A 112,569-nucleotide genomic window follows, 5' to 3' on the forward strand; every position below is an offset into this window, starting at 1 on the left:
CCTTGCCCTCGTGGTCCTTGCCCTTGTCGTCCTTGCCGTGCTCGTCCTTGCCGTTCTCGTCCTTGCCGTTCTCGTCCTTGCCCTCGTGGTCCTTGCCCTTGTCGTCCTTGCCGTGCTCGTCCTTGCCGTTCTCGTCCTTGCCCTCGTGGTCCTTGCCCTTGTCGTCCTTGCCGTGCTCGTCCTTGCCCTTGTCGTCCTTGCCGTGCTCGTCCTTGCCGTCGCGGCCGGAGGAGTTGTCCTCCTCGCGCCAATCGCCCTTGTCGTCGTGCACCGGCTTGAGCTTCACCTTGCCGGTGACCTTGGACCACACGAAGGCGTGCTCCTGGCGATCCGGGCAGATCTCGAGGAGCTTGACCTCTTCGCCGGCCTTGACGACGTGCGGCTTGGCGAAAACCTTGCCGTCACGGTCCTTGCCACCGTCGTGGTGCCCATCGGCGAACGCGATCCCGGGCGTGAACACCAGGAGCGCCGCACCGCCGAGCGCGGCGCCCGCAACGACCTTCCCGAGCATCTTCTTAGCCATGACCTGCGTCACTCCATCCCTGTTGTCCTGAGCCCGGCGACAACCGAGCTAAGACCAACGTTAGACCGTTTCATGAACTATGAAGGGAAACATTCGTGTTCTGACCTTTACTGTTAGTAAGTGATAAAGGGGTGCTACGCGGCCTTCTCCCCGCCGTGCGCCGTGTGGGAGCGTGACACCGGGTTCTGCGTCGCCACGGCGTTCCGCGCTCGCTGTGCCGGCTCGGTCGGCTAATCCGGTAGCGGCGGCGTGGTTCCGCTCGTGCTGGTCGCGCGGTCTCGGAGGTATCGTCCGAGTCGGGTCACGGGCGCCGCCGCCGGAACGCATCGAGCCATTGCCATGGAAGCGCTCCCATGCAAGAATCGGCGCACGCGGTTCGGGGAGCCACACCGCGCAGGCAGGGAAGTCGAGGGCATCCGGTCCGCCGGACGACATCCCGCCGCCGACCGACCGCTCGCCGGTCGTTCACCACCACCACCACCACCCGTCCGGGTCGGGCACCCCCCGCAGAACCCCGTTGGCGCCGGTGGCCGTCCGTTCCGGACGCCCACCGGGCCGTCTCGCCGGGCCGTACGCGAGCCCGGTCTCGCCCAAGGAGATCAGTGGCATGAATGTGTGGAGAAGGCTGTCCGGCCCACGCCGGGCCCTCGCGCTCGCCGGCGCGGGCGTCCTGGTCGCCGGCGGGTTGGTGACGATCCCCGTCACCGCGGCGCAGGCCGCGACCCAGTGCGACATCGCCTACTCGGCGAACGAGTGGCCCGGTGGCTTCACCGCGAGCATCACCATCAGGAACGTCGGCGACCCGATCAACGGCTGGACGCTCGGGTGGACCTTCCCGAACTCCAGCCAGCGGGTGCAGCAGGGCTGGTCGGCCGAGTTCACCCAGTCCGGCAGCCAGGTCACCGCGCGCAGCCTGTCCTACAACGGCAGCCTCGCCACCGGCGCGTCGACCAGCATCGGGTTCAACGGCGCGTGGAGCGGCAGCAACCCCAGGCCGACCTCGTTCACCCTCAACGGGGTGACCTGCAACGGTGGCACCACGCCGCCGACCACGCCCCCGCCGACGACCCCGCCCCCGACCACACCCCCGCCGACCACTCCGCCGCCGACCACGCCCCCGCCCGCCGGCAGCATGGTGGACAACCCGTACGCCGGGGTCCGGGGATACGTGAACCCCGAGTGGAAGGCCAAGGCGGACGCCGAGCCGGGCGGCAGCAGGGTGTCCAACAACCCGACCGCGGTGTGGCTGGACCGGATCGCCGCCATCAACGGCACCCCGGACAGCAGCTCCAACGGCGCCTTCGGCGTGCGTGACCACCTGGAGGAGGCGCTGCGCCAGGGCGCCGGCTACATCCAGTTCGTGATCTACAACCTGCCCGGCCGGGACTGCGCCGCGCTCGCCTCCAACGGTGAGCTGGGCCCGAACGACCTGCCCAGGTACAAGGCCGAGTACATCGACCCGATCGCCGCGATCCAGGCCGACCCGGAGTACCGGAACATCCGGATCATCAACATCATCGAGATCGACTCGCTGCCCAACCTGGTGACCAACACCTCCGGGCAGGCCGGCGGCACGGCGATGTGTGACACGGTCAAGGCCAACGGCGCGTACGTCAACGGCGTCGGCTACGCCCTGGCGAAGCTGGGTACGCTCGGCAACGTCTACAACTACATCGACGCCGCGCACCACGGCTGGATCGGCTGGGACACCAACTTCGGCCCGACCGCCGACCTCCTGAAGGCCGCCGCGGTCGCCTCCGGCAGCACCGTGGCCAACGTGCACGGGTTCATCGTCAACACGGCGAACTACTCGGCGCTGCGCGAGCCGTACGTCAAGATCACCGATACGGTGAACGGCACGTCGGTGCGACAGTCGAAGTGGGTCGACTGGAACTTCTACGTCGACGAGCTGTCGTTCGCCCAGGCGTTCCGGCAGAAGCTGGTCCAGGTCGGCTTCGACGCCAACATCGGCATGCTGATCGACACCTCCCGCAACGGCTGGGGCGGCACCGCCCGGCCCACCGGACCGGGCGCGACGACCAGCGTGGACACCTACGTCAACGGTGGCCGGATCGACCGCCGGATCCACGCCGGCAACTGGTGCAACCAGTCCGGCGCTGGCCTCGGCGAGCGGCCCAGGTCGGCTCCCGAGCCGGGCATCGACGCGTACGTCTGGGTGAAGCCTCCGGGCGAGTCGGACGGTTCCAGCGAGCTGATCCCGAACGACGAGGGCAAGGGCTTCGACCGGATGTGCGACCCGACGTACACCGGCAACGCCCGCAACGGCAACAGCGCGACGGGCGCCCTGCCGAACGCGCCGATCTCCGGCGCGTGGTTCTCCGCCCAGTTCCAGGAGCTGATGCGCAACGCGTACCCGGCGCTCTGACCGGATCGCTCCCGCACCCACCCGCCGCCGGCGGTAGGTGAGGCACCGCCGGCGGCAGGTTCCCCGGGTCCCCGGTCCGACCGTGACGGTCGGACCGGGGACCCCCTCGTGCGCCCTGCTCAGGGCACGGTGCGCTCGATCGCCGCCCGACCCTGCTCGGCCAGGTCGCGGCGGGCCTTGTCCAGGTTCTCCGGGGTGAGGTCCTGCCCGCGGGCCATCACCAGATCCTCCGGCTCCCAGGGCTGTTCCGCGCCGGTACGGATGTTGTCCCCACCGGCGCCGGTGCCCGTCCCGGTCGCCCCGGTGCCGGCGGCGTACGGGTCGCCGAGCAGGTCGTCGGTGCCCGGCGCGAGGTCGTCCGGCCGGTTGCGGGGCTCGCCGAAGGATGGAGTGTCCCGGTCCGGGCCGCCCCCGGTCCGCAGCTGCGGGACGGTGCTGTCATCGTCCGCCGCGGCGGCCATCTCCGGGCTCTCCTCCAGCGGCGGTCGGCGGTCGCGATCGGTCATGGTGCTGCCTCCTGTGTCCGACACGTTGCCTGATCCCCCTCGCGTACCCTCTCGGGCCGTGCCCATGCCCCCCGGTGGGCCGATGCGCGCCGACCGCCCGGCGCGCGGAGCGGCGCTGCTCCGCCTGCGTCTCGTCGATCAGCGGATCTTGTGCCGGCTGGCCATGGTTGTCCATCTGCTGTCGGGTCCCGCCCTGTTCCGGCCCGCTCGGGCGATCCGGCAGGCGGACCGTCCGGGCGTACGGGGGCACCCCGGCCGGCTGGCCGGGGTGCCCGTGGTGTGTCGCTCAGCGACCCAGCACGCGGTCCAGGAAGTCCCGGTAGCGGCGTACCGCCATCCGCAGTTGCTCGGTGTCCGCCGAACCGGCGTCCTGCCATCCGCCCAGCGCGTTCTTCTGCGCGGCCAGCGCCGACGCGAGCGCCTGGATGGCCTCCTCCACCAGCGACTGTGCCTCGCCGGCCGCCGCCTGCGGATCGTCCACGAAGCGCAGCTGCACGTCCCGCCAGCGGTCCCGGAAACGCTGTGCCGCGTCCGCGTCGAGGAGCGTGGCCGGCTCGGCCGCCACGGTCGACCCGACGGGTCGCGACGTACCGGCCGACTCCAACGAGGCGCCGCCGCCACTGGCGGCGAGCACCGGGTCGGCATCCGGCGAGACCGCGTCCGGGTCGACCATCTCCGGAGTGGCGCTGCCGTAGGCGGCCGGGTCCGCGTCGCCGCCGGGATCGGTCAGATCACTGCGCCGCTCGGGCCCACCGTCGGTGCTTCCCGGCGGGGCGACGGTCCGCGCGGAGGTGTCCGCGTCGGCCCGGGCGTCGTCGGTCTTCGGATCGGTGCCCCGGCGGTGCAGTTCGGCGGTGGGGTCGGCCCGCAGACCCTCACGCTCGCCGTCCTCGGCGCCGTCGCCGGGCTGGGCGGTCCGCTCGGCCCGGGGGTCCGGCTGATCCTCCGGGCGCGGGCTGGCCAGCGCGGACGCCGCCACCGCATCGGCCACCGTGGTGGCGCCGAAGGTGGTCGGCAGCGGCCCGGGCTCATGGAATCCGCCCTCGTCGATGCGGTCGTCGGCGGCTGACGGGTCGTCGAAGGTGCCCCGGTCGTCCAGGGCGTCCTCGGGCACGTCCGCGCGACCCGCCCGGTCGCCGGCCGGCGGCACCGGCACCGGCGCGGACCGGACGGCCTCCGAATGGTCGTTGCTCACCTGCTGCTCTTCCTGGCGCATCGGTGGCCTCCTCAGCGGCTCGTGGCGTCGTGCGGGGTGTCCGGATGGCGCTGCTCGGGCGGGCGGTGGCCGACCGGCTCCTCACCGAGCAGGTCGGCGAAGAGTGCCCGGTAGTGCACGACCGCCTGACGCAGCTCCTCGGTGCTGGCCTCGCCCCGAGAATTACGCAGATGGATCTCGTGCGCGTCCCGGTAGTTGGTCAGCGTGCGTGCGTGGTCGACGGAGAGATGGGCGATCTGGTCCGAGAAGTCCCCGGTCGGGTATCCCTGCTCCTCGATGAGCCGGGTGACCAGATCATCCGCGTCGCCCACGGTCTCTTGCGGCGAGTCGACGAAACGGACCTGAAGCTCCTCCCAGGCGGCGGCGTAGCGGGCCCGGGACTGCGGGGTGAGCGGCGTGAGCGTGAGCTCGGCGTGCCGGCGTTCCCGGTCGCGCAGCTCGCGCTCTGCGGCGGACCGGCTGTCCTGCTCCGCCACCACCCGGTCGTACTCCGGCCCGAAACGGCCGCGCAGCGCGCGGCGTCGGCCGAGTGTCCGGACGGCCACGACCAGTGCCGCGATGGCCAGCACGACGAGCACGATGACGATTATCTGCGTGGGCGACATGGCTCCTCCTTCGTCACCTCGTATTCCCTCGGCGCACTGATCGCCAATCCCGATCCGGGGCACTTTCCTCATCGGTCCGTGTCCGGTGTCGCGGGACCTGCCTCCGATCGTGCGATGACGAGGGCCACAGCACGGGATTCGGCCAAAACTTGACTCGTTCCAGAAAACGCGATTGTGTTGGATGGTTCGCCCCGGCCGGCAGCACGAAACCATCTGGAGGAGAGCGATGAGCGACCCACAGGCCAACAAGCCGATCCTCACCACCCGGCAGGGCCACCCCGTGCACAACAACCAGCAGCAGCGGACGGTCGGTTCGCGCGGCCCCGCCACGCTGGAGAACTACCACTTCCTGGAGAAGATCAGCCACTTCGACCGGGAGCGCATCCCGGAGCGGGTCGTGCACGCGCGCGGCTTCGTCGCGCACGGCGAGTTCGAGGCGTACGGGACGATCGGTGACGAACCGGCGGCCACCTACAGCCGCGCCAAGCTGTTCCAGACCAAGGGCAGGAAGACTCCGGTCACCATCCGGTTCTCCACCGTCATCGGCGGCCGGGACTCCTCCGAGGCCGCCCGCGACCCGCGCGGCTTCGCGGTCAAGTTCCGCACCGAGGACGGCAACTGGGACATGGTGGGCAACAACCTCCAGGTCTTCTTCATCCGCGACGCGATCAAGTTCCCCGACGTGATCCACGCGCTGAAGCCAGACCCGGTGACCTTCCGCCAGGAACCGAACCGGATCTTCGACTTCATGTCGAACACGCCGGAGTCGATGCACATGCTGACCTGGCTCTTCTCCCCGTACGGCATCCCGAAGAACTACCGCACCATGCGGGGCTCCGGGGTCAACACCTACCGTCTCGTCAACGGCCAGGGCGAGGGCGTGCTGGTCAAGTTCCACTGGATGACCCAGCAGGGCGAGCGCAACCTCACCCAGGCCGAGGCGGACGCGATCCAGGCCACCGAGCTGGGCCACGCCTCCAAGGACCTCTACGAGGCGATCGAGCGCGGCGAGTACCCGCAGTGGGAGCTCAACGTGCAGATCATGAGCGACGACGAGCACCCGGAGCTGGACTTCGACCCGCTCGACGACACCAAGATCTGGCCGGAGGAGCAGTTCCCCTACCTGCCGGTGGGCATGATGACCCTCAACCGCAACATCACCGACCACCACGACGAGAACGAGCAGATCGCCTTCGGCACCGGTGTGCTGGTCGACGGCATCGACTTCTCCGACGACAAGATGCTGGTCGGTCGCACCTTCTCCTACTCGGACACCCAGCGCTACCGGGTCGGCCCGAACTACCTCCAACTGCCGGTCAACCGGCCGCGCGAGGACGTGCAGGTCAGCACCAACCAGGGCGGCGGCCAGATGTCGTACGGGGTGGACCACCGGGGCGGCAACCCGCACATCAACTTCGAGCCGTCCTCGGTCGCCGGTCTCCAGGAGGCCGACGAGTCCTACCGGGAGTACCGCCCGTTCGTCTCCGGGCAGATCATGAAGGCCCCGATCGAGCGGCAGAACAACTACTCCCAGGCCGGCCGGCGCTTCCGTGAGATGGCGGACTGGGAGCGCGACGACCTGATCCTCAACCTGACCACCCTGCTGGCCCAGTGCGACAAGCACATCCAGGAGAAGATGGTCTGGCACTTCAGCCAGTGCGACGAGAACTACGGCCGGCGGGTCGCCGAGGGGCTCGGCATCGCCGCCGACGCCTGATCCGCACCGCGCCACGACGAGCGCCCCGCCGGTTCGCCGACGGGGGCGCTCGCCGTATCGGACGGATTGCATGTCGGAGCGTCCATGTTGGCGCGACAGGCGGTAGTGCAACGCGGTGTGATTACGTATCCTGCCCAAGGCGCCCGCGCCCGTGCCCGGCCCCATGGCCGGGCGCAACCGGCCGGCGCGTTGCCCGGCGGTGCCGGCGCACCTCCTGCCACCCCTGCACGGGCGAGGTCTGATGAGAACCCGCGACTGGCCGATCCGCTCGAAGCTGACCGCATTGGTCGTCGCGCCGGTGACCGCGCTGCTGGCGTTGTGGATCTTCGCCACCACGCTGACCTTCGGTCCCGCCCTGAACCTGCTCTCCGCCCGCACCCTGCTGTACGACCTGGGCCGCCCGGGCGAGGTTGTGGTCACCGAGCTGCAACGGGAACGCCGCCTCTCGGTGGTGCAGCTCGCCGGCACCACCGAGCTGCCAGCCCTGGTCGAGCAGCGGCAGCGCACCGACCGGGCGGTCGCCGAGCTGCGCCGCCGGGTCGACGGGGAGGAGCTGCGCGACGCCGCCGACGACCTGCTCGACACCCGGGTCGACCAGCTGGTCACCGCCCTCGCGGCGCTGCCGGCCGGCCGGGACTTCATCGACGACCGCAAGGTGGACCGGGCCGGCGCCATCGGCCTCTACAGCGGCATGATCTCCTCGGCCTTCCAGGCGTTCGCCGGCATGGCGAACCTGACCGAGCCCGACCTCAACCGGCAGGCGCTGGCGCTCACCGCGCTGGGCCGCTCGCGGGAGCTGCTCGGCCAGGCCGACGCCCTGCTGGCCGGCGCGCTGGCGGCGGGCCGGTTCGCCGAGGGGGAGCACACCCAGCTCGTGCAGGCCATCGGCAACCAGCGGTGGCTCACCGAGAGCGCGGTGGCCGACCTGCCCGAGGCGGGTCGGGCCGCGTACCAGCGGCTGACCGAGGGTGCGGCGTTCACCCGGCTACGCACCATGCAGGACGCGCTGGTCGTGGCCAACCGGTCCGGCCGGCCACCGGTGGACGCGGCGACCTGGCAGGCCAGCCACGACGCGGTGCAGCAGCAGCTGCGCGACTTCGAGTTGGCCGAGGCCGACGGGCTCGCCGACCGCTCGGTGCCGATGGCGGTCCGGATCCTGGTCCGGCTGGCCGCCGCCGGGGTGCTCGGGCTCGTCGCCGTGGTGATCTCGGTGCTGGTGGCGCTGCGGGTCGGCCGGACGCTGGTCCGACGGCTCGGCGGGGTCCGCACCGCCGCGCTAGAGCTGGCCGAGCACCGGCTGCCGGACGTGGTGACCCGGCTGCGCCGTGGTGAGCAGGTCGACGTGGCCCGGGAGGCGCCCCCACTGGAATACGGCCACGACGAGATCGGCGAGGTTGGGCGAGCCTTCACCGAGGTGCAGCGCACCGCGGTCCAGGCCGCGGTGGACGAGGTCACCCTGCGCCGAGGGCTCAATGAGGTCTTCCTCAACATCGCCCGGCGCAGCCAGAGCCTGGTGCACCGGCAGTTGCACCTGCTGGACCGCATGGAACGTCGCGCCGAGGACCCGGACGAGCTGGCCGAACTGTTCCAGGTGGATCACCTGGCCACCCGGCTCCGCCGACACGCCGAGGACCTGGTCATTCTCGCCGGTTCCGCGCCGGGCCGGGGCTGGCGCAACCCGGTCGCGATGGTCGACCTGATCCGGGGCGCGAGCTCCGAGGTCGAGTCGTACGACCGGGTGGACATCACCGCCGTGCAGCCGGCCGGCGTGCTGGGCCGGGCCGTCGGCGACGTCATCCACCTGCTCGCGGAGCTGATCGAGAACGCCACGGCCTTCTCACCGCCGGACACCCGGGTCACCGTCACCGGGGAGCAGGTGGCCAGCGGGTACGCGCTGGAGATCACCGACCGGGGGCTGGGGATGTCCGCCGCGGCGCTGGAGGGCGCCAACGTCCGGCTCGCCAGCTCGCCCGAGTTCGACCCGGCGCAGAGCGCCCGACTCGGTCTCTTCGTGGTGGCCCGCCTCGCCGCACGGCACGGGGTGCGGGTGCGGCTGCGCCCGTCCGGGGAGGGCGGGGTGACCGCCGTGGTGCTGGTCCCGGCCGACCTGATCACCACCGAGCCGCCGGCCGGTCCCGATCCGGCCGGGCTGGGCGCCGCGCCGGCCGGCCCGGACCGGCGGCTGGCGCGGACCGGCCGGCGCGCTGCCGTGCCCCGGCCCCGGGCCGGCCGCAACCGGTCACTCACCGCCCCGCTCACCGCCAGCGCCCCGGCCGCCCGACCCACCGGCACACCGGTGCCGGACCCGGCGCCCGCGAACGGGCCGGGCGCCAACGGGTCGGGCGATGGCGAGTTGTCGCCGACCGGACCGGCCACCGTCCGCGGGCCAGGTGACGGTGCGGCCGACGGGGTGCCGTCCGGCGGCGAGGCGGTGGACGAGCTGGACGGGTTGCCCCGCCGGGTGCGGCGGCGTACCCCGGCATCCCGGCCCCGGTCGACGGTCACCGACACCCCGACGCCCCGATCGCCCGAGGAGGTGCGTCGGGTGATGTCGGCTCTCCAGGCCGGCACCGCCCGGGGCCGCGCCACCGTCGTCCCCCCGGCCGCCGGCCCGATACCTGCCCGAGCCGCCGACCCGGGGCCCACCCCGGCCGTCGCCCCCGCGCCCGCGGCGGCCTCCGAACCCCTGACCGCGACTGAGAGGGACGCCTAGTGCCGCATTCGACGAAGCAGAGCGCAGGCCTCGACTGGCTGCTCGACGAGTTGGTGGAACGGGTACCGGCGGCTCGGGAGGCGGTGGTGCTCTCCGCCGACGGGCTGCTGCTCGGCTCCTCGGCCGAGCTGGAGCGCTCCGACGCCGAGCACCTCTGCGCCCTCGCCGCCGGCTTCTCCAGCCTGGCCCGGGGCGCGAGCCGGCACGTGGACGGCGGTCCGGTCCGGCAGACCGTGGTGGAGATGGAGTCGGCGTACCTCTTCGTCACCGCCGCCGGGCAGGGCACCTGCCTGGCCGTGGTGAGCGACACCGACGCCGACATCGGCCTGGTCGCGTACGAGATGGCGATGCTGGTGATCCGGGTGGGGGAGTACCTCACCGCGCCAGCCCGATCGTCGGCGGGCGCCGGTGATGCGAACTGAGCCGCCCGGGCCGCAGCACGAGTGGCTGGACGGCGACGCCGGCCCGGTAGTGCGCCCGTACACCCTCACCGGCGGCCGGGTACGCTCCGCCGTCGATGGGTTCGACCTCGTCGCGTTCGTACTGGCCGAGTCGGATCTCGACCCGGCGGCCGACCCGCGGCTGCTCCCGGAGCACCGGCGGCTGGTCGCGCTGGCCCGCCGGCCGGTGTCGGTGGCCGAGCTGGCGGCCGAACTGGACCTCGCGGTCGGGGTGGTCCGGGTGCTGCTCGGAGACCTCCTCGCCCGGGGCCTGGTCGCGGTGCACGAGCCGCCGGCCGCCGGCCACCTTCCTGACAACGACATCCTCAAGGCGGTGGTCAGTGGACTTCGTGCGCTATGACCATGCGGGCTCCGGCACCACCATCCCGCTGGCACTGAAGATCCTGATCGCCGGAGGCTTCGGGGCCGGCAAGACGACGCTGGTGAGCGCGCTGAGCGAGGTTCGGCCGTTGCAGACCGAGGAGGTGCTGACGGGCGCCGGGATCGGCACCGACGACATCTCCGGGGTGGAGGGGAAGTCGACCACCACGGTGGCGATGGACTTCGGCCGGATCACCATCAACGACGATCTCCAGGTCTACCTGTTCGGCACACCGGGCCAGGACCGGTTCTGGTTCCTCTGGGACGAGCTGGCCTTCGGCGCACTCGGCGCGGTGGTGCTCGCCGACACCCGGCGGCTGGCCGACTGCTTCCCCTCCATCGACTACTTCGAGCAGCGCGGCATCCCGTTCGTGGTGGGCGTGAACTGCTTCGACGACTCCCGCCGGTTCAACCTGGAGACCGTGCGCCGGGCGCTGGACCTCGACCCGGACGTGCCGATGGTGCTCTGCGACGCGCGGGACCGGCAGTCCGGCAAGCTGGTGTTGATCTCCCTGGTCGAGCACGTGGCCCGGCAGCGCGGCGAGCCGGTGCCGGCCGCCTGAGTCGCCGCCGCGGCGCCGATCCCCGGGCCGGAAAGCCGGTTAACGGGCCGGCATCGCGGGCAGCCTCTGGTTGGATCGACGCAGGAAGCCGGCGGAGGGGTTGGACGTGAGTGGTCAGGTCGAGGTCGTCCACATCGGGGTTTACACCGCGCAGAGCGGCGGGCGGGGCAGTGGCATCGTCGCGGCCCGCCGTGACCCGGCCACCGGGGAGCTGACACCGCTCGGCACGGTGGCGGTCACCCCGTCGCCCTCCTTCCTGGCCCGGCACCCCACCCGCCCGGTGCTCTACGCGGTGAACGAGCTGACAGACGGGGAGGTCAGCGCCTGGCAGGTCGGCCCCGACGGGGCGCTGGATCCGCTGGGCAGCTGGTCGACCGGCGGCGCGGACCCCTGCCACCTGGCCGTGCTGCCCGACGGAGGGCATCTGGTGGCGGCCAACTACGGCGGCGGCAGCGTCGCGGTCTTCCCGCTCGACGGGCGGGGCGTGCCCGGTGAGCGCACCGACCTGGTGGTGCACGAGGGGCACGGCGCCGACCCGGAGCGTCAGGAGCGGGCGCACAGCCACATGGTCTCCCCGGGCCGCGGTCAAGGGCCGCTGCTCGCGGTCGACCTCGGCACCGACTCGGTCTACCGGTACGACCTGGACGGCGCGAGCGGTCGGCTGGTGCCCCGCCGGCCCCGGATCCGTACGGCGCCCGGCACGGGTCCCCGGCACCTGGCCCGCCACCCCGACGGGCGGCGCTGCTACCTCGTGGGCGAGCTGGACGCCTCGGTCACCGCGTACGAGCTGACCGACGACGGCGCGCTGCACCAACGCGGCCGGGTCGAGGCGAGCGAGCGAGCCGGCCATGTCCAACCGTCGGAGGTCGCGGTCGCCCCGGACGGCCGGTTCCTCTACGTCGCCAACCGGGGTGTGGGCACCATCGCCGTCTTCGGCCTGGCCGGCGAGCTGCCCGAGCTGGTGGCCGAAGTGGACACCGGTGGCGAGTGGCCCCGGCACTTTGCGTTGATCGGGGAGCACCTGTACGTCGCCGACGAGCGGGCCGACATGGTGCGGGTTTTCCGGTGGGACGCCGGCACCGGCGTCCCGTCGCCGATCGGCGAGCCCGTGCCGGTGCCGAGCCCGACCTGCGTGCTGCCGTGAGCTGTGGAGCCGATGGGGCGAGACGTGAGGCTGGCACCGATTTGGCAACACCATGGGGCCGCTTCGTCACTCTGTGTTGCTAAACAGCGATCAACTGTTTCTCCTCCGTAACTTTAGTCCGAACGGATGTGGCAGAGGGGGCACCTTGTACGCAAGATGGTCACCGTGTCAGCAGGCCGCCATCGCATGCGTTCGAAACTTCATCTAGCAGCCGCCGCCGCTACGGCGACGGTGCTCGTCGTCACGACCGGCGTCTGGTTCGGCTATCGGGAGCTGATCCAGCCGAGCTGTTCGGGGGAGATTCGGCTCGCCGTGGCAGTCGCCTCCGAGCTCGCGCCGGCGGTGGACGCCGCCGCGTCGCAATGGGTCAAGGACGGCGCCGCGGTAGGCGGCACCTGCATCCGGGTGGACGTCTCCGCCTCCGACCCCGTCGACGTGGCCGCCGTGGTGGCGGCCAAGCACGGTGCCGTCCTGGCCGGCGTCGGGCAGGCCAGCGGCACCGCCATCACCCCGGACGTCTGGGTGCCGGACTCCTCGACCTGGCTGCTGCGGTTGAAGAAGGACGCCACGGCGTTCGCTCCGACCAACAGCGCCTCCATCGCGCGCAGTCCCGTCGTCGTGGCGATGCCCGAGCCGGTGGCCGGGCGGTTGGGCTGGCCCAAGAAGAAGTTCACCTGGACGGACCTGCTCAAGCAGGTCAACAACCCGGGCACCCCGCTGCGCACCGGGATCGTCGAGCCGACCCGGGACGCGGCCGGCCTGTCCGGCCTGCTGTCGTTGACCGCGGCGGCCAGCGCCGCCGGCGGCGACGCGCAGCGCAACACCGTCGGTGCGCTGCGGGCGCTGGCCACGGGGCGGTCCTCGCTCCGCAACGACCTGCTGGCCCGGTTCCCGGCCGCCACGGACCCGACGTCCATCGCCAGCGGTCTCGGCGCGGCGGCACTGTCCGAAGAGGACGTGATCGCCTACAACAGCAAGGAGCCGCCGGTAAAGCTCGCCGCGCTCTACATGGAGCCGGCGCCGATGCCGCTGGACTACCCGTACGCGGTGCTGCCCGGCATCGAGCCGACCAAGGCCTCGGCGGCCCGGGTGCTGTACGAGTTGCTCACCACCCGCGCGTTCCGCGACCGGCTGGCGGCGCAGTCGCTGCGCGCGCCAGACGGCAACTGGGGCGCCGGCTTCAAGGCGCCGCAGGGTGCGCCGAGCCCGGCCGGCGGCGCGTCGTCCGCGCCGCCCGCCGGCGGCACCGCCGCGGGTGGCCTGGACCCGGCCGCGATACAGCGGGTCGTCTCCAGCTGGTCGATCGCCACCCAGTCCGGCCGGATGCTTGCCGTCGTCGACGTCTCCGGCTCGATGAAGGCAGAGGTGCCGAGCGCCAACAACCGGAGCCGGGAGGAGGTCACCGTGGACGCGGCCCGCCGCGGCCTCGGCCTCTTCGACGACTCCTGGTCGATCGGCCTGTGGACCTTCTCCACCAAGCTGGTCGGCAGCCGGGACTACAAGCAGCTGATCCCCATCGGCCCACTCTCCGCCCAGCGGGCCCAGCTGGAGGGGGCGCTCGGCTCGATCAAGCCCTCCAGCGGCGACACCGGCCTCTACGACACCACGCTCGCCGCGTACCAGGCGGTGCAGGAGGACTGGCAGCCCGGCCGGGTCAACTCCATCGTGCTGTTCACCGACGGCAAGAACGAGGACACCAACGGCCTCAGCCAGGCCCAGTTGCTCGCCAAGCTGAAGCAGATCGCCGACCCGGAGCGACCGGTCCAGGTCATCATGATCGGTATCGGCGAGGGCGTCAGCAAGGCCGAGCTGGAGTCGATCACGAAGGTGACCGGTGGCGGCAGCTTCGTCACCAAGGACCCGAGCGAGATCGGCAACATCTTCCTCAACGCCATCGCGCTCCGCCCGCCGGCGCCGCGCTGATTCGAGGCACAGCCGCGAAAGGGGCCCGCCGTCCGCTGATTCGGTACGGCGGGCTCCTTCTCGGTAGCCCTCGACTGTTGAAGAAAAGTGACGGCAATACGTCGGAAGTAACCGGCGGCCATAGTTGTCAGGGCAGGATGTCGACAGGTTCCGGCGTTGTCGTTCGGCCCCCCGATCCGACCCGTCGGCCGGGGCCGTCCTGATCAGAGTGGGAGGGCCGGTGACCGCGGCGACACTGTTGACCCCCGCCAACAGGTCGGGACAGCCTGGCAGCCGTCTGGCCGGGCTGGTGACGCGCGCCGACGAACGGTCGTACGTCCGGGTCCTGGTGGTGCTGGACACCACCATCCTCATCATCGCGCTGCTCGTCGGGTACGTCGCCCGGTTCGGTGACGATGAGCCGAGCGGCTCGGACATCCCGTACGTGCTGGTCGCGCCGGGGCTGGTGCTGGCCTGGCTGGTCTCGCTCAAGGCGCTCGGCTGCTACGACGACCGGGTGATCGGTTACGGGGCGGACGAGTACCGGCGGGTCAGCTCGGCCAGCCTGCGGCTCGCCGGTGCGATCGCCATTGCCGGGTACATCGCCGACGTCGGCGTCTCCCGGGGCTTCCTCGGCATCACCTTCGCGGTGGGCACCGTCGGGCTGGAAGTCGCCCGCTTCGCCGCCCGTAAGCGTCTGCACCGGGCCCGCTCAAGTGGCGCCGGCTGGTCCCGGAAGGTGCTGGTGGTCGGCGACACCGCGCACGTGCTGGAGCTTGTGCACACGTTGCGCCGGGAGCCGTACGCCGGCTACCACGTGGTCGGCGCGTGCATCCCGGACGCGCTGCTGGCGCCGGTGGCGCAGCGGTTGGGTGACGTGCCGGTGGTGGGATCGTTCCGCGGCATCCCGGAGGCCGCCACCGCGATCGGCGCGGACACCGTCGCGGTCACGGCCTCCGGCGAGCTGACCGCCGCCCGGTTGCGCCGGCTCGGCTGGCAGCTGGAGGGGACGGGCGTCGACCTGGTCGTCGCGCCCGCGCTGACGGACGTGGCCGGCCCGCGGATCCACACCCGCCCGGTCGCCGGGCTGCCGCTGATCCACGTCGAGGCGCCCGAGTTCCGCGGCGCCCGAAAGCTGGTCAAGGGCTTCGTCGACCGGTCCGCCTCCTCGCTGGCGCTCGCGCTGCTGCTGCCGCTGATCGCGATCATCGCCTTGGCCATCAAGCTGAACAGCCGGGGCCCGGTGCTGTTCCGGCAGGTCCGGGTCGGTCGGGGCGGGCAGGAGTTCGGGGTGTTCAAGTTCCGGACCATGGTGGTGAACGCCGACGCGCTGCTCGCCGAGCTGATCGCCCGCAACGAGACCGACGGTCTGATGTTCAAGATGCGTGACGATCCTCGGGTCACCCGGGTCGGCCGGCTGCTGCGCAAGTGGTCGCTCGACGAGCTGCCGCAGCTGGTCAACGTGCTGCTGGGCCAGATGAGCCTGGTCGGGCCGCGCCCGCCGCTGCCCTCCGAGGTGGCCCGCTACGACGGCGACGTGGCCCGGCGGCTGCTGGTCAAGCCCGGCATGACCGGTCTGTGGCAGGTCAGCGGCCGGTCCGACCTGAGCTGGGAGGACGGCATCCGGCTCGACCTCTACTACGTGGAGAACTGGTCCCTCGCCGCCGACCTCACCATCCTCTGGAAGACCTTCGGCGCGGTGGTGAACAGCCGCGGTGCGTATTAGGGCGTGTTTCAGCCGGGCCGGTCACGGCTGCGGGCCGGTCCAGTCCAGGCAGACCACCACCGCGTCGTCGACCAGGTCACCGGAGACGAACGCGCGCAGGTCACCGATCAGCGACCGGACGGCGTCCAGCGGCTCCATCGGGCCGGTCCGCCGCAGGAACCGGTCCAGCGCTGTCTCGCCGTAGCGCGTGTGCTGCCCGGCGGCCTCCACCACCCCGTCGCTGACCACGAAGATCCGGTCGCCGCGCTCCAGCGGGAACCGCTGCTCGTGGTAGTCGGTCGCCTCGAACATGCCGAGTGGGAACTGCGCCTCCAGCGGCTGCTCGGTGACCTTCCCCTCGCGCAACAGGACCAGACGGGGCGAGCCGGCGTCGACCACCGTCAGCACCCCGGAGCGCAGGTCCAGCTCCATCAGCAGGGCGGAGAGGTGCCGTTCACCCCGGTACTCGTCGTACAGCGCCTGGTCGGCGAGGGCGGCCTGGTCGGCCAGGCCGAGCCCGGCCCGGCGGGCGTTGCGCAGCGCGTGGGTGGCCAGCGAGGTGAGCAGGGAGGCCGCGACGCCCTCGCCGGTGCCGTTGACGGTGGACAGCCAGAGCTGCTGCCCGTCGTCGGACCAGTCGAAGCTGTCGCCGCGCACCGTGTACGCCGGCTCCAGCTGCCCGGCCAGACTGAACGACGGCCGGATCCGGCTGCGACCCGGCAGCAGGTCCCACTGCATCTCCGCCGCCAGGGTGAGCCGCTGGCTGCGCCGCGCGGCGCGATAGACGTCGGTGCCGGCGGCGACGGCGGCCAGCTCGTGGGCGAGCGCGGTGGCGATGTCGGCCAGCTCGCCGAGGAGGGCCGGGTCGTCCGGGACCGGCGCCAGTCGCAGGACCCCCCGACGCTCGCCGCGCATGCTGACCGGGAGCCAGACGGTGCCGGCGGCGAGCACCGGCGACTGGTGGTCGAAGGCACGCCAGGCGGGGTGCCCGGGACCCGTGACAGGGTCACCCTCGGTGAGGGGCAACAGCTCCGAGAGTCGGTAGTCGACCTGGTACAGCTCCGTCTCGGTGATCCCGTACGAGGCGGCAAGAACGTCGCCGACGCCGCCGACGAGGCGGTCGGCGGGTGTCTCGTTCAGGGTACGTCGTGCCCGATTGACCGGTTCGCTCATCACCGCTCCCTTGATCAAAGCTCGACCACCAGTGGGTTCGGAGTAGTCTCGGGCCACCATGGCCGAAGTGAACGGTCCGCCGGACCCTGAGACGAGTATGGCTGCCGCTCTAGACGCGGCGGCGGCTGCCCTGCTGACCCTGTGGGAGTCGGCTCGGGAGGGAACCGCCAGCCGGGTGTCCGGAGCGCAGCTACGGGCTGTGATGGTCGTCGAGCTGTACGACGGGATCAACCTGCGCGGGCTCGCCTCCCGACTCGGCATGCTGCTCAGCTCCGCCAGTCGGCTCTGCGACCGGCTGGTCGCCGCCGGAATGCTGGAGCGTGAGCCAGGCCGTTTCGACCGGCGGGAGATTGCCCTGCACCTCACCCCGGAGGCCCGCCGGCTCCTCGCCGAGCTGCGCGCCGACCGACAGGCGCAACTCGCCGTCGTGCTGGCCGGGATGAGCCCCGCGGGTCGCACCGCGCTGCTGCACGGGATGCGGGAATTCGACGAGACCGCCCGCCGGCAGCAGGCGCAGACGTCGGCGCCGGACGACCTGGAGCGGCCCACCGGGCGGGCGGGCGACTGGCCGGAGGACCCGGACCGGCCGCGCCGGGCGGTGTGGACGAACCTGTCGGATGGCCACGGCGGGCCGGTGGGCGCACATCGGGAGTCGCCGACCGGGGAACCTCCGGTGGCTCGGACCGCCTGACCGCGGCGGCGCCGGGTGGCCCCAGGCTCCCGCACCGCTGACCGGACCGGCGATGCCGCCCCGGCGGGGACCGGGCGCCGGTCAGCCGGAGCGGGCCAGCCAGCCGGCGGGTCGGGCGACGATCTGGCGCACCACCGAGCCGGCCGCGCCCACCACAGCGGCCTCCGCGCCGAGCGTCGCCGGCCGGACCGTCACCGGCGACCAGGCGGCGGTGAGCACGCGGCTGGCGATCTCGGCGAGCACCGGGGGGCACAGCCAGGGCGCCAGCGGGGCGTACCCGCCGCCGAGCACGACGGTGTCCAGGTCCAGCAGGTTGACCACGCCGGCCACCGCGACACCCAACGCCGTCCCGGCGTCGTGCAGTGCCCGCAGCGCGTCAGCGTCGCCGGCCTCGGCCAGCTCGGCCAACCGCGCCGTCGCGGTGTCCGCGGGAAGTTCCGCCCGGGTCAGCCCGGCGGCGGCCACGATCGCCTCCTGGCCGGCGTACTGCTCCAGGCAGCCCTGCCCACCGCAGCGGCACGGGCGGCCCTCCGGGTGGACCGGGAGGTGCCCGATCTCACCGCTCCAACCGCGTACGCCGCGAAACAGCGCACCGCCCAGCACGATTCCGGCGCCGATGCCGACCTCGCCGGAGATGTGCAGGAAGCTGGCCGGGCCGGGCGGCCGGGAGTGCAGCTCGCCGAGCGCGGCGAGGTTGGCCTCGTTGTCCACCACCAGCGCCGGTACGCCGGGCACCCGCTCGGTCAACGGCGGGTGCCCGGCGAGCAGCGCAGGCACCGGCACGTCGTGCCAACCGAGGTTCGGCGCGAGCCGGACCAGCCCGACGCCGTCCACCAGGCCCGGCACGGCGAGCGCCGCACCGGCCAGGGTGAGGCCCTGCCGGGCGGCGTCGGCGCGGGCCCGCGCGGCCATCTCGACGAGTCGGGCGAGTGCCTCGGCGGGGGCGACCGGGCGCAGGTCGGCCCGGTGCACGGTGCGGTGCCGGACCTGGCCGGAGAGGTCCACCACGCAGACCGCCAGGTAGTCGACGTTGACCTCCAGGCCGAGCCCGGCCGGCCCCTGGTCGGCCAGCACCAGACCCCGGGCCGGTCGGCCGGCGCCGGCCCGGGGCGCCGGATCGGCCTCGCCGACCAGCCGGCCGGCGAGCAGGTCCTCGACCACCGCGGAGACGGTGGCCCGGGTCAGGCCGGTCGCCGTGGCGAGGTCGGCCCGGGACGGGGGACGGTCGGCGGCGGCGATCCGGCCGAGCACCAGGGCGAGGTTGAGCTCGCGGAGGCTGCCCTGACGGACCGCGCCGGCCGGAGCGTTGGTGAGGCTCACCCCTTGACAGTGCCACAGGCCGCGCAAATAATTCAATCGCTGAACAAATAGTGGACGACACACCCCGGAGGCCCTCATGGCACCCCGTCCCACCCCCGCCGACAAATTCTCCTTCGGGCTCTGGACCGTGGGCTGGCAGGCCCGTGACCCGTTCGGTGACGCGACCCGCCCGGAGCTGGACCCGGTCGAGACGGTCAACCGGCTCGCCGAGCTGGGCGCCTACGGGGTCACCTTCCACGACGACGACCTGGTCCCGTTCGGGGTCGACGCCGCCACCCGCGACCAGCACATCGCCCGGTTCCGTAAGGCCCTCGACGAGACCGGCCTGGTGGTGCCGATGGTCACCACCAACCTCTTCAACCACCCGGTCTTCAAGGACGGCGGCTTCACCAGCAACGACCGCGACGTCCGTCGGTACGCGCTGCGCAAGGTGCTGCGCAACGTCGACCTGGCCGCCGAGCTGGGTGCGAGCACGTTCGTGATGTGGGGCGGCCGGGAGGGCTCGGAGTACGACGTCGCCAAGGACGTCCGCGCCGCGCTGGACCGCTACCGCGAGGCGGTCGACCTGCTCACCCAGTACGTCATCGACCGGGGCTACAACCTGCGCTTCGCGCTGGAGCCCAAGCCCAACGAGCCGCGTGGCGACATCCTGCTGCCGACCGTCGGGCACGCGCTCGCCTTCATCTCCCAGCTGGCCCACCCGGAGCTGGTCGGTCTCAACCCGGAGGTCGGGCACGAGCAGATGGCCGGGCTCAACTACGCCCACGGCATCGCCCAGGCGCTCTGGCAGGGCAAGCTGTTCCACCTGGACCTCAACGGCCAGCGCGGCGTCAAGTACGACCAGGACCTGGTCTTCGGCCACGGTGACCTGATGAACGCGTTCGCCCTGGTGGACCTTCTGGAGAACGGCGGCCCGAACGGCGGGCCGACCTACGACGGCCCCCGGCACTTCGATTACAAGCCCTCCCGCACCGAGGACATGGACGGGGTGTGGGCATCGGCGGCGGCCAACATGAGCACGTACCTGCTGCTCAAGGAGCGGACCGCGGCGTTCCGCGCCGACCCCGAGGTGATCGAGGCACTGACAGCCAGCAAGGTCGGCGAGCTGAGCACCCCGACCCTGAACCCCGGCGAGGGGTACGACGAATTCCTCGCCGACCGGTCCGCGTTCGAGGAGTTCGACGTCGACGCGGCGGCCGCCCGGGGCTTCGCCTTCGTCCGGCTCAACCAGCTCGCCGTCGAGCACCTGCTCGGCGCCCGCTGAGGCCCCGCCATGCCGCTGGTCGCGGGCGTTGACTCGTCCACACAGTCCTGCAAGGTGGTCATCCGGGACGCGGAGACCGGCGCCCTGCTCCGGCAGGGCCGGGCGCCGCACCCGGACGGCACCGAGGTCGACCCGGAAGCCTGGTGGCAGGCGCTGCGCAGCGCCGCCGAGGAGGCCGGCGGGCTCGCCGACGTGGCGGCGGTCTCCGTCGCCGGCCAGCAGCACGGCATGGTCTGCCTCGACGAGGACGGCGGGGTGGTCCGCCCGGCGCTGCTGTGGAACGACACCCGCTCCGCCGACGCCGCCGCCGACCTGGTCGAGGAGGCCGGCGGCGGCGCCGCGGGGCGCCGCTTCTGGGCCGAGGCCACCGGCAGCGTGCCGGTGGCCAGCTTCACCATCACCAAGCTGCGCTGGCTGGCCCGGCACGAGCCGGAGCTGGCGGCCCGGGTGGCCGCTGTCTGCCTGCCGCACGACTGGCTGACCTGGCGGCTGGCCGGTGCGCCCGGCCTGGCCGCGCTGCAGACGGACCGGGGCGACGCCAGCGGCACCGGCTACTGGTCGCCGGCTACCGGCGGCTACCGGCTGGACCTGCTGGAGCGGGCCTTCGGCCGGCGGCTGGCGGTGCCCGAGGTGCTCGGTCCGGCCGGGTCGGCCGGCACCCTGTCGGCCGGGGAGCTGGGTGGGCCGGGCGGCGCGTTGCTCGGCGCCGGCACCGGGGACAACGCCGCCGCCGCGCTCGGTGTCGGTGCCGGTCCGGGTGACGTGGTCGTCTCGATCGGCACCTCCGGCACGGTGTTCAGCGTCGCCGACGTGGCGGCGGCCGACGACAGCGGCGCGGTGGCCGGCTTCGCCGACGCGGCCGGCCGGTTCCTGCCGCTGGTCTGCACACTCAACGCCGCCCGGGTGCTGGACGCCGCCGCCGCGATGCTCGGCGTCAACCTGGACGAGCTGGCCGAGCTGGCGCTCTCCGCGCCGGCCGGGGCGGACGGGCTGGTGATGGTGCCGTACCTGGAGGGGGAGCGGACGCCGAACCGCCCGTTGGCCACCGGCGCGGTGCACGGGCTGACGCTGCGCACCTCGACCCCCGCGCACCTGGCGCGGGCGGCCGTGGAGGGCATGCTCTGCGCGCTCGCCGACGGCCTGGACGCGTTGACCGCCCAGGGCGCCACCGTCCGCCGCGTCATCCTGGTCGGCGGCGGGGCCCGGTCGGCCGCGGTGCGCCGGATCGCGCCGCAGGTCTTCGGCTGCCCGGTGGTCGTCCCGCCGGCCGGGGAGTACGTCGCCGACGGCGCCGCCCGGCAGGCCGCCTGGGTCGCCCTCGGCGGTGACGCGCCACCTCGGTGGACACTCCAGGGCACCGAGGAGTACGCCGCCGAGCCCGTCCCCGCCGTCCGTGACCAGTACGCCGCCGCCCGGGGGCTGGTCCTCGACCGCCGCTGACCGGCGGCACCCACCCGCGTGACGACCTCGCCGGCCCGGTCTGGTTGGCTGCCGGTCATGACCCTGACCAGTGGCGGGCCCCGGCGGGCCCGTGGCGGCGGCCCGGCGCACCGGTTGTACAGCGTCGTGGTGTTCGTGCTGCTCGCCTCGCTGGACAACGTGGCGATCGGGCTGGTCCCGCCGTTGTACGGGCCGATCGCCGACGCGTTCGACGTGTCGGGGCGGCTGCTCGGCCTGGTCACCGCGGTCAGCTTCCTGGTCAGCGCGGTGGCCGCGGTCGGCTGGGCGTACGTCGGCGACCGGACCAACCGCAAGCCGCTGCTCATGGTGGGCACGCTGCTCTGGGCGGCGGGCACCGGCGGGAGCGCGCTCGCCGGCGGCTACCTGACGTTCCTGGCCGCGCAGCTCGTCGCGGCGGTCGGTCTCGGTGCGGTCGGCTCGGTGGGCTTCTCGGTGGTCACCGACCTGATCTCGCCGACCCGGCGGGGGCTGGTGATGAGCTTCTGGGGCCTCTCCCAGGGGGTCGGCACGCTGGCCGGCACGCTGGTCGGCGGGCTGCTCGGGGCGACCGACTGGCGGCGTCCGTTCCTGCTGCTGACCGGTGTGGGCCTGGCCGCCACCGTGGCCTACCTGTTCACGTACGACATCCGGCGCGGCCAGAGCGAGCCGGAGCTGGCCCACGCCCTGCACGAGGGCGCCGAGTACGACTACCGGATCAGTCGGGCGGACCTGCCGCGGATCCTGGCCCGGCGGACCAACCGGTGGCTGATCCTGCAGGGCCTGACCGCGCAGGCCGCGTTCGGCTCGCTGGTCTGGCTCCCGGTGCTCTTCGCCGAGCGGGCCGAGGCGCAGGGCTACTCGGAGTCGACCGCGGTGGTGGTGGGCAGCGTCTTCGCCACGCTCTTCCAGCTCGGCGGGGTGCTCTCCATCGTCGGCGGGCTGATCGGCGACGCGGTGCAGCGGCGTAACCCGGGGGGCCGGGCGCTGGTCGCCGCGGTCGGCATCCTCGCCGCGCTGCCGTTCTACCTGGTGCTGTTCTTCGTGCCGGTGAGCATCGACGTGCCGGACGGCGGCAGCACCGGCGCGGTGATCGGCGCGATCCTGTCCAGTGTGTTCACCGAACCGTCGGTCGGGCTGAGCCTGCTCACCGCGGTGGTGGCGCTCGCACTGACCTCGGCCAACTCGCCGAACTGGTTCGCGCTGATCGCCGACGTGAACCCGCCGGAGCACCGGGGGACGGTGTACAGCCTGGGCAACCTGGTCAACGGGGTCGGCCGGGCCGCCGGCAACGGGTTGGTCGGGGTGGCGTTCCAGGGCCTGAAGGTGGCCTTCCCGCCGCCGCTGAACTTCGCCGTCGGGCTGGCCGCGTTCCAGCTCTTCTTCATTCCCACCGGCGTCATGTACTGGCTCGCCTCGCGGACCTCACCGGCCGACATCGAGAACGTGCACGAGCTGCTACACATCCGCGCCGACCGTCTGTAAGGAAGGGCCCCCTGTTAACGCCACGCGTTGTACAGGGGGCCCTTCTTAACACCTGGGTCAGGCGCGCACCCAGACCGTCACGTCGGTCGGGACCGCCCCGTCGTCGTCCAGCGGTGCGCTGGCGGCGAGCAGTTCGGCGCCGGCCGGAACCGGCACCGGAGCGGTGCCGAAGTTGGTCAGCACGGTCAGCTCACCGTTGCGGAAGGTCAGCACCTCGTCGCCGGAGGATAGCCATTCCAGGGTGCCGCGGCCGAGCCCGTGGGCGCGGCGCAGCCGCAACGCCGTGCGGTACAGCTCGTACGTCGAGCCGGGCACGTCGCGCTGCCGGTCCAGCGCGTACTCCGCGAACAGCGGGGGCTGCGGCAGCCAGCTGGCGTCGGACGGGCCGAAGCCGTACGACGGCGCGTCCGCCTCCCACGGGATCGGCACCCGGCAGCCGTCCCGGCCGCGCTGGGTGTGCCCGCTGCGCGCCCAGGTCGGGTCCTGACGGGCCTCGTCGGGCAGCGTGGTGTGCTCGGGCAGGCCCAGCTCCTCACCCTGGTAGAGGTAGGCCGAGCCGGGCAGGGCGAGCATCAGCAGCGTGGCCGCCCGGGCCCGGCGCAGGCCGAGCGCGGCGTCCGGCTGCGGGTCGCCGATGCCGATGCCGTTGGGTCGGACGGCGCCGATCGGCAGGCCCAGCCGGGAGGCGTGCCGCACCACGTCGTGGTTGGACAGCACCCAGGTCGTCGGCGCGCCGACCGAGTCGGTCGCCTCCAACGAGCGGGTGATCACCGCGTACTGGGCCGGCGCGGTCCAGGCGGCGAGCAGGTACTCGAAGTTGAACGCCTGATGCATCTCGTCCGGGCGGACGTAGCGGGCCAGCCGCTCGGCCGGCTCCACCCACGCCTCGGCGACCAGCACCCGCTCGCCGGGGTAGCTGTCCAGGAGCTGCCGCCACTGGCGGTAGATGTCGTGCACGCCCTCCTGGTCCCACATCGGCGGGCGCGGCTTGTCCACCTCGTTGCCGGACAGGATCTCCTGCGGCTCCTGCCAGTCGGCCAGGTCGGTCTGCTTCACCAGACCGTGCGCCACGTCGACCCGGAAGCCGTCCACCCCGCGTTCCAACCAGAACCGCAGCACGTCCAGGAACTCCGCGTGCACCTCCGGGTGGTCCCAGTTGAGGTCCGGCTGTCCCGTGTCGAACAGGTGCAGGTACCACTGGCCGGGCTGCCCGTCCGGGTCGACCGTCCGGGTCCAGGCCGGGCCGCCGAAGACGCTCTGCCAGTCGTTCGGCGGCTGGTCGCCGGCCGGGCCCAGACCGTCCCGGAAGATGTACCGGGACCGCTCCGGGCTGCCGGGCGCGGCGGGCAGCGCGGCCTGGAACCAGCGGTGCGCCGAGGAGGTGTGGTTCGGAACCAGGTCGACGATCACCCGCAGGCCGCGGGAGCGGGCCTCCGCGATCAGCTTGTCCGCGTCGGCGAGGGTGCCGAACAGCGGGTCGACGTCCCGGTAGTCGGCCACGTCGTAGCCGGCGTCGGCCTGGGGGGACGGGTAGAACGGGGAGAGCCACACCGCGTCCACGCCCAGTTCGACCAGGTGGTCGAGGCGGGCGGTGATGCCCGGCAGGTCGCCGACGCCGTCCCCGTCCGAGTCGGCGAACGAGCGGGGGTAGATCTGGTAGATGGCGGCTTCGGTCCACCAGCCGGTGACCGGGGGACCGGAGGGGGTCTGCTGCGTCGGATCGGTGTTCAGGGTCGTCTCCCGTGTCGAGCGGTGGGTGGACTGCCGGTGCTGCTGCCGGCCGCGTCGCCGCCAGCCGCCGGCCGGCGGCGGATGGTTGAGTTTCAGTGTGCCCGGGGCGGTGCGGTCGATTCCCGGACCACCAGCCGAGTGGGCAGGATCACCGGGGTGTCGCAACCGGCGGTCCGTTGACCGACGATCGGGCCCAGGTTCCGGGCCCCGAGCGGGTCGAGCAGCATCCGGGCGGCCAGCCGGCCCTGCTCGGCGGCGGGCTGGGCGATGGTGCTGAGCCCGAGCACGCCGGCCAGGTCGTGGTCGTCGATGCCGATCACGCTGACGTCCTGCGGTACGCGCAGCCCGGCGTCGCGCAGCGCGGTCATCGCGCCCATCGCCATCTCGTCACAGGCGGCGAGGATCGCGGTCGGCGGTTCGCCCCGGGACAGCAGCTCGGCTGCCGCCCGGTTGCCGCCGTCGATGGTGAACGTCGACTCGACGTCCAGGCTCGGGTCGAGGTGCAGACCGGCCGCCCGCAGTTCCTCCTGGTACCCCCGGCGTCGGTCCAGGTGGGTGGTGAAGGCCAGCTCGTCGTCGGGGTCGCCGGAGATGTGCGCGATCCGGCGGTGGCCGAGGTCGAGCAGGTGCCGGGTGGCGGTACGGGCGGCAGCGACATCGTCGATCCGTACGCACGGCCAGTTGGGCACCCTGGTCCCCGAGCTGATGGTCACCCCGGGCAGGTCGAGGGCGGCCAGCGCGGTCAGGTCGGCCGGGCGCAGCGGCGTGGCGACCAGCATGATGGCGTCCACCCGCTTGTGCAGGTTGGCGGTACGCAGCACCCGCTGGCGGACCTGCTCCCGACCACCCAGGTTGTAGAGCAGCAGGTCGTAACCGGACTCGTGGAGGAACTCCTCGACCGCCTCGACGACCGTGCTGAAGAACCATCGGGTGATCCGGGGGACAACCACCGCGACCGTGCCGGTGCGGCCACCGGCGAGCCGGGACGCGCTCGGCGAGACCTCGTAGTCGAGCTGCTCGGCGGCTGCGAGGACCCGGCGTCGGGTGGCGGCGGAGACCGTCGGCAGCCCGCGCAGCGCCCGCGAGACGGTGGCCGTGGACACCCCGGCCAGCCGGGCCACATCATCAATCTTCGTCACGGTTCCCCCGCTCGGTACCCGGCGCCCGCCGCCGCCCGAGGGGCCAGGCGGCGGCGAGCAAGCGGGTCAGCCCTTGACGCTGCCGGCGAGCAGACCTCGCACGAAGAAGCGCTGGAGGGACAGGAACACGACGAGCGGTACGACGATCGAGACGAACGCCCCTGCCGTCAGCCGCTGCCACTCGTTGCCTCGGGTGCCGGCCATCTCGGCCAGCCGGACGGTGAGCGGAGCGGTCTCGTTGCCGCCGCCAGCGAAGATCAGCGCGACCAGCAGGTCGTTCCAGACCCAGAGGAACTGGAAGATGCCGAACGCGGCCAGCGCCGGCATGATCAGCGGCAGCACGATGGTGCGGAAGATCTTCGGGTGGCTGGCCCCATCGACCCGGGCCGCCTCCATCAGGTCTCCCGGCAGTTGCGAGATGAAGTTGTGCAACAGGAAGACGGCGAACGGAAGTGCGAAGCAGGTGTGCGCGAACCACACCTGCGCGAACTTCTGTTCGTCGACGAGATCCCAGGCCGGCATCAGGGTCACGCCGCCGAGGGTGACGCCGGTGGAGAAGAACTTCAGCAGCGGCACCAGGGCCATCTGCAGCGGCACGATCTGCAACGCGAAGATCGCGATGTAGAGCCAGTCCCGGCCACGGAAGTTGATCCACGCCAGCGCGTACGCGGCCAGGGCCGCGAAGGCGAGCGGGAAGAGCACCGAGGGGATGGTGATCGCCAACGAGTTGACGAAGTAGCTGGCGAGCTGCCCCGATGACGACGACCGCCCGAACAAGACCTGCTGATAGTTCTCCAGCGTGAACTGCGGGTTGGTGAAGGCCGTCCACCAGCCGGTGGTCTTGATCTCGTCCTCGGGCCGGAGGGAGGAGATGAACAGGCCGAAGGTCGGGATGGTCCAGACCACCGCGATGACGATCGAGACAAGGGTCGCGGTACGGCTGTTCAGCCGCTTGCGGACCCGCCCAGCGGTGGTGGGCGTGGTGCCGTCGGTCTTCTGGGTGCCGGCGGCGACGGTGGGCGTTGCAGTCGTCATCTCAGCCCTCCCGCTGCTGACGGAGGTTGCGGATCTGGTAGATCACGACCGGGATGACCAGGATGAAGAGGAAGACCGCGAGCGCTGAGCCCTGCCCGTTCTGGCCGTACCGGAACGCCTGGTTGTACATCTCGCTGGCGATCACGCTGGTGTCGTAGTTGCCGTTGGTCGCGGTCCGGACGATGTCGAAGACCTTGAGCGTGGCGATCGTGAGCGTCACCACCACCACGATCAGCGCAGGCCGGATGCTCGGCATGGTGATTCGCCAGAACATCTGCCACGGGCTGACGCCGTCGAGCCGGGCGGCCTCCACGATGTCACCGGGGATGGACTTGATCGCGGCGGAGAGCACCACCATGGCGAAACCGGCCTGGATCCAGACCATGATGACGATCAGCAGCAGCGTGTTCAGCGGTGATTCGAGCAGCCACTGCTTGGGCTCGCCGCCGAGGCTGACCACGATCTGGTTGAGCAGACCGATCTGGTCGCCGTCGCCGCGGTAGGCGTAGACGAACTTCCAGATGATGCTGGCGCCGACGAAGGAGATCGCCATCGGCAGGAAGATCAGTGACTTGGCCACCGCCTCGAAGCGGGCCTTGTCCACCAGGACGGCGTAGATCAGGCCGAACGCGGTCGCGACCAGCGGGACCAGGACCACCCAGACCAGGGTGTTGATCAGGACCCGGACGATCGAGCTGTCGGAGAACATCCAGCCGTAGTTGCGCAGCCCAACCCAGTTGTTGCTGCCCGCGTCCATGAACGACAGCAGTGTGGTGCGGATGGCCGGAACGACCAACCCGACCGTGAGCAGCAGCAGCGTCGGCAGCAGGAAGAAGAGCGCGAAGAGTCCCTCCCCCCGCTTGCGCCGGCGGGGGAGCGGGGTGCCGCTGACGGACGCGGCGACCAACTGCGCCTCCCGCCGCCGAGCGAACCAGGCCGGCACCACGTCGAGGAGCAGGAGCAGACCGCCCACCACCGCGACGAAAGCGATCAGCCCGTACATCAGCATGAGGAACTTCGGCTGCTCCTCCGCGAAGTCGAACTCCATCGACCCTCCCAGGTCTGGATCCGCCGGTGGGCCGGCCCGCGGGTGCGGACCGGCCCACCGTTCAGATCACTTCCAGCTGCTCTCGATGCCCTGGAGCACCGACGCGGTGTCCTTGCCGTTGATCCACTCGACCATGCCCTTCCAGAACGTCCCCGCGCCGACCGCGGCCGGCATCAGGTCGGATCCGTCGAAGCGGAAGACGCCGGTCTTGTCCTGCAGGATCTGGACGGAGAGCTTGTCGATCGGGCTGGCGACGTTGGCGATGTCCAGCTTGTTGTTCGCCGTGACCCAGTTGCCCAGCTTCGCGCGGCTGTTGACGTACTCGCCGGAGGCGAGGTAGGTCTGCACCGCCTGCACCTCGGGGCGGTCGGCGTAGCCGACGACGAACTCGCCCGCGCCGAGCACCGGCTTGCCCTTGGCCGTGTCGATGGCCGGGAAGTAGAACGCGAAGGCGTCACCGTCCTCGGCCACCTTGGTGCCCTCGGGGAACTGGTTGGCGTAGAACGACGCCTGCCGGTGCATGGCGCACCTGCCGGTGGTGACCGGCAGCCCGGCCTCACCGAAGGCGGTGGTGCCGATGCTCTTCACCCCGCCGAAGCCGCCGTTCATGTACTTCTCGTTCTTCAGGATCGTGCCGGCCCGGTTGACCGCGTCGACGATCCGCGGGTCGTTGAACGGGATGGCGTGGGTGGTCCACTGGTCGTAGACCTCGGGGCCCTGCGTACGCAGGATCACGTCCTCGATCCAGTCCGTGGCCGGCCAGCCGGTGGCGTCACCGGACTCGATGCCGGCGCACCACGGCTTGATGCCGGTCGCCGCGATCGTGTCGCTGAGCTTGATCATGTCGTCCCAGCTGGTCGGGACCGTCCAGCCCTTCTCCTTGAAGAGCTTCGGCGAGTACCAGACGAAGGACTTCACGTTGGCGCCGAGCGGCACGCCGTAGAGGGTGCCGTTGACGGTGCCGTACTTCAGCCAGTCGGCCGGCAGGTTCTGCTCGGCCATCGTCTTGGTGTCGGCCCCGAGGGACTTCAGCTTGCCGGCGTCGGCGAACCGCTTGACCAGACCCGGCTGGGGCACGAAGGCCAGGTCGGGCGCGTTGCCGCCGTCGACCCGGACCGGGAGCTGCGCCTCGAACTCGGCGTTGCCCTCATAGTCGATCTCGATGCCGGTGCAGTCGGTGAACTGCGACCAGGAGCGCTCCAGCAGGTCAGCCTCGGCGTCACGGATGGACGCGTAGATGGAGACCTTCTTGCCGTCGTGGCCCTCGTACTTCTCGTATGCGGCACACTCCGCGGAGCCCGCGTTGTCGCTCTTCTTGTCGTCGCCGGTACCGCAAGCGGTGGCGCTGAGCGCCAGCCCCAGTACGCCGGCGATCGCGAAGGCCTGGCGTGGTCTGGTAAAGACCGCCATGCCGTCCTCCTTTCTAGCCGGCGCGGTCGTGCTCAATGGCCCGGCGCCGGTCCCGATGGCTGTGCACACATGTAAGCGCTTGCATCCGGTCCGGTCCAGCCCCTGTCAGACACGAGCGAGTAACAATCCGGAAACCTCCCGGCCGCCCCGTGGGCGCGCTCCCGGACCAGATCTTCGACTCTTTCGAAGAATGACGATATCTGTCAGGCTGAGACCACCACATCGAAGGTTTTCGACATAGGAGGAGCTGTATGCGTAAGCGGTGGATCAGCCTGCTGGTGACGGGCCTGCTCGTCGGGGGAGTCCTGGCCCCGGCCAGCCCGGCGCTGGCCGCGCCGACCTTCAAGGTGCCGTTCCCGTGCGGCCAGTCCTGGTCCGGGCAGACCCGGTCGAACCACAGCCCGGCGAACGCCGTCGACTTCAACCGCACCGACGACCTCGGCGACCCGGTGGTGGCCAGCGCCCCCGGCACCGTCGACCGCGTGACCGACCTCGGCGGCACCAGCTACGGCAAGTACGTCCGGATCAACCACGGTGGCGGTTACAGCACGTACTACGCCCACCTCAACGGCTTCAACGTGTCGGTCGGCCAGACGGTCGGCTACGGCAAGGTGCTCGGCTGGGTCGGCAGCACCGGCGGCTCCACCGGCCCGCACCTGCACTACGAGCAGCGCCTCAACGGCAGCGACATCCAGGTGCGGTTCAACGGCACCCTCGGCCTGTACTGGGGCACCAGGAGCTACACCAGCGACAACGGGTGCGGCTCGGGCAGCGGCAACGGCACGGTCGACACCAGCGGCACCCCGCTGACCGTCCGCTCCGGCCCGGGCACGGGGTACGCCTCCGTCGGGACCGTCGCCGACGGCACCCGGGTGACCATCGCCTGCCAGACCAGCGGCACCACGGTCACCGGCACCTACGGCACCAGCTCGATCTGGGACCGGATCGGCTCCGGCCGCTTCATCGCCGACGCGTACGTGTACACCGGTCACGACGGCTACATCCCCGGCGTGCCCCGCTGCTGAGGGGTTGAACGACGACGGTCTCCGGCGGGCGGCGCCGCCGGGGAACCGTCGGTCAGGAGTTCAGCCGCCAGATCGACAGGTTCAGGGCGGCGGCGAAGGTGACCCAGGCCCAGTAGGGCAGCAGCAGCGCCGCCGCGACCCGGGAGACCCGGGCGGACAGCGCGACGGTGAGCCCGATCGCCAGCCACATCGCCACGATCTCGGCGAACGCCAGCCCGTACTGCCCCGCGCCGAAGAACAGCGGGGTCCAGATCGCGTTGAGCACCAACTGGGCGGTCCACGCCCAGAGCGCCGGCCCGAAGCCGACTCGGCGCCAGACCAGCCAGCCGGCCACCGCGATCAGCGCGTACAGCACCGTCCAGACCGGGCCGAACAGCCACGAGGGCGGCGCCCAGTCGGGTTGCCGCAGGCCGGCGTACTCGTCGGTGGTGCCCCGCACGCCCAGCCCGCCGATCGCGGCCGCGACGAAGACTGCCGCCGCGAAGCAGGCGAGCGCCCAGCGGGACCGTCGGCCGGTGGTCGGCGGCACGTCCTGGGATGTCTCCATGGTCGAGATGTTTCCGTCCTGTCGGCGGTCAAACCGCTGCGGGGCCCGGGCCGTACGGTCCGGGTCCGCTTTCGTACGGTCTGGGCAGCCCTTCGGGCGGTCCGGCCCGCGGATGTCACACAGCAAAGCGCCGGGATCGCCACGTCCGGTGCTCCTGTCGGGAGGACGGAGCTCCGGCCACGGCGACCCCGGCGGGTCCCGGTGTTACGAGGTGCGAACGTCAATTGAAGATGCTGACACCACCCGGGCCGACCAACAGCCCGACGACGATGAGGACGATGCCCCACAGGATCTGCCGGCGGAACAGCGCGAGGATGCCGGCGACCACGAGTACGACTGCGAGAATCCAGAGAATCAGCTCCATGACCACTGACTACCCGAGCGTCCGATCGGGGAAACCTGGTCGGTGTCGGGTTGATCGCCGACATGGAAGACGCTGTAGGCCTGCTTGATCACCGGGTGCGCGACGTTACGTACCCGCACCCCACCGGGAGTGGTGCCGCGCTCGGTGCCGGCGTGCGCGTGCCCGTGCAGGGCCAGCGCGGTGGGCGCCGAGTCGATCGCCTGCCCGAGCTGGTACGAGCCGAGGAACGGGTAGATCTCCAGAGGCTCGCCGGCCAGCGTGTCCGGCACCGGTGAGTAGTGGGTGAGCGCCACCAGCATGTCGCAGTCGAGGGAGCGCAGCGCCGTACCGAGGCGGTCCGCGCTGTCAACGGTGGTGCGGACGAACGCCTTCATCTCCGGCTCGCCGAAGTCGCTCGCACACCGCCCGGCGAATCCGCCGCCGAAGCCCTTGACACCGGCGATGCCGAGCCGGCCGCCCGCGCAGTCCAGCACCACGCCGTTGCCCTCCAGCACGGTGATACCCGCGTCCTCGAGCACCTTGACCACCTGCGGCACCTGGTCACACTGATGGTCGTGGTTGCCCAGCACGGTCACCACCGGCACGGCCAGCCCGCCGAACTCCTGCGCCACGCAGCGCGCCTCCGACTCGGTGCCGTGCCGGGTCAGGTCCCCGGTCAGCAGGAGCACGTCGGCGCAGTCCGGCAGCTCCTCCAACGCCGGGCGGAACCGGCCGACCACGTCCTCGTCCAGATGCACGTCGCCCACGGCGGCGATCCGGATCACCATGAAGCCTCCCTCAGGGCAGTTGCTCGATCTGCGTGGGCGCCTGAGTGCGGATCACCCCGATGTCGCTGGTGATCGGCACGTCCGGGAAGCGCTCGGCCACCCGACGCAGGATCTCCGCACGCCGGTGCGGGCTCTCCACCTCGCCGTAGAGCACGAGGGCGCGCTCCCTCCGGACCACGGTGATTCCCTGTTCGGCGACGGCGGGATCCTCGGCGAGCAGCCGGTGGATCTCGGCCTCGACGTACTCGTCGGGTGGTCCGCCGCCGCTGTCGCGATGGTGGGTCACGGTGTCCCCTCTCCTGCCGGGGTGCCGGTTTCCGGCACCACCTCGAGCCGGTCCAACAGCACCAGGAACGCCTCGGCGTACGGCGAGTGCTGCGTCTCCTTGCGTACCCGTTCCCAGTCGATCTGCTCCCGCAGCGACCGGGCCAGCGGCAGGCCACGGGCGAAGTCGCAGTAGTGCTGGGAGAAGCTGAGGAGCTTGTGCACCATCAGCTGGGTGGCGGACAGGACCGGCATGTGAATCGCGTCCACCGGCCGGACGACCGTGTCGGCGAACGTCTCCTCGGTCACCGGCGTCTCGATCGGCCGGTGGATCAGATCGACCATCCGCCCGTCGTCGAAGACCTTCACCAGCCAGTCCTCCGGTGGACGCTCGGCGACGAAGCCGGCGGCCACCAGGGCCTCCAGCGCTCCCTCGACGTCGGCCTCCCGGATCAGGAAATCGACGTCGTGATCGCTGGAGTGACCACCGTGGGCGTAGACGGCGAAGCTGCCGCCCAGCGCGAACGGGATCTCGGACTGCTTGAGCACGGCGGCGACCTTCTTCAGGGTGTGCACCAGACTCTCGTCCCCGCGCTCAGCCATCTGGTTCTCCCGTCGGTCGTGTTGGTGGACAGGCGGTTGGATTCGAACTCCCGTACCCGGCATTCCGGTCGTCCACACCTGGGCCGGTCGCGGGCGGGTTCGAACAGGGATCAAGTACCACAAACTGCGCAGCTGGAGCTCAGGTCGGATAACCTGTCGAGGGTGGCCAGATCATCGGGGACGCGACGCGGCAGGACCCGGTTGCGCACCGTGGCCCTGATCGGCATCGACGGTTCGGGCAAGACCACACAGGCGCACCGGCTGGCCGCCGCGTTGACCGCCGCCGGCCGCCCGGCCACCTACCGCCGCAACGCCAGCGGGCGTCGCTGGCTCGGCCGGCTCGCCCACCGGCTGGGCCGCCCCGACGCCCAGCGACTCGTCGGGCGCGACGGCGTGCTGGCGGTGGAATCCGTGCTGCGCTGGCTCGCCATCGCCGCCGCCCTGCTCAGTTGCCTGCTCACCGGCCGGACGGCGGTGATGGACCGCTACTCGGCCTGCCAGTACGCCAGCATCCGCGCGCACGGCGGGCACCGCTGGGAGCGGCTGGCCCGGGCCGGCTACCGGTTCTTTCCGACGCCGCAGGTGACCTTCCTGCTCGCCGTCGACCCGGCTGAGGCGTACCGGCGGATCGAGCAGCGGGGCACCGACCACGAGACGATGGGCTGGCTGACCGCCGCCGACACCGCCTACCGCGCCCTGCCCGAGTATCCGACCTTCGTCCTGGTGGACGCGGGCCGCCCGGCCGAGGAGGTGACCGAGCAGATCCAGGCGCACCTGGCGACCTGGCTGCCGCCGTCCGTCCGACCCGACCCGGGCCGTCCGTCCGCCGAACCGCCGCCGTCCGACGTGCCGGCGGCGGGGGAGCGGACCGGCCACGGGGCCATCGGGCCGCTGGTGGCTCAGGCCCGCCCGTAGACCGGGACGGTGGCGCCGCTGGTCGGCGCGGACTCCGCCGAAGCGAGGAAGTGGATCACCGGGGCGATCTCGGCCGGGGTCACCCAGCGGGAGTGGTCGGCGTCGGGCTGAGCGGCACGGTTCGCCGGGGTGTCGATGACGCTGGGCAGCACGGTGTTGCAGCGCACGTTGCGGGACCGGTACTCGACCGCGACCGCGTTGGCGAAGGCGAGCACCGCGGCCTTGGCCGTCACATAGCCGGCCGCGCCGGGGAACGGGGCGACCGCCGCGCGGGCCGAGACGCAGACCACCGCGCCGCCACCGGCCGCCACCAGGTGGGGCAGCGCGGCCCGGGTGACCAGGTAGGTCGGCCGCAGGTTGGCGGTGAGCATCCGCTCGAACTCCTCGACCGGCGTCTCATGCACCAGCCCGCCGCTGGCGTAACCGCCGACCAGGTTGACCACCGCTCGCAGCGGCGCGGCCGGTTCGCCGACGGCCGCCTCGACGGCCCGTGCCGCGCCGGCCGGATCGGTCAGGTCCGCGACGAGCCGGACCAGCCCGTCGGCCGCTGGCTCCGACCGGGGCCGAGCACCCCGCTCCGGTACGACCACCCGCCAGCCGGCCGTCCGAAAGGCGGTGGTGACCGCCCCGCCGAGCCCGCCCGTGCCTCCGGTGATCAGCACACTGCGCTCCGCCATGCAGCACACGCTAGCGCCGCCCCGGCCTCTCCACCGCCCCGAACCGCTCCGCCGGGTCCACGCCGTCCGGTCGGCTCGGGTCGACGCGTCGGCGGGGGAGCCCTGCCCGGTGTGGCTGGTCGGGGACGCCGTACGGTCTGGCCGGACCCGGTTTTCCGCGAGCCCGGAGCCGTCCGGCAGGTTGACCCGGCCCGGCGGGGGAGGTGGCGCGGTCCCGCCGGTGGCACGCTTGGCCTGACGGGCTCGCCCGATCGGCGGTACTTTCCCCAACACGTGGAGTCATGGTTGACGCTCACGCCTCGTGAAAGTAAGTTTCATCCGTGGCGAAGAGTCCGAAGATTTCTGCGAGTCACGAGCCCGGTGGGCTGATCGTCCACATCAGCGGGCTGCTGCCGTCGCTGTCGCCCGCTGAGCAGCGGGTCGCCCGGTTGGTCGTCTCCGACCCGGCTGCCGCCGCCCGCCGGACGATCACCGACCTCGCCACCGCAGCCGAGACGTCTGAAGCGACGGTCATCCGGTTCTGCCGCTCGGTGGGCATGGACGGTTACCCGCAGCTGCGCATCCGGCTCGCCGCCGAGGCCGCCCGCCGGGTCGAACCGCCGGACGCCCGGGTCGTCGGCGGTGACATCCCGCCCGGCGCCGACCTCGCCCAGATCATCGCCACCATCGCGTTCAACGACGCCCGCGCGGTCGAGGAGACTGCCGAGCAGCTCGACCCCGCCATCTGTGAGCAGGTGGTCGAGGCGATCGCCAACGCCGGCCGGATCGACATCTACGGCGCCGGCGCCAGCGGGTTCGTCGCCTCCGACTTTCAGCAGAAGCTGCACCGCATCGGCCGGATCGCCTTCTACTTCCCGGACGTGCACACCGCCCTGACCTCGGCCGCGCTGCTCGGCCGGGGCGACGTGGCGGTCGGCATCTCGCACACCGGCACCACCTCCGACGTGATCGAGGTGCTGGAGCAGGCCCGGACGCGGGGCGCCGTCACCGTGGCGCTGACCAACTTCCCGCGCTCGCCGATCACCGACGTGGCCGACTTCGTGCTGACCACCGCCGCCCGGGAGACCACCTACCGCTCCGGCGCGACGGCCAGCCGGTTGGCCCAACTCACCGTGGTCGACTGCCTGTTCGTCGGCGTGGCCGCCCGCAACCGGTCCCGGGCGCGCAAGGCCCTCGAGGCGACCGCCGAGGCCGTCCTGTCGCACCGGGTGGGTGCGAACCGGAGGCGAGGATGACGGCCGGTGCGGTGGAGCCGGACGAGGACATGCCAGCACCGCCCGCCCGCCCGATCGTCCGGGTGGGCGCCCCCACCGAGCGGCGCAACCCGCTCAGCGCCGACCTCGACCTGATGTCGACCCGGGACGTGCTCACCGTCATCAACGAGGCCGACCGGCGGGTGCCGGCGGCCGTCGCCGCGGTGCTCGACGAGATCGCCGCCACGGTCGACCTGGCGGTCGCGGCGCTGCGCGGCGGCCACCGGGTGCACTATTTCGGGGCCGGCACCTCCGGCCGGCTGGGCGTGCTCGACGCCGCCGAGCTGGCCCCCACCTTCAACTCGCCCCGGCACTGGTTCTGCTCCCACCTCGCCGGCGGTCCGGACGCCATGTGGCGTGCCGTGGAGGACGCCGAGGACGACGAGCGGGGCGGCGCGGTCGATGCGGCCGGATGTGTGCGCGCCGGTGACCTGGTGGTCGGTCTCGCCGCCAGCGGACGCACCCCGTACGTCCTCGGGGCGCTCGCCGCGTCCCGCGCCAAGGGCGCCTCGACGGTGCTGCTCTGCGCCAATCCGGAGGCGGAGGCGGCCCGGTCGGTCGACGTGTTCATCGGGGTGGACACCGGACCGGAGGTCGTCACCGGGTCGACCCGGATGAAGGCGGGCACCGCGCAGAAGTTGGTGCTCAACACGTTCTCGACCGCCGTCATGGTGCGACTGGGTCGGGTCTACTCGAACCTCATGATCGACATGGTGGCGACGAACGCGAAGCTCCGCGGGCGGATGATCTCGATCCTGGTCGAGGCCACCGGCTGCTCGGAGGAGGTCTCCCGGCGGGCCCTCAACGAGGCCGACGGCGATCTGAAGACCGCCCTGGTCTCGCTGGTCTCCGGCGCCGAGGTCGCCGCCGCGCGGGCCGCGCTGGCCCGCTCCGCCGACCAGGTTCGCGGCGCCCTCGCCCTGCTCGCCACCTGACTCCACCCGCCCGGGTCGCCGGCGGGAAGCGAACGAGGCTCCGGATTGTTCATCTTGGCGGGGGGTAATAACACCCTCGTGGATGAACCGACCGGTCCACCGGTGCGTATTTGGCAGTGACCAGGATCGCAGCGCAGTGGTGACCCGGGTCGCTGTGCCCCCGCGGCGGGCGGTGTTGCCATTGGTACGGGCGTTCGGCGATTCGTCGATCCGCCGACCCGTACGTGGTGCCCAGCGGCGAGCCACCCGACGGGGTGCTGACAGCAAACATGGACCGTGCTCTCAGCAACTACTCAGGCATTCGTGACACTTTCGACTCAGTACATGGAATCCCCGACACGTCTCATCTGTTGTGTAGGTGTCAGCACCGGTGGGCACAGCGGAAGTTACCGGGGCTGACGGACGTGGGGATGGCAAGGAACCGGGCAACCGGCGCGAGCGAGGGGACCGTGGGCAACGTGGACAAGAACATCGGCATGCGAACCGATCAGGTCGCCGAGGAGCGCGACCTCGTCGGCGTCTACCTGCACGAGATCTCCCGGACGCCACTGCTGGACGCCGCCCGGGAGGTCGATCTCTCCAAGGCGATCGAGGCCGGCCTCTACGCCGAGCACCTGCTCGGTGAGGACCGCGTCCCCGATGGCGTCGACCGGGCCGACCTGGAGCGACTGGTCGTCGAGGGTGAGCACGCGAAGGACCTCTTCATTCGCGCCAACCTGCGACTGGTCGTGTCGATCGCCCGCCGTTACGTGCGCTCGGGCATGCCCATGCTGGATCTGATCCAGGAGGGCAACACGGGTCTGGTCCGGGCGGTTGAGAAGTTCGACTACGAGCGTGGCTACAAGTTCTCCACCTACGCCACCTGGTGGATCCGCCAGGCGATCAGCCGGGCCATCGCCCAGCAGGAGCGCACCGTCCGACTGCCGGTGCACCTGGTGGAGGACGTTAACCGGATGCGCAACGTGGCGCGCCAGCTCACCCGTGAGCTGGGCAGCGACCCGGAGCCGGAGCAGATCGCGGCGTCGCTCGGCGTCACCGTCGAGCGGGTGAACGAGCTGCGCCGCTGGTCGCAGGACACCGTCTCGCTGGACACCCCCATCGGCGACGACGGCGACACCAAGCTCGGCGACCTGGTCGCCGACACGGACGCCCCGTCGCCGGAGGACATCGTCCTCTCCGGGCTGGAGCGGCAGCGCATCGAGGGGCTGCTCAACCACCTGGACGACCGGTCGGCCGGCATTATGCGGGCCCGCTACGGGCTGGAGGACGGCCGTGAGCACTCGCTCACCGAGGTCGCGTCCCGGTTCTCGCTGTCCCGCGAGCGGATCCGGCAGCTGGAGATCCAGGCCCTCGGCCGGCTCCGTGAGCTGGCCCGCGCGGAGGGGCTGCAGGCAGCCTGACCTGGTAGTAATAACGGCGAACGGCCGGCGTCCGCGGACGCCGGCCGTTCGCCGTATCCGGGCGTGGCTAGCGGACCCGGCCGTAGCCCTGGATGGGCATCATGTTCATGCCCCGCTTGAGCACGTTGCGGCCGGCGCTCGGTGCGTCGATCACCTGGTTGCCGCCCACGTAGAGGGCGACGTGCCCGAGCCCTCGGTAGAACACCAGGTCTCCCGGGCGCAGGTCACTCCGACCGATGTGGGCGACCGCCCCCCACTGCATCCGGGTGTTGTGCGGCAGCGACTTCCCGGCCGCCCGCCAGGCGGCGGAGGTCAGCCCGGAGCAGTCGTAGCCGTTCGGCCCGTCGGCCGCCCAGACGTACGGCTTGCCCAACGCGCCGTAGGCGTAGCGCACCGCGGTGCCGGCCGCACCGGCGACAGCGGGAACGTTCGCGGCCTCGGCCGCCGGCTTGGGCGCGGGTCGCTCGGTGGGCGCCCCGTACGCCTGCCGGCGCAGCTCGTACAGCTTGGTCAGGTCTCTCTCGATCTGCTTTTTGGCCGTCGCCAGATGGCGGGCCTGCGCGGCCTGCCGGGTCAGCGTGGCGTCCAGGCGGCGCTTCTCGTCGAGCAGCCGTTCCTGGCTGGCGGTGAAGCCGGAGATGCGTTCCTGGCGCTGACGGGTGAGCTGATCGAGCGCTCCGAGCCGATCCAGCAGCGCGGCCGAGCCGCCGGAACGCAGCAGCGCGTCCGCGGTGCGCAGCTCGCCGCTCTTGTAGGCGGTGTTGGCCAGCTCGGCGACGTCCGCCCGGCTCTGCTCGGCCTGCTGTTCCAGTGGGCCGATGCGGGCCTGTAATCGGGCCGCCGAGGTCTTGTTGGTCTTGATCTCCTCGGTGAGCTTGTTGTACGACTCGACGACCCGCTCCAACTCGGCCGAGGACGTCTCGATCCGGCGGGTCAGGTCGGCGGGGGACGGCTCGGCGTGTGCCGCCGCCGACGGGGCGATCAACGCGGCCGACATGCCGGCGAGCGCCATGGTGCGCAGCAGGTTTTTCAGGGATGACAAGAGCTGAAGGCCCCTCTCCCACGGCCGCCGACGGGGCTGCTGACGCCCTCGGCGACACCGACCGGGGCCATCCGGGTGGACGGCGCTGGGCCGGACCGGCTCGCTCAACCTAACCCGGGGCGGCTGTCGTCCGCAGTTGAAGTCGGGGCGAATGTTGGCATTGTGGCGGGCTGGTGCCCCTGCGCCCAGTGACTTCATCGGGGCTGCTGACGCTCCGCGAGCCGGTCAACACGTCCTTCTTGTCACTAAATGACGGCTTTATGGTCTTCGTCGTTCCGGGCGTATGCCGCCGGATACCTGCGCTCCATAACCGATAAAACCTGAAATGGATGCTGTTTCTCGACGATGTCCGCCGGTCGGGCGAGCTGTCGGAAGCCGGTAATTGGGCCGGAGGGCTGGTGGTGCCGCAACACAATGAACACCGGAGCCGGGAATCCCGTCGACAGGCAGCGATGCCTGTGACCTGCGGGCCAGCCCGGCGAACCGCCCCACGGGAGGAACCGTGAATCGTGAAGGCGCGACGACGCGACCGCAGCGAACGGTGCCCGGTGCCAGGTCCACCCTGCTGTACGCGCGGCCCGGCATCATCGTGACCGTCGACCGGTTCACCGTCGGCCGGACCAGTTACCGGATCGCCGATTTGACCCACCTGCGCACTACCCGGGGTCCGCACGACCGGATCGCCGTCCGGGCGGTCGCGATCACCGCCGCCATGCTCGGTGGCGTCGGGCTGCTGCTCGGCTTCACCGGCGGCCTGCAACGGCTGACCGCGGAGGCGTACCTCATCCTCGGGGCGGTGTTCCTGCTGCCGGCGGCGCTGGCTCTGGTCGGCGATCGCTGGCGGCCGCCCCCGCACGAGCTGTGGGGGTGGCACCGGGGCGCGGAGGTGCTTCTGTTCAGCGCCGACGACGAGCGGCAGTTCGGCCAGGTCACCCGGGCGCTGCTGCGAGCCCGGGAAGTGAACCGGTACGGCGGCTGGGCGGATCCGCTCGCCTCCGCGGACCCGTGGCGACCCAACCGCTGACCCGCGCCGTCCCCGACACGGGCCGCGCCGGGGGTGCCGACGATCGGCCGCTCAGCTGGCGACCGGCTCCGGCGTACGCTCCGTGGGGCGAGCCAGCCACCCGGTGACCCGGCGCTCGGCGTAGAACGAGACGAACGGCACGGTACCGGCCAGCATCACCAGCAGCATCCGCTTCAGCGGCCACCCGACCCGACGGCTCAGGTCGAACGCGGCCAGCAGGTAGACCATGTACAAGAAGCCGTGCGCCTGCCCCACCGTCTCCACCACGACCGGGTTGTCGAACACGTACTTCAGCGGCATGCCGATCACGACCAGCAGGATCAGCGCCACGCCCACGATCCAGGCGATCACGCGGTACCGGGTAAGGGCTGCGCCCACCTTCGTCCGTCCTTCCGAGCCCCGGCTCAGCCGGGATAGTCACCGGGCCGGGCGCCCGGATTGGCGTTCAACCATGACAGGTAGTCGTTGTAGGCGGCCAGGTCCGAGTCGTCGGGAGCCTCGCCTCCGGCGGGGACCCGGGCGACCCGCACCGGTCGGCGTACCGCCGGACGGGACCCGGTGGTCACGGTCGGCGCCGCCTCGTCGACCGGTGCGTCGGCGGGGTCGGCGGGCGGTTCAACGGCGGCCGCCGTCCTCCGGCGGGCCAGGCGCACCTCACGCCACCACACGTAGACCACGAAGCCGGCGAAGACCGGCCACTCGACCGCGTACCCCCAACTGATGCTGTTGCCGGCGGTGGCCCGGCTGACCTGCCACCAGCCCAGCCCGAGGAAGCCCACGACCAGCACGACCATGGCCACGTGACGCGCGATCCACGCCGGGGTCCAGAGCCACCTCATGGCGTCGAGGGTACCGGGGACCGGGCGGATCTCCGACACCGTGTCGTAGTTGTCGTACGGCGGGGCATGGTTTGGCGACACCCGGTGTGGGCATCCGTCTAGACGCCAGCCCAAACGAGACCAGGGGGGCGATGATGACCGGATCGGTACGCGAGGACGGCTTTCCGTCCAGTGGCAGCAGGGACATGAGCCCCGAGCAGCGGGTGCCGGAGTGGGGCGGCGACCACCTCGCCGACCCGGCGAGCGCTGGCGCGGAACTCGAAGGCGACGAGCTCGGCGTCGACCCGACGGAGCTGAGCGACGAGGATCTGATCCGCGAGATGCACAGCCTGCACCGCACTCGTCTGGACACCCTCCGGCACGCGGCGGACTCCGCGCTCGCCAACCACCTGCGGCGCACGGCGGAGCTGGAGACCGAGTACCTGGCCCGCCACCCGGGCCGGGAGGTGGACCCGAGCCGCCTGCGGGACGCCTGATGGCGGCGCGTGCTGTGCGGGGCATGTCGGCGCCGCCCGAGGTGGTCTTCAACACGGCCACCGACCCGGCCCGGGCTTCGGCGTGGCTGCCGGAGCCGTTGCGCGGCGACGGCAGCCCAGCGACGGAGATCAGCAGCGAGGAACTGCGGGCCCGCTGGGGCGGCGGCGACACCGACTGGTCCGCGGAGATCAAGGTGGAGCCGGCGGACGCCGGCGGGGCGCGGATCCAGCTCGACCTGGCCGACGGCTCGGGTGGGGCGGCCCCGGACCAGTTGGCCGACGAGGCGCTGAGCAACCTGGTACGCGAGGTCGCCGACAACCTCCAGGCCGGCTGAGACGTCACCGGCCACGCGGGAGGACTGCTCCCGCACCACCACGACATGTGAGGAGGTCGGGTGACCGGCATTGGCCTGCGACAGAAGGCGGCCCGGCTGCGTCGGGCGTACGCGCCGCACGAGCACCGCCCGCTCGGCGGCTACCTGGTGGCGATGGGCACCTACGCGGGGGTGACCGGTGCCATCGCCGGCCTGGTCCGGGTGACCGGGCGGCCGGTGCCCGAGCGGCCCGCCCCGGCCGACGTGGTGCTGCTCTCCATCGCCACGCACAAGCTGAGCCGGCTACTGTCCAAGGACGCGGTGACCAGCCCGCTGCGGGCACCGTTCACCCGCTACGACCGCCCGATCGGCAGCGGCGAGGTGATGGAACAGGTCCGTGACTCGGGCAGCTCCACCCGGCACGCCATCGGGGAGCTGCTGAGCTGCCCGTTCTGTCTGGCCGTCTGGGTGGCCACCGGGCTGACCGGCGGGCTGGTCCTCGCGCCCCGGCTGACCCGGCTGGTGGCCACCGCGCTCACCGCGGTCGCCGCGTCCGACTTCCTGCAGATGGCGTACGCGAGCGCACAGCAGGCCGCCGAGGGCGGCCACGACGACGATTGATTCGCGGACGAACGAAGCGGGGGCCGACGGATGCCGGCCCCCGCTCGCGTACGCGTCAGCGCTGCATGCCGGACCAGCCGTGCGGGGACTCCGGCTCCCGTTCGTCCTCGTCCGCCCCGGTGATGATGTCCCGGTCCACGGCGGTCCGGTCGTGTTCGTTGGCGAAGTCCGGCTCGGGCGTGGTGTCCCTGCCCTTTGGCGGTTCGCCGAGCGCCGGCACCTTCTCGTCGTGGTCCTCGTGGTGCGTCATGTGGGTGTCTCCTCTGAGGTGGTCGGCGAACCGGGCGCGCTCGGCCCGGGATGCGATGCGGCGGGCGCGCTCACCCGACGGAGCCGCCCAGCAGGTCGCTGACCTCGTCCACCGCGTACTCGCCCTCGGGCAGCGAGTCGATCCGGGCGAGCAGGTCCGCCGGGAGGTCGGCGGCCACCGCCCGGCGGTAGATGTCCGCCTGGGTGACCCGCTCTTGACCCCGGTACATGTCGTCGAGCAGGTCGTCGAGGGCCTCGGTGTCCGGTTCGCCGGCCACGGATGCGTCGTCGGTCACGCCGATCAGCTACCCGGGCCGGAATCGGTCAAACGTCACGCCGCAGTGGCTGACCCCCGGCGGGCTTGTGGCTGGCCCCGGCGGGCGTACAGACAGCGCCGCCCCCGGCCGGGTGGCCGGGGGCGGCGCTGGTGTCGGTGTGCAGGTCGCCTCTCGGCGAGTGGCACTACGCGGCTCCAGCCGGACGGTATTCCGCGAAGGCTATTTGGGTGAGGCCCGGGGACACTGGACACACCGACACCTCAGTCAACGGGCCGACCCCCGGAACTGTTCCGTCCACCGCCGTGTCCGTCGTCACAGCCCCCTGGTGGGTCAGGCGGGGGTCGGCAGGGTGGCCCGGCGGGCCCGGACGGCGGTGGCCAGGTGGTCGAGCACCTCGGCGGTGTCGTCCCAGCCGAGGCAGGCGTCGGTGACCGAGCGGCCGTACACCAGCTCCCGGGTGGGGTCGAGGTCCTGCCGGCCGGGCAGCAGGAACGACTCCAGCATCACGCCGGTGATCCCGCGCTGGCCGTCGGCCAGTTGGGCGGCCACGTCCGCGGCGACCAGCGGCTGGTTGCGGTGGTCCTTGCCGCTGTTGGCGTGGCTGGCGTCGATCACCAGACGCTCCGGCAGCCCGGCCGCGCGGAGCAGGTCCAGCGCACCGGCCACCGACTCCGCGTCGTAGTTGGGCCGGCCGCCCCCGCCACGCAGCACCAGGTGCCCGTCGGTGTTACCCCGGGTGTGCATGATCGCCGGGGTGCCGGAGAAGTCGATGCCGGGGAAGACGTGCGGAACGCCGGCCGCGCGGATCGCGTCCACGGCGGTGCCGATGCTGCCGTCCGGGCGGTTCTTCATGCCGATCGGCATGGACAGGCCGGAGGCGAGCTGCCGGTGCACCTGGCTCTCCACCGTGCGGGCACCGATCGCGCCCCAGGCCACCGTGTCGGCGATGTACTGCGGCGTGATCGGGTCGAGGAACTCGCAGCCCACCGGCAGCCCGAGGCGCAGTACGTCGAGCAGCAGCGCCCGGGCCCGCCGCAGGCCGGTGTTGACGTCCCCGCTGCCGTCCAGCCCCGGGTCGTTGATCAGCCCCTTCCAGCCCACCGTGGAACGCGGCTTTTCGAAGTAGACCCGCATGACGATCAGCAGGTCGTCGGCGAGCCGGTCGGCGGCGGTCCGCAGCCGCTGCGCGTAGTCGAGGGCCGCAGCCGGGTCGTGCACCGAGCACGGGCCGACCACCACCAGCAGGCGGTCGTCCTCGCGGTCCAGGACCCGACCCACCGCGCGTCGGCCGGTCAGCACGGCCGAGGCGAGCGGGGCGTCCAGGGGCAGCTCGTGGTGCAGCAGCGCGGGCGTGGTCAGCGGCACGACACGGTCGATCCGCTGATCGCTGACCCGATCGGTCTCCGGGGTCGTCACGGTGGGCATCCTTCCGCCGACCGTGCCCGGGGCCGGTGCCCGGGACGAGCCGGCTGCTCGTACGCAAAAGGGCAGGAGCGACAGCTCCTGCCCAGCCGGCTCGGTACGTGGTGACGTCAGATCATGGTGAAGTCACCGGCGTGCGAGCCGGCTGCCTAAACCATCGATACGAAAGCGTCACGACGTCAGCGTACCCGACGGAGAGCGGGACCCGCACAACCAAGCGGCGGAACACCGCGTGCCGGGGCCGGGGTCGGGGTAACAGGGGTGCCATGACTGACGAGCAGAGCGACCAGGACCGGGTGGAGTCCCGCGCGCACCTCCTGCCCGAGGAGGCGGCGGTCGGCAGCGACGACCCGGAGGCGCAGGCCGACGCCATCCTCACCGAGTCGGACATCCGCGAGGAGGACCAGAACGCTGCGCCCGACACCGTGCTGGAGCGCCGCACCTCGGATCAGACGGTGGTCGCGTCCGAGCCGCCGGACTGAACGCTCGCTCCGCGCCCCCGGCGTGAGCCCCGGTAGGTCTGCTCCCGCAGCCAGGCCAGCGGGCCGGCCGCAACCCCGGCCCGCTCGCCGACCGACCGCACGTCACCTTTCCGCCCGCGAGATCGGATAGCGTCGTGCCATGCCCGACAGCGGTTACCCCTGGCCCATTGAGACGTCCCGACTGGACAACGGCCTGCGCGTGGTGGTGAGCGAGGACCGCACCGCCCCGGCGGTGGCCGTCAACCTCTGGTACGACGTCGGCTCCCGGCACGAGCCGGGTGGGCAGACCGGCTTCGCCCACCTCTTCGAGCACCTGATGTTCGAGGGCTCGGTGAACGTGGCGAAGACCGAGCACATGAAGCTGATCCAGGGCTCCGGTGGTTCGCTCAACGCCACCACCAACCCGGACCGGACCAACTACTTCGAGACGGTCCCGGCCGAGCACCTGGAGCTGGCGCTCTGGCTGGAGGCCGACCGGATGGGCGGCCTGGTCCCCGCGCTCACCCAGGAGACCCTGGACAACCAGCGTGACGTGGTGAAGAACGAGCGCCGGCAGCGCTACGAGAACGTCCCGTACGGCGACGCCTGGCTGCGGCTGCTGCCGCTGCTCTACCCGCCGGGTCACCCGTACCATCACGCGACGATCGGCTCGATGGCCGACCTCAACGCCGCCGACCTCGCCACCTTCCAGGCGTTCCACCAGACGTACTACGCGCCGAACAACGCCGTGCTCACCGTGGTCGGCGACGCCGAGGCCACCGAGGTGTTCGCGCTGGCTGACAAGTACTTCGGCGCGCTGCCCGCGCGCGACGACATCCCGCAGGCCCCGGACGGTCGGACCGTCCCGGCGACCGGGCGGCCGGCCGTGGAGAAGGTGACCGCCGACGTGCCGGCCCCCCGCGTGTACGTCGCGCACCGCGGCTACCCGTTCGGCAGCCCGGGGTACGACGTGCTCACCGTGCTCGCCACCGTGCTCGGCAGTGGTCGTGGCAGCCGGCTCTACCAGCGTCTCGCCGACGGTGAGCGGATCGCCCAGCCGGACCTGGTCGGCGCGTACGGGGTGGACCTGGCGCACGCCCCGGCGCCGCTTATCGCCACCGCCACCGCCCGCCCCGGAGTCAGCGCCGAGCGGCTGGCCGAGGGGCTGACCGCGGTCGTCGACGAGCTGGCCACCGTGCCGGTGACCGCGGCCGAGCTGGACCGCGCCAAGGCGTTGCTGAGCACCGCGTGGTGGCGTCAGATGTCGACAGTGGACGGCCGCGCGGACACGCTCGGCCGGTACGCCACCCAGTTCGGTGACCCGGCCCGGGCCGCCGACCGGCTGCCCGCCTGGCTCGCGGTGACCGCCGAGCAGATCGCCGAGGCGGCCGTCGACGTGCTCGGCGCGGCCGACCGGGCGACCCTGACCTACCTGCCCGAGGAGACCGCATGACGCTGATCGTCGACCGTCCCGGCCCGGGCGCCGCCCGCCCGTACCGGTTCCCGCCGGTGGTTCGCCGCGCCGTGGCCGGTGGTCAGGTGGTCGCCGCGCACCTGCCCGGGCAGAACCTCGCCGTGGCGCTGCTGCTGCTCGACGCCGGCGCCGGTCGGGAGCCGACCGGCAAGGAGGGGCTGGGCGGGGTGCTGGCCAAGGCATTGGAGGAGGGCACCGCACAGCGGGACGCGACCGCGTACGCGCTGGCCATCGAGGCGCTCGGCACCGAGCTGGTGACCGGGCTGGACTGGGACTCGTTCCAGGTCAGCGTCCAGGTGCCGGTCGACCGGTTGACCGCCGCGGTGCAGCTGCTCGCCGAGGCCGTGCGGACGCCCCGACTCGACCCGGCCGACGTCCGGCGGGTCCGCGACGACGAGGCCAACGCGCTGCGGATGGACTGGGCGAACCCGGGCCCGCGCGCCGACGCCGCGTTGCGCGCCGACCTGTTCGGCGCGCAGAACCGGTGGGGGCGCCCGATGTACGGCGACCCGGAGTCGGTGGCCGGGCTGGACGTCGAGGACGTGACCGTCTTCCACTCCGAGTGGTTCCTGCGGCCGGGCACCCTGGTCGTCGCCGGTGACCTGGACCGGATCGACCTGGACGCGCTGGCCGCCGCGGTGTTCGCCGGCACCGGCGGGGGCCCGGCCGACCGGGGCGGCCCGATCGAGGTGCCGGTGCGCACCGGGCGGCGGATCATCCTGGTGGACCGTCCGGGCTCGGTGCAGTCCACGCTGCGGCTGGGCCACCCGGCGCCGCACCGGGCGCATCCCGACCATGTGCCGATGACGCTCGCCGGCACGGTCCTCGGCGGGGCGTTCACCTCCCGGCTCAACCACCTGATCCGCGAGGTGCACGGCTACACGTACGGCATTCGGGGTGACTTCGCCTCGTCCCGCCGGTTCGGCCGGTTCGCGGTCAGCTCCGGGGTGCAGACTGCGGTGACCGCGCCGGCCCTGGTCGAGGCGGTGGGGGAGATCACCCGTACCCAGGTCGGTGGGGTGACCGAGGACGAGCTGGCGGTGGCCCGCTCCTGGCGGGCCGGGCAGCTCTCGGTCGAGTTGCAGAGCCCCCGGGCGATCGCCTCCGCGCTGACCACGCTGGTGGTGCACGACCTGCCGGACGACTACCACGCCCGGCTGCGCGAGAAGTTGCTCGCCGCCGACGTGGACCAGGTCTCCGCGGCTGCCGCGACCCACCTGCACCCGGACGCGTTGACCCTGGTCATCGAGGGCGACGCCGCCCTCATCCGGGACGATCTCACCGCCGCCGCCCTGGGCGAGATGATCACCCACCTCTGACCGCAGGTGGGAGTGAGGGTGCGGGTGGGTGTGATGCGGGACCCGGGGGGTGGGAAAGGGCTCCCGGTTGTGGGGGCGAGCTGGGTAGCCTCGCGGGCATGAGGATCGGCATTGTGGGGGCCACCGGCCAGGTCGGTGGCGTGATGCGGCGGGTGCTGGCGGAGCGGGAGTTCCCGGCGGAGCAGGTGCGGTTGTTCGCCTCGGCGCGGTCCGCCGGGCGTACGCTGCCGTGGCGAGACGGCGAGGTGACCGTCGAGGACGCCGCGACCGCGGACTACTCCGGGCTGGACGTCGTGCTCTTCTCGGCCGGTAAGGGCACCTCGCTCGAGCTGGCCCCCCGGGTCGCCGAGGCCGGCGCCGTGGTGATCGACAACTCCTCGGCGTTCCGGATGGACCCCCTGGTGCCGCTGGTGGTCGCCGAGGTCAACCCGCACGCCGCCGCCGATCGGCCGAAGGGCATCATCGCCAACCCCAACTGCACCACGATGGCCGCGATGCCGGTGCTGCGTCCGCTGCACGCCGAGGCCGGTCTGGTCGGTCTGGTGGTCTCGACCTACCAGGCGGTCTCCGGCGCGGGGCTGGCCGGCGTCGCCGAGCTGGACGAGCAGGTCCGCAAGGTCGCCGAGCACGCCTCGGGGCTCGCCTTCGACGGGTCGGCCGTGGAGTTCCCCGCGCCGCGCTCGTTCGCCGAGCCGATCGCCTTCAACGTGCTCCCGCTGGCCGGCTCGATCGTCGACGACGGCTCGTTCGAGACCGACGAGGAGCAGAAGCTCCGCAACGAGAGCCGCAAGATCCTGGAGATCCCCGACCTGAAGGTCTCCGGCACGTGCGTCCGGGTGCCGGTCTTCACGGGCCACTCGCTCCAGATCAACGCCCGGTTCGCCCGGCCGCTCACCCCGCAGCGGACCCACGAACTGCTCGAAAGCGCGCCCGGGGTCGCGTTGACCGCCGTGCCGACGCCGTTGCAGGCGGCCGGGCAGGACCCAACCTACGTGGGCCGGATCCGCGCCGACGAGACCGTCGAGTACGGCCTCGCGCTGTTCTGCTCCAACGACAACCTCCGCAAGGGCGCCGCGCTCAACGCCGTGCAGATCGCCGAGTTGGTCGCCGCCGAGCGTCGCTGACCGTCGCCGTTACGTCATGCCCCCGCCGGCTTCCGGCGGGGGCCTCGGTGTGCGTGGGCCGTGGCTCGGCGGGCACGGCAGCCCTCCGGTCGTGCTTGGATGGACGAAGCCGACTCTGCCACCTGGAGGATGCCGTGCCGGATGACCGGACCCAGCAGGCGTTGACCGACCTGATCGGCGGCCGCTCGATGGGCGTGCTCGCGACGATCAAGCGGGACGGGCGGCCCCAGCTGTCCACTGTGATCTACTCCTTCGACCGCGAGGCGGGGCTGATCCGGGTTTCCGTCACCGACGGTCGGGCCAAGACCGCCAACCTGCGCCGCGACCCGCGAGCCAGCTTCCACGTGGGCAGCGAGGACGGCTGGGCGTACGCGGTGGTCGAGGGCCGCGCCGAGCTGACCCCGCCGGCCACCGAACCGGGCGACGCCACCGTCGAGGAACTGGTGGGGCTCTACCGGTCGCTACGCGGCGAACACCCGGACTGGGACGACTACCGCCAGGCCATGGTCGCCGAGGGGCGGCTGGTGCTGCGCCTGCACGTCGAGCGCATCTACGGCATGCCGCCCCGCGGCTGACGGGCCGTCCACTCCCCGGTCAGCCCGGGTCGATCACGGTCACGCCGGGCCAGCGCTGCGCCGGCCGGTGCCGGGCCAGCCGCTGGCGGGACCGCGCGATGTCCACCCGGGCGGGATTGTGCCGCCACACCCCGCCCAGAAGATCGGTCAGGCCGTACGGGGCGCAGACGACCAACCTGTCGGCCCGGTCCAGCCGGACCGCCACGGCGGTGGCGTACTCCGGCCAGGTGGCGACCGCCTCGGCCACGCTGCGATACGGAGCGATCGGGGCGCCGCCGAACTTCGCCGCGTACCAGGTGTGCACCGCCGCCTGGTTGCGGGCCTGCCAGGGCGGCTCGGGCCAGGCCGCCGTCAGACGGGCAGTCGCCCGGTCGTCGGCCTCCCGGCTCAGCTCGATCGGGTCGAAGAACACCACGTCCACGTCCCGGACCGTCGCCGGGTCGAACCCGTCGCCGTACCGCTCACCCCAGACGAGGTCGCGCAGGGCGCCCGCGCCGATCCAGGCGTCCGGCAGGCCGGAGTCACGCACCACGACCAGTGCGCGGGTCAGCCATCCGCTGCCGGCGACCAGTGCGCGCAGCTCATGCTCGCCCGTCATCACCCGCCCACCGTAGGCAGCGAAGCGCGGCCCCGCCGCCCCGCCGTCGGGGTCGCGCCGGTAGGGCGCGCAACTGGCCGCCGCCTCGCCTCGCCCCGCGCCGCCCCGCCCCGCGCCGCCCCGCCCCGCCGGGCTGCTGCCTCGCCGGATCATCTCGGTATCGCCGATACCGGGCCATCCGGAGGCCCGGGACACTACGACATCGCTGACATCGAGTCGACCACCGCGGAGGCGAGGTGGTCAGCGAGCGGTATACCTCAGAGGCATATTTATGCCTCACAGGTATATCGCTCACAACAGCGACCGCCCCCGAGAAGGGCGCACCGGGCCGCGTCCACCTACCGGGACCGTGTGGGGCCCGCCGTGCCGCGCGTAGGGATCGACTCAACTTCCCGGAAGTCGGGCTGTCCCGGCCACCCGGATAGCCCGACCTCCAGGAAGTCGAGTTCGATCAAGCGCGCTGAGCTGGGTCGCGCCGCGCCGGCCGCGTCGGGACCGTTGCCCGGCGGGTAGCACGCGTTACCCCGCCCCGGACGGCGGGTAGACGGGCCGTGCCGACACCGAGAGGGGAGCACCATGACAACGGTCGGAGAGTTCATGACGACCCGGTTGGTGACGATGGACGGCAACGACACACTCATCGCGGCCGCGCAGGAGATGCGGGACAGCGCGATCGGTGACGTGGTGGTGACCGACGGCGACAGCGTGGTCGGGATCGTCACGGACCGGGACATCACGGTCCGGGGTGTCGCGGAGAACATGGACCCGGGCTCGACCCGGCTGAACCAGATCACCACCCGCGATGTGGTCACGGTGAGCCAGTACGACGACGCCGTTGCCGCCGCGGATCTGATGCGCACCTACGCCGTACGCCGGTTGCCGGTGATCGACGACGGGCGCCTGGTCGGCCTCGTCTCGATGGGCGACCTCGCGGTCGAGCGCGAACCGCAGTCGGTGCTGGCGGACATCAGCGCCGACGATCCGAACAACTGACCCGTCCGCCGCGGGCGCGCGCCGGCTCTCCCTCCGGGGAGGGCCGGCGTTGCGCTGGCCGGCGCACGCCACCCGGTCAGGTGGGCTCGACCCGGACCTGCACATCGGCGGCGGCGCGAGCGGCGGCGACCGTGGCCGCCTCGGCGTCGACCTCCCGCCGGACCCGGGCGGGCAGCGCCGAGAACGGGCTGACGGTCAGCTCCAGCCGCCCCTTTCCAGCCTGCCGCGCCCGCCAGGTGCCGGCGATCTCGCCATCCAACAGCAGCGCACCCGGATTGCCGATCGCCCGCCACAGCTGCCGCTGGTGCTCCTTCGCGGGCACCAGCAGGTCACGGTCGCGGCCGGCGAGGAAGGGGTCTCCCGGTGGCAGCAGCCGCACCAGGCGGGGCGCCGGGGCCCCGGTCAACGCGTCGAGCGCCTCGGCCGGCAGCCACACGGCCCGGCCGTCGACCAGCACCTCAACCAGGCCGGCCGGCCAGACCCGGCGCAGCTCCGCGGCGGCGGTGCCGAGGAAGCCGGCCGCGTCGGCCGGGGCGGCCGGGCCGAGCAGTCGCAGGTAGGTCGTGACCAGCTCGGCGGTGTGCGCCGCGGCGGCGGGTGGGCCGGACCAGTCGGGCAGCGGGGCGAGCCGGGCGGCCCGGCCGGCGACCACCAGGCGCACCCCGCCGGCGAGCCCGGCCTGCTGAAACACCGACCCCGAGATGTGCCGCGCCTGGCACGCCCGGCAGTCGTAGGTCAGCTCGGCGGGCACCCGCTCGGAGACCGCCCGGCTGACCACGCCGCGCTCCAGCTCGGTGGTGACCACCGCCTGGAAAGCCTCGGCGGTGGCCCGGAACGCAGCCAGCCCGAGCTTGGCCCCCGCACCGATCTGCCCGGGGATCCGGCGGGTGGCGTCGGCGTCGCTGAGCGGCCAGAGCGCCGCAGCCAGGGCCGGCAGCTCGGCACGCCGGTGCAGGTGCGGTGCCCCGCGCATCGACCACACCAGCTCCAGCCGGTCGTCCGGCTCGGTCGCGCCGCGCGCCGCCAGCGCCTGCCGGGCCGAGCCGTACGGCGTGTCCTGAACGCCCAGGGACAGCACCGCCAGGTCGCCGGGACGCCTGCCGCCGGAGCGGTCGAGCTGCTGGGCCGCGATTCGGTACGCGAGGACCTGCCGCCGGTCGACCCGCGGCGCCTGCCCCGTCATGAGCCCCTCCGTCACGGACGTCCCAGCGCTTCCACCGTTCTGCCCGGCACGCTACCCCGCCGGTCCGACACCTCCCGGCGGCTCACCCGATCCGGGCGAGGTTGACCGGAGAACCGGCGGGGACCCGTGCGGGGACGTGCAACGCCGGTCCTGCGCGCCACGCGAGCGCGGCGGGGATCCCGGGCGGGCGCAACTGGGGGAGGAGTGGACCCGATGGTGGACGCGACCACGAGGTTCTTCGAGGAGCTTGACCGGCGGGGGTACGAGCCCCGGCTGGCGAAGACCTCCGGGACACTGCGCATCGACCTGCACGAGGGGGCGCAGACCCGGCACTGGCTGCTGAGTATCGACCACGGCAGGCTGAACGTGAGTCAGGAGGACCGGGAGGCCGACACGGTCATCGGGACCAGCCCGGCCCTCTTCGACGACATCGCCACGGGCCGCGAGCACGGCCTGGCCGCCCTGTTGCGGGGGGACATGACGGTGGTGGGTGACGCCCGCCTGGTGGTGCAGGTGGAGCGGATCTTCCCGGGTTCCCCGGACTCGGTCGGGCCGCGCCACCGATTCGCCGGGGAGGTGCACTGATGGGACAGAGCAACACGATCCGGATCCTGGACGGCAACACCTTCGTCGTCTGCGAGGACACCGGCGACATCGAGGCGACACCGAGCGAGCCGACGGGGCTGTTCTCCATCGACACCCGGTTCCTGTCCACCTGGGTGCTGACCGTGAACGGCGAGCGGCTCAACTCGCTCTCCTTCGACGACCTCCAGTACTTCGAATCGCGGTTCTTCCTGGTGCCGGGGATGGCCACGCACTACATCGACGCGAAGTTGTCGATCATCCGGGAGCGGGCGGTCGGCGGCAGCTTCCGGGAGCAGATCACCATCCTCAACCACGACGAGAAGCCGGTGGACCTGGAGATCCGGATGGAGGCGGCGTCGGACTTCGCCGACCTCTTCCAGGTCAAGGACGAGATCCTGAACAAGAAGGGCGAGATCTACACCGAGGTCGAGGCGGACCGGATGCGGTTGGGCTACCGCCGGGGCAACTTCCGGCGGGAAACAATCATCTCCTCGTCCGTGCCGGCCCGCTACGACAGCAAGGGGTTCGCGTACACCGTCCACCTGGAACCGAGCGAGCAGTGGAACACCGCGATCGACGTCCAGACACACGCGGTCGGGCCCGGCGACCGGGACCTGCGGATCGGGCTGCGGGTGCACGGCGGCGAGCGGCTCGCCCTCCAGCACGACCTGGAGCAGTGGATCGCGGGCGCGCCCAAGGTCAACAGTGAGCACGGCCGGATCTCCAGCACGTACCAGCGCAGCCTGATCGACCTGGCGGCGCTGCGCTTCTCGCCGTTGTCGCTCGGCGGCGCCACCCTGCCGGCCGCCGGCCTGCCTTGGTTCATGACCATGTTCGGCCGGGACAGCATTCTCACCTGCCTGCAGACGCTGCCGTTCACCCCGCAACTGTCGAAGACGACCCTGCGGATCCTGGCCGCTCTCCAGGGCAGCCGGTTCGACGACTTCCGCGACGAGGACCCCGGGAGGATCCTGCACGAGATGCGCTACGGCGAGACCGCCGCCTTCGAGGAGCAGCCACACTCGCCGTACTACGGCTCCGTGGACGCGACGCCGCTGTTCGTCGTGCTGCTCGACGAGTACGAGCGGTGGACCGGGGACGTCGCGCTGGTCAAGGAGTTGGAGCAGGAGTCCCGGGCGGCGCTGAGATGGATCGACGGCTACGCCGACCTGGTCGGCAACGGCTACATCTGGTACGAGCGGCGCAACACCGACACCGGCCTGGAGAACCAGTGCTGGAAGGACTCCTGGGACTCGATCTCCTACTCCAACGGCACCCTGCCGCCGTTCCCCCGGGCCACCTGCGAGGTGCAGGGGTACGCGTACGACGCGAAGATCCGCGCGGCCCGGCTGGCGCGGGAGTTCTGGGGTGACCCGGAGTTCGCCGACCAGTTGGAGCGGGAGGCGGCGGCGCTGAAGGAGCGGTTCAACCGGGACTTCTGGGTGGCCGACGGCGAGTACTACGCGCTGGCCGTGGACCCGGACGGCCGCCAGTGCGACGTCCTCAGCTCGAACATCGGCCACCTGCTGTGGAGCGGGATTGTCGATCCCGACCGGGCGGAGAAGCTCGCGCAGCACTTGGTGGGGCCGCGCCTCTTCACCGGGTGGGGGGTGCGGACGCTGGCCGAGGGGGAGGCACGGTACAACCCGATCGGCTACCACAACGGCACGATCTGGCCGTTCGACAACTCCTTCATCGCCTGGGGTCTGCGTCGGTACGGCTTCGCCGAGGAGGCTGCCACGATCGCCAGCGGCATCCTGGACGCGGCGACCTACTTCGACGGGCGGTTGCCGGAGGCGTTCGGCGGCTACCCGCGGGAGCTGACGAAGTTCCCGGTGGAGTACCCGACGGCGTGCAGCCCGCAGGCGTGGTCGACCGGTACGCCGCTGCTGCTGCTGCGCACCATGCTCGGTCTGGAGCCACACGAGGGTCACCTGGCGGTCGATCCACGGCTGCCGAGGGGAATGGGCCGCATCGAGGTGCTGGACATCCCGGGCCGCTGGGGGCGGGTGGACGCGTTCGCCCGGGGCCGAATCGACCTCCACGAGCTCTCCGACTGACCCACCGCTCCCGGGCCGGCCCGCGCATCGGGGCCGGCCCGGGCGGTCGGTGCGGTCAGCCGGGCGGCAGCACGGTGTCCAGGAAGGTGGCGGCCACCGCCCGCAGGTCCGGCCGGTCCAGTTCGAGCGCGTGGCCACCGTGTGTCACCCAGCTGTGCACCGGGTGCCCGGCGGCGAGCAACGCACCGGTGAACCGGACGGTCTGGCTCACCGGGACCGAACGATCGGCTGTGCCGTGCACGAGCAGCACCGGCACCCGGTTGCCGACGTGGGTGCCGACGGTGGCGTCGACGGTGGCCGGGTCGCCGGTGGCGGGCTGGTGGCCGAGCAGGTCGACCCACGGATCGTTGCCGGCGCGCAGCCGTATCCATTCGGGGTCGAGCGGGTCCACGGCCGGCCAGTACGCCAGCACCCCGGCCACGTCGTCCGGACGGTCGATGCCGCGCAGACCCGCCTGAAGGGCGAGCGTGGCCCCGGCCGAGTCGCCTCCCACCAGCAGCGGCCGGCCGTCGTCGCGGGCGCGACGGGCCTCCTCGCGTACGTCGGCCAACTGGGCCGGCCAGTGCGCCTCGTGCACCAGCCGGTAGCTGGCCTGCACCACCCGCAGCCCGTGCACGGCCAGAGCCGCGCCGTCCTCGCTCGCCCGCCCGCGCCAGCCACCGCCATGGATCCAGAGCAGCACCGCTCGTTCCGTCATCCCGCCATCCTGCGACCAGGTCCGACGCGCGGCCAAGGGGATCCGCCGAGGGCAGAACGAACACCACCGTCCCGGCCGGTCGCCACCCAGGCGCCCCTCAGTGGGGCAGGGTAGATTCTGCCAATGCCGGAGCTCGTGTACCCGCCCGTTATCGCCGCCGCCAAGACGATGTTCCGGGTCCTCGACCTGAGGATCACGATTGAGGGCGCCCACCACGTACCCCGCACCGGCGGGGCGGTGGTGGCCAGCAACCACGTCAGCTACCTCGACTTCATCTTCGCCGGGCTGGGTGCGAACGCGTCGGGTCGCCTCGTCCGGTTCATGGCCAAGGAGTCGGTCTTCGCACACAAGATCTCCGGCCCGCTGATGCGCGGGATGCGGCACATCCCGGTGGACCGGCAGGCCGGTGCCGCCTCGTTCCGCGCCGCCGTGGCCGCGCTCAAGCGCGGCGAGGTCGTCGGCGTCTTCCCGGAGGCGACGATCAGCCAGTCGTTCACGGTCAAGGAGCTCAAGAGCGGCACCGTCCGGATGGCCCGGTCGGCGAAGGTGCCGGTGCTGCCGGTCGCGCTGTGGGGCACCCAGCGCCTCTGGACGAAGGGACGCCCGCGCACCCTCACCCGCCGGCACACGCCGATCAGCATCCTGATCGGCGAGCCGATCGACCCGGTGGATTTCCCGGACCCGAACGTGCTCGCCGCCGAGTTGACGACCCGCCTCAGCGCGCTCGTCGACCGGGCGCAGCGGGAGTACCCGGACGCGCCGGCCGGCCCGGACGACACCTGGTGGCTGCCGGCGCACCTGGGCGGCAGCGCGCCGACCCCGGAGGAGGCCGCCGCCCTGGACGCCGCCGCCGAGCACCGCACCCCCAGCGCCTGACGACTTCGGGCGTGGCCGGATCGTTCCGCATCCGGGCATGATGGTGTCTGCCGTCGGGGCGGTCCTGCGGTCAGGATCGGAGCCATGAGCAGAGCAGCACTCGTCGTGATCGACGCCCAGGAGTCCTTCCGTCAGCGCCCCATCTGGGCGTACGGCTCCAACCCCGACCTGGTCCGGCAGGTCGACCGGCTGGTCGCCGCCGCCCGCGAGCGCGGCGATCTGGTGGTCTGGGTCCTGCACTCGGAGCCCGGCACGGGCGGGGTCTTCGACCCGGCCCTCGGGCACGTGCGGCTGATCGACGGGCTGGTCCCGGTCGAGGGTGAGCCGACGTTGGTCAAGACCGCGCACAACGCGTTCACCACCACCAACCTCCAGCAACTGCTCACCGTGGCAGGCGTGCACGACCTCACCGTCTGCGGCATCCGCACCGAGCAGTGCGTCGAGACCACCACCCGGGTCGGCGCCGACCTCGGCTACCGGATGACCTTCGTCACCGACGCCACGCTGACCTTCCCCATTCCGCACCGGGACCTGCCGGAGACCGCCACGGTCGAGGAGATCCTCGCCGACCCGCGCACCCTGAGCAACGAGGAGATCGTCACCCGCACCGAGTACGCGCTGGCCGGCCGCTTCGCCACCATCCGGACGGTGGACGAGCTGATCGGCGCGACCTACGCCGGCGCCCGGGGCTGACTCAGTGACCCGGGTCGTCTTCCTGCTGGTCCCGCAGTTGCACCTGCTGGACCTCGCCGGGCCGGCTCAGGTCTTCTCCAGCGCCGCCGACCTCGGCTACGACTATCGGCTGCACTACGTCGCCGAGCGGGAGCAGGTGCCCACCGTGCAGGGCGTACCGCTGGTCGCCGACACCCGGTGGCCCGAGCTGACCCCGGAGGACCTGGTGCTGGTGCCGGGCTGGCGGCCCGCGGCGCACGGGCCGCAGGGGCCGGTCTCGCCCGTCGACCTGCGCCGGTTGGCCGATCACCACGCCGCCGGCGGCACCGTGGCGAGCGTCTGCGCCGGCGCGTACGCCCTCGGCCGGGCCGGGCTGCTCGACGGCCGGCGCTGCACCACCCACCACGAGGTGCAGGACGACCTCGCCCGTCGGCATCCGGCGGCGCGGGTGGCCCGCGACGTGCTGTACGTGGTCGACGACCGGGTGGTCACCTCGGCGGGCATCGCCAGCGGCATCGACGTGGCGTTGCACCTGGTGGCCACCCGGCACGGCCCGGCGGTCGCCGCCCGGATCGCCCGCACGCTGGTCGTCTACGCGCGGCGCAACGGGCACGAGCAGCAGGCCAGCGCGATGATGCGACACCGCTCGCACCTCTCCGACGCGGTGCACCAGGTGCAGGACATGATCGACAGCCGGTACGCAGAGACGCTGCCGCTGGCCGAGCTGGCCGCCTCCGGAGGCGTGGCCGAGCGGACGCTGACCCGGCTGTTCCGCGCGACCACCGGGCTCACTCCGCTCGGCTACCAGCAGCTGCTGCGGGTGGAACGCGCCGAGCACCTGATCGGGCACGGCGCGACGGTGGAGGCCGCGGCGCGGACCGTCGGTTTCACTGACGCCCGGATGCTGCGCCGCCTGCGAGCCCGCTCCACCGGGTCGGCTCCGGCCCTGAGCGGTAGTAGTCGTCCCGGGATCGGAACTCCACCGGCAGCGAGCCGGGCAGGGTGACCCGGGAGTCCCCGGCGAGCAGCGCGGGGCCGGCCCGCAGCAGCAGCACGTCGCGCTCCTGCGTGGAGAGGTCGACCAGCTGCGGGCGGGTGAGCCGGAACATCGCCACCGCCCGGCGGACCTGCCGGGCCAGCGCGGCGACCTCCCCGGCGGCTCCGCCGAGGGCCAGCGCCGGCTGTTGGATGGTGCGCAGCGCGTCGCAGACGATCAGCAGCTGCTCGGGCCCGTCCGGGCCGGCCGGCGGCAGCTCCAACCGGGACGGCCACTGCCAGCGGATCTGCCCGCTCATCAGGCCGGCCGGTCGACCCGCCGCTCGGCGCGGGGGCGTCTCGTCGGCGACCAGGGACAGTTGCGCCCCGGTGCCCACCCAGCAGATCCGTTGGTCGGTGACGGTCACCGACACCGGCCCCGGGAGCCGCCAGCCGCGCCGCGCCTCGGTCGGCCCGAGCAGGTAACCCGCGATCAGCAACCGGTACCGGCCGAGCACCTTCTCACCGGGCACCGGTCGCAGGGCGTAGCGGCGGTCGAGGATCGGCCCCGCATCATCATCCGGCGCGTCGAACCGGTGGGGACCGATGAAGAAGGGGGACGCGTCGGCGTGCATCGTCACGACCTCCCGGGTCAGCTTGGTGTGCGTTGAGCCTCGCGGATCCGGGGGGGCCGTGTCATGACGCCCGTTAGGGGGTCGGCCGGTCGTGCGTCGCCTGTGACCGGTAGATGCCGATCTCCTCCGGGCGGACGAGGCCGTCCTCGATCGCCCGGGCGAGCAGCGCCGCCTTTGTGGCGGCCGGCCGCCCGCTCGGGTGTACTTGATCCGCGCACGGTCGACGTACTGCTTCACCGTGTGTTCGCTGATCCGCATCCGACGGGCCACCGACGCCTTGGACATCGACTGGAACCAGAGCAGCAGCGCCTCGCGCTCCTTGTCGGACAGCATCGGCCGGTCCGGCCGCGGGTCGCCGACCATCGCGCCGGCCAGCGCGGGCGGCACGTACGGGCGGTCGCTCGCCGCGGCCAACACGGTCGCCACGCAGTGCTCGCGGCCCTCGTGCTTGGCCAGGAACGCCACCGCTCCGGCGTCCAACGCGGCCAGCATCGTCTCCGGGTCGGTGTGCTCGGAGTAGACCACCACCCGCCGCCCGGTGGCGCTCAGCTCGGCCAGCTTGTCCAGCGCCATCCGGCCGTGCAGTCGCAGGTCGAGCAGGACCACGTCGGCGTCCGGCGCCGCCCGCAACACCTCGTCCGGGTCGTCCCCGGTGGACAGCACGGTCAGCCTGGGCTCGCTGGCGAGCCAAACGCGGACGCCCTCGACAACCACCGGGTGGTCGTCGACGATCGCCACCCCGACCGTCCGGTCGCCGGTCATCTCCGCCACCGGGTCTGCGCCCATCTGATGTCCCCGTCCCGTTCGTAGAGGTGCTGCACCGGCCCGTCGTCGTGCTCCCCGGGCGGCGGGCCGGTCGCGTCCGGCCCCTCCCGGTCGGGTGTGACCAGGCTGACCACGACATCGTCCGGGCCGGAGACGACGGTCAGTCGGGCCCAGCCCCGGGCGTCGGCGAGGATGCCGGTGAGCGGGTCGGCGAGCCGGCGGCGGATCTCCACCGGCAGCGGTGGCGGGTTGCCGATGGTGACCAGGTCGATCGGCAGCCCGTTGCGTTCGGCCAGGTCGGCGGCGGCGCGCAGCTCGTGCAGCAGCGGGTCGGGCACGTCGTCGGATTCGGCGATCAGGCGGCGCAGCCGGGCCGCGGCCAGCACGCACCGGCGCTGCACCTCCGGGTCGTCCGGATCGGCCTGCCCGTCGGCCAGTTCCCCGAGCACCCGCCCGGCCGCCACGCCGACCAGGGCGAGCCGGTCCCGACGTTCCCGCAGGCCCTGTTCGGCGGCGTCCCGTTCCGCGGCCATCGCGTGCATGGCGGCCGCCGAGGCGGCCCGTTCGCGGGCCAGGCCGACGATCGTCGCGCCTCCCACGAAGACCGCCACCGGCAGCGAGAAGGTGCCGTAGACGTACATCATGTAGCGGGCCAGGTCGGCCGGATCGTGGCCGTGCCCGAGCACGGCGACCAGGGCGATCACCGCGTGCGTGGTCAGCAGCGCGACGAGCCCGGTGACCCGCCGGCCCCACATCGCCAGCAGGAAGAACCAGCCGAGGGTGCTCCACACCCAGTTGGCGGCGGCGAACAGGTGTTGTTCACCAACCGCCGCGAAGACCGCCGCGTCGACGGCGAGCAGCAGCGCGGCGAAAGGCCACGGCGGCAGCGGCGCCCCGCGCAGCAGCCGTACCCCGGCCACCACCCCGGCCCCGGCGACCAGCAGCCAGCCGCCGAGCACCACCGCCGGCGCGGCGAAGTCCGCGCGGGCGCCCAGCACCGCGGGCAGACCGATCGCGATGTGCCAGGCCAGCGCTATCGCGACGGAGACGATCCGGGCACCCCGGTCGGAGGCGTGCGCCACGGCCGCCGGCGCGGCGAGCACCGCCTTGGGTGCCGGGCCCCGGGGCGCTGGCACGCTGGCCCGACCCGGCTGCGGATCCGTGGCCCCGGGCGCCGCGGTGCGGTCCGTCGAGGCGCCGAGGGTCAGCCGACACCGGGCCACTCCAGCCGGATCGTGGTGCCCGCGCCGGGGGCGGAGCGGACCTCGGCCCGCCCGCCGACCGCCGCCATCCGGCCGCGGATCGACTCTCGCAGCCCGTACCGGTGTGGGGGGACACCGGCCGGGTCGAAGCCGGGGCCGTCGTCGGTCACCTCGACCACGACGGCGATCGCGTCCCGGGTCATCCGCAGCGTGACGTGTGCGCCCGGCGCGTGCCGGACCACGTTGGACAGCGCCGCGTAGGCGCTCTCGGTGATCGCGTCGGCCACACCGGCGGGCACCGCGCACGACGCCAGCTCCAGGCCCACCCGCAGCTCGGGCAGTCGGTCGGGCACCGTCCGCAGCCGCCCGTCCAGGGGCACCGGGCCGTCACCGGGCACCGGGCCGGCGTCGGTCAGCGCGACGAGGGTACGCAGGTCGGCCGCGCACCGCTCGCGCAACGCGGCGGATGGCCCGGGCACCGCGCCGAGCCCCACCATGGTCAACGTGCCGAGGACCGTGTCGTGCAGGTCGCGGTTCTGCCGCCGCTCGGCCTCCCGGGCGGCCCGGGCGATCAACGCGTCCCGGGTCAGCCGCTGGTGCTCGGCGAACGCCCGGTCCGCCCGCCCGATCCGGTGGCGCATCACCGACGTCATCATCGCCGTGCAGGCGGTCTGCACCAGCAGGGTGGCCGCGTGCGCCCGGGCCTCGGCGGGATTGCCGGCCCCGTGCGCCCCCATCGCGTACGCGGCGGTGACCAGCAGCCCGGCCGGGACCGACCAGCGTGCCGGAGCGGTGGCCTGCGCGTTGATCACCGTGGTGCTGGCCAGCACCGCGATCCAGCTGCCCTCGCCGGGCAGCACCCCGGGCGCCACCAGGCGGGGGATGAGCAGGCAGGCCACGGTTGTCACCGCGACGTCACCGGCGACCAGGGTCGGGGTGATGCCGTGGCGCATCGCGCGGCCGGCGTACCAGAGCGACCAGCCGGTCAGCACGGCCACGCCGGGCAGGAGCAGGGCGGGCTCGACCGGCGGGGTACGTACCGACAGCGCCACCACCGCGCCGACCAGCCCGCAGGTGAGCCGCAGCAGCGCCGGCAACGTGGTGAAGATGAGGCTGAACGCGCCGCCGGCCGGATTGTCCAGCGCAGGTGGCGACGCGGTCGGGGTGGCAACGGCCGGCATCGGGAAGTGTCCTTCCGACAACGACCCGGTCCGGGTCCGCGCGGCGGAGATCGACATCGGAAAATAGCATGGTCGATGGCAAGCAATCACCCATTGTGCCCGGTGTGTCGCCGATGTGTCACTCCGTGCTGCGCGGCTGGAGCAGGTCCCAGCGGTTGCCGTAGAGGTCGGCGAAGACCGCGACCGCGCCGTACGCCTCGTGCCGCGGCTCCTCCAGGAACCGCACCCCGGCCGCGACCATCCGGGCGTGGTCCCGGGCGAAGTCCTCGGTGTACAGGAACAGGCCGACCCGACCGCCGGTCTGGTCGCCGATCCGGGCCCGCTGCTCGGCGCTGCTCGGCCGGGCCAGCAGCAGTGCCGTCTCCCGGGCGCCCGGCGGGCGGACCACCACCCATCGCGAGCCGTCCGGACGTGGGGTGTCCTCCACCAGCTCGAAGCCGAGGCCGCCGACGTAGAAGTCGATCGCCTCGTCGTACTCCCGTACCAGCAACGCGACCAGTCCCAGATGTGCCATCGGGTCATCATGCCGGCGGACGGACGGCAACCCCGATCGGCGTTCGGCGGATGTGAGCTGCACCCGTCCAGCGCCGGCCTCGGTGCCCGCTGCGGAACCGGGCACGGTTCCCGCCCGTCCCATCACTCGGCGGAGAGGTGGTGAGCCGGATGCGCTCGGGCGGGACGGTACTGGCGGTGGCGCTGCTCGGCGTGGCGCTGGTCGGCGTGGCGGTGGTCGGCTACGCGGTCCGGGACGCCGGGCCGGGTCCGGGGGACGATCCCGGCCCGGCCCGGATCGTCGGGAAGTGGACCTCCTGCGCCGAGGCGGCACCATGGGCCGGCGCCGGTGTCGTGCTTCCGGCGCCGGACGGGGATGAGCCGGTGCCGCCCGGGGACGATCCGGCGATCGGACGGATCGACCCCGCGTTCACACCGGTCGCCGCAGTGCTCTGCGGCCGGGAGATACGGCCGCGCCCCGGCGGCGGTGCGGAGCAGGTGGCCACCGAGCGGCGTGCCGACGACATCGCCGCGCTGGTCGCCGCGCTGCGCCTGCCGGACCGGCGAACGGACGGGAAGATCGTCTGCACAGCCGACATGGTCGTCCCGCCCTGGCTGGCCCTGCTCGACGAGCGAGGTCGCTGGCTGCGCCCGTACCTGCCGAGGGACGTCTGCGGCAAGGCCCGCGTGGAGGTGCGCGCGGCGCTCGACGGGCTGCGGCTGACCACGGTGGACAGCCGTACCGTCGGGCGGGTCGGATCCCCGGCGGCCGAGGCCGCCGGCTGCGCGCGGCGGTGGGCGGACATGGTGTGGGTGGAGACCACGACGGGACGCCCCGGATGGCCCGCGCCGGCGACGGTCCCGGCCGTGGAGCCGCTGCGCCTCTGCGTCTACCAGGTGCCCGCGTCGGAGCGGGGCGGCGGCAAGCCGGCGGGTGAGTTCGCGTACGGCGGGCCGCTGACGCCCGAGCGGCAGGCGGCGGTGCTCCGCGCACTGGCCACCGCCGGACCGGCGACGACGTGCGTCACCCCGGCGTCGCGATTCGCGGTGCTGCGCCCGCTGGACGGCACCGGTGGACCCGACCGGTACGTGGAACTGGACGGCTGCCGACGCATCCTGGTCGTGCCGGCCACCGGCGGGGCACAGCTCGGGCAGGGCGACGTCACGCTGACCGAGCTGCTGGGCTGAGCAGGCCTTTGTTGGCTCTTTCCGTGATCTCGCCCGGAGTGGCGTTGCGGTCTGCTGGACTGGGACGGGGAGCGCGCCGGTGGGGTGAGGAGCAGTCGTGGGTTCGTTGGCCTGGTCAACCTATGTCGCCCCGGCCAAGCCGGTCGTGTCGACGGACCTGCCGCCGGGCGAGGGCCGCGAGATGTGGTCGCCTACCAGCTCCACGCTGATCTACGGAGACCGCGACGCCGTCCTGGTCGACGCGTTGCTCACCCTCGACGAGGGCCGGGCCCTGGCCGACTGGGTCGCGGCGAGCGGCAAAAACCTCACGACGATCTACATCACCCACGCCCACGGCGACCACTTCTTCGGGGCGGCCGCCGTGCTGGAGCGCTTTCCCCGGGCGCGGATGGTGGCACCCGTGAGCGTGGTGGACAAGATGCACGATCAGTTGGGGGAGCGGTGGCTCAACGATGTCTGGCGCAAGGGTTTCCCCGAGCAGATCGCCGAGCGTCCACCGATCGCCGAGCCGCTGGAGGACAACAACATCGACCTTGAGGGGGAGCGGTTGGTGGCGGTCGAGACCGGCCGCACCGACACCAACGGCACGAGCGTGCTGCACGTACCGTCGCGTGGTCTCGTCGTGGCCGGCGACGTGGTCTACAACGACGTCCACCTGTATCTCGGCGAGGCCGGCCACGGCGGGATTGGGGCCTGGCTCGACGCGCTCACCATTGTCAACTCATTGCGGCCGTGCGTGGTGATCGCCGGCCACAAACCCGACGGCGCCGACGACGACCCGCACAACGTCGAGGAGACCGCCAGCTACCTGCGGGAGGTCCAGGCAGCCGCGGAGCGGACGGAGAGCGCCGAGGAGTTGTACGACGCGATCATCGAGCGCTACCCGGACCGGATCAACCGCGCCGTGGCCTGGAAATCCGCCCACGCGCTCAAGAGCGAACCCAGGTGACCGGCACCATCGCGGGGCCGCCAGCGAGACCGCGCGATAGCGCCTCGGGTGGAAGTCAGAGGTGCGACCTACCCTCCCGGCATGGCAGCCAGCATTGATCTGACGCTCGAGTCCACCGACGCCCGGGTGCTCGCCGCGTTCTGGAAGACGGCCGTGGGCTACGTCGACGAGCCGCCACCCGCGCCCTTCACCACCCGTGAGGAGTGGCTCGCGCAGTTCGACCTGCCGGAGGATGACCTGGCGGATGATGGTGCGTGGCTGTGCGATCCGGATGGCGTCGGCCCCCGCCTCTCCATCCTCAACGTTCCCGAGCCCAAGACGGCGAAAAACCGGCTCCACATCGACATTCGGCTGCCCGGCCACGGAAGCCCCGACGAGCGGTGGGCGCGGATCAAGGCGGAGTCGAAACGCCTGGTGAAGGCGGGCGGGAGTGTCCTGGAGGAAGTCGACGGCCACCACGTGGTGATGGCCGACCCGGAAGGCAACGAGTTCTGCGTGGCCGCAGCCGCAGCGTGGAGGGTCGCTCCAGAGCCACGCGCCAGCACCGTCCTGGGTAGCGTTGGCGGCGTGGCTGACGCAGTCGTGATCCCCGGCCGTACGTTCGGACCTGGTGCGCCTCTCCTGATGTATGCCGGCGATGTCGCCGAACAGCGCGGTGCGACGGTGCACCGACACTCGTGGTCCGAGGAGCCAGCACGGCCGGACGCGCCGGAGATAGAAGGCTGGGTGCGCGGTCAAATCACTCCGCTGATCGACAGCGTCAGCGGTCGCCCGCTGCTGATCGCCAAGTCGCTCGGCACCAACGCGGCGGCCATCGCCGCCAAGCGGTCCCTGCCCGCGGTGTGGATCACGCCCGTACTCACCCTGCCATGGGTGGTTGACGCCCTGAGCCGGGCGACCGCACCGTTTCTCCTCGTCGGTGGCACGGCCGACAAGCTGTGGGACGGTGACGCCGCTCGCCGGCTGTCACCCCACGTGCTGGAGGTGCCCGAAGCGGATCACGGGATGTACGTACCGGGTCCGCTGACGGACTCGATCGCGGTGCTCAGCCGGGTCGTGGTCGCCGTGGACGAATTCCTCGACGGAATCGGCTGGCCGGGCGCCCCGACCTAATCAAATCCGCGGCAGTGGGGGTGCCTTGTCGCACCCGCTCGGTAGGGCCAGGCACATGGACGGGCAGGCAGGCAACGCACCTTGGTATCGGGCCGCGCGAAATTTCGTGCGGGAGGTTGAGAGGAAGGCCGGTGTTTAAGCCGGCGCCAGGCGGATTCCTCGGTCGGCAGGCAGTAGACCTTCGAGACGATGGCCGCGGCGTTGAGCGCCGGGGCCATCGAGCGAGCCCATCTAATCGCGATGGGTAGTGGTCATCAGTTCCCGGAATCCGGCGACAGGTACAGGTCGAACCACAGTCCCTGACCGTCAACCTCCAACTGCTGGCTGCTGCCCGAGAGGCTGGGCGGGCCGGCGTAGGTGCCTGTGAGCGTGTAGAGGCCCGGGTCGACGGCGAACTGATAGCCGCCGTCAGGGCCAGTGACAGCCTCGATCCCGACCGGCTCCAGCCGGATCGTCGCCTCCACCACCGGCAGCCAGGTGGTCGTGTCGATCGCCTGGCCCCTGAGGCTCCACATGACGGACACCGTGAAGGATCCCTGCGTCAGGGGACTGAGCCGGCCCCGGCGGTCGACCGCCACCGCGTACACCGGACGCTCACCGCTCACGTTGCCGACGTCGATCGTCACAGTGGCGGCACCATCACGCCCCGACCGGACCACGCTGCCCAGGTTGGTGTCACCGACGCTGTACCTGTAGCTGGTCACCGAGGTGTCACCGTTCGCGTCGAACCTGATGGCGAGCTGGCCGCCTTCGACCACGCTGTCCCCGTTCGGGAAGCTGATCGTCGGCTGGAGGGGAGCCTTCGTCTTGACCGAACCCGTGACGGCCGCGGACGCGGGGGGCGCCAGCAGCATCGAACCGACGGCCAACAGCACCAGCGACGCGGTCATCGCAACGAGCCCACGGCGAGTAGAACGCTTGCGCGTGCCCGAGGTTGATCCAATTAACATTCAAGCCCCCGAATTCTCAAGACGTCATAGCGTGGTCAAGCTAGTCGGCAAAATGATCTCCGTCAACGTCTTTGCAGCCAGGAATGGCCCGCTGTTTCTTCGGGCGTTGCTGGTCGCCGTTGGTCGCTATTGGTCGGCCCTTGACGGCCCGGTGACGGCCCCTCAGCGGTCATCGTCGCCCTGTCGCACGGACAGCTTGGAAATCGGATTGAACTAGACCTTGGGTAACCGCATCATCTGCGGCGGGGTGGGTGCGCCCGGCAGGATTCGAACCTGCGGCCTTGGGATTAGAAGTCCCCTGCTCTATCCGCTGAGCTACGGGCGCGCGGCGTGGGTGTCGCGCCCAGAGGGTACCGCCGACCCGCCGGCCGGCGGGGAAAAGGGTGCCCGCGTCCACGTTGCCGAGCAGGGTCTCACGGAGGCCGGTTGACTGGCATCCGGGTTCCCACGGACCGACCCGCCGCAGGCCCGTACCCTCGGCTGGTGCTGCTGGACCCCGACGCCGAGAACGACGTCGCCTACGAGCTGTGCCAGATCGTGGGCCGTGCCATCCTGCCGTACCGGTCGTCGGACGCCACCGGCCAGCGCTTCGGCACCGCGTTCTTTTTCCAGGGCACCGACGACCCGGTGGGGGAGTCGCTGCTGACGGCGGCCGACCTGACCGGCACGCCGGATGGGGAGTTGGGCCTGCGGGCGAGCGTCACCGAGCCGGCCGGGGTCGCACCGGACGCCGTCGCGGACGCCGAGATGAGGCTTGGCTGGGCGCGCTTCCCGGGGGACGGCGTCGCGGTGCTGCCCACCGGCGGGCTGCACCGGTACGCCGGTGACGGCGGCTGGCGGTGGCGGGTGCAGCCGGTGCCCGCCGGGATCGCCGCCGGGCCCGAGGTGGTCGCCCGCCTCGGCGCCGACGCCAGTTCCGCTTTCGTGCTGGCCCATGGGGTACGCGAGGACGGGTCGCGGCCACTGGAGGTGGCCATCGAGCGGGTGGTCCGCGACGGGGACGCCGTGCGGATCACCACTGAACTGCCGCCGGGGTACGTCGGGGCGCCGGTCTTCATTGTGCAGGCGGACCCGGTCGGGGAGGTGTCGCTGTACTGCCTGGGCCTGGTGCTGCCCGGCGTCGGCGCTCACCCGGTGGCGACCTTCGACCGGATCCGGGCCGTTCTTCCGGCGACACCCGGCGACTGAGACACGCCACTCGGCGGGTGGCGCGGCGAGCCGTGGCCCGGCCGGGTCAGCCGCCCGCCGTCGCCGCACCTGCCGGATCGGACGCGGGACGCCGGCTTTCCGGCAGCTGGGCAGCGTCGTCGGTCGCCACGTCGTCGGCCGGGGCGGTGGGGCCAGCGGCGAGGAACGTCTCGGCCCACCGGCCGACCTCGTCGAAGACCTTTCGGCGTACGGCGGGGCCGGAGAGCGTGAGGTCGTGCAGCCCGCCGTCGAAGCGGGCCAGGGTGACGTGCCGGCCGAGGCGGGGCGCATACCGCACCATGTGCTCCACGTCCAGCACGGCGTCGGCCAGCGTGGCGCTGTCGTGCCACTTGGTGCCCCGGAACGAGCGGGTCGAGCAGGCCAGCAGCACCGGCACCTGGATGTCCAGCCCGGCGCGCAGCCGGCGTTGGCCGGTGCGGATCGCGTTCAGCCAGCCGGCCCGGACCGGGAACCCGGCCAGCGGCTTCCACGCCAGGTCGTAGGTCCACTCGCCCCGGTGGTCGGTGTGGAGGCTCTCGCCGTACACCGTGCCCAGCCCGAACGGCACGATGCGGTGCGGCGCCCGGCGGCCCAGCCGGGAGACGGCGGCCGCGAGGGGTCTGCGCACCGCCCAGGGGGCGTTCAGGTCGAAGAAGGGGCTGTTGAGCACCAGGCCGTCGACGGTGCCGGCGTCGCGGCGGGCGTCCGCCCAGAGCGAGGTGATCAGGCCGCCGGTGGAGTGGCCCATCGCCAGCAGGGTGTCGTGCTCGTCGTCGGTGCGGATGATCTCGGCGGCGGCGTCCAGCTCAGGGAAGTAGTCGCTGATGTCCTGGCAGAAGTTCGGGGTCTGGTGCGGGAGCAGGCTGCGACCGTACTTGCGCAGGTCGAGGGCGTAGAAGTCCCAGCCCCGCTCGGCGAAGAAGTCGGCCAGGTGGGTCTGGAAGAAGTAGTCGACGAAGCCGTGCACGTAGAGCACGGCCCGCCCGGTGGGGCGCTCGGCCCGCCGCCGGACCAGGGTCGCGACGACCGCGCCCTCGTCGTCGGTGCCCAGGTCGATCGTCTGCCGCTCGTACGGCGGCCCCAACACGTCCGGTTCCACGTTCGCGACGCTACGCCGCCAAGCTACCCGGCGGTAGTCCCCGGGATCCGGCCGCCCCGACCGGCCGTGCCAGCCGGCCGGCCGGGGCATGCGGGAGTACGCGTCAGACGGTTTCCGCGTCGGCGCGGCTCGGGTCGCCGGCGGGCAGCGCCTCGGGCTCCTCGGCCGGGTCGACCTGATCCCGCGGCTGGCTGACGTCGCGCAGGTGCTTGTTGTGCCGAGGCTCCTGGCGGGTCTTGGCGTCGTTGAGCCGCCGGCGCAGGTCGTCGCGGACGTCGTTGAGCGCGGCGTGCAGGTCCTCCTCGCCGGAGGTGGTGACGATCTTCTGCCGGCCGGCGATCCAGCACTCCAGGGTGACCTTCTGCCCCCGCGCCTCGCGGTCCTTCACCGACACCTCCAGCTCGGTGGCGTCGGCGTGGAAGCCGGCCAGCCGGGCGTCGAGGGTGGCGAACTGCTCGGCGATCCAGGCGCGGTCGCCCTGCGAGAACCCGGCGCCCACCCGCAGGCACTCGGCCACGGTGGCCGGGTTCGTCACGGCGCTCATCGCCGCGCCTCGCAAGCGGTTGCGGAGCCGATCGTGGTGATCATCATGGCGCTGACCTCTCGTCGACGTGGAGCTGTCGGTGGTGCTTGATCAAGTCCATACCCAGGTTGGTCGGACCCGGAAACCGCTGACGCCCGTCCGGGTGGGTCGGCCGTACCACATCCGGGCCTGATCAGGGCGTTGTCCACAGGTGGCGTCGTTGTCCACAGGTCGGGGGTGGGGTGCTGGCGAGGACCGTCCGCCGCGTCGAGGCTCGGTGTCGAGTCGACTCGCGCTGGCAGGCCCCCGATCCCCCTGGAGGGACGATGTTCGACACCTACGTGACAATTGTCGGCAATGTGCTGACCACGCCCGAGTGGCGGCGTACCACCCAGAGCAACACCCTGGTGGCCAACTTCAAGGTCGCCTCCACCGCCCGCCGGCTCGACCGGGACAGCGGCCGCTGGGTCGACGGGAACTCGCTCCGGGTCCGCGTCAACTGTTGGCGCAAGCTCGCCGAGGGGGTGGCCGCCTCGGTGATGGTCGGCGACCCGGTGGTGGTCTGCGGCCGGCTCTACACCCGCGACTGGACCGACGACGCCGGCAACCACCGCACCCTTTACGAGCTGGAGGCCGTCGCCGTCGGCCACGACCTGTCCCGGGGTCGGGCGCGGTTCCTGCGCAACCGCCCGAGCATGACCACCAGCACGACGGAGGACGCGGAGGCGGAGAGCCGGGTGCACGGCGAGCCCACCGAGCCGGTCCCGGCCGGGCAGACGCCCGTCCTGCCCGACGACCGCCCGCTCGACGACGACTTCGAGCTGTCCGACTTCGGCGCGCTGCGTCCCGGCCCGTTCAGCGCGGCCGGCCCGGTCGACGACGCTTCCCTCAGCGTCGGCGGCGCGCAGGGCGGCGACACCGACGGCCCGGCTGGGCTCGACGACGACGAGTTGGCGTTCCCTCTCGGGGCTGACGACGACCAGTCGGACGACGACCGGCCGGACGACGACCGGCCGGACGACGAGTTGGGGCCGGTGCCGGACGAGGGCCGGCCGGAGCCCACGCCGTCCGGCCGGGGACGGCGTGGCCGGGGGCGGGTCCCGCAACCGGTCTGACCCCTCGGCTCGGCCATCCCGGCTGTCGTGGACGACGGCCGGGGTGGCGGCCAGGCGGCGGCGCGAGCGGTGTGCGGGCAGCACCGGTGCCGCGACCTCCGCGCCCACCACCCGCTCCCGGCGGGTGCTCCGCGACATGTCACGAACGGGGGCGGGGTGGCGACGCGACCGGCGTCGTCACCCCGCGTGACGCCCCTGGCCCGTCCCTCCACACCCAGCGCCGCCCTGCTTCCGGCCTCTGCCGCACCTGCCACCGCCCCGCTGCCCGGCGCGGCGAGCAGCCTGGACGGGGTGGGCCGGGGCGTGCCGGGCCAGGTTGGTTCACGGGACGCTCGTCTAGGCTGGCCGGCCGGAGGTGGTGCGCGTGCGACGGACAGCGCCGGTGGCGAACGCGGTGGGGCTGCTGGCCGGGTACGCGCTGGACAGGCTGCTCGGCGACCCACGCCGGTGGCACCCGGTGGCCGGCTTCGGGCAGGTCGCCGGCGCGCTGGAGCGGCGGCTCTACCGACCGGACCGGACGGCCGGGGCGGTGTTCACCGCGCTGGCCGTTGGTGGGCCGGTGCTGCTCGGGGCGGCCGCTGCGGCAGCCACCCGGCACCGGCCGGTGACCCGGGCGGTGCTCGTCGCCGCCGGCACCTGGACCGTGCTGGGCGGTCGCACCCTGCGGCACGAGGCCACCACCATGGGTGGGGCGCTGCGCGACGGCGACCTGCCCGCCGCCCGGCGACGCCTCGGTCACCTCTGCGGTCGGGACCCGTCGACTCTGGGCGAGTCGGAACTGGCCCGGGCCACCGTCGAGTCGGTCGCGGAGAACACCTCCGACGCGGTGGTCGCCCCTCTGGTCTGGGGCGCGGTCGCCGGCCTGCCCGGGCTGCTGGGCTACCGCGCGGCCAACACCCTCGACGCGATGGTCGGGCACCGGTCGGCGCGCTACGCGCGGTTCGGCACCCCCGCCGCCCGGCTCGACGACCTGCTCAACCTGGTGCCGTCCCGGCTGACCGGGCTGCTCACCATCGCCGTCGCGCCGGTCGCGAACGGCGACCGGGAACGCGCATGGCGGGTGTGGCGGCGCGACCGCAACGACCACCCGAGCCCCAACGCCGGTCAGTGCGAGGCGGCGATGGCCGGCGCGCTGGGGGTCCGCCTCGGCGGCCGCAACGTCTACTTCGGGCGCTCCGAGGTGCGCCCCTTCCTGGGCGACGGTCCCCGCCCCGAGGCGCGGCACCTCAGGCGGGCTGCCCGGATCTCCGGCGCGGTCGGCCTGGCCGCCCTCGGGCTGGCCGCCGCGTACCCGTTGACCGTCGGGCGTCTGGCCGCCGCCGTCGGGCGACGCGGGTGGAGCGCCGCCGTCGGGCGACGCGGGCTGGCCGGTGCTGGTGCCCGGCGCGGGCCGCGAGCCGTCGTGTCGGGGCGGGGGAGCGGGCGGTGAGCGGCGGGCTGCTGGTCGCCGGCACCACGTCCGACGCCGGCAAGAGTGTGCTGACCGCCGGCATCTGCCGCTGGCTGCACCGGCAAGGCGTGAAGGTGGCGCCGTTCAAGGCGCAGAACATGTCGAACAACTCGGCGGTGGTGGTCGGGCCGGACGGGCGTGGCGGCGAGATCGGCCGGGCCCAGGCCATGCAGGCCGCCGCCTGCGGCATCGCCCCCGACCTGCGCTTCAACCCGGTGCTGCTCAAGCCGGGCAGTGACCTGGCCAGCCAGGTCGTGCTGCTCGGCGAGGCGGTCGACACGATCACCGCCGGCACCTTCCGGCACCTGCGTCCCCGGCTCGCCGAGACCGCGTACGCGGCGCTGGCCGAGCTGCGGGCCGCGTACGACGTGGTGATCTGCGAGGGCGCCGGCAGCCCCGCCGAGATCAACCTGCGGGCCGGGGACTACGTCAACATGGGGTTGGCCCGGCACGCCAACCTGCCCACCATCGTGGTCGGCGACATCGACCGGGGCGGCGTCTTCGCCTCGATGTTCGGCACCGTGGCCCTGCTCGACCCGGCCGACCAGGCGCTGATCGCCGGCTTCGTGATCAACAAGTTCCGGGGCGACCTCGGCCTGCTCCAGCCGGGGCTGGACATGCTGCGCCACGTCACCGGCCGCCCCACGTACGGGGTGCTGCCCTGGGCACTCGACCTCTGGCTCGACGCCGAGGACTCGCTCGCCTACGGTCGGGTGCTCGGCCGCCCGGCCGCCCCGCACGGCACCGAGTGGCTGGACGTGGCCGTCGTCCGGCTGCCCCGGATCAGCAACGCCACCGACGTGGAGGCGCTGGCCACCGAGCCGGGCGTCCGCGTACGCCTCACCGTCGAACCAGCCGAGCTGGCCGCCGCCGACCTGGTCGTCCTGCCCGGGTCCAAGTCGACCGTGGCGGACCTCGCCTGGCTACGCGAGACCGGCCTCGCCGACGCGGTCCTGGCCCACGCGACGGCCGGCAAGCCACTGCTGGGTCTCTGCGGCGGCTTCCAGATGCTCGGGCGCGCGATCCACGATCCGGTGGAGAGCCGCCAGGGCAGCGTGCCAGGCCTCGGCCTGCTGCCCATCGAGATCACCTTCGATCCGCGCAAGACCGTCCGGCAGTCGGTGGGCACCGCCCACGGCGACCTGCCGGTCCACGGCTACGAGATCCACCACGGGTACGTCTCGCACACCGATCCGACCCTGGCCCCGCTGCTGACCGGGAGCGACGGTGCCGGCGAGGGCGCGGTGCTCGGCGTGGTGCACGGCACGCACTGGCATGGGGCGTTCGAGTCGGACGGCTTCCGCCGCCGCTTCCTCACCGAGGCGGCCCGGATGGCCGGGCGCACCGGGTTCCGGGTCGCACTCGACACCAGCTTCGCGGCCGCCCGGGAACGCTCGCTCGACCTGCTCGGCGACCTGGTGGAGGAACATCTGGACACCGACGCCCTCTGGCGCCTCATCGAGACCGGCCCGCCCGCCGGCCTGCCCTTCATCCCACCCGGTCCGCCACCGGCCTGACCGGCGACGCCGCCGGCTCGGTCACCGCTCCCCGGACCGGCGACGCCGCCCGTTCGGCCACCGCGTCCCCGGACCGGCGACGCCGCCCGTTCGGCCACCGCGTCCCCGGACCGGCGACGCCGCCCGTTCGGCCACCGCGTCCCCGGACCGGCGTCGGCGTCAGTGCCGGACGTCGGCGGGGCGGTCGGTGGTGGGAAGGCCGGCGGTGAGCCACGCGTCGACGCCGCCGATCATGTCGGTGGCCCGGCGCAGCCCGAGCGTCTGCAGGCTGGCGGCGGCCAGGCTGGAGCTGTAGCCCTCCCGGCACACCAGCACGATTTCCCGGTCGTAGCCGGTGGCCTCCGGAATCCGCCATTCGCTGGCCGGATCGAGTCGCCACTCCAGCACCGTCCGGTCGATGACGACCGCCCCGGGCAGGTCGCCCTGGTCGCGGCGCTGCATCTCGGTACGGGTGTCGACCAGCAGCGCGCCGCAGCGGACCGCCTCGACGGTCTGCTGCGGAGTCAGTCGGTGCAGCCCGGCGCGCGCCTGTTCGAGCAGGGCGTCGATGCCGGGGCTCATCACGTCTCGGAGCACCACCCGATCATGCCGATTCGGGTGCGCGTCGGGCGGCGAACGGGCCGCGCATCACCCGTCGTCGCCCCAAATCCCTCGGACGTGACGGTGCCCGGTCGTGGCGGTCAGCCGGACGAGTTGCGGCCACCTCGATCAGGCACGATCGACTCGGCTTCCTTGAAGTCGTGGTGTCCCTGTCGGTGGGATACCCCGGTTTCCGTGATCGCAAGTCGATCGTGTGGACTTGGCGGGGTGACGGGGAGCGGCGTGGACGGGGTGCTGCCGGTGGCGGTCGTCGAGGCGTACTCCATGCTGGCGCGCCGGGTTGTCGCGGGCCCGGCGCGGTTGGGGCGGACCCGGCTGGTCGCGGTCGACGGGCCGAGCGGCGCGGGCAAGAGCCGGTTCGCCGTGCACCTCGCGGACGCCCTGGCGGCGCTTCCCGGCGGTGCCCGGCCGCCGGTGGTGCACACCGACGACCTGCTCGACGGCTGGGACGACCAACTCACCTTCTGGCCCCGGCTCGATGAGTGGGTGCTGGATCCGCTGCGTGCGGGGCGGCCCGGCTCCTACCGGCGTTACAGCTGGGTGCGGCGATGCTTCCTGCCCCGCCCGGTCCCGGTGCCGGTCGCGCCGGTGCTGATCCTGGAGGGGGTCAGCGCGGCACGCGCGGTTGTCCGGCCGGAGGTGACCCTGGCCGCCTTCGTCACCGCGCCCGCCTCGTTGCGGCTGGCCCGCGCGGTCGAGCGCGACGGGCCGGAGATCCTGCCCGAGCTGCGTCGCTGGCACGACGGGGAACGTGCGCACTTCGTCGCCGACCACACGGCAACCGGGGTCGACCTGGTGGTCGACGGCGCGCCGAGGTTGCCGCACGACGCGGACCGGTACTACGTGCGCATCCGCTGAGCGGGGCATGGACGTGTGCCACCGGCTGCGGCACGATGCGAGGAGGCTGCCATCGGCCACGGCACGATCCGAGAAGGCTCAGGGCGCGGCGAACGGGGGACTCATCATGTCGGCAGCGGATTCGCCCGCGCGGCGCCGCATCACCCTCACCGGCATCAGCTCGCGGGCCTGGGAGCACTCGGCCGACCGGGGCGCCCTGGTCGCGCTGCGTGAGCTGCGGGGTTTCGACGACGTGGTGCGGGCGTTCTTCGGCATGTGGAACGAGCGCGGCTTCCGGCTCTCCGTGCTGGCCTCGGGCATCCGGGTCGACCACCGGCAGTACCCGGCGGTCTGGCAGCGCTACACCGAGGCCGCCGCGGCGCTCGACGTCGCCGAGCTGCCTGAGCTGTACGTGACGCAGTCGCCCTGGCTGGGCGCCGAGGCGGTCGGCCTGGACCGGCCGTTCATCGTGCTGAACTCCGCCTGCGTGCAGGAGCTCGACGAGGACGAGCTGCGTTGCCTGCTCGGCCACGAGCTGGGGCACGTCGGCAGCGGGCACGCCGTCTACAAGACGATGCTCATGATCCTCACCCGCTGGGCGGCAAACCTGAGCTGGTTGCCGGTCGGCGCGTTCGCGCTGCGCGCGATCATCGCGGCGATGCTGGAGTGGTGGCGCAAGGCGGAGCTCTCCGCCGACCGGGCCGGTCTGCTCGCCGGGCAGGACCCGGCGGCCGCCCTGCGGCTGCTGATGAAGCTCGCCGGTGGCGGCGACCTGTCCCAGATCGACACCACCGCCTTCCTGGAGCAGGCGGCCGAGTACGCCGGTGGCGGCGACCTGCGGGACAGCCTGCACAAGATCCGGATGACCGCGTGGAGCACGCACCCGGTGCCGGTGGCGCGCGCCGCCCAGCTGCGGCAGTGGATCGACTCCGGGGCGTACGGGCGGGTGCTGGCCGGGGACTACCCGCGCCGCGACGACGACGGCTCGACCAGCGTCTCGGAGGAGATCAAGGCGGCGGCCGAGTCGTACCGGGAGGAGTTCAGCCGGTCCACCGACCCGCTGGTCGGGCTGCTGCGTCGGCTCGGCGACGGCGCCAGCGACGTCGGTGAGTGGGTGGGCGGCACCGCGGGCCGGGCCCGTTCCTGGATGGACGCCGCCACCGAGGCCGCCGGCCGCGCGCACCGCGCGGGCCGGACCGCGCCCGGCGCGACGGCGGGTGCCGGCCCGGGAGCCGGTGACAGTACGGGCTCGGCCGGCACGCCCGGGTAAGGCCGGCATACGATGCCGGTCATGACCACACCGATCATGTCCGAGTCCCAGGTGCGGGCCGCCGTCGAGCGGGAGATGCCCGGTGTCCGGGCCGACCTGGAACGACTCGTCCGCATCCCCGGCATCGCCTTCGAGGGCTTCGACCACTCACACGTGGAGCGCTCCGCCGAGGCGGTCGCCGAACTGCTGCGCGGGTGTGGCCTGGACGTCGACATCGTGCGTTCCGGCGGGCAGCCCGCGGTGATCGGCCGCCGTGCCGCCCCGGCCGGTGCGCCCACCGTGCTGCTCTACGCCCACCACGACGTGCAGCCGGTCGGCGACCGGTCGCTGTGGGAGTCCGACCCGTTCGAACCGGTCGAGCGGGACGGCCGGCTCTACGGTCGCGGCGCGGCCGACGACAAGGCCGGTATCATGGCGCACATCGCGGCGCTGCGCGCGTACGGTGACGCGCTGCCGGTCGGCGTGGTCCTCTTCATCGAGGGCGAGGAGGAGTACGGCTCCGACTCGCTGGAGCGGTTGCTGGACGAGCACCGCGACGAGATCGCCTCGGACGTCATCGTGATCGCCGACTCCGGCAACTGGGACATCGGCGTACCGGCGCTGACCACCTCGCTGCGCGGCATCGTCAACTGCTTCGTCGAGGTCCGCACGCTGGACCACGCGGTGCACAGCGGCATGTTCGGCGGTGCCGTCCCGGACGCGCTCACCGCGCTGGTCCGGCTGCTGGCCACCCTGCACGACGACGCCGGTGACGTGGCGGTGGACGGGCTCATCGGCCGCGAGGGCGCCACCGTCGACTACCCGGAGGACCGGATCCGGGGCGAGGCCGGGCTGGCCGAGGGCGTGCAGTTCATCGGCAGCGGCCGGATCACCGACCGGCTCTGGACCAAGCCCGCGCTGGCGGTGCTCGGCATCGACGCGCCGTCCACCGGCGAGGCGCCGAACGCCCTGGTCCCGTCTGCGAAGGCGAAGCTGAGCATCCGCCTCGCCCCGGGCGACGACCCCAAGCGGGCGTACGCGGCGGTGCGCGCGCACCTGGAGAAGCACGCGCCGTGGGGCGCGCAGGTGACGGTCTCCTTCGAGCACGACGGCGACCCCTGCGTGATCGACGCGTCCGGGCCGATGTTCGACGCCGCCCGCTCGGCGTTCCGGGAGGCCTGGGACGGCACCGATCCGGTGGACATCGGCGTCGGCGGGTCGATCCCGTTCATCGCCACCTTTCAGGAGATGTTCCCCAAGGCGGCGATCCTGGTCACCGGTGTGGAGGACCCGCACGCCCGCGCGCACGGCCCGAACGAGAGCCTGCACCTCGGGGAGTTCGCCCGGGTCTGCCTGGCCGAGGCGCTGCTGTTGGGCAAGGTGGCCGCGGCGGGCACGAACGGGAGTTAGGTGTCGGAACCGTAACTTCCGGTCTGATCTGGGAGTTTGCGGTGTGTCGGGCGCGGGGCTGCTATAGCCTTTCGAACATGAGTACGAACGAGGTGATGGCCCGGTTGGGGGCCGCTGTCAGCGCGCTGGGGGACGTCGACGTCTCCGCGTGGTCCGAGGACACGCTCAAAGAACAGCTCGGTGAGCTCTCCACCGCCCTGGTCGCCCTCGACTCGGTGCTCTCCCGGGTCGCCGGCGAGGTCCGCGCCCGGGGGCTGCGCATCGAGGAACCCGTCTCCGCCTGATCCGCCGTCCACGTGGGCGGCGGCACCCTGCCGACACCGCCCGGGCATGGCAATGCCCGGGCGGTGTCGGGGGCGACTGGCAGGATGAGGCTCGTGCGGTTCCTCGACCTGGCAGCCACGTCCGCCGCCGTCGGCGCCACCAGCGGCCGGCGCGCCAAGGTGGAGTTGCTCGCCGACGCGCTGCGCCGTCTCGACCCGGCCGAGGTGGAGCCCGGCGCCGGCTATCTCGCCGGTGAGCTGCGTCAGCGGCAGACCGGCGTGGGTTATGCGAGCCTGCGTGACCTGCCGCCGCCGGCCGCCGAGCCGACGTTGACCGTGGCCGCCGTCGACGCGGCCATCGAGCAGATCGCCGCGGTGCACGGCGCGGGCTCGCAGGCACGACGCCGTGCGCTGCTCGGGGCCCTCTACGCGGCGGCGACGGCCGAGGAGCAGCGGCTGCTCACCAACCTGTTCAGCGGTGAGCTGCGGCAGGGCGCCCAGGCCGGGCTGCTCGCCGACGCGGTGGCCCGGGCGGCCGAGGTGCCGGTGGCGGTGGTCCGTCGAGCCCTGCTGCTCGCCGGTGACCTGCGCGCGGTGGCGGTGGCCGCCATGGCCGGAGGCGCCGCCGAGCTGGCCGGGTTCGGCCTGCGGGTCGGCCGTCCGCTGGCGCCGATGCTCGCCCAGAGCGCCCCCTCGGTCGATGAGGCGCTGGCCGCGACCGGCGCGCCGGCGGTGGTCGACGTGAAGCTCGACGGCATCCGCATCCAGGTGCACCGCTCCGGCGCCGACATCGCCGTCTTCACCCGCAGCCTCGACGAGATCACCACCCGGGTGCCCGAGGTGGTCGCTGCGGTCCGCGCCCTGCCCGGCCGGGAGTTGGTGCTCGACGGCGAGGCGATCGGCCTGGACGAGACCGGCCGCCCCCTGCCGTTCCAGCAGACGTCCAGCCGGGCCGCCCGGCGCACCACACCCAGCACCACGGGGCGCACACCGGTCGCCCCGGCGGTGCTCGCGGCCGCCGCCAGCGCCGGCGAGACCGTGCTGACGCCGTACTTCTTCGACCTGCTGCACCTCGACGGCCAGGATCTGATCGACCTGCCCGGCCGGGAGCGGTGGGCGGCGCTCGCCGGCGCGGTGGACGCGTCGCTGCTGGTCGGGCGGCTGGAGGTTGACAACCCGGAGCAGGCGGGTGCGGCGTTCGCCGCCGCCATCGACGCCGGCCAGGAGGGCGTGGTGGTCAAGGCGCCGGACGCGCCCTACGACGCCGGTCGGCGCGGCGCGGCCTGGGTCAAGGTCAAACCCCGGCACACCCTCGACCTGGTGGTGCTCGCCGTCGAGTGGGGCAGCGGCCGGCGGCAGGGTTGGTTGTCCAACCTGCACCTCGGCGCGCGGGACCCGCGCACCGGCGACTTCGTGATGCTCGGCAAGACGTTCAAGGGGCTCACCGACGAGCTGCTGCGCTGGCAGACCGAGCGCTTCCTCGACCTCGCGGTGGAGCGCGGCGACTGGGTGGTCCGGGTCCGCCCCGAGCAGGTGGTGGAGATCGCCTTCGACGGGGTGCAGACGAGTTCGCGCTATCCGGGCGGGATGGCGCTGCGGTTCGCCCGCGTGGTGCGGTATCGCGACGACAAGTCCGCCGCCGAGGCGGACACCATCGACGCGGTCCGCGCCATCCACGCCGGCCGTCCCACCGGCTGACCGGCCGCACCGGCCGAGGTCAGGCGGTCAGGCGGACGCGCTCGGCGTCGGCTCGGCGGCCCGGTCCAACGGGGCTGACGTGGTGCCGATGCCGGCGGCCCGGCGGGCCTCCCGGCGGGCCACCCAGCCGTAGCCGAACAGGGCCATCACGGCGAAGAGCCACCACTGCACGACGTAGCCGAAGTTCTGCCAGTTGTTGGTGTGCCCGACCGGCACCGCCTTGAACACCGGGTCGGCCGCCGGAGTCTGCTCGTCCAGCAGCAGGTAGGCGCCGTACACCGGGTAGGGCAGTTCGCGGGCCAGCCGGGACACCCCGACCCGTCGGGTCTCCAGCCGTCCGTCGCGGCGGTTCACCGCGCCGGCGCCGCTCTCGGTCTCGTGCACCCGGCCGACCACCTTCACGTCACCGGTCGGCGCGGCGGGCACCGTCGGCTGGGCCATCGCCCCACCCGGCGCCGGCGGGACCCAACCCCGGTCCACCAGCAGCGCCGTGCCGTCGGCGAGCACCAGCGGGGTGAGCACCTCGAAGCCGACCCGGCTGTCCACCGTCCGGCCACGGACCAGGACGGTGTTCGTCGGGTCGTACCGGCCGCTGACGGTGACCCGGGTCCACACCTTGTCCTCGGCGGGGGCCGGGCCGACCGTTCCCGGGCCGCCGGCGGGAGCGCGCAGCGCCTCGGCCAGCGGAGCCGGGGCCATCCGCAGGCCGGCGTCGATCCGCTCGTTGACCTCGGTGCGCCCCCGGTAGCGGTCCAGCTGCCAGTTGCCGAGCAGGACCATGACCGCGGCGGCGACCAGGGTCAGGGCGAGAGCGCCCAGCCAGCGTGGGCTCAGCAGGAACCGGTACACGGCAACGAGGCTACCCGTATGACCGACGCCACTGACCTGGACCGGGCCGCGACGGCCCAACCGGCCCCGATCGGCGGTGCTCGCGTGTCGGGCGGGGCGGGTATCGTCACGCGGACGGATCGGTCCAACCGGTCCGCCGTCGCGTACCCGCCGCCCCCGCGAGGAGTCGATGATGACCGTCGTGCCGCGCCTGGTGCTCAGCGCGCCGTCCTCCGGGCACGGCAAGAACGCGCTGGCTATCGGGCTGCTCGCCGCCCTCGCCGAGCGGGGTGTCGACGTCGCCGGGTTCAAGCTCGGCCCGGATCACGTCGACGCCGCCTACCTCGGTCTCGCCTCCGGTCGGCCGGGCCGGTCGATCGATCCCCGGCTGGTCGGCGTCGACCGGCTCGCTCCGCTGGTCGCGCACGGCGCCGAGGGCGCGGGGCTCGCCGTGGTGCAGGGCAGCATGGGCCTGTACGACTCGGTCGGCGGCCGCCCGGAACAGGAGTCCACCGCCGCCGCGGCCGCCGCGCTGCGCAGCCCCGTGGTGCTCGTGGTCGACGTGGCCGCGATGGGTCAGTCGGTGGCCGCCCTGGTGCACGGTTTCCGCTCGTACGACGAGCAGCTCTGGCTCGGCGGGGTGATCCTCAACCGGGTGGCGTCCTCGCGGCACGAGGGGATGCTGCGCGAGGCGCTGGATGACGTGAACGTGCCGGTCTACGGCGCGTTGCGCCGGCAGGACCTGCCGGCGGTGCTGCCGTCGCGCCGGCACGGCGTGGTTCCGGTGGTCGGCGGGTCCGCCGACGCCGCCCGCGCGGTCCGCCGGCTGGGCGAGGCCGTCGCCGCCACGGTCGACCTGGAACGGCTGCTCGGGCTGGCCCGCTCCGCTCCGCCGCTGCCCGCCTCGGCGTGGTCGCCGGAGGAGGCGCTCGGTCCGGTGACGGTCCCGGCGGACCGCCCGCTGGTGGCGCTCGCCGGCGGGCCGGGCAGCAGCTTCAGCCATCCGGAGACCGCCGAGCTGCTGCGGGCCGCCGGCGCCGAGGTGGTCACGCTCGATCCGCTGCGCGACGAGGCGCTGCCGGCCGGCACCCGTGCGCTGGTCGTCGGCGGCGCGCTGCCCGAGGCGTACGCCGAGCAGCTGTCCGCCAACCGGCGGCTCTGCATCGCCGTGGCCGAGCTGGCGCGCACCGGGCGTCCGGTGGTCGCCGAGGGCACCGGCCTGCTCTGGCTGGCCCGGGAGCTGGACGGCCTGCCGATGTGCGGGGTGTTGGACGCGGTCGGCGTCAGCCGGGACGGCCTGGTGGTGGGCTACCGCGAGGCCACCGCCCAGACCGACAGCGTGGTCGCCGCGAGCGGCACGGTGCTGGTCGGGCACAAGGAGCACCGGGCGGTGCTCACCCCGCGATCCGGTCAACGCCCGGCGTGGAGCTGGGACGGCGGCACGCCGGAGGGCTTCGTCTGGCGCAACGTGCACGCCTCGCAGCTCACCCTGCACTGGGCCGGCCACCCGGCGACCGCCGCCCGGCTGGTCGCGGCGGCGGCAGCCGACCCGGCGGCCGAGGCGGTGCCCGTGGAACCCGGCGGGGTGCCGGCGTGATCGGTCAGGTGGCGGTGCGCCGCTTCCCGGCGCTGACCGTCTCCACCCCGCGCACCGAGGTGCGGCGGCACACCGCGGCCGACGCGGCGGCGGTCGGGGAGATCTTCGCCGACAAGCTGACCCGGCGCTGGCTGCCGCTGGCCGACGACTCCGGCCCGATCGACGGGCACGCATGGTGCACCGACCTGGCACGGCAGCGGCGCGACAGCGGCGACGGGGACCACTGGGCGGTGCTCCGCCGGGAGGACGGCCAGGTGGTGGGCTCGCTGTGGACCCGGCGCACCGACTGGGGCGCCCGGGCCACCGAGATCTCCTACGCGATGGCGCCGCACGCGCGCGGGTTCGGCCTGGCGGCCGAGGCCGTGGACGCGGTGGCCATCGCGCTGATCCTGGAGCACGGCTTCCAGCGGGTCGAGCTGCGCGTGGCCCCCGGCAACCTGGCCTCCCGCCGCGTCGCCGAGAAGGCCGGCTTCAGTTACGAGGGCCTGCTACGCAACGCCGGGTTCGTCCGCGGCGGCCGGGTGGACCTCGAACTCTGGTCGTTCGTCGCCGCCGACCTGCGCTGACCCGTGCCGGTCACCCGACGATGGCGTCCGAGGGCGCGGTGAACTGGCGGGTCGGTTGGCCCTTCAGTCCGTCGCGCAGGGTCTCCGCGACCGCCGCGATCGGGATCTGGGACTGCCCGTCGCCCACCGCGTTGAACGGGTTGTCCGGGTCGGAGATGAAGCTCGCCGCGGCCAACTCCGGGGTGTAGCCGACGAACCAGGCGGACCGGGTGCTGTCGGTGGTACCGGTCTTGCCGGCCACGGGGCGCCCGACCGTACCCCGGACGCTGTCGGCGGTGGACCAGCCGCCGCAGCCCCCGCGTGCCGGGGTGTCCCCGGTCGGGCAGCGGGCGGCGTCGGTGGCCGCCCGGGCGGCGTCCGCGCTGACCACCTGCCGGCAGCGCGGCTTGGCGACCTCGCGGTGGATGCCGCTGGCGGTGGCGTACGTGGTCGGCGTGCCGTCCCGGTTCATGATCGCCTGCACCGGGATCGCCTCGCAGTACCGGCCGTCGGCGGCGATGGCGGCGTACGCGTTCGCCATCTCCAGCGGGGTGGCGTCGGAGACACCCAGGGTGAACGCACCCCATTTGTTCGCCTTGGTAGGGGAGGCGTGGTCCCGGTCCACGTCGGTCCGCCAGCGAAGCCCGAGCTGCTCGGCGAGGCGGACCCCCTTCTCCGCCCCGATCTTCTCCTCCAGCTGCACGAAGAACGTGTTCACCGACTTGCCGAACCCGGACCACATGGTCTGCCGGCCGGTCATGGCGCCGCTGGCGTTGGATGGGGCCCAGCCGTCGTAGACCCGCGACTGGTAGCGGTACGGAGAGTTGATCTCGGTGGACAGCGGCATCCCGTCGTTGAGCGCGGCCAGCATCGGGAACATCTTGAACGTCGATCCCGCCTGGTAGCCCGGCAGGTCACCGCCGCCGAGCAGGGGTGCCACCGTGTTCGGATAGTTCGCCTTCACTTTCGGCCCGGCCTCCGGGTTGGAGCTCAGCGGATTCTCGCTCAGGTCCAGCGAGTACGCCCGGTTCACCGCCATCGCCTTGACCCGTCCGGTGCCGGGCTCGGAGACGACGATGCCGTTGGCGAACGGGCTGCCGGTGCTCTCCTTGCTGCCGACGTTCTTCTCCGCCGCCTCCTGGATCTTCGGGTCGATGCTGAGCACGATCCGGTAGCCGCCTCGGCGCAGCTTGTCCATCCGTTCCAGCCGGTTCGCCCCGAACGCGGGCTGCGCGCTCCACCAGTTCTTCAGGTAGTCGCAGGCGAAGCCCCAACTGTTGTACTTCTCCGACACCGCGGCGCAGTCGTTCGGCGGGCTGGTCAGCTTCAGCCGGATCGGTTCGGTCTTCGCGGCGGCGGCCGAGTCGGGGGAGAGGTAGCCGAGTTGGCTCATCCGGTCCAGGACGTAGTTGCGCCGCCCGGTGGCCTCCTTCTGGTCGGAGTCGGCCGGGTCGTACTCCGACGGCGACTTGACCAGCCCGGCGAGGGTGGCCGCCTCGACGGGGGTGAGGTCCTTCGGGGTCTTGGAGAAGAAGATCTCGCTGGCCGCGTAGATGCCGTACGCCCGGTGCCCGAAGTACGCCGAGTTCAGGTAGCGCTCCAGGATCTGCTCCTTGCTCATCTCCTTCTCCAGGTCCAGCGCCATCCGCATCTCCTTGACCTTGCGCAGGCTGGTCTGCTGGGTGGCCTCCTGGACCTCCTTGGGGGTGGTCGCGCTGTCCCGCAGGGCCATCCGGACGTACTGCATGGTCAGGGTGGAGGCGCCCTGGGAGACGCCGCTGGAGCGGGTGTTGGCCACGAAGGCCCGGGCCACGCCCTTCGGGTCGACGCCGTGGTGCTGGTAGAAGCGGGAGTCCTCGGCGGCGACGATCGCCTGCTGGATGTTCGGCGACATGTCCGACAGCTTGGTGTACTGCCGGTACTCCTCGTAGAACATGGTCAGCACGGTCTTGCCGTCCGGGGCGTAGAGGTACGAGGTCTCGGCGGGCAGGGCGGTGGTCAGCAGCCTGGTCTTCTGCTCCACGGCGTGCGCGGTGGCCTTCGCGCCGAGCCCGGTGAGGGCGACCAGCGGGTACGCGGCGGCGGCGATCACGATGCCGGCGATCAGCCCGGCGCGGAGGAGAGGGACGAGTCGACCAGCGGCAGCAAGGGGTCGGTTGCTCACGTGGCCAAGTTATGACATTTCCGATTCGTACATGAGAAGAACTCATAAACCGGCGGGTGGTGACGCGGCTTACGCGGAGATCAGCTGTTCCATCGGCGACCTTCCCGGCAGGATCGCGGACATGCGTGATCAGCCGAGCGGAGTGGCACCGGTCGCCGGGACCGGACCGGCCGCAGTTCCCGAGCCGGACCTGGGACACCACGGCGACGTGGAGGTCGGTGCCGGCCTGGTCGACCTCGCCGTCAACGTCCGCCAGGCACCGCTGCCGGACTGGCTGGCCGACCCGATCACCGCCACCCTCAGCGACCTGGGCCGATATCCGGACCCGGCACCGGCCCGAGCCGCGGTCGCCGCCCGGCACCGGCGTCACCCGGACGAGGTACTGCTCACCGCCGGCGCCGCCGAGGGGTTCGTGCTGATCGCCCAGGCGCTGCGCGGTGTCCGCCGGCCGGTCGTGGTGCACCCCCAGTTCACCGAGCCGGAGGCGGCGCTGCGAGCCGCCGGGCACCCGGTGGAGCGGGTGCTGCTGGACGCCGCCGACGACTTCCGGCTCGACCCGGACCGGGTGCCCGCCGACGCCGACCTGGTGATGATCGGCAACCCGACGAACCCGACCTCGGTGCTGCACCCGGCGCGCACCCTGGCCGCGCTGGCCCGACCGGGTCGGATCCTGGTGGTCGACGAGGCGTTCGCCGACACCACCGCCGTACCCGGGCGACCCGGCGAACCGGAGTCGCTGGCCGAGCGGCGCGACCTGCCCGGGCTGCTCGTGCTGCGCAGCCTCACCAAGACCTGGGGCCTGGCCGGCCTGCGCATCGGCTACCTGCTCGGCGCACCGGAGCTGCTGTCCCGGCTGGCCGCCGTCCAGCCGCTCTGGGCGGTCTCCACACCGGCGCTGGCCGCCGCGTCGGCCTGCGCCACCCCCGTCGCGGTCCAGGCCGAACGCGCGATCGCCGCCGACCTCGCCGCCGACCGCGACCACCTGACCGCCCGCCTGGCCGACCTGCCCGGTGTACGCGTCGTCGGCCGCCCGGCCAGCGCGTTCGTGCTGCTGCACCTGCCCGGAGCGACCCGCGTCCGGGCGACTTTGCGCGAGCGTGGCTGGGCGGTACGCCGGGGTGACACGTTCCCTGGGCTCGGCCCGGACTGGCTGCGGGTGGCGGTGCGCGACCGATCCACCACCGATGCGTTCATCGAGGTGCTGCGCGAGACCATGGAGGCATGATGCTGGAGACCACGATCGCGGCGATCCAACCGCCGGACGAGTCGGCGATGGCCGACGCCCGTGCGCTGCACGGCCGGCTCACCAAGCCGGCCGGCTCCCTGGGCGCGCTGGAGGAGCTGTCAGTACGCCTCGCCGGCCTGGCCGGTGCCTGCCCGCCGCCCCTGCCCGAGCCGGCCGCGGTGGCGATCTTCGCGGGGGACCACGGGGTGCACGCCCAGGGGGTGACTCCGTGGCCGCAGGAGGTCACCGGGCAGATGATCGGCAACTTCCTGGCCGGCGGTGCGGTGGTCAACGCTTTCGCCCGGCAGGCGGGCGCCTCGGTCACCGTGGTCGACGTCGGCGTGGCCACGCCGCTGCCCGCTCAGCCGGCCGCTGAGGCATCCGGCCCGGTCGTCCTCGACCCGTCCACGCCCCGGCTGGTCGCCGCGTGCGTTCGCCGGGGCACCCGGGATCTCGCGGTGACCGCCGCGCTCACCCGGGACGAGGCGAGGGCGGCGGTGCAGACCGGCATCCGGATCGCCGACGAGTTGATCGACGCTGGGGCGGCCATCCTGCTCACCGGCGACATGGGCATCGGCAACACCACGCCGGCCGCTGCGCTGATCGCCGCCTTCACCGGCGCCGACCCGCTCGACGCCACCGGCCGAGGAACCGGGGTCGACGACCCGACGTACGCCCGCAAGGTGGCCGTGGTGCGGGCCGCGCTGGCCCGGCACGCGCCCGACCCGGCCGACCCGCTGGGTGTGCTGGCCGCCGTCGGCGGCCTGGAGCACGCCGCCCTGGCCGGGCTGATCCTGGGCGCCGCGGCGCGCCGCACACCGGTGCTGCTGGACGGGGTGATCGCGGTCTCCGCCGCCCTCGCCGCCGCCGCGTTCGCCCCGGACGCGGTCAGCGCCATGGTCGCCGGCCACCGCTCGGCCGAGCCGGGCGCGACGGTGGCGCTGCGCCACCTCGGCCTCGACCCGCTGATCGACCTGGGGCTGCGCCTCGGGGAGGGCACCGGAGCGCTGCTGGCGCTGCCGGTGGTCACCGGCGCGGTTCGGGTGCTGCACGAGGTGGCCACCTTCGACTCGGCGGGCGTGGCGGAGAAGTGAGCGGACCCGGCGAGCGGACGATCCGGCTCGGCGGTGCGGTGCCCGGCATCGCCGCCCGGCGGGGCGAGGAGGCGGCGTGAGCACCAACCCGTACCCCCTCGGCCTGCGGCTCGACGGGCGGCGGGTGGTCGTGGTGGGCGGTGGCGCCGTCGCCACCCGACGTGTCCCGGCGCTGCTGGACGCCGGCGGGGACGTCCTGCTGGTGGCACCGGAGCTGACCCCGGCGCTGCGCGCCCGGGCGGACGCAAACCGGCTGCGCTGGGTGCCCCGCCGGTTCGAGCCGGCTGACCTGGACGGGGCGTGGCTGGTCCAGGTGGCCATCGACGACCCGGTCGCGGCTGCCTCGGTGAGCGCCGTCGCCGCCGAGCGCCGGATCTTCTGCGTCCGGGCCGACGACCGCCTGGCGGCCACCGCCTGGACCCCGGCGGTGACCCGGCACGGCCCGGTCACCGTGGCGGTGCTCGGCGGCGGCGACCCGCGCCGCGCGATGACCGTCCGGGACGCCATCCGCGACCTCCTGAGCGCAAGGAAGGGCCCCCTGCTAACACCTGCGGTAGTGGAAGGGTCCCTTCCTGACGCGGGCGGGCGGGTGGCGCTAGTCGGGGCGGGTCCGGGCGACCCCGAGCTGATCACCGTGAAGGGTTGGCGGCTGCTGACCGAGGCGGACGTGGTGGTCGCCGACCGGTTGGTGCCCGGGCTGCTCCTGGACGAGCTACGCGCCGACGTCGAGCTGGTGGATGCCTCGAAGATCCCCTACGGACCGTCCCGGGCCCAGGAGGAGATCAACCGGATCCTGGTGGACCGTGCCCGGTCCGGCGCCCTGGTGGTCCGGCTCAAGGGCGGTGACCCGTACGTCTTCGGCCGGGGCGGCGAGGAGCTGTTGGCGTGCGCGGCGGCCGGCGTACCGGTGACCGTGGTCCCCGGAGTGACCAGCTCGATAGCCGCCCCCGCCGCCGCCAATATCCCGGTCACCCACCGGGCGGTGGCGCACGAGTTCACCGTGGTCTCCGGGCACGTCGCGCCCGACTCACCGGCCTCGCTGGTGCGCTGGGAGGCGCTCGCCGGGTTGCGAGGCACCCTGGTGATCCTCATGGGGTTGAAGAACCTCGCCGCCATCACGGCCACTCTGATCGCACACGGCCGGTCGCCGCAGACGCCAGCCGCCATCGTCCAGGAGGCCACGACAGGCGCCCAGCGGGTGCTGCGGTCGACGCTCGGCGCGGTGGCCGGCGACCTGCTCACCGCCGACCTGCGCCCGCCCGCGGTCGTCGTGGTGGGCGACGTGGTGCACGCGCTGGACACCTGACGTCAGCCGGCCTCGATGCGGGGCTCCGGCGGGCGGTGCTCCCGGCGTGCGGTGCCTCGGTGGGCGGTGCTTTGGCCGTGCGGTGCTTTGGCCGTGCGATGCCGCGGCGCGCGGTGCACGGTGCCTCGCCGTGCGGTGGCGGGAACGAGCGGCGCGGCACCGGCGGCGGACCCTCCTGCCCTCCTTTGCTCTGCTTCAACCGGCGCAACACCCAGAGGCCATCTCTGTTGCGTTGGTTGAAGCAGAGCAAAGGGCTTGCGAGTAGTCCCCGCTCCTCGGTCGGCGGCGCCGGTCGTCGGTCGCCAGCGCCGACCCCGGGCCCGCCGGCAACGCTCCTCGGCCGGAGGCACCGACTCCGGGCCGGCGGCACCGACCCCCGGCAGGCGCCACCCCCCGGTCGCTGCCCCTGGACAGACGGCGGGCCGGAGCGGTGAAGCTCCGGCCCGCCGTTGAACTGGCGATCGGCTACTGCTTGAGCATGTTGTCCAGCAGCAGGGCGCAGCGGATCAGACCGAGGTGGCTGTACGCCTGCGGGTGGTTGCCCAGCCCGCGCTCGGCGAGCGGGTCGTACTGCTCGGGGAGCAGCCCGGTCGGGCCGGCGGTGAGCACCATCTGCGCGAACAGCTCCTCGGCGTCGGTGCGGCGGCCGGTGCGCAGGTACGCCTCGATCAGCCACGCCGTGCAGATGTGGAAGCCGCCCTCGCGGCCCGGCAGGCCGTCGTCCCAGTGGTAGCGGTAGACGACCGGGCCGCTGCGCAGGTCCGCCTCGATCCGGAGCACCGTGGACAGGAAGCGCGGGTCGTCGCCTGGAAGCAGGCCGGACAGCCCGATCCAGAGCGACGAGGCGTCCATGTCCTCGTCGCCGTACGCGACGCTGTACGCCTCGACCTCCTCGTGCCAGCCGTGCTCCAGCACGTTGGCGGCGATCCGGTCGCGGAGTTCCTTCCAGTCGGGCCGGTCCTCGCCGCCGTGCTGGCGCATCACGTGCAGCGCCCGGTCGACGGTCATCCAGCACATCACCTTGGAGAAGACGTGGTGCCGGGGTGGGAGCCGGGCCTCCCAGATGCCGTGGTCGGGCTCGTGCCAGCGGCGGCGGACCGCCTCGACCATGTTCTCCAGCACCCGCCACTCGTCCTCGCGGACCGAGCCGCGGGCATCGGCGACGGCCGCGATCAGGTCGGAGATCGGGCCGAAGACGTCCAGCTGGAGCTGGTGGTTGGCGAGGTTGCCGACCCGGACCGGTCGGGAGCCGGCATACCCGGGCAGGGTGTCGATGACCGCCTCGGCGCCCAGCTCGTAGCCGTCGATGGTGTAGAGCGGGTGCAACCGCTCCGGGTGGCCGCCGGTGCGTTCGATGCAGCCGTCCACCCAGCGCAGCAGCCCCTCGGCCTCCTCGATGGAACCCAGGTCGACCAACGCGCGGGCGGTCAGCGCCGCGTCGCGGAGCCAGCAGTAGCGGTAGTCCCAGTTGCGGACGCCGCCCAGCTCCTCGGGGAGCGAGGTGGTCGCCGCGGCGAGGATCGAACCGGTCGCCTCGTGGCACAGCCCGCGCAGGGTGAGCGCGCTGCGGGCGACCAGGTCGCGGGCGGTGGACGGCAGCCGCAGCGAGGCGACCCAGTCCTTCCACGGCTGCTCGGCCGCGGCCTGCCGGTCGTGGATCGGCACCCGGTGGTGCTCCAGGCTGTGCGTGGCGAAGCGCAGCTCCAGCACGACCTGCCCGCCGGCGGCGGAGAGGTCGACGACCGCCTTGGCGGTCTCGTAGCCGCCGTCATTGTTGACCTGCCACTCCACCCCCGGGGAGTAGAGCGCGATCGGCTCGTTGGAGCCGAGCACCAGCAGGCCGTCGCCGAGCGGCTGCAACTGGACGGCGACCTGACCGAACTCGGGGCGCGGCGCGAACTCCACCCGAACCCGGCCGCTGCCGGTGAGCACCCGGATCAGGGTCGAGTCGCCGGTGATCACCGCGGGGCCGTCCGGGGTGGTCTCCCGGGCCGGCTTGTCCAGCCAGTCGGTGACGGTGAGCCCGGACCACCGGGTCTCCACGGTCATCGTGCCGGAGCGGTAGCGCTGGCCCAGCGGGATGCCGCCGCGTTCCGGGACGATGCTGAAGTGGCCGGCCGGGCTGCCACCGACCAGGTCGGCGAAGATCGCCGCCGAGTCCGGCTTGGGGTGACACAGCCAGCTGACCTTGGCATCGGGGGTGAGCAGCGCGACGGTGCGGCCGTTGGCCAGCATGGAGTGCCGCTCGATCGGCACCGCCCGCTCGCCGAACAGCCAGTGCCGGCGGGTCTCCAGCAGCAGCCCGAGCGCGCGGGCCGCTTCGAGCGGCTCGGCCACCCGGTAGCCGGCCTGGGTGTCCCCGGGACCGATCTTGATGCCGAGGTCCGGGCCGTGCAGGTTGCCGAACGCGTTCTCGTCGGTCACGTCGTCACCGATGAAGAGCACGGCGCTGGCCGCGAGCTGGGTCCGCAGCTGGTCGATCGCGGTGCCCTTGTGGGTGGCCACCACGGAGAGCTCGATGACCTCCTTGCCCTGGGTGACCGTGACGCCGTCGAAGGTGGCCGGCCCGTTGCGTACCGCCTCGATGGCAGCGGCGGCGACCTGCGGAGCGACCCCCCGGGTGTGCACGGCGACGCTGGCCGGCTTGCGCTCCAGGCGGATGCCGGGATGCTCGGCGGCGATCTCGCGTAGCGCGTTCCGCACCCGGGTGCGCACGGCGACCAGCTCGGGGGAGAGGCGCTCGACGAAGCCGATGTCGAACTCGGAGCCGTGGCTGCCGACGAGGTGCACCTCGCTGGGCAGCCGGGAGAGCGCGGCCAGGTCGCGCAGCGCCCGGCCGGAGATCACCGCCACGGTGGTCTGCGGCAGCGCGGCGAGCGCGCGGATCGCGGCCACCGACTCGGGCAGCGGTACGGCCGTGCTCGGGTCCTCCACGATCGGCGCCAGTGTGCCGTCGTAGTCGCAGGCGATCAGGAGCTGGGGGACCCGGGCGATCCGGCCGATGGCGGAGCGCAGCTCGGGGTCCATCACCCCGGTGGCGGTCGCCGCTCCGTCGTTGACGGACGTGTTCACGCGGCCTCCGCCTCGGAAACTCCAAGCTCGGAGAGGAAAGACTTGGCCCAGTGCCCCACGTCGTGGGTACGCAGGTGACGTTGCATTGTCCGCATCCGGCGGCGTGCCTCGGTTTTCTCCACGTGCACGGCCCGGAGCAGGGCGTCCTTGACCGCGTCCGGGTCGTGCGGGTTACACAAAAAGGCCTGGCGCAGCTCGGTGGCGGCGCCGGCGAACTCACTGAGCACGAGCGCGCCACCCTGGTCGGCGCGCGATGCGACGTACTCCTTGGCCACCAGATTCATTCCGTCTCGCAGCGGGGTCACCATCATGACGTCGGCAGCGACGTACATCGCGGCCAGTTCACTGCGACTGTACGACTGATGCAGGTAGTGCACCGCCGGCACGCCGACCCTGCCGAATTCACCATTAATCCGACCGACTTCGCGCTCCACCTTGACCCGAAGCGCCTGGTAGTGCTCGACGCGTTCCCGGCTCGGCGTGGCCACCTGCACCATAACCGCGTCCGGGACTGTCAACTTTCCGTCAGCCAGCAGCTCGCGAAAAGCCTTCAGCCGCAGCTCGATGCCCTTGGTGTAATCCAGCCGGTCCACGCCCAGGATTATCGTCTTCGGGTCGCCCAGCTCGGCCCGAATCTGCTTGGCACGGGCCTGCACCGCCGGGTCGGCGGCCATCCGTTCCATCTCCTGGGTGTCGATCGAGATGGGGAAGGCGCCCGCCTTCACCTGCCGGCCGTCGACCTGGATCATCTGCCCCTCGTAGCGGAGCCCGAGCAGGTGCCGGGCCAGCCGGACGAAGTTCTGCGCGGCCAGCCGCTGCTGGAAGCCGACCAGGTCGGCGCCGAGCAGGCCGCGAAGGATCTCGGTGCGGAACGGCATCTGCATGAACAGCTCGATCGGCGGGAACGGGATGTGCAGGAAGAAGCCGATCCGCAGGTCCGGCCGCAGCTCCCGGAGCATCGCCGGGACCAGCTGGAGCTGGTAGTCCTGCACCCAGACCGTCGCGCCCTCGGCCGCGACGTCCGCCGCGGCCTCCGCGAACCGGGCGTTGACCAGGCGGTACGCCTCCCGCCAGCGGCGCTTGTAGGCCGGCGTCTCCACCGCGTCGTGATAGAGCGGCCAGATCGTCGCGTTGGACTGGCCCTCGTAGTAGCGCTCCAACTCTTCGGCGCTCAACGGGACCGGATGCAGCCGGATGCCCTCCAGGTCGAACGGCTCGGGGGCGGCGCCGGTGCCGCCGGCCCAGCCGACCCAGGTGCCCTGGTGCTCGGCGAGCACGGGATGCAGCGCGGTGACGAGCCCGCCGGGGCTGCGTCGCCACTGCCGTCCCTCGGGTGTGCTCACCTCGTCGACCGGCAGGCGGTTCGCCACTACGACAAAGGAGCTACGGACGGTCACGATCGGCCACCTCCGGGTGCTGACGGGTCCACCGCGATGAGCGTACTGAGCGTAGCTGCGGCGTCTGTTGCCCCGTGCCGGAGTTCCGTACCCGCTCAGCGTGGGCTGAATCGGAATCGTGATCTTGTTGACAGGGTGGCTCGGTGAGCGGCACGACGTACTCCTGGGGCGGGGTGATGTGGGCGAAGCGGGCCGTACCTGTCAGGATTGACGATGGCGTGCGCGTGGCCGGCTCCCGGCCGGTGGCGGCGGGCGGAGGTCGCAGCCCGCGCCGCGCCGCCGATCATGCGACAGCAACCGACGGAGGTAGCCCGCACCGTGGCCCAGTACATCTACGTCCTGGAAAAGGCGCGCAAGGCGCACGGCGACAAGGTCGTGCTCGACAACGTGACGTTGAGCTTCCTGCCGGGGGCCAAGATCGGTGTGCTCGGCCCGAACGGCGCCGGTAAGTCCAGCCTCCTCAAGATCATGGCAGGGTTGGACAAGCCGAGCAACGGCGAGGCCCGGCTGATGCCCGGCTACACCGTCGGAATGCTCGCCCAGGAGCCTCCGCTCAACGACGCCAAGACCGTGCTCGGCAACGTCGAGGAGGCGGTCGCCGAGACCAAGGCCAAGCTGGAGCGGTTCAACAAGATCGCCGAGCAGATGGCGACCGACTACTCCGACGAGCTGATGGAGAAGATGGGCAAGCTCCAGGAGGAGCTGGACCACCTCGACGCCTGGGACGTCGACTCCAAGCTCGAACTGGCCATGGACGCCCTGCGCTGCCCGCCGCCGGACGCCGACGTGACCCAGCTCTCCGGTGGTGAGCGCCGCCGCGTCGCGCTCTGCAAGCTGCTGCTGGAGGCGCCCGACCTGCTGCTGCTCGACGAGCCCACGAACCACCTGGACGCGGAGAGCGTCTCCTGGCTGGAGCAGCACCTGGCCAAGTACGCCGGCACCGTCATGGCGATCACGCACGACCGGTACTTCCTCGACAACGTGGCCAACTGGATCCTGGAGCTGGACCGCGGCCGCACCTACCCGTACGAGGGCAACTACTCCACGTACCTGGAGAAGAAGGCCGCCCGGCTGGCCGTCGAGGGTCGCCGCGACGCCAAGATGAAGAAGCGCCTCACCGAGGAGCTGGAGTGGGTCCGCTCCAACGCCAAGGCCCGGCAGACCAAGTCCAAGGCACGCCTGGACCGGTACGACGAGATGGCCACCGAGGCGGAGAAGACCCGGAAGCTGGACTTCGAGGAGATCCAGATCCCGCCGGGCCCGCGCCTGGGCAGCACGGTCATCGAGGCGCAGAGTCTCAGCAAGGGCTTCGGCGATCGGCTGCTGATCGACAACCTGTCGTTCTCGCTGCCCCGCAACGGCATCGTCGGCATCATCGGCCCGAACGGTGTCGGCAAGACCACGCTGTTCAAGACCATCGTCGGGTTGGAGGAGCCGACCGGCGGCGACGTCCGGGTCGGTCCCACCGTCTCGCTGTCGTACGTCGACCAGAACCGGCAGGGCCTCGACGGCGACAAGACCGTCTGGGAGGTCGTCTCCGACGGGCTGGACTACCTGATGGTCGGCAAGGTCGAGATGCCGTCGCGGGCGTACATCGCCGCGTTCGGCTTCAAGGGACCGGACCAGCAGAAGCCGACCAAGGTGCTCTCCGGTGGCGAGCGTAACCGGCTCAACCTGGCGCTGACGCTCAAGATCGGCGGCAACGTCATCCTGCTCGACGAGCCGACGAACGACCTGGACGTGGAGACGCTCTCCAGCCTGGAGAACGCGCTGCTGGAGTTCCCCGGCTGCGCCGTGGTCATCTCCCACGACCGGATGTTCCTGGACCGGGTCGCCACGCACATCCTGGCCTGGGAGGGCGACGACCAGAACCCGGCGAAGTGGTTCTGGTTCGAGGGCAACTTCGAGGCGTACGAGAAGAACAAGATCGACCGCCTCGGCGCGGAGGCCGCCCGGCCGCACCGGGTGACCTACCGCAAGCTGACCCGCGACTGACCGGCCGACAAGGTGTCTGACCGGTTCGTCTACCACTGCACACTGCGCTGGTCCGACCTGGACGCGTACGGCCACGTCAACAACTCGCGCTTCCTCACCCTGTACGAGGAGGCGCGGGTGGCGTTGATGTTCGCCGGCGGCCGGGCCTGGGGGGTCGGCTCGTTCGCCGACGGGGTGGTGATCCGCCGGCACGAGGTCGACTACCTGCGCCCGGTCGACTACGCGCTGGGTCGGGCCACCGCGGAGGCCGCACCCACCGTCCGGATCGAGCTGTGGGTGGAGGAGATCCGGGCCTCCCGGTTCACCGTCGCCTACGAGCTGTACGACGGCGAGGTGCTGGCCAGCCGGGCCCGCTCGGTGCTGGTGCCGTTCGACCTGACCCGCCAGGTGCCCCGGCGGATCAGCGCCGAGGAGCGCGAGTTCCTGCTCACCTACGCCCCGCAGGGCGGCGCTGCGTGACCCGGCCGGACACGGCTGGGCCGGACCGGGCGGCGCCGCCCGGGCACGGCCTCACCGGGGTGGCCGACGCGGGTGCCTTCCTGGCCCGGCTGGTCCGGCTGGATCCGGTGGCGCCGGTCCGGCTGCGGCCGGCCGGTGCCGCCGGCCGGGTCGCCCTCTGGGCCCGGCTGCCGTGGCAGGTGCTGGTGGTCCGGACGGTGGACGGCGGCCCGGCCGACGGCGCGTCCACGGACGTCACCGTGGCGGCTCCGGAGCTGCTGGCGGAGCTGGAGCGTGGGGGCGCGGCCCTGCCGGCCCGCCGGGACGCGCAGTGGCGGTGGCCGTTGCCGCCGGCCCGCAGCCAACCGGTGGAGGCGCTGCCCGCCGCCGAGCTGTGGCGGATCGCGGGCGCGGCGGCCGGCACCCTGCGCGCCGCGAGTGAGCACGGCGTGGCCGGTCGCGCGGTGGGCCAACGCGCGCTGCGTGACGCGCTGCTCGACCACGTGGCCGTGCTGGTCACTCCGGACGACCCGCCCGGTCCGCCGGTGGAGGTGCCGCAGCGACTGGTGCAGGGGCTGACGCGGATGGGCTTCCTGGGCACGGCTGACCGCCCGGCGGGCGCCCCCGCGGGTGCCGCCGTCCAGGTGCGGGTGGCCGGCCGTTGGGTTGGCCTGGTGGGACCATACGGAGCGGCCTGGTTGCAGAAGGCCACGGATCTCGCCGTCACACCCCTGGCGACTCGTCCGAACGGATGACCCCTGGTCATTCTTCTGGGCTGGGGCGGTCGTTGGGGGGGTGCTTCAACTCGGCTGTCCGGGTACCGTCCATCCTCGGATCCAACGCACCGTAGGCGGCTGGATCCGCTGGGGAGTGAGGTGCGCGAGCGATGCCGTGGTGGTCATGGCGCCCGGGTCCCGCTGAGGGCGGCGATCCGGAAGCCCGAAGGGGGATCACAGTCGAGAGCGCGGTCCGGGTCGGGCCGCCCAGCCCTCGGCAGCCGGGGGACGACTGTCCGGGAAACGAGCGGCCCGTGCTGACCGAGATGCCGGCCACCGTCGAGGCGGTGAGCCTGCGTCGCGTGTGTGACGCACTCGATCTGCTCGACGTGCGATATCTGGCCGACGGTGACGGCAACCTGCTGGCCATGTGGGAGCGGCACGCCGTGCTGGTCACCCTCGAGGGGCCGGAGGACGAGATTCTGGTGATGCGGGCCCGTCCGCACGCCACGGTGCCGCCGGACTGGGCCGACCGGGCCTACCGGGTGGTCAACGAGTGGAACCACACCCGTCGGTTCTGCAAGGCGTACATCGGTGACCCGACCGAGCGCGGGCAGCTGCCGATCTACGCCGAGCTGCAGGTGCCGCTCGCTGCCGGCACCCACGACGCGCTGCTGGTCGAGATGCTCGACTGCGGCGCCGCGGTGGCCACCAGCTTCGTGGACTGGCTGCACGACGAGGGCGCGCTGCTCTGAGGCTGCCGCCGGGCGGGCGCCGTGACGGGCCCGTCAGGCGCCGTCGGCCGCTTCGTCCACGGCGTTGACCATGAAGTGCGCGGCCCGCTCCAGGTAGTCCCAGAGCGCGCCGGCGATCTCCGGCTCCAGGTCGAGCCGGTCCACGGCGCGGCGCATGTGCCGCAGCCAGGCGTCCCGCTCGGCCAGGCCGATGCGGAACGGCGCGTGCCGCATCCGCAGCCGCGGGTGCCCCCGCTGGGCGGAGTACGTGTTCGGGCCGCCCCAGTACTGCATCAGGAACAGGGTCATCCGGTCCGCCGCCGGGCCCAGGTCCTCCTCCGGGTACATGGGCCGGAGCAGGGGATCGGTGGCGACGCCGGCGTAGAACTCGGCCACCAGCTTGCGGAAGGTCGGCTCGCCGCCGACCGCCTCGAAGAGGGTTGTCGATGCACCGGGTCGGTCGGATTCGCCTGCGGGGTTCACCGTTCCATCCTGCCAGGTGTGGCCCGCGCCAGTCCGACCCGGACGCCGTGCGTCGGGTCACGCCGCCCGCTCCCGTCGGCGCCGGCAGGGACCGGCTCAGGTGACCGCGTGCCGGCGGCGGCCGTCGCCGGTCCGCGGCTCGGGGGCCGCCGCCCCCGTGCCGCCGGCGCTCGGGCTGTCCGGGCCATGTGACTCGGCGTTGGCCGCGGTCGCCGCCGCGATCGTCCCGTCCACGGTCTGCTTGTCCGGCCACCGCAGCGCGGCCACCATCATCAGCAGCACCCCGGCGGCGCTCCACACACCGACCACCAGCGGAATGTCGAACCGGTCGGCGAGCAGCCCGGTGACCAGCACCGCCACACCCTGGATGACCTGCACGCCGGTGGCCATGACGCCGAATGCGCGGGCCCGGAAGATGGCGGGCAGCGCCTGGACGAACAGCCCGTTCGCCATCGGCAGCATGCCGGCGACCGCGAACCCGCAGAGGGCCGCGAGCAGAGCCACCACCAGCGGCGGTGGGTCGAACAGCGCCGGCACGAGGACCAGTGGGGCGAACACGGCCAGCGGCCGCATCAGGGCCAGCCGCCGGGCCGGGCCGAACAGTCGGCTCACCAGCAGCCCGCCGAGGATGAAACCGACCGGGTTGGCCACCATGATCACCGCCTGCGCCACGCCCGCGTCCAGGTCGCCGCCGGTGTCCTGGTTGGCCCAGGCCGCGGCCAGCCCCTCCGGAACGATCGAGAAGAGCATCGCGCTGAAGACCAGCACCGCGATGGCCCGCAGCACCGGTGTGCCGAACACGATCTGGAACCCCTGGGCGGTCTCGCGGAGCAGGTGGCTGCGGTGCGCGGTGGTCATCAGTGGGGCCCGGTCGCGGACGCCCAGCCGGACGATCAGCGCCGAGACGGCGAAGGTCACCGCGTTGATCAGCAGCGCGAGGGCCGGGTCGATCGCGGCGACGGCGGCGCCGACGAGGTAGCCGACGACCTGGGCGGCCTGCCCGATGCTGCTGTTCAGCGACAACCCGACGACCAGCCGGTCCCCGGCGAGGATCTGCGGTATCAGGGCGGACTTCGCCGCCTGGCTGGGCGGGTTGGCCAGCGTGGCGGCGAAGATCAGCAGCAGCACGGCCGGGACGGGCAGGTTCGGGATGGCGATGAGCAGCATCAGCGCCATCCGGATCACGTCACACGCCACCATCACCCGCCGGTACGGGTGCCGCTCGGCCAGCGCGGCGAGCAGAGGCCCACCGAGCAGCCAGGGCAGGTAGCTGACCGCGAAGGCGGCGGCGGAGAGCGCGACGGATTTGGTCTGCTGGTAGACGAGCAGGGTGACGGCGGCCTTGGCGACGTAGTCACCCACCCAGGAGAGGGCGCCGGCCGTGAAGACGGCCCGGAACTCGCGTTGGTCGAACACCTCGCGGAAAGTGGCCGGGCCTTCCACGGAAGGTCGCTCGTCGGGCACCGTCGCCTCCATCGGCCCCCGGAGAGACCGCTCGTGGCAGCCCGGCCGGGAACACTCGTCAGATCTACGGATCAGCGAGGATGTGATCACGCTCCGGCGGGAACGCGTGCTCCGGATTCTGCCCGATCGTCTGACAACTAGCTAGCGCGAACGGATCGTTCGTCGCATCCCCGACTGAACGAACGGACGATACCTGAGGGGCCGGGTGGCCCGCGACCCCTGGATTCGCGGACAGTGCCCGCCGGGTCAGGTCGCACCGCCCTGACCAGTCTCGCCGTCGGCCAACGGCCGGTTCAGTAGACCGGGATAAATGCGCGAGGAGGCGATTTGTGCGGTGATCCCCGAGTTCTCCAGCGCCTCCGCCAGCCGCTGGCGCAGCTCCCGGCCCACCGCGAACTGCCCGTCGGCGGTCGTCTTCACCACCGTCCGGATCACCGCGCCGTCCACCGTCATCTGTTCGACGCCCAGCACCTCCGGCGCCTCCACGATCTCCGGCGACAGCTCCGGGTCCACCGCCACCGAGGCGGCCGCGGTCCGCAACACGGCGGTCGCCTCCTCGGTGCCGCTGAAACCGATCGGGAGGTCCACCACCACCAGGGCCCACCCCTGGCTCTTGTTGCCCACCCGGACGATCTCGCCGTTGCGGATGTACCAGAGCACGCCGCGACCGTCGCGCACCGTGGTGACCCGCAGCCCGACCGACTCGACCACACCGGTCGCCTCGCCCAGGTCGACGGTGTCACCCACGCCGTACTGGTCTTCGATCAGCATGAACAACCCGGCGATCAGATCCTTGACCAGGCTCTGCGCGCCGAAGCCCAGCGCGACGCCGGCGATCCCGGCGCTGGCCAGCAGCGGAGCCAGGTCAAAGCTGAACTCGCGCAGGATCATCAGCAGCGCGATGCCGAAGACGAACGCGGTGGTCAGGCTGCGCAGCACCGAGCCGATCGCCTCGGCCCGCTGCCGACGCCGCTCCGGCACGAACTCGGTCGGGTTGACCGCGGCGGTGGGCACCCGTTCGCGCAGCGGCCGCAGCATCGTCGGCACCGCGCCGTCGGTGGTGGTCCGAACCAACCGGTTGATCGTCCGGTGCAGCGCCCAGCGGGCGACCATCGCCAGCGCCACGATCAGCAGCACCCGGAGCGGCTTGAGCAGGATCCAGTAGCTGCCCTCGGCGAACCACGCCGAGTGGGTCATTCGGTACAGGAACTCGCAGGAGGAACTGCCCTGACAGCTCACCGACGGGGCGGTGGACAGGGCAAGGGGCGTCACGCTGGCGGCACTCACCCTGTCTTCGTACCGCAACGGGTCGGCGCGACCATCGGCGACCCACCGGCCGGGTGATCTGCCGCGGGGAACACCTGCTCGCTCAGCGGTCGGATGTCGGGTGGGCGGCGGCCACCCGGATCCGGCGGATTCCCGGCACCGCCAGGCCGATCAGCAGCACGCCCACGCCAGCCCAGATCCCGAACGCGAAGGTCGTGGAGTGCCGTTCCGCCAGCATCCCGAGACCGGGGCGGGCCACGGCGATGCCGACACCACCGACACAGGCGATCACCCCGAAGATCGTGGCGCGTACCGCCCGCGGGGTGACCTCGTTGGTGAAGACCTCCAGCACCGTCAGGCCGAGGGTGTACCCGAATCCCATCATCGGCAGGAAGAGGAACGGGCCGAGCCGGTCCATCTGGTTGGTCGCCACCAGCGCGGCGAGGATGAGGAGGAACGCGGCGCTCAGCGCACCGGCGCGGTGCGCCGGGCGGACGTATCCGGCGACCAGCCCACCGAGCGCCGAGGCGGCCGCGAACACCCCGTACATCCATCCGGTGACCTGCGCAGACAGGCCCAGATGCAGCGCGAGTGGCTGGAAGAGGATGCGGGCGCTCCAGCCGAACAGCAGCAGCAGCGCGCCCAGCCGCACGGCCCGACGTACGCGGGGGTCGGCTGCCGCGCCCCGGATGTCCGCCAGCACCGAGGAGACCGTGGCGACCACCCGTGAGCCGGCGATCTCCGGCAGCGTGAACGCGAGCAGGAACGCGACCGCGGCCAGTACGGCGGTGACGGCGAACGGGAGTCGGTGGTCCACGTCGTACAGGTAGCCCGCGGCCAGCAGCGAGACGAGGACGGACACGTTGCCGACCGCCCGTACCAGCCCGATCGCCCTGGCCGGGTCGATGTCGAGAGCGTCCTGGGCGCACAGCTCGTACAGGTAGGTGCTGGCGGCGCCGGACGACAACGCCCACAGCACACCCCAGAGCACCCACGCTCCGAACAGCACCTGCACGGACCGGATCTGCGTGATGACGGCGAAGGTCAGCACCGTCGCACCGGCCAGCGCCAGATAGGTGGCCCGCCGCCCGATCCGATCGGCGACCAGCCCCACCGGGAACTCGCAGATCACCGAGACGATCCGGAACGCTCCGTCGGCGAGTACCGCCGTTGTCAGAGGGAAGCCCAGATCGAGCAGGTAGATCAGCCAGATCGGAAACCAGAACTGCACTTCGAGCAGGAACTGGGTGATCGCCAGCGTCCGGATCGGGCGGCTGCGCAGGGCTGTTCGCATCAGGTCCGGTCGCGACGGAAGAACAGATACATGATCACCAACAGCAGCGACACCATGCCGGACGTGATCAGGACGGCGTCCGCGGGCTGCCCGGCGATCCAAGCCATGATCGACGAGCGTCCCAGGTCGTAGACGGCCATGCCCGGGTCGTTGGTCATCGACCGCCCGAACTCGGTCACCGCGAGCGCCGTACCCAGGATCGACGTCACGCCGATGCCCAGCAGGATGAGGTCGGTGAACATCGCCGAACGGGCCGTGCGCCGTGTGGCGAGTTCGGCCAGGCGCCGGTCGCAGACCTCGATCTTGAACCGGACCGGCTGTGCCAGCAAGCTCTCGTAGTCCCAGAACCCGAGGATGGCGTCCATCTCCGCCCGTACCGCGCGCTTGAGGTACTTCGACAGGTCCTGGCGCTCCATGATGATCAGCTCCGCGCGCTGACTCAGCCCCAACAGGTTCCCCTTCAGCTGCTCCAGTTCCCAGCGGGAATCGGCCGCCGCCGAATCCGCGAGGATCTTCGACAGCCGGGCGTCGATCCGATCCAGCGCGCCGTAGAACACCTGCGCGTAGCGCAGGGCGTCCCACTGGTCGCGGAACGGGTCACCGGGCAGCATCCGGCCGCCGACCCCGGTGCGGTCCAGGAAGATGTAGTTCAGCCAGCGGACCAGGTGCTCCAGGTCGCCGTCGAGCAGCCGGTCCGCCGGGTCGCGGACGTCGTCGGCGATCACCACGTCTTTGATCCAGTGCCGGGTCACCGCGTCGGCTCCCGGTTCGGCCGGGTCGAGTACGAGGCTGCGGGTGACCCAGAGCGGCTCGCCGAACTCCGCCGTCAACGGGTCGCCCTCGGGGGTCGCCGCGACCAGGATCCGGTTGTCCCGGTCGGCCGCACGCAGCAGGCGCAGCAGCGGATCCAGGTACCGCGCGACGATCTCCCGCGCTGCCCGCTCACCCATCGCCACCGCTCGGGCCTGGAGTTCGTCGAGGCGGCTCGCCAGGCCCTCGGTGTGCTCGGCGGGCCGCGGATCAACGTCGGCCAGCATCTCCAGCAACATCAGGCCGTGGTCGTACAGCCGGAAGCTGATCTCGACGACCCCGACATGCGGAGCGGTGGTGACGCCGCCGAACACTCCCGGCAGGTGCTCAGGGTGCAGCGTGCCGGTGAGGACGTGCGTCGTCCGCTCGATCGCATGGTCGTCGATGGTGCGGTAGAGGTTCAACGAACGTGTGGCCCGGGTGTGTTCCAGCACGACGGACGGGGGACGCCGGGGCACATCCGCCACCGGGCCCGGCGCCAGCCCCGCCAGCAGCTCGTCCACCGCCCGCTGCTGGTCGGCCCAGAACCGCGCGTACCCATGAGGATCGCGCAGAGACGCACCAGGCACGGCGTAGTAGTCCACCGCGACCGGGGCCAGGATCCGTAGCTGGATCATTCCGTCCCCGGATCGAGCAGCAGGGCACGGGCATCGACGTGCAGCACCCGGCCCTGCGCGGGACCGTTGGTCACCTTCACCTTGACGAGGACCTTTGCCGACGGCGGGCCGCCGGTTCCGACGAACGCCTCGGGCCAGGCCAGCACTCGCGCCCTGGTGCCCTTCGGAGCGAGCAGAACCGGCTTGCCTTCCTGGTCGAGGAGTTCCACCAGACCTGACAGAGCGACCGGAGTCAGGGTCACCTCGTCGAACGCGGACGGTTCGAGCCCGGCGATGATGTCCTCGTACTCCTGGCTCTGACGCATCTTCGTGAGCACTCCGTTGAGCTTCGCCATCACCGAGGCGGTTTCGTTGGTGTCCGCCATCATGAAGTGCAGGCCCTGCACCGAATGCACCAGCCGGTTGTCGCCCTGGAGGTGACCGAAGTCCCCGGCGTCACCGGCGAAGGACGGGTCGGCAAGCACCGCCTGACCGGGGAGCAGCCCCTCGGCGAGCAGGTCGATCCGGCCGTCGGCGAGCGCCTGGAAACCCTCCAGGGCCGATTCGAACTCCACGAATTCGGGAACCGCCGACTCCAACTCGTCCCAGTAGTCGTACCCGGCGATGCCGCCCACTCGTAACGCACCGAGGTCGCCGGCGGACGAGACCTTCGGCTCGCCGTTGCGGCGGTTGTAGAACAGCACGTACTCGAAGTCGATCAGTGGGTCGGAGAGGAGGAACTTGGTACGCCGTGACTCGCTGGCCACCAGCGGAAACGCCCCGATGGAGGCTCCGGAGGAAACCGTCTCCTCGGCCAGGGGCCAGGACGTGTACCTGACCTCGGGGGAGTATCCGGACCGGCTGAGCAATTCGACGACCAGCTCCGTGACCGGGCCGCCGCCGGGCAGATCGGGACCCACGAACGGTGCCCACGCACCGCTGGAGACCAGTACAGCCCGGGACGGCGCGGCGGGGGAACCGCGCAGTCCGACGGCCACGACCCCCGCGGCCGCGACCACCGCCCCCAACAGGACCAGCGCCGGCGCCCAGCTCCGAAGCGGCCGCAGTAGGGCGGACAGTCGGCGCGAGGTCGGGGTCACGACCGACGATCTTATCCGGGCCGATCCATACCCGAGCACCGCCGACCGGAGCGTGGTCCACACCGCGACGAGCCCCGAGTGGACCTTGGACACGCCACGCCCTCGGCGCTGCCACCGCGCCAAGGACACCACAGACCCCAGAAGGGTACGAATCGGCCCCGGTGCGGGTGATCCGCTTACCAGAAGAGAGGGCTACACCGTGCGGTCGGCGCAGCAGCCATTGCCGCAGCCTGAGGCTTGGTCGGTAGCGGTATCGACGGCAGGCAGGGGTGTGCATTCGTCGCAGTGCTCACCCCGCCATGCCTCAATTCCTTCCTTAATTGCCACCCCGGCGATCACGAGTGCCGCGATCGGGTCGGCCCATGACCAACCCCAAGCGGCGTTGAGGACCAGGCCGATGAGCAGCACCGCAGACAGATAGGTGCACAGCATCGTCTGTGTCGAGTCGGCCATGACTGTTGCCGAGCCGAGTTCCCTGCCGGTGCGACGTTTGGCCCGAACGAGCAACGGCATCACGAGCAGCGACGCGACGGCAAGGCCGATGCCGACCCGGCTGGCGTCAGCGTCTCCCCCGGACAGCAATGAGCGGACGGCGTCGAAGGTGACCCAGGCTGCCAGGGCGAAGAACGATGCGCCGATGAGCCGCAGCGCCAGTCGTTCCCTGTCCTCGGGCACCCGAGAGCGGAACTGCCAGATCACGACTGCTGCGCTGGACACCTCGACGAAGGAGTCCAGGCCGAAGCCGATCAGGGCGGTGGAGGAGGCCGCCGCGCCAGCGGCGATCGCGACGAGGCCCTCAAGCAGGTTGTAACCGGCGGTCGCATAGGCCAGCCAAAGGCTGCGTCGGGACAGCACCGCCCGACGCTCCGGAGTCAGCAGCGACGCACTCACGCGCTCACTCCCAAGGTGGAGTCGGCCGGAGTCCCGTAGACCGGGCGCAGAGCTACGGCCTCGCCGGTGGCAGCGAGGACCTGTTCCGCCGAGCGCAGTAGATCCAGCAGCTCAGGCCGGGTGAGGGCGTAGAACGACTGGCGACCCTCTACCCGGTAGTCGATCAGGCCACAGTCACGCAGACACGCCAAGTGCTTTGACACCGTCGACTGCGCCAACCCCAGCTCGCCAGTCAGGTCGACCACCCGAGCCTCGCTGGACGCGATTCGGCGCAGAATCGCAAGCCGGGCCGGATCCCCGAGAGACCGGAACAGCGCCACGGCCGGAGCCAGGCCAGGAGTGCAATCAATCGCCATAACGCGATGATAGCCAGATTGAGCGATGAATAGGAAGATGTCGGTGCGATTCCAGGAAGGGGTGGGATCGAAGATCATCGGGCACAGATCCGGCACAAGTGAGACCGGCAAGGGCTGGCAACCGCTGTCAGGCAACGGCAGAGTTCTCCCAGGTCGGGACGGCGATCCGCCCGGATGCGGATGATCCTCATACCCCAAGAGGGATTAGTACGTGCAATCCGGGGTCCGATCAGGGACTATTGGCGCAACGGACGTCGGTGATCGGACCGGCGTCGACCGTGTGGGTCGTCGTGCCCCACTCCGGTCGGCGGCGGCGCCCAGCTGCCGCTGAACCGGGAGGGTGAGCGCGATGCCTGACATACGACCCACGGTGGGCTCCGGCGCGTTGGTCCTCAACGCCACCTACGAGCCGCTGTGTGTCGTGTCGGTGCGTCGAGCCGCGATCCTCGTTCTCTCCGCCAAGGCGGTCTGCGTCGCCGACGGTGACGGCATCCTGCACAGCGCGCGGGACGCGCTCCCAGTGCCATCGGTCGTCCGGTTGACCCGCTTCGTCCGCGTCCCGTACCGCACCCACGTCGGGCTCTCCCGCCGGGCGATCTTCGCCCGGGACGGGTGGCGGTGCGCCTACTGCCGAGGCCCGGCGGAGACCATCGACCACGTCTTCCCGCGGAGCCGGGGCGGTCGACACGCCTGGGAGAACGTGGTCGCCGCGTGCGCGCGGTGCAACCACACCAAGGGCGACAAGACCCCCGCCGAGCTGGGTTGGCGGCTGCACGCCCTGCCGGCCGCGCCAAAGGGCACCGCCTGGCGGGTGCTCGGGCACCGCGCCCCCGACCCGCGCTGGGCCGACTGGCTCGACCTGCGCGAGCCCGAAGCCGCAGCCTGACCCAGAGCCGCCCGCTGACCCAAACACCGCCGCCTGACCCGACGCCGCAACCGGGGCTGAAGCCACCCCTGAGCCCGGCGGCTCAAGGCGGCAATGGCCGGCGCGAGGGTTTGCGGGAGCCCGACCCGCGCAGGGATCAAGCCTGACCGCCCGGAGCGGGTCGGGCTCCCGCAACAACCCCAACCTCAGCCACCCTCACGCGACTTGACCAACGAGGCGAACACCACCACGTTGTCCGAGTAGCCGGTCTCGCCGCCGACCCAGCGGCCGCCGCAGGTGATCAGCCGGAGGCTCGGGCGGCTGAAGTCGCCGTACACCTCGTCCACCGGCAGCCGGCCCTTGTCGAACCGCTCCACCGAGTCGACCTCGAAGACGGCGATCCTGCCGTCCGAGCGGGTGACCTCGACCTGGTCGCCGGAACGCAACTCCCGCAGCTGGTGGAAGACCGCCGGCCCGCTGGTGGTGTCCACGTGCCCGACGATCACCGCCGGGCCGTACTGGCCGGGTGCGGGGCCCTGGTCGTACCAGCCGGCCTCCTGGGCGCGGGCCGCGTCCGGCACGGCGATGGTGCCGTCCGGGGCGATGCCCACGTCATGCACCGGCGCCTGCAGGTCCAGCGTGCGGATGGCCAGACCCGTCGGGCGGCTGGCGGGCAGTACCGGAAACTTCTTCGGCGGCGGCCGCAGACCGGCGCTGAGCCGGTCGGGCAGCATGCTGATCCCGGTCACCTGCTCGACGCCGAGCATCGCCACGATCAGCACCATCAGCGCGGCGACGGCCAGCACCGGCACTCCCGGTCCGGTGCCCAACCGCCACCGGGCCGGCGGCGACCCGGCCGGACGGCGTGGCGGCAGCGGGCGGGTCGCCGGGTCGGTGGTGGCTACGCTGGCCGACACCGCCTGCCCCGCGACCCGGCGCAGCCGGCCGGAGGCGCGGGCCAGCAGCCGGCCGGAGGCGCGGAGCGTTGCCCCGGCCCGGCTGCGGGCACCGTGGTCCGGCCGCGCACGCGCGGTTCTGCGGCTCATGGTTGATCCGGCTCAGGAGCCGGCTCCGGTCCGGCGCCGGTTCCCGGCCATGCCGAGCACGATCGCGGTGGCCACGAGCGCCACCCCGCCGAGTACCAGCAGCGATCCGGTGCCGTGACCGCCGGCCGTGCCGCCGCCCCCGGTCGCCGGCCCCTTGCTGGGTGAGGCCATGTTCAGCACGGTCAGCATGGTCGAGGCCGTCTGGCCGTTCTGGCAGCGCAGGTCGACCGGGTAGTCACCGGGCTGTTTGTCGCCCGGGACGGTCACCTCGCCGGTCAGGAACCCCTTGTCCGGTCTGAGCATCACGTTCCCGAACGCGTCGGAGTGCACGTTGGCCTGCTCATTGTTGTTGTTGTCGCAGCTCGCCCGGATATTGACCCGGCTGCCGGCCTGGACGCTGTTCGGCGTCACCTCGATGAAGGTGTTCTCACCGGCGCGTGCCGGCGAGACCGACATCAGGACGAATGCCCCGACCAGCCCGACCAGTGTCAGGGCGGCCGAGAGCGCGCGGTTGATCGTGCGAAGACCCTGCATGATTTCCCCCTCCCGGCGACGACCGCCGGAACCCTCCCCTGGGCACCGCGCTGATTTCCCGCTGGCCAGGGGGCAAACCCGCAGGAGGGCAGGGTGCGGGTGGGGTCAGCGGTGGCGTGAGGTGGTGCCGGCGGACGGGAGCGGGGTGATCGGCTGCCAGTCCAGCGGGGAGGACAGGACCATCGTGCTCGACGGCTGACCGTACGGGGCGAGTCGGTCGATGACCGCCTCGAACTCGCCGATCGAACCGGCCGCCACCTTGAGCATGCTGCACGCGTCCCCGGTGATCCGGTGGATCTCCAGGATCTCCGGCCAGCCGGCGACCGCGGGATCGTGCAGGATGCACCGCGCGCCGTAGCAGGACATCCGGATCAGGGCGACCACGGTGCGACCGGCCCGGGTCAGGTCGACGTGGGCGTGGTAGCCGGTGATCACCCCGGCCTCCTCCAGCCGGCGGACCCGTTCGGCGACCGCAGGTGGGGACAGGTGCACCCGCCGGGACAACTCGCTGAAGGAGAGCCGCGCGTCGGCCTGCAACTCACGCAGCAGCGCCCAGTCCATGTCGTCCACGCTCAGACCTTACTTTCGTGAACTCAATTCGCCTAGCTGCCTTTGTTTCACCAGGAGAACGCGGCGGAAGCCGTTGATCCGGCATTCCGCAGGCCGATCTGACCGCGAGATCATGACGTCGGCAGTCCGGGGGAGGGAGACCAATGGTGGATCAGACGGAGCGGCGGGCGCCGAACCGCGCCGCCACGGTGCGACCGGTGACCCCGCGGCAGCGGGCCGCCCGCGCCGCGCGCAACGGCGGCGAGCCGACGTTGGAGTTCGCCGAGCTGGTGCCGTACGACGCGTACGTGCAGGCGAGCGCCCTGCACCAGTTGCAGCACCCGCTCAGCACCGACCCGGGTGAGATGTCCTTCCTGGTGGTCAGCCAGATCATGGAGCTGTACTTCGGGCTGACCTGCCACGAGCTGCGGGAGACCCAGCGACTGCTGCGCGCCGACCGGGTCTGGGACGCGCTGGCCCCGCTGCGCCGCGCCACGCTGCACCTGGAGGGGCTGAATGCCGCCTGGCAGGGTCTGCGCTGGATGACGCCGGCCGACTTCAACCGGTTCCGCAACCTGCTCGGCGAGGGCTCCGGCTTCCAGTCGGCGATGTACCGGCAGCTGGAGTTCCTGCTCGGGCTGCGCGATCCGGCGCTGATCCGGCCGTTCCGCCGGCAGACCGAGGTGTACGCCGAGCTCAGCGCCGCCCTGGCCAGCCCGAGCCTCTGGGACGACGTGCTCGCGCTGCTCGCCCGGCACGGCTTCGACCTCCCCGCCGACCTGCTCGACCGGGACGTGGCGGTCGAGCACGACCCGCAGCCGTCGGTCGAGGCGGCCTGGGTGCGGATCTACGCCGACGCCGGCCCGGACAACCACCTGCGGCTGCTCGGCGAGGCGTTGAGCGGGGTCGCCGAGGAGTTCGGCGACTGGCGGTGGAACCACGTCAAGGCGGTGCAGCGGACAATGGGCGCCAAGGTCGGCAGCGGCGGCTCCGCCGGACTGGCGTGGTTGCAGCGCAGCATGGCCCGGGTGGTCTTCCCGGAGCTGTGGTCGGCCCGCACCGCGATGTGACCGGAGAGCGAGACACCCCTGTGCACACCCCTCAAACCGAGCCACTGGGCTTCGCCGCTGGCGAAGCGGAGGCCCGCCGCCTGGACGACGCCGACCCGGGCCACCGGCACCTGTTCCACGTGCCGCCGGCCGACGGCGGCAGCCACGCCGAGTCGGCGTACCTCGCCGGCAACTCGCTCGGACTGCAGCCCCGGGCCACCCGTGACGAACTCCTCGCCGATCTGGACGCCTGGCAGCGGCTCGGCGTCGAGGGGCACCTGGAGGCGGAGCGGGCCTGGCTGCCGTACCACGAGCTGTTGACGGCGCCGGCGGCCCGACTGGTCGGCGCCCGGCCCGCGGAGACCGTGGTGATGAACTCGCTCACGGTCAACCTGCACCTGCTGATGGTCAGCTTCTACCGCCCGGCCGGCGCCCGCACCCGCATCGTCATCGAGGACGCCGCGTTCCCCTCGGACAGCTACGCGGTGCGCAGCCAGGCGCGGTTCCACGGCCTGGACCCGGACGAGACCGTGGTCCGGCTGCGCCCGCGCCCCGGCGAGGACGCCCTGCGCACCGAGGACGTGACCGGATACCTGGCCGCCGAGGGTGACCGGGTGGCGCTGGTGCTGCTCGGCGGGGTCAACTACCTGACCGGCGAGCTGCTCGACATCCCGGCGATCACGGCCGCCGGCCGGGCGGCCGGCGCGGTGGTCGGTTGGGACCTGGCGCACGCGGTCGGCAATGTGCCGCTGGCCCTGCACGACTGGGACGTCGACTTCGCCGCCTGGTGCTCCTACAAGTACCTGAACTCGGGGCCGGGCGCGCTGGCCGGTGTCTTCGTGCACGAGCGGCACCTCGGCGACCCCGACCTGCCCCGCTTCGAGGGGTGGTGGAGCACCGCGGCGGCCACCCGGTTCGAGATGACGCCGGTGTCCCGGCCACCGGCCACCGTGGAGGCCTGGCAGATCTCCAACCCGCCGATCTTCGCGATGGGCCCGGTGCGCACCTCGCTGGAGCTGTTCGACGCGGTCGGCATGCCGGCGTTGCGCGTCCGCAGCCTGCGGCTCACCGGTTGGCTGGAGCAACTGCTCGACGAGGTCACCGCCGACCGGCCGCTGCGCGTCATCACCCCGCGCGACCCCGCCCGGCGGGGCTGCCAGCTCTCGGTGCGGATCGGCGCCGGTAGCGCCGCCGAGCTGACCAAGCGCCTGCGGCACGAACACGGCGTGATCGCGGACGCCCGGGAGCCGGACGTGGTCCGGTTCGCCCCGGTGCCGCTCTACTCCACGTATCACGACTGTTGGCGGGCCGCCGCAGCGCTCGCCGCGACGGTTGGGCAGGTGTCCTCATGACTTCCCAGCGCGACGAGATCGCGATCATCGGCGCCGGACTGGCTGGCTGCCTGGCCGCCTGCTTCCTGGCCCGGCGCGGCTACCCGGTGGCGCTCTACGAGCGCCGGCCGGACCCGCGCGCCGGCACGGCGGAGCGGGGCCGCTCCATCAACCTGGCGCTCTCCGAGCGCGGGCTGGACGCGCTGCGCCGGATCGGCCTCGACGAGCAGGTGATGACCGACGCCCTGCCGATGCGCGGCCGGATGATCCACCCGGTCGAGGGGGAGCCGCAGTTCCAGTCGTACAGCGCGGCCGGTGACCGGGCGATCAACTCGATCAGCCGGGGTGCGCTGAACAACGCCCTGCTGGACGCGGCCGCCGAGCTGCCCGGCGTACGGATCGTCTTCGATCACCGGCTGGTCGGGCTCGACCCGACCGACGGCGGCCTGACCTTCGACACCCCGCAGGGCCCGGTCACCGCCAAGGCGTCGGTGGTGCTTGGAGCCGACGGCGCGGGCTCGGCGGTACGCGGGCAGCTGCTGGCGCACGGGCTGCTGAGCGAGAGCGTGGATCTCCTCGACTACGGCTACAAGGAGCTGACCCTGCCGCCACTGGGCGGGGATTTCGCGCTGGATCCGGACGCGCTGCACATCTGGCCGCGCGGCACCTCGATGATGATCGCCCTGCCCAACCCGGACCGCTCCTTCACCTGCACGCTGTTCTGGCCCAACCAGGGCGCAGGCAGCTTCGCCTCGCTGGACAGCCCGGCCGCGATCGAGCGGCACTTCGCCCAGCACTACCCGGACGTGATCCCGCTGGCGCCGGGCCTGGTGGACGACTACCAGCACAACCCGGTGGGCGTGCTCGGCACGGTCCGCTGCACACCCTGGCAGGTCAACGGCACGGTCGGCCTGCTCGGCGACGCCGCGCACGCCATCGTGCCGTTCTACGGCCAGGGCGCCAACTGCGCCTTCGAGGACGTGGTGGAGCTGGACCGCTGTCTCGACGAGTGCGCCGACGACTGGGCGGCGGCGCTGCCCCTGTTCCAGCGGCGGCGGCAGGAGAACGCCGAGGCCATCGCGAGGATGGCGTTGACCAACTTCGTGGAGATGCGGGACAAGGTCGCCTCACCGGTCTTCCAGCTCGGTCGGCGGGTGGAGCACGCACTGGAACGGGCGCTGCCCGGCCGGTACGTTTCCCAGTACGAGCTGGTGTCCTTCTCCACCACCCCGTACGCCGAGGTTCGCCGTCGGGTCCGCCGGCAGCACCGGGCGCTCGGCGTGCTCGCCGGCGGCGCCGCGTTGCTGCTGGTCGGTGCGATCGGCGCGGCGCTCAGCCGAGGGAGGCGCGCATGACTGGCAGCTGGGATCCCCGACTGATGGACGGCCGGGCGCCAGCCGGGCCACCGCGGCTGCGCAACTTCGTGGCCGGCGAGTTCGTCGACGGAGGGCCGACGTTCACCAAAATGAGCCCGGTGACCGGCGAGCAGGTCTTCGAGGTGGCCGAGGCGTCGAAGTCCACCGTGGACGACGCGGTGGCCGCCGCCCGGGCCGCGCTGCGCGGGCCGTGGGGCCGGATGGGCGAACGCGAGCGCGCCGAGGTGCTGCGCCGGGTCGCCGACGAGCTGGAACGCCGCTTCGACGACCTGGTCACCGCCGAGGTCGCCGACACCGGCAAGTCCATCGCCCAGGCCCGCACGCTGGACATCCCTCGGGGCGCGGCGAACTTCCGGGCGTTCGCGGAGATCGTGGCGACCGCGCCCACCGAGTCGTTCACCACGGTCACGCCGACCGGCGGTCGGGCGCTCAACTACGCGGTCCGCAAGCCGGTCGGCGTGGTCGCGGTGATCGTGCCGTGGAACCTGCCGCTGCTGCTGCTCACCTGGAAGGTCGCCCCCGCGCTGGCCTGCGGCAACGCCGTGGTGATCAAGCCCAGCGAGGAGACGCCGGCCTCGGCGACGGTGCTCGCCGAGGTGATGGCCGCCGCCGGCGTACCGGCCGGGGTGTTCAACCTGGTGCACGGGTTCGGGCCCGACTCGGCCGGCGAGTTCCTCACCCGCCACCCCGGGGTGGACGCGATCACCTTCACCGGTGAGTCGGCCACCGGCGGCGCGATCATGCGAGCCGCCGCCGACGGGGTGAAGGCGGTGAGCTTCGAGCTGGGCGGCAAGAACGCCGGCCTGGTCTTCGCCGACGCCGACCTGGACGCTGCGGTGGCCGGCTCGGTGCGCTCCAGCTTCACCAACGGCGGGCAGGTCTG

108 protein-coding genes, 1 tRNA gene and 2 pseudogenes (1 of these 111 running past the window's edge) are annotated in these 112,569 nt (G+C 72.5%); 59 read left to right on the plus strand and 52 right to left on the minus strand.

Annotated elements, in window-relative coordinates:
* Positions 1-535: pseudogene (locus ACFYPS_RS20380) on the minus strand (hypothetical protein); the annotation flags it as partial.
* 453 nt (positions 536-988) lie between these two features.
* Positions 989-1,132, minus strand: coding sequence for a hypothetical protein (locus ACFYPS_RS20385; RefSeq protein ID WP_387326083.1), 144 nt, complete (start codon positions 1,130-1,132; stop codon positions 989-991).
* Between ACFYPS_RS20385 and ACFYPS_RS20390 the strand changes: the two genes are divergently transcribed.
* Complete coding sequence (locus tag ACFYPS_RS20390; RefSeq protein ID WP_387326086.1) at positions 1,131-2,909, plus strand: glycoside hydrolase family 6 protein; 1,779 nt, start codon at positions 1,131-1,133, stop codon at positions 2,907-2,909. The two genes, ACFYPS_RS20385 and ACFYPS_RS20390, sit on opposite strands and share 2 nt — an antisense overlap.
* Positions 2,910-3,028: 119 nt before the next feature.
* On the opposite strand, the gene ACFYPS_RS20395 is transcribed toward ACFYPS_RS20390, so the two are convergent.
* The 3 genes from ACFYPS_RS20395 to ACFYPS_RS20405 form a co-directional block, all read right to left on the minus strand.
* Positions 3,029-3,415, minus strand: coding sequence for a hypothetical protein (locus ACFYPS_RS20395; RefSeq protein WP_354963887.1), 387 nt, complete (start codon positions 3,413-3,415; stop codon positions 3,029-3,031).
* Positions 3,416-3,701: 286 nt separating this feature from the next.
* Positions 3,702-4,631 (minus strand): hypothetical protein, encoded by a 930-nt coding sequence (locus ACFYPS_RS20400; protein WP_387326090.1) that lies wholly within the window; start codon positions 4,629-4,631, stop codon positions 3,702-3,704.
* Between the two features lie 11 nt (positions 4,632-4,642).
* On the minus strand, positions 4,643-5,236 hold the full coding sequence (locus tag ACFYPS_RS20405) for a hypothetical protein (RefSeq protein ID WP_387326093.1): 594 nt from the start codon (positions 5,234-5,236) through the stop codon (positions 4,643-4,645).
* Positions 5,237-5,462: 226 nt separating this feature from the next.
* Between ACFYPS_RS20405 and ACFYPS_RS20410 the strand changes: the two genes are divergently transcribed.
* From ACFYPS_RS20410 to ACFYPS_RS20445, 8 genes are all read left to right on the plus strand, one after another.
* On the plus strand, positions 5,463-6,953 hold the full coding sequence (locus ACFYPS_RS20410) for a catalase (protein WP_387326096.1): 1,491 nt from the start codon (positions 5,463-5,465) through the stop codon (positions 6,951-6,953).
* 241 nt (positions 6,954-7,194) lie between these two features.
* Positions 7,195-9,666, plus strand: a complete 2,472-nt coding sequence (locus ACFYPS_RS20415) for a nitrate- and nitrite sensing domain-containing protein (protein WP_387326099.1) — start codon at positions 7,195-7,197, stop codon at positions 9,664-9,666.
* A complete protein-coding gene (locus ACFYPS_RS20420) occupies positions 9,666-10,088 on the plus strand; it encodes a roadblock/LC7 domain-containing protein (RefSeq protein WP_354963892.1) in 423 nt (140 codons plus the stop codon). The genes ACFYPS_RS20415 and ACFYPS_RS20420 overlap by 1 nt, the downstream gene beginning before the upstream one ends.
* Positions 10,078-10,467 carry a DUF742 domain-containing protein gene (locus ACFYPS_RS20425; protein WP_387326103.1) on the plus strand — a complete coding sequence of 130 codons (390 nt, stop codon included), beginning with the start codon at positions 10,078-10,080 and terminating at the stop codon, positions 10,465-10,467. The genes ACFYPS_RS20420 and ACFYPS_RS20425 overlap by 11 nt, the downstream gene beginning before the upstream one ends.
* Positions 10,448-11,050 (plus strand): ATP/GTP-binding protein, encoded by a 603-nt coding sequence (locus tag ACFYPS_RS20430; RefSeq protein WP_089019271.1) that lies wholly within the window; start codon positions 10,448-10,450, stop codon positions 11,048-11,050. Before ACFYPS_RS20425 ends, ACFYPS_RS20430 begins: the two co-directional genes overlap by 20 nt.
* A 106-nt stretch (positions 11,051-11,156) precedes the next feature.
* On the plus strand, positions 11,157-12,194 hold the full coding sequence (locus ACFYPS_RS20435) for a lactonase family protein (protein ID WP_387326107.1): 1,038 nt from the start codon (positions 11,157-11,159) through the stop codon (positions 12,192-12,194).
* A 165-nt stretch (positions 12,195-12,359) separates the two neighbouring features.
* Positions 12,360-14,117, plus strand: coding sequence for a substrate-binding domain-containing protein (locus tag ACFYPS_RS20440; protein WP_354963896.1), 1,758 nt, complete (start codon positions 12,360-12,362; stop codon positions 14,115-14,117).
* 220 nt (positions 14,118-14,337) lie between these two features.
* Positions 14,338-15,822: a sugar transferase gene (locus tag ACFYPS_RS20445; protein WP_387326110.1), complete on the plus strand. Its 1,485-nt coding sequence runs from the start codon at positions 14,338-14,340 to the stop codon at positions 15,820-15,822.
* Between the two features lie 21 nt (positions 15,823-15,843).
* Here the strand turns inward: ACFYPS_RS20445 and ACFYPS_RS20450 are convergent, their stop codons facing one another.
* Positions 15,844-16,974, minus strand: coding sequence for a PP2C family protein-serine/threonine phosphatase (locus tag ACFYPS_RS20450; RefSeq protein WP_354963897.1), 1,131 nt, complete (start codon positions 16,972-16,974; stop codon positions 15,844-15,846).
* A gap of 97 nt (positions 16,975-17,071) precedes the next feature.
* On the opposite strand from ACFYPS_RS20450, the gene ACFYPS_RS20455 reads away from it, so the two are divergent.
* On the plus strand, positions 17,072-17,665 hold the full coding sequence (locus ACFYPS_RS20455; protein WP_354963898.1) for a MarR family transcriptional regulator: 594 nt from the start codon (positions 17,072-17,074) through the stop codon (positions 17,663-17,665).
* 81 nt (positions 17,666-17,746) lie between these two features.
* Here the strand turns inward: ACFYPS_RS20455 and ACFYPS_RS20460 are convergent, their stop codons facing one another.
* Entirely contained in the window at positions 17,747-18,985 is a 1,239-nt protein-coding gene (locus tag ACFYPS_RS20460; RefSeq protein WP_354963899.1) for an ROK family transcriptional regulator, read from the minus strand.
* A gap of 76 nt (positions 18,986-19,061) precedes the next feature.
* Here ACFYPS_RS20460 and xylA point away from each other — a divergent pair, with 76 nt between their 5' ends.
* The 3 genes from xylA to ACFYPS_RS20475 are packed head-to-tail and all read left to right on the plus strand — an operon-like array spanning position 19,062 to position 23,171.
* Positions 19,062-20,249 carry a xylose isomerase gene (gene xylA, locus ACFYPS_RS20465; RefSeq protein ID WP_354963900.1) on the plus strand — a complete coding sequence of 396 codons (1,188 nt, stop codon included), beginning with the start codon at positions 19,062-19,064 and terminating at the stop codon, positions 20,247-20,249.
* Positions 20,250-20,258: 9 nt separating this feature from the next.
* Positions 20,259-21,689: a xylulokinase gene (gene xylB / locus ACFYPS_RS20470; protein WP_354963901.1), complete on the plus strand. Its 1,431-nt coding sequence runs from the start codon at positions 20,259-20,261 to the stop codon at positions 21,687-21,689.
* Positions 21,690-21,746: 57 nt separating this feature from the next.
* A complete protein-coding gene (locus tag ACFYPS_RS20475) occupies positions 21,747-23,171 on the plus strand; it encodes an MFS transporter (RefSeq protein ID WP_387326116.1) in 1,425 nt (474 codons plus the stop codon).
* A 57-nt stretch (positions 23,172-23,228) separates the two neighbouring features.
* Here ACFYPS_RS20475 and ACFYPS_RS20480 read toward each other — a convergent pair whose 3' ends face one another.
* From ACFYPS_RS20480 to ACFYPS_RS20500, 5 genes are all read right to left on the minus strand, one after another.
* Positions 23,229-24,902, minus strand: coding sequence for a glycoside hydrolase family 13 protein (locus tag ACFYPS_RS20480; RefSeq protein WP_354964018.1), 1,674 nt, complete (start codon positions 24,900-24,902; stop codon positions 23,229-23,231).
* Between the two features lie 92 nt (positions 24,903-24,994).
* A complete protein-coding gene (locus ACFYPS_RS20485; RefSeq protein WP_354963903.1) occupies positions 24,995-26,041 on the minus strand; it encodes a LacI family DNA-binding transcriptional regulator in 1,047 nt (348 codons plus the stop codon).
* A gap of 66 nt (positions 26,042-26,107) precedes the next feature.
* Entirely contained in the window at positions 26,108-27,076 is a 969-nt protein-coding gene (locus tag ACFYPS_RS20490; protein ID WP_354963904.1) for a carbohydrate ABC transporter permease, read from the minus strand.
* 1 nt (position 27,077) lies between these two features.
* Positions 27,078-28,124 (minus strand): sugar ABC transporter permease, encoded by a 1,047-nt coding sequence (locus ACFYPS_RS20495; protein ID WP_354963905.1) that lies wholly within the window; start codon positions 28,122-28,124, stop codon positions 27,078-27,080.
* 66 nt (positions 28,125-28,190) lie between these two features.
* Positions 28,191-29,534 carry an ABC transporter substrate-binding protein gene (locus ACFYPS_RS20500; protein ID WP_354963906.1) on the minus strand — a complete coding sequence of 448 codons (1,344 nt, stop codon included), beginning with the start codon at positions 29,532-29,534 and terminating at the stop codon, positions 28,191-28,193.
* 251 nt (positions 29,535-29,785) lie between these two features.
* Between ACFYPS_RS20500 and ACFYPS_RS20505 the strand changes: the two genes are divergently transcribed.
* Entirely contained in the window at positions 29,786-30,559 is a 774-nt protein-coding gene (locus ACFYPS_RS20505) for a peptidoglycan DD-metalloendopeptidase family protein (RefSeq protein WP_354963907.1), read from the plus strand.
* Positions 30,560-30,611: 52 nt separating this feature from the next.
* On the opposite strand, the gene ACFYPS_RS20510 is transcribed toward ACFYPS_RS20505, so the two are convergent.
* The 5 genes from ACFYPS_RS20510 to ACFYPS_RS20530 all read right to left on the minus strand — a co-directional run bounded on the left by ACFYPS_RS20510 (position 30,612) and on the right by ACFYPS_RS20530 (position 33,167).
* Positions 30,612-31,106 carry a TspO/MBR family protein gene (locus ACFYPS_RS20510; RefSeq protein ID WP_354963908.1) on the minus strand — a complete coding sequence of 165 codons (495 nt, stop codon included), beginning with the start codon at positions 31,104-31,106 and terminating at the stop codon, positions 30,612-30,614.
* Positions 31,107-31,326: 220 nt separating this feature from the next.
* Positions 31,327-31,470, minus strand: a complete 144-nt coding sequence (locus ACFYPS_RS20515) for a GPGG-motif small membrane protein (RefSeq protein WP_007464364.1) — start codon at positions 31,468-31,470, stop codon at positions 31,327-31,329.
* Positions 31,461-32,237: a metallophosphoesterase gene (locus tag ACFYPS_RS20520; protein ID WP_354963909.1), complete on the minus strand. Its 777-nt coding sequence runs from the start codon at positions 32,235-32,237 to the stop codon at positions 31,461-31,463. Before ACFYPS_RS20520 ends, ACFYPS_RS20515 begins: the two co-directional genes overlap by 10 nt.
* A gap of 10 nt (positions 32,238-32,247) precedes the next feature.
* Positions 32,248-32,523: a hypothetical protein gene (locus ACFYPS_RS20525; protein WP_354963910.1), complete on the minus strand. Its 276-nt coding sequence runs from the start codon at positions 32,521-32,523 to the stop codon at positions 32,248-32,250.
* Entirely contained in the window at positions 32,520-33,167 is a 648-nt protein-coding gene (locus tag ACFYPS_RS20530; RefSeq protein WP_354963911.1) for a nucleotidyltransferase family protein, read from the minus strand. The genes ACFYPS_RS20525 and ACFYPS_RS20530 overlap by 4 nt, the downstream gene beginning before the upstream one ends.
* 99 nt (positions 33,168-33,266) lie before the next feature.
* On the opposite strand from ACFYPS_RS20530, the gene ACFYPS_RS20535 reads away from it, so the two are divergent.
* Positions 33,267-34,019 carry a dTMP kinase gene (locus ACFYPS_RS20535; protein WP_354963912.1) on the plus strand — a complete coding sequence of 251 codons (753 nt, stop codon included), beginning with the start codon at positions 33,267-33,269 and terminating at the stop codon, positions 34,017-34,019.
* Here ACFYPS_RS20535 and ACFYPS_RS20540 read toward each other — a convergent pair.
* Positions 34,004-34,696, minus strand: coding sequence for an SDR family NAD(P)-dependent oxidoreductase (locus ACFYPS_RS20540; RefSeq protein WP_354963913.1), 693 nt, complete (start codon positions 34,694-34,696; stop codon positions 34,004-34,006). The two genes, ACFYPS_RS20535 and ACFYPS_RS20540, sit on opposite strands and share 16 nt — an antisense overlap.
* A gap of 320 nt (positions 34,697-35,016) precedes the next feature.
* Here ACFYPS_RS20540 and ACFYPS_RS20545 point away from each other — a divergent pair, with 320 nt between their 5' ends.
* The 3 genes from ACFYPS_RS20545 (at position 35,017) to ACFYPS_RS20555 (ending at position 38,284) form a co-directional block, all read left to right on the plus strand.
* Positions 35,017-35,931, plus strand: coding sequence for a MurR/RpiR family transcriptional regulator (locus ACFYPS_RS20545; RefSeq protein WP_354963914.1), 915 nt, complete (start codon positions 35,017-35,019; stop codon positions 35,929-35,931).
* Complete coding sequence (gene murQ / locus ACFYPS_RS20550; protein WP_354963915.1) at positions 35,928-36,884, plus strand: N-acetylmuramic acid 6-phosphate etherase; 957 nt, start codon at positions 35,928-35,930, stop codon at positions 36,882-36,884. The genes ACFYPS_RS20545 and murQ overlap by 4 nt, the downstream gene beginning before the upstream one ends.
* Before the next feature lie 410 nt (positions 36,885-37,294).
* The gene (locus ACFYPS_RS20555; protein WP_354963916.1) at positions 37,295-38,284 is read left to right on the plus strand and encodes a sigma-70 family RNA polymerase sigma factor; all 990 of its coding nucleotides are present in this window, start codon (positions 37,295-37,297) and stop codon (positions 38,282-38,284) included.
* 67 nt (positions 38,285-38,351) lie between these two features.
* Here ACFYPS_RS20555 and ACFYPS_RS20560 read toward each other — a convergent pair whose 3' ends face one another.
* Positions 38,352-39,326, minus strand: coding sequence for an NlpC/P60 family protein (locus ACFYPS_RS20560; RefSeq protein WP_354963917.1), 975 nt, complete (start codon positions 39,324-39,326; stop codon positions 38,352-38,354).
* A gap of 502 nt (positions 39,327-39,828) precedes the next feature.
* Between ACFYPS_RS20560 and ACFYPS_RS20565 the strand changes: the two genes are divergently transcribed.
* Complete coding sequence (locus tag ACFYPS_RS20565) at positions 39,829-40,350, plus strand: DUF6232 family protein (protein WP_354963918.1); 522 nt, start codon at positions 39,829-39,831, stop codon at positions 40,348-40,350.
* A gap of 51 nt (positions 40,351-40,401) precedes the next feature.
* Here ACFYPS_RS20565 and ACFYPS_RS20570 read toward each other — a convergent pair whose 3' ends face one another.
* On the minus strand, positions 40,402-40,728 hold the full coding sequence (locus ACFYPS_RS20570; protein ID WP_354963919.1) for a DUF3817 domain-containing protein: 327 nt from the start codon (positions 40,726-40,728) through the stop codon (positions 40,402-40,404).
* Positions 40,729-40,754: 26 nt separating this feature from the next.
* Entirely contained in the window at positions 40,755-41,189 is a 435-nt protein-coding gene (locus tag ACFYPS_RS20575) for a hypothetical protein (protein ID WP_354963920.1), read from the minus strand.
* 131 nt (positions 41,190-41,320) lie between these two features.
* On the opposite strand from ACFYPS_RS20575, the gene ACFYPS_RS20580 reads away from it, so the two are divergent.
* From ACFYPS_RS20580 to ACFYPS_RS20590, 3 genes are read left to right on the plus strand one after another with little or no spacing between them, the layout of a single operon-like run.
* Positions 41,321-41,665, plus strand: a complete 345-nt coding sequence (locus ACFYPS_RS20580) for a DUF6158 family protein (RefSeq protein ID WP_354963921.1) — start codon at positions 41,321-41,323, stop codon at positions 41,663-41,665.
* Positions 41,665-42,000: a hypothetical protein gene (locus tag ACFYPS_RS20585; RefSeq protein ID WP_354963922.1), complete on the plus strand. Its 336-nt coding sequence runs from the start codon at positions 41,665-41,667 to the stop codon at positions 41,998-42,000. The genes ACFYPS_RS20580 and ACFYPS_RS20585 overlap by 1 nt, the downstream gene beginning before the upstream one ends.
* 60 nt (positions 42,001-42,060) lie before the next feature.
* Entirely contained in the window at positions 42,061-42,600 is a 540-nt protein-coding gene (locus tag ACFYPS_RS20590; protein WP_354963923.1) for a DUF1360 domain-containing protein, read from the plus strand.
* A 55-nt stretch (positions 42,601-42,655) separates the two neighbouring features.
* On the opposite strand, the gene ACFYPS_RS20595 is transcribed toward ACFYPS_RS20590, so the two are convergent.
* The 3 genes from ACFYPS_RS20595 to ACFYPS_RS20605 all read right to left on the minus strand — a co-directional run bounded on the left by ACFYPS_RS20595 (position 42,656) and on the right by ACFYPS_RS20605 (position 44,552).
* Complete coding sequence (locus ACFYPS_RS20595) at positions 42,656-42,850, minus strand: hypothetical protein (protein ID WP_354963924.1); 195 nt, start codon at positions 42,848-42,850, stop codon at positions 42,656-42,658.
* Between the two features lie 70 nt (positions 42,851-42,920).
* Positions 42,921-43,154, minus strand: a complete 234-nt coding sequence (locus ACFYPS_RS20600) for a hypothetical protein (RefSeq protein WP_387326225.1) — start codon at positions 43,152-43,154, stop codon at positions 42,921-42,923.
* 303 nt (positions 43,155-43,457) lie between these two features.
* On the minus strand, positions 43,458-44,552 hold the full coding sequence (locus ACFYPS_RS20605) for a 3-deoxy-7-phosphoheptulonate synthase (protein ID WP_354963926.1): 1,095 nt from the start codon (positions 44,550-44,552) through the stop codon (positions 43,458-43,460).
* A gap of 263 nt (positions 44,553-44,815) precedes the next feature.
* Between ACFYPS_RS20605 and ACFYPS_RS20610 the strand changes: the two genes are divergently transcribed.
* From ACFYPS_RS20610 to ACFYPS_RS20630, 5 genes are all read left to right on the plus strand, one after another.
* Positions 44,816-45,031, plus strand: coding sequence for a hypothetical protein (locus ACFYPS_RS20610; protein ID WP_354963927.1), 216 nt, complete (start codon positions 44,816-44,818; stop codon positions 45,029-45,031).
* Between the two features lie 139 nt (positions 45,032-45,170).
* Positions 45,171-46,463 carry a M16 family metallopeptidase gene (locus ACFYPS_RS20615; RefSeq protein ID WP_387326130.1) on the plus strand — a complete coding sequence of 431 codons (1,293 nt, stop codon included), beginning with the start codon at positions 45,171-45,173 and terminating at the stop codon, positions 46,461-46,463.
* A complete protein-coding gene (locus tag ACFYPS_RS20620) occupies positions 46,460-47,803 on the plus strand; it encodes a pitrilysin family protein (RefSeq protein WP_354963929.1) in 1,344 nt (447 codons plus the stop codon). Before ACFYPS_RS20615 ends, ACFYPS_RS20620 begins: the two co-directional genes overlap by 4 nt.
* A 98-nt stretch (positions 47,804-47,901) precedes the next feature.
* The gene (locus ACFYPS_RS20625) at positions 47,902-48,927 is read left to right on the plus strand and encodes an aspartate-semialdehyde dehydrogenase (protein WP_354963930.1); all 1,026 of its coding nucleotides are present in this window, start codon (positions 47,902-47,904) and stop codon (positions 48,925-48,927) included.
* A gap of 134 nt (positions 48,928-49,061) precedes the next feature.
* Entirely contained in the window at positions 49,062-49,502 is a 441-nt protein-coding gene (locus ACFYPS_RS20630) for a PPOX class F420-dependent oxidoreductase (RefSeq protein ID WP_354963931.1), read from the plus strand.
* A 19-nt stretch (positions 49,503-49,521) separates the two neighbouring features.
* Here the strand turns inward: ACFYPS_RS20630 and ACFYPS_RS20635 are convergent, their stop codons facing one another.
* On the minus strand, positions 49,522-50,100 hold the full coding sequence (locus ACFYPS_RS20635; RefSeq protein ID WP_387326135.1) for a nucleotidyltransferase family protein: 579 nt from the start codon (positions 50,098-50,100) through the stop codon (positions 49,522-49,524).
* Positions 50,101-50,676: 576 nt separating this feature from the next.
* Here ACFYPS_RS20635 and ACFYPS_RS20640 point away from each other — a divergent pair.
* Positions 50,677-51,093, plus strand: a complete 417-nt coding sequence (locus ACFYPS_RS20640; protein WP_074313909.1) for a CBS domain-containing protein — start codon at positions 50,677-50,679, stop codon at positions 51,091-51,093.
* 76 nt (positions 51,094-51,169) lie between these two features.
* On the opposite strand, the gene ACFYPS_RS20645 is transcribed toward ACFYPS_RS20640, so the two are convergent.
* Positions 51,170-52,276, minus strand: a complete 1,107-nt coding sequence (locus ACFYPS_RS20645) for a DNA glycosylase AlkZ-like family protein (protein ID WP_387326140.1) — start codon at positions 52,274-52,276, stop codon at positions 51,170-51,172.
* Between the two features lie 213 nt (positions 52,277-52,489).
* Here ACFYPS_RS20645 and ACFYPS_RS20650 point away from each other — a divergent pair, with 213 nt between their 5' ends.
* Both ACFYPS_RS20650 and ACFYPS_RS20655 read left to right on the plus strand, forming a co-directional pair.
* Positions 52,490-52,861 (plus strand): SCP2 sterol-binding domain-containing protein, encoded by a 372-nt coding sequence (locus tag ACFYPS_RS20650; protein WP_354963934.1) that lies wholly within the window; start codon positions 52,490-52,492, stop codon positions 52,859-52,861.
* Positions 52,861-54,921, plus strand: a complete 2,061-nt coding sequence (locus ACFYPS_RS20655) for a glycogen debranching N-terminal domain-containing protein (protein ID WP_354963935.1) — start codon at positions 52,861-52,863, stop codon at positions 54,919-54,921. The genes ACFYPS_RS20650 and ACFYPS_RS20655 overlap by 1 nt, the downstream gene beginning before the upstream one ends.
* 55 nt (positions 54,922-54,976) lie before the next feature.
* Here ACFYPS_RS20655 and ACFYPS_RS20660 read toward each other — a convergent pair whose 3' ends face one another.
* Positions 54,977-55,618, minus strand: coding sequence for an alpha/beta hydrolase (locus ACFYPS_RS20660; RefSeq protein WP_354963936.1), 642 nt, complete (start codon positions 55,616-55,618; stop codon positions 54,977-54,979).
* A gap of 123 nt (positions 55,619-55,741) precedes the next feature.
* On the opposite strand from ACFYPS_RS20660, the gene ACFYPS_RS20665 reads away from it, so the two are divergent.
* From ACFYPS_RS20665 to ACFYPS_RS20675, 3 genes are all read left to right on the plus strand, one after another.
* Positions 55,742-56,494, plus strand: coding sequence for a lysophospholipid acyltransferase family protein (locus tag ACFYPS_RS20665; RefSeq protein ID WP_354963937.1), 753 nt, complete (start codon positions 55,742-55,744; stop codon positions 56,492-56,494).
* Positions 56,495-56,578: 84 nt separating this feature from the next.
* Complete coding sequence (locus ACFYPS_RS20670) at positions 56,579-57,187, plus strand: isochorismatase family protein (RefSeq protein ID WP_354963938.1); 609 nt, start codon at positions 56,579-56,581, stop codon at positions 57,185-57,187.
* Positions 57,188-57,191: 4 nt separating this feature from the next.
* Positions 57,192-58,172: a DJ-1/PfpI family protein gene (locus ACFYPS_RS20675; RefSeq protein ID WP_354963939.1), complete on the plus strand. Its 981-nt coding sequence runs from the start codon at positions 57,192-57,194 to the stop codon at positions 58,170-58,172.
* Here the strand turns inward: ACFYPS_RS20675 and ACFYPS_RS20680 are convergent.
* The 5 genes and pseudogenes from ACFYPS_RS20680 to ACFYPS_RS20700 all read right to left on the minus strand — a co-directional run bounded on the left by ACFYPS_RS20680 (position 58,054) and on the right by ACFYPS_RS20700 (position 62,438).
* The gene (locus tag ACFYPS_RS20680) at positions 58,054-58,776 is read right to left on the minus strand and encodes a hypothetical protein (RefSeq protein ID WP_387326146.1); all 723 of its coding nucleotides are present in this window, start codon (positions 58,774-58,776) and stop codon (positions 58,054-58,056) included. The two genes, ACFYPS_RS20675 and ACFYPS_RS20680, sit on opposite strands and share 119 nt — an antisense overlap.
* A gap of 73 nt (positions 58,777-58,849) precedes the next feature.
* Positions 58,850-59,562, minus strand: a pseudogene (locus ACFYPS_RS20685) (response regulator).
* Complete coding sequence (locus tag ACFYPS_RS20690) at positions 59,535-60,677, minus strand: hypothetical protein (RefSeq protein WP_354963941.1); 1,143 nt, start codon at positions 60,675-60,677, stop codon at positions 59,535-59,537. The pseudogene ACFYPS_RS20685 and the gene ACFYPS_RS20690 overlap by 28 nt, the downstream one beginning before the upstream one ends.
* A gap of 68 nt (positions 60,678-60,745) precedes the next feature.
* Positions 60,746-61,924, minus strand: coding sequence for an ATP-binding protein (locus ACFYPS_RS20695; RefSeq protein ID WP_354963942.1), 1,179 nt, complete (start codon positions 61,922-61,924; stop codon positions 60,746-60,748).
* Between the two features lie 118 nt (positions 61,925-62,042).
* Entirely contained in the window at positions 62,043-62,438 is a 396-nt protein-coding gene (locus ACFYPS_RS20700) for a VOC family protein (RefSeq protein WP_354963943.1), read from the minus strand.
* A 140-nt stretch (positions 62,439-62,578) separates the two neighbouring features.
* Between ACFYPS_RS20700 and ACFYPS_RS20705 the strand changes: the two genes are divergently transcribed.
* The 3 genes from ACFYPS_RS20705 to ACFYPS_RS20715 all read left to right on the plus strand — a co-directional run bounded on the left by ACFYPS_RS20705 (position 62,579) and on the right by ACFYPS_RS20715 (position 65,666).
* Positions 62,579-63,604 carry a hypothetical protein gene (locus ACFYPS_RS20705; RefSeq protein ID WP_354963944.1) on the plus strand — a complete coding sequence of 342 codons (1,026 nt, stop codon included), beginning with the start codon at positions 62,579-62,581 and terminating at the stop codon, positions 63,602-63,604.
* A 97-nt stretch (positions 63,605-63,701) separates the two neighbouring features.
* Positions 63,702-64,553 (plus strand): MBL fold metallo-hydrolase, encoded by an 852-nt coding sequence (locus ACFYPS_RS20710; RefSeq protein WP_354963945.1) that lies wholly within the window; start codon positions 63,702-63,704, stop codon positions 64,551-64,553.
* Between the two features lie 81 nt (positions 64,554-64,634).
* Positions 64,635-65,666 carry a VOC family protein gene (locus ACFYPS_RS20715; RefSeq protein ID WP_354963946.1) on the plus strand — a complete coding sequence of 344 codons (1,032 nt, stop codon included), beginning with the start codon at positions 64,635-64,637 and terminating at the stop codon, positions 65,664-65,666.
* A 254-nt stretch (positions 65,667-65,920) separates the two neighbouring features.
* Here ACFYPS_RS20715 and ACFYPS_RS20720 read toward each other — a convergent pair whose 3' ends face one another.
* The gene (locus tag ACFYPS_RS20720; protein WP_387326153.1) at positions 65,921-66,616 is read right to left on the minus strand and encodes a hypothetical protein; all 696 of its coding nucleotides are present in this window, start codon (positions 66,614-66,616) and stop codon (positions 65,921-65,923) included.
* A 252-nt stretch (positions 66,617-66,868) separates the two neighbouring features.
* A tRNA-Arg gene (locus ACFYPS_RS20725) sits at positions 66,869-66,941 on the minus strand.
* A 158-nt stretch (positions 66,942-67,099) separates the two neighbouring features.
* Between ACFYPS_RS20725 and ACFYPS_RS20730 the strand changes: the two genes are divergently transcribed.
* Entirely contained in the window at positions 67,100-67,804 is a 705-nt protein-coding gene (locus ACFYPS_RS20730) for a hypothetical protein (RefSeq protein ID WP_387326156.1), read from the plus strand.
* A gap of 46 nt (positions 67,805-67,850) precedes the next feature.
* Here the strand turns inward: ACFYPS_RS20730 and ACFYPS_RS20735 are convergent, their stop codons facing one another.
* Together ACFYPS_RS20735 and ACFYPS_RS20740 are read right to left on the minus strand one after the other, a co-directional pair.
* Positions 67,851-68,903 (minus strand): alpha/beta hydrolase, encoded by a 1,053-nt coding sequence (locus ACFYPS_RS20735; RefSeq protein ID WP_354963949.1) that lies wholly within the window; start codon positions 68,901-68,903, stop codon positions 67,851-67,853.
* A 103-nt stretch (positions 68,904-69,006) separates the two neighbouring features.
* The gene (locus ACFYPS_RS20740) at positions 69,007-69,447 is read right to left on the minus strand and encodes an HPF/RaiA family ribosome-associated protein (protein WP_387326159.1); all 441 of its coding nucleotides are present in this window, start codon (positions 69,445-69,447) and stop codon (positions 69,007-69,009) included.
* Between the two features lie 305 nt (positions 69,448-69,752).
* Between ACFYPS_RS20740 and ACFYPS_RS20745 the strand changes: the two genes are divergently transcribed.
* The 3 genes from ACFYPS_RS20745 (at position 69,753) to ACFYPS_RS20755 (ending at position 73,508) form a co-directional block, all read left to right on the plus strand.
* Positions 69,753-70,541 carry a single-stranded DNA-binding protein gene (locus ACFYPS_RS20745; protein WP_354963951.1) on the plus strand — a complete coding sequence of 263 codons (789 nt, stop codon included), beginning with the start codon at positions 69,753-69,755 and terminating at the stop codon, positions 70,539-70,541.
* A gap of 364 nt (positions 70,542-70,905) precedes the next feature.
* Complete coding sequence (locus tag ACFYPS_RS20750) at positions 70,906-71,970, plus strand: cobalamin biosynthesis protein (protein WP_354963952.1); 1,065 nt, start codon at positions 70,906-70,908, stop codon at positions 71,968-71,970.
* On the plus strand, positions 71,967-73,508 hold the full coding sequence (locus ACFYPS_RS20755; protein WP_387326164.1) for a cobyric acid synthase: 1,542 nt from the start codon (positions 71,967-71,969) through the stop codon (positions 73,506-73,508). Before ACFYPS_RS20750 ends, ACFYPS_RS20755 begins: the two co-directional genes overlap by 4 nt.
* Before the next feature lie 159 nt (positions 73,509-73,667).
* Here the strand turns inward: ACFYPS_RS20755 and ACFYPS_RS20760 are convergent, their stop codons facing one another.
* Positions 73,668-74,069, minus strand: coding sequence for a rhodanese-like domain-containing protein (locus ACFYPS_RS20760; protein WP_354964019.1), 402 nt, complete (start codon positions 74,067-74,069; stop codon positions 73,668-73,670).
* On the opposite strand from ACFYPS_RS20760, the gene ACFYPS_RS20765 reads away from it, so the two are divergent.
* From ACFYPS_RS20765 to ACFYPS_RS20785, 5 genes are all read left to right on the plus strand, one after another.
* The gene (locus ACFYPS_RS20765) at positions 74,004-74,966 is read left to right on the plus strand and encodes a uridine kinase (protein WP_387326228.1); all 963 of its coding nucleotides are present in this window, start codon (positions 74,004-74,006) and stop codon (positions 74,964-74,966) included. The genes ACFYPS_RS20760 and ACFYPS_RS20765 overlap by 66 nt on opposite strands.
* Before the next feature lie 106 nt (positions 74,967-75,072).
* Complete coding sequence (locus ACFYPS_RS20770) at positions 75,073-76,215, plus strand: M48 family metallopeptidase (protein WP_387326167.1); 1,143 nt, start codon at positions 75,073-75,075, stop codon at positions 76,213-76,215.
* Positions 76,216-76,251: 36 nt separating this feature from the next.
* Complete coding sequence (locus tag ACFYPS_RS20775; RefSeq protein ID WP_387326231.1) at positions 76,252-77,604, plus strand: dipeptidase; 1,353 nt, start codon at positions 76,252-76,254, stop codon at positions 77,602-77,604.
* A 77-nt stretch (positions 77,605-77,681) separates the two neighbouring features.
* The gene (locus tag ACFYPS_RS20780) at positions 77,682-77,888 is read left to right on the plus strand and encodes a hypothetical protein (protein WP_354963955.1); all 207 of its coding nucleotides are present in this window, start codon (positions 77,682-77,684) and stop codon (positions 77,886-77,888) included.
* Positions 77,889-77,972: 84 nt separating this feature from the next.
* Positions 77,973-79,565, plus strand: a complete 1,593-nt coding sequence (locus ACFYPS_RS20785; protein WP_387326170.1) for an ATP-dependent DNA ligase — start codon at positions 77,973-77,975, stop codon at positions 79,563-79,565.
* Positions 79,566-79,592: 27 nt separating this feature from the next.
* Here the strand turns inward: ACFYPS_RS20785 and ACFYPS_RS20790 are convergent, their stop codons facing one another.
* Positions 79,593-80,414, minus strand: a complete 822-nt coding sequence (locus ACFYPS_RS20790; protein WP_354963957.1) for an SURF1 family protein — start codon at positions 80,412-80,414, stop codon at positions 79,593-79,595.
* A 172-nt stretch (positions 80,415-80,586) separates the two neighbouring features.
* On the opposite strand from ACFYPS_RS20790, the gene ACFYPS_RS20795 reads away from it, so the two are divergent.
* Both ACFYPS_RS20795 and ACFYPS_RS20800 read left to right on the plus strand, forming a co-directional pair.
* Positions 80,587-81,990 carry a cobyrinate a,c-diamide synthase gene (locus ACFYPS_RS20795; protein ID WP_354963958.1) on the plus strand — a complete coding sequence of 468 codons (1,404 nt, stop codon included), beginning with the start codon at positions 80,587-80,589 and terminating at the stop codon, positions 81,988-81,990.
* The gene (locus tag ACFYPS_RS20800; protein WP_089019337.1) at positions 81,987-82,556 is read left to right on the plus strand and encodes a GNAT family N-acetyltransferase; all 570 of its coding nucleotides are present in this window, start codon (positions 81,987-81,989) and stop codon (positions 82,554-82,556) included. Before ACFYPS_RS20795 ends, ACFYPS_RS20800 begins: the two co-directional genes overlap by 4 nt.
* A gap of 10 nt (positions 82,557-82,566) precedes the next feature.
* Here the strand turns inward: ACFYPS_RS20800 and ACFYPS_RS20805 are convergent, their stop codons facing one another.
* Positions 82,567-84,699, minus strand: coding sequence for a transglycosylase domain-containing protein (locus ACFYPS_RS20805; RefSeq protein WP_354963959.1), 2,133 nt, complete (start codon positions 84,697-84,699; stop codon positions 82,567-82,569).
* Between the two features lie 121 nt (positions 84,700-84,820).
* Between ACFYPS_RS20805 and cobC the strand changes: the two genes are divergently transcribed.
* The 3 genes from cobC (at position 84,821) to cobA (ending at position 88,324) form a co-directional block, all read left to right on the plus strand.
* Positions 84,821-85,924: an Rv2231c family pyridoxal phosphate-dependent protein CobC gene (gene cobC, locus ACFYPS_RS20810; RefSeq protein WP_354963960.1), complete on the plus strand. Its 1,104-nt coding sequence runs from the start codon at positions 84,821-84,823 to the stop codon at positions 85,922-85,924.
* Positions 85,924-87,018, plus strand: a complete 1,095-nt coding sequence (cobT, locus tag ACFYPS_RS20815; protein WP_354963961.1) for a nicotinate-nucleotide--dimethylbenzimidazole phosphoribosyltransferase — start codon at positions 85,924-85,926, stop codon at positions 87,016-87,018. The genes cobC and cobT overlap by 1 nt, the downstream gene beginning before the upstream one ends.
* Positions 87,019-87,094: 76 nt before the next feature.
* Positions 87,095-88,324: a uroporphyrinogen-III C-methyltransferase gene (gene cobA, locus ACFYPS_RS20820; protein ID WP_354963962.1), complete on the plus strand. Its 1,230-nt coding sequence runs from the start codon at positions 87,095-87,097 to the stop codon at positions 88,322-88,324.
* A gap of 465 nt (positions 88,325-88,789) precedes the next feature.
* On the opposite strand, the gene otsB is transcribed toward cobA, so the two are convergent.
* A complete protein-coding gene (gene otsB / locus ACFYPS_RS20825; RefSeq protein WP_354964022.1) occupies positions 88,790-91,351 on the minus strand; it encodes a trehalose-phosphatase in 2,562 nt (853 codons plus the stop codon).
* A 41-nt stretch (positions 91,352-91,392) separates the two neighbouring features.
* Entirely contained in the window at positions 91,393-92,793 is a 1,401-nt protein-coding gene (locus tag ACFYPS_RS20830; RefSeq protein WP_074313851.1) for a trehalose-6-phosphate synthase, read from the minus strand.
* 318 nt (positions 92,794-93,111) lie between these two features.
* Between ACFYPS_RS20830 and ettA the strand changes: the two genes are divergently transcribed.
* From ettA to ACFYPS_RS20850, 4 genes are all read left to right on the plus strand, one after another.
* A complete protein-coding gene (ettA, locus tag ACFYPS_RS20835) occupies positions 93,112-94,788 on the plus strand; it encodes an energy-dependent translational throttle protein EttA (RefSeq protein WP_354964023.1) in 1,677 nt (558 codons plus the stop codon).
* A 12-nt stretch (positions 94,789-94,800) separates the two neighbouring features.
* Entirely contained in the window at positions 94,801-95,247 is a 447-nt protein-coding gene (locus tag ACFYPS_RS20840; RefSeq protein ID WP_354963963.1) for a thioesterase family protein, read from the plus strand.
* Complete coding sequence (locus tag ACFYPS_RS20845) at positions 95,244-95,981, plus strand: hypothetical protein (protein ID WP_354963964.1); 738 nt, start codon at positions 95,244-95,246, stop codon at positions 95,979-95,981. Before ACFYPS_RS20840 ends, ACFYPS_RS20845 begins: the two co-directional genes overlap by 4 nt.
* A 131-nt stretch (positions 95,982-96,112) precedes the next feature.
* A complete protein-coding gene (locus tag ACFYPS_RS20850) occupies positions 96,113-96,697 on the plus strand; it encodes a YbjN domain-containing protein (protein ID WP_354963965.1) in 585 nt (194 codons plus the stop codon).
* A 33-nt stretch (positions 96,698-96,730) separates the two neighbouring features.
* Here ACFYPS_RS20850 and ACFYPS_RS20855 read toward each other — a convergent pair whose 3' ends face one another.
* From ACFYPS_RS20855 to ACFYPS_RS20890, 8 genes are all read right to left on the minus strand, one after another.
* Positions 96,731-97,159, minus strand: coding sequence for a globin (locus ACFYPS_RS20855; protein ID WP_354963966.1), 429 nt, complete (start codon positions 97,157-97,159; stop codon positions 96,731-96,733).
* Between the two features lie 96 nt (positions 97,160-97,255).
* Complete coding sequence (locus ACFYPS_RS20860) at positions 97,256-98,635, minus strand: MFS transporter (RefSeq protein ID WP_354963967.1); 1,380 nt, start codon at positions 98,633-98,635, stop codon at positions 97,256-97,258.
* A 234-nt stretch (positions 98,636-98,869) separates the two neighbouring features.
* The gene (locus tag ACFYPS_RS20865) at positions 98,870-99,928 is read right to left on the minus strand and encodes a mechanosensitive ion channel family protein (protein WP_387326181.1); all 1,059 of its coding nucleotides are present in this window, start codon (positions 99,926-99,928) and stop codon (positions 98,870-98,872) included.
* A gap of 64 nt (positions 99,929-99,992) precedes the next feature.
* A complete protein-coding gene (locus ACFYPS_RS20870; protein WP_354963968.1) occupies positions 99,993-101,183 on the minus strand; it encodes an MFS transporter in 1,191 nt (396 codons plus the stop codon).
* Entirely contained in the window at positions 101,183-102,610 is a 1,428-nt protein-coding gene (locus tag ACFYPS_RS20875) for a hypothetical protein (RefSeq protein WP_354963969.1), read from the minus strand. The genes ACFYPS_RS20870 and ACFYPS_RS20875 overlap by 1 nt, the downstream gene beginning before the upstream one ends.
* The gene (locus ACFYPS_RS20880) at positions 102,607-103,689 is read right to left on the minus strand and encodes a transporter substrate-binding domain-containing protein (protein WP_354963970.1); all 1,083 of its coding nucleotides are present in this window, start codon (positions 103,687-103,689) and stop codon (positions 102,607-102,609) included. The genes ACFYPS_RS20875 and ACFYPS_RS20880 overlap by 4 nt, the downstream gene beginning before the upstream one ends.
* Before the next feature lie 192 nt (positions 103,690-103,881).
* On the minus strand, positions 103,882-104,580 hold the full coding sequence (locus ACFYPS_RS20885) for a cation transporter (RefSeq protein ID WP_354963971.1): 699 nt from the start codon (positions 104,578-104,580) through the stop codon (positions 103,882-103,884).
* A complete protein-coding gene (locus ACFYPS_RS20890; protein ID WP_387326236.1) occupies positions 104,577-104,936 on the minus strand; it encodes an ArsR/SmtB family transcription factor in 360 nt (119 codons plus the stop codon). The genes ACFYPS_RS20885 and ACFYPS_RS20890 overlap by 4 nt, the downstream gene beginning before the upstream one ends.
* 349 nt (positions 104,937-105,285) lie before the next feature.
* Here ACFYPS_RS20890 and ACFYPS_RS20895 point away from each other — a divergent pair, with 349 nt between their 5' ends.
* Entirely contained in the window at positions 105,286-105,822 is a 537-nt protein-coding gene (locus ACFYPS_RS20895; protein ID WP_074313833.1) for an HNH endonuclease, read from the plus strand.
* A 185-nt stretch (positions 105,823-106,007) separates the two neighbouring features.
* On the opposite strand, the gene ACFYPS_RS20900 is transcribed toward ACFYPS_RS20895, so the two are convergent.
* The 3 genes from ACFYPS_RS20900 to ACFYPS_RS20910 form a co-directional block, all read right to left on the minus strand.
* Positions 106,008-106,847: a class F sortase gene (locus tag ACFYPS_RS20900; RefSeq protein ID WP_354963972.1), complete on the minus strand. Its 840-nt coding sequence runs from the start codon at positions 106,845-106,847 to the stop codon at positions 106,008-106,010.
* 12 nt (positions 106,848-106,859) lie between these two features.
* The gene (locus ACFYPS_RS20905; RefSeq protein WP_387326240.1) at positions 106,860-107,333 is read right to left on the minus strand and encodes a hypothetical protein; all 474 of its coding nucleotides are present in this window, start codon (positions 107,331-107,333) and stop codon (positions 106,860-106,862) included.
* A 153-nt stretch (positions 107,334-107,486) separates the two neighbouring features.
* Positions 107,487-107,951 carry an Lrp/AsnC family transcriptional regulator gene (locus ACFYPS_RS20910; RefSeq protein WP_354963973.1) on the minus strand — a complete coding sequence of 155 codons (465 nt, stop codon included), beginning with the start codon at positions 107,949-107,951 and terminating at the stop codon, positions 107,487-107,489.
* Between the two features lie 146 nt (positions 107,952-108,097).
* On the opposite strand from ACFYPS_RS20910, the gene ACFYPS_RS20915 reads away from it, so the two are divergent.
* The 4 genes in view from ACFYPS_RS20915 to ACFYPS_RS20930 are tightly spaced (at most 23 nt apart) and all read left to right on the plus strand, a layout consistent with a single transcriptional unit that may run on beyond the window.
* Positions 108,098-109,000 (plus strand): tryptophan 2,3-dioxygenase family protein, encoded by a 903-nt coding sequence (locus tag ACFYPS_RS20915; protein ID WP_354963974.1) that lies wholly within the window; start codon positions 108,098-108,100, stop codon positions 108,998-109,000.
* Between the two features lie 20 nt (positions 109,001-109,020).
* On the plus strand, positions 109,021-110,331 hold the full coding sequence (gene kynU, locus ACFYPS_RS20920; RefSeq protein WP_354963975.1) for a kynureninase: 1,311 nt from the start codon (positions 109,021-109,023) through the stop codon (positions 110,329-110,331).
* Entirely contained in the window at positions 110,328-111,665 is a 1,338-nt protein-coding gene (locus ACFYPS_RS20925) for an NAD(P)/FAD-dependent oxidoreductase (protein ID WP_354963976.1), read from the plus strand. The genes kynU and ACFYPS_RS20925 overlap by 4 nt, the downstream gene beginning before the upstream one ends.
* A 23-nt stretch (positions 111,666-111,688) precedes the next feature.
* On the plus strand, positions 111,689-112,569 hold the 5' portion of the coding sequence (locus ACFYPS_RS20930) for a 2-hydroxymuconic semialdehyde dehydrogenase (RefSeq protein ID WP_354964027.1). 601 nt of this gene lie beyond the right edge of the window; 881 of the gene's 1,482 nt are visible here — the first part of the coding sequence; it begins with the start codon at positions 111,689-111,691; its stop codon lies off the right edge, out of view.

The organism is Micromonospora sp. NPDC005087, assembly GCF_042872965.1.
Lineage (GTDB): Bacteria > Actinomycetota > Actinomycetes > Mycobacteriales > Micromonosporaceae > Micromonospora.

Bases quoted from the DNA above. Each gene is read 5' to 3' on its own strand.
- ACFYPS_RS20715 (WP_354963946.1), top strand. From the start codon at position 64,635: ATGGCAGCCAGCATTGATCTGACGCTCGAGTCCACCGACGCCCGGGTG.
- ACFYPS_RS20415 (WP_387326099.1), top strand. From the start codon at position 7,195: ATGAGAACCCGCGACTGGCCGATCCGCTCGAAGCTGACCGCATTGGTC.
- xylB (WP_354963901.1), top strand. From the start codon at position 20,259: ATGCCGCTGGTCGCGGGCGTTGACTCGTCCACACAGTCCTGCAAGGTG.
- ACFYPS_RS20500 (WP_354963906.1), bottom strand. From the start codon at position 29,534: ATGGCGGTCTTTACCAGACCACGCCAGGCCTTCGCGATCGCCGGCGTA.
- cobT (WP_354963961.1), top strand. From the start codon at position 85,924: ATGCTGGAGACCACGATCGCGGCGATCCAACCGCCGGACGAGTCGGCG.
- ACFYPS_RS20890 (WP_387326236.1), bottom strand. From the start codon at position 104,936: ATGGCGATTGATTGCACTCCTGGCCTGGCTCCGGCCGTGGCGCTGTTC.
- ACFYPS_RS20585 (WP_354963922.1), top strand. From the start codon at position 41,665: ATGGCGGCGCGTGCTGTGCGGGGCATGTCGGCGCCGCCCGAGGTGGTC.
- ACFYPS_RS20520 (WP_354963909.1), bottom strand. From the start codon at position 32,237: ATGGTGATCCGGATCGCCGCCGTGGGCGACGTGCATCTGGACGAGGAC.
- ACFYPS_RS20555 (WP_354963916.1), top strand. From the start codon at position 37,295: ATGGCAAGGAACCGGGCAACCGGCGCGAGCGAGGGGACCGTGGGCAAC.
- ACFYPS_RS20700 (WP_354963943.1), bottom strand. From the start codon at position 62,438: ATGGCACATCTGGGACTGGTCGCGTTGCTGGTACGGGAGTACGACGAG.
- ACFYPS_RS20575 (WP_354963920.1), bottom strand. From the start codon at position 41,189: ATGAGGTGGCTCTGGACCCCGGCGTGGATCGCGCGTCACGTGGCCATG.
- ACFYPS_RS20745 (WP_354963951.1), top strand. From the start codon at position 69,753: ATGTTCGACACCTACGTGACAATTGTCGGCAATGTGCTGACCACGCCC.
- ACFYPS_RS20770 (WP_387326167.1), top strand. From the start codon at position 75,073: ATGTCGGCAGCGGATTCGCCCGCGCGGCGCCGCATCACCCTCACCGGC.
- ACFYPS_RS20785 (WP_387326170.1), top strand. From the start codon at position 77,973: ATGAGGCTCGTGCGGTTCCTCGACCTGGCAGCCACGTCCGCCGCCGTC.
- ACFYPS_RS20540 (WP_354963913.1), bottom strand. From the start codon at position 34,696: ATGGCGGAGCGCAGTGTGCTGATCACCGGAGGCACGGGCGGGCTCGGC.
- ACFYPS_RS20870 (WP_354963968.1), bottom strand. From the start codon at position 101,183: ATGCGAACAGCCCTGCGCAGCCGCCCGATCCGGACGCTGGCGATCACC.
- ACFYPS_RS20660 (WP_354963936.1), bottom strand. From the start codon at position 55,618: ATGACGGAACGAGCGGTGCTGCTCTGGATCCATGGCGGTGGCTGGCGC.
- ACFYPS_RS20795 (WP_354963958.1), top strand. From the start codon at position 80,587: ATGACCGTCGTGCCGCGCCTGGTGCTCAGCGCGCCGTCCTCCGGGCAC.
- xylA (WP_354963900.1), top strand. From the start codon at position 19,062: ATGGCACCCCGTCCCACCCCCGCCGACAAATTCTCCTTCGGGCTCTGG.
- ACFYPS_RS20680 (WP_387326146.1), bottom strand. From the start codon at position 58,776: ATGCACGCCGACGCGTCCCCCTTCTTCATCGGTCCCCACCGGTTCGAC.
- ACFYPS_RS20450 (WP_354963897.1), bottom strand. From the start codon at position 16,974: ATGAGCGAACCGGTCAATCGGGCACGACGTACCCTGAACGAGACACCC.
- ACFYPS_RS20670 (WP_354963938.1), top strand. From the start codon at position 56,579: ATGAGCAGAGCAGCACTCGTCGTGATCGACGCCCAGGAGTCCTTCCGT.
- ACFYPS_RS20665 (WP_354963937.1), top strand. From the start codon at position 55,742: ATGCCGGAGCTCGTGTACCCGCCCGTTATCGCCGCCGCCAAGACGATG.
- otsB (WP_354964022.1), bottom strand. From the start codon at position 91,351: ATGGACCCCGAGCTGCGCTCCGCCATCGGCCGGATCGCCCGGGTCCCC.
- ACFYPS_RS20775 (WP_387326231.1), top strand. From the start codon at position 76,252: ATGTCCGAGTCCCAGGTGCGGGCCGCCGTCGAGCGGGAGATGCCCGGT.
- ACFYPS_RS20850 (WP_354963965.1), top strand. From the start codon at position 96,113: ATGCCGTGGTGGTCATGGCGCCCGGGTCCCGCTGAGGGCGGCGATCCG.
- ACFYPS_RS20455 (WP_354963898.1), top strand. From the start codon at position 17,072: ATGGCTGCCGCTCTAGACGCGGCGGCGGCTGCCCTGCTGACCCTGTGG.
- ACFYPS_RS20620 (WP_354963929.1), top strand. From the start codon at position 46,460: ATGACGCTGATCGTCGACCGTCCCGGCCCGGGCGCCGCCCGCCCGTAC.
- ACFYPS_RS20530 (WP_354963911.1), bottom strand. From the start codon at position 33,167: ATGCCGGGTACGGGAGTTCGAATCCAACCGCCTGTCCACCAACACGAC.
- ACFYPS_RS20780 (WP_354963955.1), top strand. From the start codon at position 77,682: ATGAGTACGAACGAGGTGATGGCCCGGTTGGGGGCCGCTGTCAGCGCG.
- ACFYPS_RS20650 (WP_354963934.1), top strand. From the start codon at position 52,490: ATGGTGGACGCGACCACGAGGTTCTTCGAGGAGCTTGACCGGCGGGGG.
- ACFYPS_RS20425 (WP_387326103.1), top strand. From the start codon at position 10,078: ATGCGAACTGAGCCGCCCGGGCCGCAGCACGAGTGGCTGGACGGCGAC.
- ACFYPS_RS20610 (WP_354963927.1), top strand. From the start codon at position 44,816: ATGACTGACGAGCAGAGCGACCAGGACCGGGTGGAGTCCCGCGCGCAC.
- ACFYPS_RS20900 (WP_354963972.1), bottom strand. From the start codon at position 106,847: ATGAGCCGCAGAACCGCGCGTGCGCGGCCGGACCACGGTGCCCGCAGC.
- ACFYPS_RS20615 (WP_387326130.1), top strand. From the start codon at position 45,171: ATGCCCGACAGCGGTTACCCCTGGCCCATTGAGACGTCCCGACTGGAC.
- ACFYPS_RS20860 (WP_354963967.1), bottom strand. From the start codon at position 98,635: ATGGAGGCGACGGTGCCCGACGAGCGACCTTCCGTGGAAGGCCCGGCC.
- ACFYPS_RS20655 (WP_354963935.1), top strand. From the start codon at position 52,861: ATGGGACAGAGCAACACGATCCGGATCCTGGACGGCAACACCTTCGTC.
- ACFYPS_RS20400 (WP_387326090.1), bottom strand. From the start codon at position 4,631: ATGCGCCAGGAAGAGCAGCAGGTGAGCAACGACCATTCGGAGGCCGTC.
- ACFYPS_RS20605 (WP_354963926.1), bottom strand. From the start codon at position 44,552: ATGCCCACCGTGACGACCCCGGAGACCGATCGGGTCAGCGATCAGCGG.
- ACFYPS_RS20475 (WP_387326116.1), top strand. From the start codon at position 21,747: ATGACCCTGACCAGTGGCGGGCCCCGGCGGGCCCGTGGCGGCGGCCCG.
- ACFYPS_RS20925 (WP_354963976.1), top strand. From the start codon at position 110,328: ATGACTTCCCAGCGCGACGAGATCGCGATCATCGGCGCCGGACTGGCT.
- ACFYPS_RS20490 (WP_354963904.1), bottom strand. From the start codon at position 27,076: ATGACGACTGCAACGCCCACCGTCGCCGCCGGCACCCAGAAGACCGAC.
- ACFYPS_RS20740 (WP_387326159.1), bottom strand. From the start codon at position 69,447: ATGAGCGCCGTGACGAACCCGGCCACCGTGGCCGAGTGCCTGCGGGTG.
- ACFYPS_RS20515 (WP_007464364.1), bottom strand. From the start codon at position 31,470: ATGGAGCTGATTCTCTGGATTCTCGCAGTCGTACTCGTGGTCGCCGGC.
- cobC (WP_354963960.1), top strand. From the start codon at position 84,821: ATGCGTGATCAGCCGAGCGGAGTGGCACCGGTCGCCGGGACCGGACCG.
- ACFYPS_RS20410 (WP_387326096.1), top strand. From the start codon at position 5,463: ATGAGCGACCCACAGGCCAACAAGCCGATCCTCACCACCCGGCAGGGC.
- ACFYPS_RS20510 (WP_354963908.1), bottom strand. From the start codon at position 31,106: ATGGAGACATCCCAGGACGTGCCGCCGACCACCGGCCGACGGTCCCGC.
- murQ (WP_354963915.1), top strand. From the start codon at position 35,928: ATGACGGCCGGTGCGGTGGAGCCGGACGAGGACATGCCAGCACCGCCC.
- ACFYPS_RS20580 (WP_354963921.1), top strand. From the start codon at position 41,321: ATGATGACCGGATCGGTACGCGAGGACGGCTTTCCGTCCAGTGGCAGC.
- ACFYPS_RS20390 (WP_387326086.1), top strand. From the start codon at position 1,131: ATGAATGTGTGGAGAAGGCTGTCCGGCCCACGCCGGGCCCTCGCGCTC.
- ACFYPS_RS20645 (WP_387326140.1), bottom strand. From the start codon at position 52,276: ATGACGGGGCAGGCGCCGCGGGTCGACCGGCGGCAGGTCCTCGCGTAC.
- ACFYPS_RS20505 (WP_354963907.1), top strand. From the start codon at position 29,786: ATGCGTAAGCGGTGGATCAGCCTGCTGGTGACGGGCCTGCTCGTCGGG.
- ACFYPS_RS20395 (WP_354963887.1), bottom strand. From the start codon at position 3,415: ATGACCGATCGCGACCGCCGACCGCCGCTGGAGGAGAGCCCGGAGATG.
- ACFYPS_RS20895 (WP_074313833.1), top strand. From the start codon at position 105,286: ATGCCTGACATACGACCCACGGTGGGCTCCGGCGCGTTGGTCCTCAAC.
- ACFYPS_RS20495 (WP_354963905.1), bottom strand. From the start codon at position 28,124: ATGGAGTTCGACTTCGCGGAGGAGCAGCCGAAGTTCCTCATGCTGATG.
- ACFYPS_RS20635 (WP_387326135.1), bottom strand. From the start codon at position 50,100: ATGACGGGCGAGCATGAGCTGCGCGCACTGGTCGCCGGCAGCGGATGG.
- ACFYPS_RS20405 (WP_387326093.1), bottom strand. From the start codon at position 5,236: ATGTCGCCCACGCAGATAATCGTCATCGTGCTCGTCGTGCTGGCCATC.
- ACFYPS_RS20875 (WP_354963969.1), bottom strand. From the start codon at position 102,610: ATGATCCAGCTACGGATCCTGGCCCCGGTCGCGGTGGACTACTACGCC.
- ACFYPS_RS20695 (WP_354963942.1), bottom strand. From the start codon at position 61,924: ATGCCGGCCGTTGCCACCCCGACCGCGTCGCCACCTGCGCTGGACAAT.
- ACFYPS_RS20640 (WP_074313909.1), top strand. From the start codon at position 50,677: ATGACAACGGTCGGAGAGTTCATGACGACCCGGTTGGTGACGATGGAC.
- ACFYPS_RS20595 (WP_354963924.1), bottom strand. From the start codon at position 42,850: ATGACGCACCACGAGGACCACGACGAGAAGGTGCCGGCGCTCGGCGAA.
- ACFYPS_RS20760 (WP_354964019.1), bottom strand. From the start codon at position 74,069: ATGAGCCCCGGCATCGACGCCCTGCTCGAACAGGCGCGCGCCGGGCTG.
- ACFYPS_RS20720 (WP_387326153.1), bottom strand. From the start codon at position 66,616: ATGTTAATTGGATCAACCTCGGGCACGCGCAAGCGTTCTACTCGCCGT.
- ACFYPS_RS20625 (WP_354963930.1), top strand. From the start codon at position 47,902: ATGAGGATCGGCATTGTGGGGGCCACCGGCCAGGTCGGTGGCGTGATG.
- ACFYPS_RS20385 (WP_387326083.1), bottom strand. From the start codon at position 1,132: ATGCCACTGATCTCCTTGGGCGAGACCGGGCTCGCGTACGGCCCGGCG.